Origin of the sequence: Halomonas sp. DP4Y7-1, from assembly GCF_019800705.1 — a bacterium.
Classification (GTDB): Bacteria; Pseudomonadota; Gammaproteobacteria; order Pseudomonadales; family Halomonadaceae; genus Halomonas; species Halomonas litopenaei_A.
The window spans coordinates 56,928-172,270 of the sequence record NZ_JAHVKS010000005.1 but is presented as its reverse complement, the minus strand read 5'-3'; the positions used below and the strand labels follow the sequence as shown (position 1 = coordinate 172,270).

Genomic DNA, 115,343 nt, shown 5'->3' with positions numbered 1-115,343 from the left:
TCGTTCACGGGCGCAGCCGAGAGATCGATGGCGCGGCCAATGTGCTGCGATCCTGTCTCGCCAAGTGGCTACCTACGCTGGAGGAGGTTCACGCCTTTGTTTCTGCGCAAGAGGGGGATGGGGGATTGGGCGCTACCTGGGTGATGCTACGCAAGAGCGAGCGTGCGCGATCGGCCAACAGGGAACGCCAGCAAAAACGTCGGGGCTAGTTCTGGTGCTTAGTCCTTAGTCCTTAGTCCTCAGTTCTCAGTCCTCAGTCCTCAGTCCTTAGCCCCTAGTGTCCGGTACCTCTCGGCGGGGACTTGCTGCCAATCCTGACGGTAACAAGCAACTTCTACGTCAATAAGCTTCAACAAACAACAGCGCCGCCCCATCGGGCGGCGCTGTTGTCTTGAACCCTAGGTGACAGCAGGTCAGTGCTGGCACATCAGCGGTTCAATGCTGCTGCGTCGTTTGACGTATCAGGCGACGGCGGTGTCACGCTGGCGCTCACGCGCTTCACGCTGGCGGCGAAGGAACATCGGTTCCGGGTTGTCGATAGACACCTGGTAGTGGCGGGAAAAGATGGTCAAGGCATTCAGCGCATCCTCGACGATCTGATCTTCGCGCAGGGAGAAGGCATCGAAGCCACAGCGAGCCATATAGGACAGCTGGTCGATGAGCACATCGCCTACAGCGCGAATTTCCCCGCTGATACCGTACCGTTCCCGCAGCACGCGCGCGAGGGTGTAGCCGCGACCATCGGTGAACTTGGGAAAGTCGATGGCGATCAGTGGCGCCTTGCGCAGCTCGGCCACGGTATCGTCATCCAGCACCGTGTCGCTGGGCAACCAGGGGGCCAGGTCGTCGCGACGCTCAGCGGCGAGCCAGATGTCCAGGCGCACGATGCTGTTGGGCTGGTCGGCAGAGGCTTCGTCTTCCAGGCGAACCCAGGAGTCTTCAGCCAGTCGACGCTCCTTGATGAGCGGACGCTGGGGCGTGTCCTGGAGGGTAGCTTCAGGCTGCATAGACAAACTCCTTGAAGGGTTTCAGGCCGATACGGCGATAGGTGTCGATAAAGGCTTCGTCGGGCTGACGCTCGCCAACATACACCTTGAGCACCTTGTCGATGACGTCCGGCACGTCTTCACGGAAGAACGAGGGGCCAAGGATCTTGCCCAATGACGCTTCGTTGCCCTGGCTGCCACCAAGCGAGATCTGGTAGTACTCCTCGCCTTTCTTGTCGACACCAAGAATGCCGATATGGCCAACGTGATGGTGACCGCAGGCGTTCATGCAGCCGGAGATATTGAGGTCCAGCGGGCCGAGGTCATACAGGAAGTCGAGGCTTTCGAAGCGTTCCTGGATGGCTTGAGCCACCGGAATTGACTTGGCGTTGGCCAGGGCGCAGTAGTCACCGCCAGGGCAGCAGATCAGATCGGCCAGGGTGCCCACGGTGGGGTTGGCCAAGCCAAGCGCTTCCAGCTTGTGCCACAGCTCCTCAATCTGGTCCACGGCCACGTCGGACAGCACCAGGTTCTGCTCGTGGGTCACCCGCAGTTCGCCGAAGCTGTAGTCGTCAGCCAGATCGGCGATCTGTGCCATCTGCTCTGAGGTGACGTCACCAGGCGACTGTCCGCTGCGTTTGAGAGACAGCGTGACGGCCTTGTACCCAGGCACCTTGTGGTCGGTCACATTGTTGGTCACGAAGCGGGCAAAGGCGCGGTTGTCCCGGCGCAACGCTTCGAAGGCCTCGATGGCCGTTGCGTCCACGTCACGGCGGGGCGGATCGACAAAATGAGCGGCCATGTCGTCCACTGCCTGCTGATTGAGGGTCTGCACGCCGTCCTTCAGGTGCGCCCATTCTTCCTCGACCCGACGGCGCATTTCGTCGACGCCCAGGGCCTTGGTCAGAATCTTGATGCGCGCCTTGAACTTGTTGTCCCGGCGACCGAACTGGTTGTACACCCGCAGTACCGCTTCCAGGTACGTCAACAGATGCTGCCAGGGCAGGTCTTCGCAGAGCGTCTCGCCAATCATCGGGGTACGCCCCAGGCCGCCACCGACGAGGACCTTGATGCGCACGTCCCCGGCGTCGTTGCGCCACAGCTTGAGGCCGATGTCGTGCACCTGAATGGCAGCACGGTCCTGGGCAGCGCCGGTCACCGCGATCTTGAACTTGCGCGGCAGGTAGTAGAACTCCGGGTGGAAGGTCGACCACTGACGAATCAGCTCGCACCAAGGCCGTGGATCCACTTCTTCGTCCCCGGCGATGCCGGAGAACTGGTCGGTGGTGGTGTTGCGGATATCGTTGCCGCTGGTCTGGATGGCGTGCATCTGCACACTGGCGAGCTCCGCCAGCATGTCAGGCACGTCTTCCAGCTTCGGCCAGTTGAGCTGAAGGTTGGTACGCGTCGTGAAATGCCCATAGCCACGATCATAGCGAGCAGCCAGCTCACCGAGCTTGCGGAGCTGGTAAGAGGCCAGCATGCCGTAGGGAATCGCGATGCGCAGCATGGGCGCGTAACGCTGCACGTACAGACCGTTCTGCACCCGAATCGGGAGGAATTCTTCCTCGCTGATCTTGCCTTCGAGATAGCGACGCATCTGGTCACGGAACTGTGCGACGCGTTCGTCGACCAGGGTCTGGTCATGATTGTCGTAGCGATACATTCTGCGCTTTCCTGCAGCCAGGGAATGACGGGACGTTGCGGGTTACTCTACCTGCACGCCATTATGCGATAAAAGAATAAATATTTATAGTTTGGGTGAAAATAGTAATAAGAGGCTTGTCAGCATACCCTCATACCGCCAGTTGTTGCCATCGGCGACGTTGCCAAATGATGGCAAAGCATAGTGAATTGAGGGCGCGATAGCCGAGCTGGCACCACCATACCGCCAATAGGCCAGCACCTTCATGGACGCCGAACCACCAGGCCAGCGGCAAGAACACTAGCCATTGGCACGCCAGGGTCAGCTGCATGACCGTGCGATTGGCCCCGGCACCCAGCAATGCCTGGGTGAACACCAGGGCGACGGCGTCAATCACGATCATCATGGCGGTCAACCGCAACGGGGCAACCCCGAGCGTGATCAGGTCGGGCTCGTGCAGGAACAGGCCCAGGACGGCGTGGGGAATCGTCAACATGGGGAGGGCCAGAAGGGCGAGCAGTAGCCAGGCCACCCTGACCGTGTCCCAGCCCCAGCGATGGGCCTTTTCCGGCGAGGCATTGCCCAGCGCTTCCCCCACTAGACTCATCGCCGCCATGCCCAGGCCAACACCCGGCAGAATCAACAGTAGCGACAGGTTGACCAGAACATGGCCGACCGCGACGCTGGCGGTATCGATCTGGCCAAGAATCCAGAACAGCACGGCGTAGCCGGCCGCAAACCAGAGCTGCTGAAAGGAGTGTGGGGTGGCGAGGCGAAGCGTCGTTGCCAGTGTCCTGGGGCAGGGGCGACGGGGCGTTCCCGCGCGGCGGCTGAGCCAGGCCCAGATGCCGAGACCGACGAACAGCGACAGGCTGCTGCCCAGGCCAGCGCCACTCACGCCCATGGCCGGCAGTCCCCAATAGCCAAAGATGAGTCCGACGCTTGCCACCAGGTTGACCGCCTGCATGATCAGCATGATGCGCAGGTACAGCCCGGTCTGCTGGATACCGTTCCAGTAGCCTCGATAGCAGAAGATCATGGCCACCGGCAGCAACGCTATCACCCGCCAGCGAAAGTAGCTCACGGCGAGAGCAGAGACGGCGCCATCATCATTCAGCCAACCGATGAGGGTTGGGGCCTGCCATAGACACAGCAGCATGAGAGGCAGACCAAGCAGGGCGGCCAGCGCCAGTCCAGATACCAGGGGTTCTGCACGAGGATCGCGAGATCCCGCGCTGACATCCGCCTCTCCGTGACGCCTGGCAACCTGGGCCTGGACTCCGGAGGACAGCCCAAACAGGCAGGCCGTGACCATGAACATGGCATACCCTCCCACCCCTGCGGCGGCCAGTTCCGTCTCGCCCAGCCGCCCTATCAGAGCGGCGTCCACCAGATTCATCAGGCTCTGGCTAAGCATGCCCGCCATGATGGGGAGCGCCAGCCGCAGGATCATGTTCCAGCGGTTGAGCTCTGGCAGCAGCTTGCAGGGTGACGCCACGCGCATCAGGTGTCGTAGGACAGCACGGGCGAGAGCCAGCGCTCCATCTCGTCCAGCGCCATGCCCTTACGGGTCGCCAGTGTCTCTACCTGGTCCCGGGTGATCTTGCCGGTAGAGAAGTACTTTGACTGCGGGTGCGAGAAGTACCAGCCGGATACCGCTGCGGCGGGCCACATGGCGAAGCTTTCGGTCAGCTCGAGTCCACTGTTGGCGGGGGCATCAAGCAAGCGGAACAGCGTGGCTTTCTCGGTATGGTCCGGGCAGGCAGGGTAGCCAGGGGCCGGTCGAATACCCTGATACTTCTCGGCAATCAGCGCTTCGTTGTCCAGCTGCTCTTCCGGTACGTAGGCCCAGAACTCCTTGCGCACCCGCTCATGCATCAGTTCGGCGAAGGCTTCCGCAAGGCGGTCGGCCAGGGCCTGAACCATGATGGCGTTGTAGTCATCACCGCGGGCCTTGTACTCGTTGGACAGGGCCTCGACGCCATGCCCCGCGGTGACGGCGAAGCCACCGATCCAGTCCGGCGTGCCGCTGTCCTTGGGGGCGACAAAGTCTGCCAGGCTATAGCAGACCCCCTCGCGGTTCTTGGTGGTCTGTTGGCGAATGTGATGCAGTCGTTCGATCACCTCGCTGCGGCTGTCATCGGCGTAGACCTCGATGACATCATCATCCACCGTATTGGCCGGCCACAGGCCAATCACGCCGCGGGCCTTGATGCGCCCCTCGTCGATCAACTTGCGCAGCATGACTTGAGCCTCGTCGAACAGCTGGCGTGCAGCCTCGCCGACGATCTCATCGTCCAGGATCTTCGGGAACTTGCCGACCAGCTCCCAGCTCATGAAGAAAGGCGTCCAGTCAATCCGTGCGACCAGCTCGTCAAGATCATAGTCGTCGAAGGCCTTGAGGCCGGTGAAGGTCGGTGCCGGGGGGGTGTATCCCTGCCAGTCCAGCACGGGCTTGCGGGCGCAGGCGTCACGGTAGGAAAGGTCCGCTGCCTTGGGGCGGCGCTTGGCGTTGCGCTCACGTACCTTTTCATACTCCTCACGCACTTCCTTGACGTAACTTTCCTTGAGACCAGGAGACAGCAGGCGACCCGCGACGCCCACGGCGCGCGAGGCATCGGTCACGTAAATGACCGGCTCATCATACTGGGGCTCGATCTTGACCGCGGTGTGGGCCTTTGACGTGGTCGCGCCCCCGATCAGCAGCGGCAGCGAAAAGCCCTGTCGCTGCATTTCCTTGGCCACGTGCACCATCTCGTCCAGGGACGGCGTGATCAGTCCGGACAAGCCAATGATATCGGCGTTCTCCTCTCGGGCCGTCTTCAGGATCTTGTCGGCAGGCACCATGACGCCAAGGTCGATGACCTCATAGTTGTTGCACTGAAGCACCACACCGACGATGTTCTTGCCGATGTCGTGGACGTCGCCCTTCACCGTGGCCATGACGATCTTGCCCTTGGCCTGGGTGTCCTCGCTCTTCTCCGCTTCGATATAGGGGATCAGATAGGCGACGGCCTGCTTCATCACTCGCGCCGACTTGACCACCTGGGGCAGAAACATCTTGCCCGCGCCAAACAGGTCGCCCACCACATTCATGCCGTCCATCAACGGCCCTTCGATGACCTCGATAGGGCGGCTGGCTCTCTGGCGGGCCAGCTCCGTGTCCTCTTCAATGAAGGCAGTGATGCCTTTCACCAACGCGTGTTCAATGCGTTTTTCCACTTCCCAGCTGCGCCACTCCAGATCCTCCTTCTTGTCGCCGCTGGAGCCATCGCCGCGGTACTGATCGGCAATATCGAGGAGGCGCTCAGTGCTGTCGTCACGGCGGTTGAGGACAACGTCCTCGACCGCTTCACGCAGGGCTTCGGGCAGGTCGTCATACACCGCCAGCTGCCCCGCGTTGACGATCCCCATGGTCAGGCCCGCGCGAATGGCGTGGTACAGAAAGACCGAGTGGATGGCCTCGCGCACGGGATTGTTACCGCGAAACGAGAAGGACACATTGGATACGCCGCCGGAGACCATGGCATGGGGCAGATGTTCACGAATCCAGCGGGTGGCCTCGATGAAATCGACGGCGTAGTTGTTGTGCTCCTCGATGCCGGTGGCAATGGCAAAGATGTTGGGGTCGAAGATGATGTCTTCAGCAGGAAAGCCGATGTCATGGACGAGCACGTTGTAGGCTCGCTGACAGATCTCCGTCTTGCGCGCGAAGGTGTCCGCCTGGCCGGTTTCATCGAACGCCATGACGACGACCGCGGCGCCATGCCGGCGACACTCGGTGGCCTGGTGGCGGAAAGCGTCTTCGCCTTCCTTGAGCGAGATCGAGTTGACCACTGCCTTGCCTTGAATGCACTTCAGGCCCGCTTCGATGATGTCCCACTTGGAGGAGTCGACCATGATCGGCACGCGAGCAATGTCCGGCTCCCCGGCGATCAGGTTGAGGAAGCGCACCATGGCATCCTTGGACTCGAGCATGCCCTCGTCCATGTTGATATCGATCACCTGGGCGCCGTTCTCGACCTGCTCAAGTGCCACCTCGAGCGCAGTGGTGTAATCCTCTTCCTTGATCAGGCGCTTGAAGCGCGCCGAGCCGGTGACGTTGGTGCGCTCACCGACGTTCACAAACAGCGAGTCATGTTCGATGTTGAACGGCTCGAGGCCTGACAGGCGGCAGGCGCGGCTGCGCTGTGGAATCTGACGCGGCGTCAGGTCTTTGATGGCACGGTGGATCGCCGCAATGTGTTCCGGTGTGGAGCCACAGCAGCCGCCGATGATATTCACCAGGCCGCTGCGTGCGAACTCGGCCACGATGGCGGCCATCTCCTCAGGCGTCTGGTCGTATTCGCCAAATTCGTTGGGCAGGCCAGCGTTGGGGTGAGCCGATACGAAGGTGTCGGCCTTGGTGGACAGCTCCTCGATGTACGGCCGCAGCTCTTCGGCCCCCAGGGCGCAATTGAGGCCAACGGTCAGCGGCTGGGCGTGGCGCACGGAGTTCCAGAATGCCTCGGTCGTCTGCCCTGACAAGGTGCGGCCTGACGCGTCGGTGATGGTGCCCGAGATCATTACCGGCAGGCGCTGGCCGGTTTCGTCGAAGATCTCCTCCAGCGCGTAGATCGCGGCCTTGGCGTTCAGGGTATCGAAGATCGTTTCGATCATGATCAGATCGGCGCCACCGTCGATCAATGCCAGAGCCGCTTCGCGGTAGTTGTCGCGCAGAGCATCGAAGGTCACGTTTCGCTTGGCGGGGTCATTCACGTCTGGAGACAGGGACGCCGTCCGCGACGTCGGGCCCAGTACACCAGCGACATAGCGAGCTACCCCAGTGTCCGACTCGACCTCATCACAGACCTGGCGGGCCAAACGAGCCGCTTCGCGGTTGAGCTCGGGCACCAGGGCTTCCATGCCATAGTCGGACTGCGACAGGCGGGTCGCATTGAAGGTATTCGTCTCGAGAATATCGGCGCCGGCCAGCAGGTAGTCGCGGTGAATCCGCGATACCAGGTCCGGGCAGGTCAGGACCAGCAAATCGTTATTACCCTTGACGTCCGAGGGCCAGTCCTTGAAACGCTCTCCACGAAACTCTTCTTCGCTCAGCGCTGCATTCTGCAGCATGGTTCCCATGCCACCATCCAGCATGAGGATGCGCTGGGAAAGGCTGTCGACGAGGCGGGCGGTCTGAGCGGTTGGTGCGGCTACGGCCATGGGAAGGTGGGTCTCCAGCTGGACGCTAGTCAGGTCGACTGACGCAGAATTTTTTATATGCCACCGCTTGCGTTGGCGTGGCTCGGCCCCCATGTGATTGGCGCAGACATGGCAAGTCGCCGGGGGATCCGTTCGAAAGGCGCACATCTTACCAAAGCGCTGGCCGTGGCGGCAGGGGCAATGGCGCTGTTGTCGCGATGCCGGATCCGTTCACCGTTGCGAGACATTCTTGAGTGTTTTACTCGGGATTGAGTCTGGGCCAGCTTGGGCTTACCATGCAGTCATCCAACCCGCAGTGGCCACGAGCCTTGAGTCAAGGCGGGGCGAACCAGTGAGAGAGCCATGAGCGAGAACATCCAGATCACCGACAGCGCACAGGATTACCTGGCCGAACTGCTCGAGAAGCAGAACGTCGACGGTATTGCGGTGCGGATTTTTATCACCCAGCCGGGTACCCCCTACGCAGAAACGTGTCTGGCCTACTGTCGTCCGGGCGAGGAAGAGCCCAGTGACGAGCGGCTTGAGCTCGACAAGATCGCCGTCTACCTGGACGCCAACAGCATTCCGTTCCTGGAGGAGGCCGTTGTCGACTTCAATGCGGATCGCATGGGTGGGCAGCTGACGATCAAGGCGCCCAACGCCAAGATGCCGAAGGTCAATGCCGACAGCCCGCTTGAGGATCGTATTAATTACATCCTGTACAGCGAAATCAACCCTGGCCTGGCCGCCCATGGTGGCGAGATCAAGCTGATCCAGCTGACCGACGATCAGGTGGCCGTGCTGGCCTTCGGTGGTGGCTGCCAGGGCTGTGCCGCGGTCGACCTGACGCTCAAGGAAGGGGTCGAAAAGACCTTGATGGAGCGGATTCCCGAGCTTGCCGGTATCCGTGACGTCACCGATCACACCGATACCACCAACGCCTATTATCGGTAAATCATGCTCAGTTGATCGTCGGCCGCGATGGCTGGCGAGGCATCGGCTTCACCTATCTGTATGACGAATGCAAAAAGCGCCGCTCTCTGGAGCGGCGCTTTTTTTATGGAGCACAGGGTTTTATGGAGCGCAGGGTTTTATGGAGCGCAGGGCGCGTCAGCTGTCGCGGCCTGGGTCTCGCTTGAGCTTGGATTCATCATTTGGTGAGGCGGCATCTTGCTCCCGCTGCTGCCGAGCCAGCGCCCAGATCTTCTCGTCGAGCTTTTCTTCCAGTCCTTTCAGTCGCTCTGTGTGGCTCGCTATCAGGCGACGCTGCTCCTCGATGCGTTCGTTGAGCAAATCCACTTCATGTCCGCGTGCGCGTAGCGCCTCTTCCGAACGAGATCGCTCCAGCTGCGTTTCTCGATGCCGCTTTTCCTCCTCCGCAAGCTCCCCGCGCAGGGCGTGTAGCTGCTGCTGTAGCGTGTCGTGACGCTGCTCAGCCTGCTTCAAGCGCTGGGCATGGGATTTCTCCAGCGCCTGTCGCTCGCGACGGGCTTCGTCCAGCATCGCCATCAGGCGTGCCTCTGCAGCTTCGTGACGCTGCTCTTCCTGGGCGAGCTTCTCGCGCTGCTGTTGCTGCTGCTCCTCCAGTGCACGCTGGAATTCCCTTGCTTCCTGCTCCTTGTCCTGTTGCAGGCGCTCGAGTTGATCCTGTTGCTGGCTACGGCGCTCGCGCTCCTTGGTCAGCAGCTCCTCCAGTCCCTGCTTTGCCGATGTCAGGTGAGCCGCCTCACTGGCAGCCTCCTGCAGGCGCGCTTCCACCGAGGAAAGGTGGGCAGCAAGGGCGCTCTCGCGCTGCTCCGCGTCTTCCGCGCGACGGTGGGCGGTAGCGACCTTCTCCAGTGCCGCCTCGACGTTACGGTCAGCTTCCTGGCGGTAATGGGCGAGGTTCTCGGCTGCCGCTTCCTGTGCCTTGGTCCATAACTCTTCTGCCAGTGACACGAGTTCTGCGGGCATCCCCTGAGGCGGTGGCACATCACGCCGCTCCTCACGCCGAGACCGCCATTCGCGCAGATGCTCGCTGATGGTGGTGAAGCTGCCAGTCCCAAGCACTTCGCGGATCTTCTGAACGCTAGGGGCTTCCTGCTGCTTCAGCAGAGTGTCCACCGCTCGCTGTACGTCGTCGTAGGTAATCCCTGTGCGGGCCATCGGGGTCTCCTTGAGCGGGCATGTTAGCGCCAGCGGCAGATCATGCCTGAATGCGGGGGTGCTGACTACGATCCAGTGTGTCCATTGGCCACGGCGGCGACCGCGGCCCATCGCCTCAGCGCTGTGCATGCGACGATTCTAGTGTAATTACACTACATACGTAAACGTAATAATATTTATGATAACGCCTGAAAAATCAAGATTACGCGCCTTATCTTGAATAATTGATGCTGTAGGGGCAGCATGGAAGGGGCAGGGAAGGTGTTCAATCCATGGTGGTGACGGGCTTTATCAATGGCAGATAACGACAGATCTGGCGGAGGTGGCATGGCTGCCTGGCGCGCGGAGTCTTCTCAGTGGCTGGCAGCGCGGGAGCCTGAACGCCCAGGCGCGCTGATCGAGGCCAATGACGACTGGGAGGCTGTCACCTGCTGGTTGCAGGAGTACGCGGCAAGCCCGCAAACCCTCAGGGCCTACCGACGGGAGGCTGAGCGGCTGCTGCTGTGGCTGGCCGAGCGCCAGCAGGTCCTCGCGGGTTTGCGTCGCGTCGACATCGACGAGTTCGAACGATTCCTGGCCAACCCGATGCCTGCGGAGCACTGGGTTGGGCCGACCAGGCCGCGCCAAGACCCACGCTGGAGGCCCTTTCGCGGGCCTCTGTCACCGTCGAGTCGGCGCCAGAGCCTGGTGATCCTGCAGGGCATGATGGCCTGGCTGGTGGAGGCCGGTTGGCTGTCGCGCAATCCGTTTCGATTGATGCGCGACAAGCGGCGCAGGCTGAATAATGGCCAGCGCAGGATCGAACGCTATCTGGAGCGTGCGTTATGGGACTGGCTATGGTCCTGGGCGAGTCGCCCGCTGCCTTTACAGGCGACGCAGCGCATGCGCTACCTTTGGTCCAGACGCAGGCTGATACTGGGCTTTGGCTATCTATTGGCCCCGCGCATCAGCGAAATGAGCGCCGCACGCTTTGATGACATCGTGCCGAGAGAGGGGCGGTGGTGGTGGCAGGTCGTTGGCAAGGGGCAGAAGTTTGCCCAGATTCCGGTACCACCAGACATGCAGAAGCTGTTGGAGGAAGCCCGCTCGCTCTATGGAGTGTCAGATGCCTTGGGCACAGCGCAAGGTCCGATCTTGCGTCGACTCGATGGCCAGACACCGCTGGGCGACAACCAGCTCTATCGGATGATTCGCCAGACCTTTCGCGAGGCAGCAGAGGCGCTGGAAGAGGAGGGCGGTGAGGCGCGCTACGTTGCCCAACTGCGCGAGGCTACGCCACACTGGCTGAGGCATACCGGGCTGACCCATCAGGCCCAGGCCGGAGTGGAGCTGCGCTACCTGGCTGAGACTGCGCGCCATTCACGCCTGGATACAACGGCGATCTACCTTCACTCGGAAGATGAAGAGTGGCACCGTCAGCAGTCCCTGCACCAATTGACGCGTTAGCCATGGCCAGCATGGCCAGGCGTCTGGCTGGGATTTCAGAGGCTGGGATTTCAGAGGCTGGGTTCTACGAGGACTGGTTTCAGGAACAACCTGACAGGACGGTTTCAGGGCCTGAAATGGCCGCGCTTACGCGCGAGATAGCGATCGGCGTGCTCGGTCAGTGCCTTGACGTCTGACTTGTAGCCGCGATCTAGCTGGTAGGCTGCCACGGCAAGTGCCAGTGTGGCGGCCAGCATGATCAGCATGGCGATGTGAAAGGTCATTACTTATCCCTCCAGGTCAGCAGGGCCTTTGCATAGGATGCCACGAGTGCGAGCCCGAAGCCAATACAGGCACCCCATAGCGGCTTTGCGGTGTTAGCCACGACCAGGGTGGCATGACTGTCCTTGTCGGCAAAGAACAGGGCGATCAAGGACAAGGCACCCACGGTGGTGCCGGCTCGGTCCGCCAGGTCAAGCAAGTTGGTCAGGATGGCCGCACGCTTGGCCCGTCGCTGGGCGGCCAGGTGCGCGATGATGTCTTCCAGTTGCTGCGATGTCAGCCCACGTTCGTGCGCAGGCGTTTCCTTGCCAGCCAAGGCATGGCGCGAGCGAGCGTCTTCCAGGTAGCGGTCAAGTTGCTTCTCGAGAGCGGCAAGCCGACGGTCGCGGGGCTGTCGTTTTCCCGGTCCTTCGGGAGGGTGTTCTGCCATATAGACTCCGTGGCGGCGCTAACGCCCAGTTCTCAAATGCCCTGTTCTGAAAGCCCAGTTCTGAAAAGCCCAGCTCCTGAAACCGGGCCGCTAACACCTCGTTGCCAGAACGGGTGGCGAATACCTGGCCGTTGTAACCGGTTGCCATGCCCGATGTATCACGACCGAGACATCAAATCGACGCATCACATCGGGTCACCACGTTGTGGCGAGGTACCCGATGTTACCGACAAGGGAGCATGGCCGAGCGTTTCCGAGCCTGGCTCATCGCCGATAGCGATACCATGCATTCATCGCTGGGGGTAAAGCGGCTACAGTCTAGCACGCTCGCTGTCGTCTTCATGTCCGCGGTAGGTCTTCATGTTCGCAGTAGGTCTTCATGTTCGCAGCAGAAGGGTGGCGGCGGGAGGGACGACGCCGGGGGCGTGGTGAAGGTATACTGGCGCGAGCAATTTCAGGGAGTTTCCATGACCACTACCGCGGAACAGGCCCAGCAGGAGCTGCTGGAAGAATTCGAGTTGTTCGACAACTGGATGGATCGCTATCAGTACATCATCGACATGGGCAAGGCGCTGCCGCCCTTTGCCGAAGAAGACAAGCGGGATGAGCTAAAGATCCAGGGCTGTCAGTCAAATGTGTGGATGCGCCACGAGCGTCAGGGCGACCTGCTGCACTTCGCTGCCGTTTCGGATGCGGCTATCGTATCTGGGCTGATTGCGGTGCTGCTGCGGATTTACAATGAGCGCACGCCATCCGACATCCTCGCCACCAGTCCTCATTTTCTCAAGGATCTGGGGCTCGACAAGCACCTGTCGCCGACCCGTAGTAATGGACTCAATGCGATGCTGCAGAGGATTTATCGCGTCGCCGAGCAAGAGGCGGCGTAACGGTCCGGCAAGGTCGAGCGCAAGAGATACACGAAAGCTGCCGCTCCGCGGGGCTTGGCAGAGTCAACGGAGTGTTGCGTAGGCCCGCCGAGCGCCGCGACTCGTCTGCGCAGGCATTTGTGCAGTGTCTCCCTATAGGTTCCGCTAAGGGCGAGGCTGAAAATGATCGTCCAGCTCAGGATCATCGCGACACAGCTGTTCGCTGGGCCCGCCCGGCACGGGATCGATGCCACCCTCGGCACCGGGATGACAGCGAAGTATGCGTTTCACTGCCAACCAGCCACCCCACAGTGGGCCATGCACGACGATGGCTTCGTGGCTGTAGTGAGAGCAGCTCGGCCAGTAGCGACAGCGTGGCCCCAGCACCGGGCTGATCACCGTCTGATAGATACGGATGACACCGAGCAGTGGCAGTGACAGCCAGCGCTTGACCCCCTGTGGACGGGAGAGCACTGGCTCTCCAGGTGTCTGCTGCAAATGAGCCGAGGTCGAGGCGTCTGCATGCTCCTCGCCACAGCGACAGCCCGCATGATGCTCTAGAAGGGGCGGCGGAGCAGCAGGGCAGGCACCATGCTGTGCCGGAGTGCCCGTCTCGCCCGTGTGAGGCTCGACCCGGTTACCATCGCTCACCTGGGCAGTGCTTGCTTGACTGCCACGGCGTGCATCACTTCTTGTTGTAGAGCTCATTGGGGTCCATCAGCGGGGCGCTGGTGATGCGCGCCTGCTGGTCCTCCAGTCCCACGTAGAAGCAGCTACGACGTCCGGTGTGACAGGCAGGTCCGGTCTGATCGACCTGAAGCAGCAGGGTGTCGCCATCACAGTCCAGCGAAGCGCTTCTCAAATGCTGCTGCTGCCCGGAGGTCTCCCCCTTGCGCCACAGTTTGCTGCGCGAGCGTGAGTAATAGCATACGCGCCCGGTGCTCAGGGTTTCCTGCAGGGCTTCGCGGTTCATCCACGCCATCATCAGCACCTCGCCACTGTCGTGCTGCTGGGCAATGGCAGGAAGCAGCCCGTCCCCATTGAAACGAACGTGGTTCAGCACCTCTTCGAGGGAGTGGCAGCTGTCCTTGGGTTCGCTCTCGAGGCGTTTCATGAAATCGCTCATGGGGCTCCGTTGTCGGTGGAATGGGTAGAGGTTCCGTTGTGGGCTGAGCTATCGTCGCCGCGGGATTGGCACTGCTGGCACAGGCCGTGAAGCTCGATGGTCTGACGCTGTACCTTGAAGCCCAAGGATTGAGCCCGTGCGGACAACTCCTCATTGATATCGTCCAGATGCAGTTCTTCCACGAGCCCGCACTGACGGCAGATCAGCAGTTGAAAGCGATGAGCATGCTCAGGACACGGGCATGCTACATAGGCATTAGAGGACTCGATGCGGTGGACCAGCCCCTGCTCGATCAGAAACTCCAGAGCACGATAGACCGTCGGCGGCCGCGCGGCCGCATGGTCCTTGGCCAGCCGGTCCAGAAGATCATAAGCCTTCAGTCCACCGCAGGCGTCGGCAATAAGCTCGAGCACGCGGCGACGAATCGGCGTGAAGCGTACACCACGTCGGGCGCAGTGTTCTTCAGCCTGTTGCAGCAGGGCGGTATCGGTCATGGGGGCCTAAAAGTGCAAATCCAGATGTCAGTCTACCTGCTGGCTCAGGTGCGAGCCAGCAAGCAGGCGGCTCAGATGGCTTCGGCGGGGCTGTCCTGCAGCTCTCCTTGGCGAGCAAAATGGTGCTGGGCGAAGGCGACCCGTTCGGCTGCATTGCGCGACGTTGTCTGTGCCTCGATCAGGTCCAGGCGACGACGCAACCCCTCACCGTTGGCCATCTGGATGGCCAGGCCTGGCCTCGCGTTGAGCTCAAGCAGCATCGGGCCGCGATCTCGGTCGAGCACCATATCGGTACCCAAGTAGCCAAGACCGGTCATTTCAAAGCAGCCGGAGGCCAGTTCCAGCAAGGTGGTCCAGCCGGTAATTTGCAAGCTGGCCAACTCGTGCCCGGTGTCGGGATGGTCCGTGCGCGCGCGGTCAAACTGGACGCCGCGAACAGCTCGTCCGCTGGCGATATCGATGCCGACGCCCACTGCCCCCTGGTGGAGGTTAGCCTTACCATCGGAAGCAGCTGTGGACAGGCGCATCATCGCCATGACGGGATATCCCTGAAACACGATGACGCGGATATCCGGCACGCCTTCATAGGTGTAAGCCGCGAAGGAAGTGTCGAAGTTGATCAGCGCCTCGACCAGCGCTACATCGGGTGCTCCGCCGAGGGAGTAAAGACCGGAGAGGATGTTCGAGACGTGCCTCTCGATGTCCTCGATATCGAGCTCGGCGCCGCTTGGCTTGATGAAATGCCGGCCTTCGACACGTTCGATCACCAGGATGCCCTTGCCGCCGCTGCCCTTGGCCGGCTTGATGACGAAGCCATTATGGCCCGCCAGCATGTCGCCAATCCGCTTGACGCCGAACTGGGTAGACACCGTGCCGATCAACTCGGGGGTGGTGATGCCATACTCCTGAGCGAGCAGTTTGGTCTTGAGCTTGTCGTCCACCAGGGGGTAAAGCTTGCGGCTATTGTATCGGCCGATGTACCGGATGTTGCGCCGGTTCATACCGATAATCCCCTTGGCCCTCAGCTTGCCTGGGCTGGTCCAATCACGCATGAATCAGTCCTCCGTCACCGGCTTGAAGCGCCGGAGTTCGAGCAGGCGATAGCCGGTGTAGTTGCCCAGCAGCAGGATGAAGGCCATCAGGATCAGCTGCAGCCCGAGGAAGTTGAAGGTGATATGGCGAATCCAGGGATTGTTCATGGCCAGGTAAGCCAGCACCGCTGTCAGCAGACTGCCACCACCCTGAATCAGTACCTGCTTGGGGCCTTCTTCCTCCCACAGGATGGACATTCTTTCGATGGTCCAGGACAGAATGATCATCGGGAAGAAGGTGATCGTGAGACCGGCATTGAGCCCGAATCGATAGGACAAGACCGTAAAGATGGAGATGATGGCGATGACCGTTATGATCACCGCCGTCACCCTCGCCACCAGCAATAGATTCAGGTGCGACAGGTAACTACGAATCACCAGGCCTACCGCTACCACCAGCAGGAAGCCAATCAGGCCGGTCAGCAGGGATGTCTGGATGAAGGCCAGGGCAATCAGCACGGGCATGAAGGTGCCCGAGGTCTTGATACCCACCAGTACCCGCAGCAGCACCACCACCAGAGCGCCGATGGGAATCAGCAGGATGGTCTGGAACAGCGCCTGTTCTTCCAACGGCAGGCTGTGGATCGAGAAGTTGAGCAGGGTGTCACTGTCTTCCGCCAGCTGGCTTCTGACCGCTGCCGCAGCGGGCTGATTGCGGACCAGCATGGAGAAGGAAATCCGCGAGTCGCTGCCGCCTTCCACTTCCAGAACAGCGTTGCCGGCGCTTTCCCACATCAGCAGGTTGTCGGGTTTGCCCTGTTCACCGGTGGCAGGGTTGAACAGGGCGCGCTGGTCACCGTCGTAGACTTCGATCCAGGAAGTCAGACTCTGGCGGCGGCGTCCGCTCTCGAGCATCAGGCCGTTGACTTCACGCGCGGCAACTCCCGCCTGGTTGAGCAAGCGGACGGCGAGGGGGACACGATCAAACTGAGTCAGCAGCAGACGGGCGTTCTCGCCCTGACGGTTGTCTGCAAATTCGCTCAGCAGTTCCCGGGCGAAGGTGAAGGCATCCGAGGAGCGGTCCCAGGCACGGTCGATGACCTGCTGGGCGGCAGTATCGTAGGGCCGTTGCCACGCCACATCGCTGACGGGCGGGGGCGGAGGCGGCTCTGATGCCTTGCGTCCGCCTTCGGTGACCAGGACCTGGGCCGTGTAATAGAGACGCTGGTCACCGCTGGCTTCACGGGTGGACCATTCCGCACGGCGCGCGCCATCCTGCTGCAGGAAGGCAAGCCCGTAGCCCGGGGACGCGGTGTGTTCAGTCAGCACCCGGAAACCCGGTTGGGAGGAGGGCAGAGCCATGTCCACCTTGGCCGGCTTGCCATCGCCATCAAAGGTGACCTGAGCCTCGATTTCCCAGACCTGGCGCTGTTCACCCGGGGTCCATGGCACCTCGAATTCCACGTGGCGATGGATGCTTGTAGCGATGCCGACCACCATCAGCAGGGCGACGATCAGATAAAAGGGCAATCTGGACATGGGTCTTCCTTAAACGGGAGCGAAAGGCCAGCCAGCTGAGGGCTGGCACACAGCGTTCGGTCAGGGCTGTTCCTGATCATCACGATCGGCCGCTTCTTCATCAGCGGCTTCGCTGGCGGATTCCCCTCCTGGGAATTCGGGGCGGTCGTGCAGGTAGTGGCGAGCCACATCAATAACGGCGATGTCGAGCAGGAATCGCCGCCCAAGCAGCACCGGGTAGCTCAGGTGGGTACGGTCATTGAGGGTGAACTCTACCTGTTCACGAATGGGACCAAGGGTCATCAGCAGGCTGACCACCGGACGACTTTCCTCACCATTGGCCTGAACGATGGTGACATTGCGCTTGACCGGTGCTTCGATCCACTTGTCACGCACCGATTCGACCACAGAGTCCTTGTCGTTCAGCCCAAGCTTGAAACGAACCCACTCATCACCATCTCGTTCGAAGGTGGTGACATCGGTGGCGGACAGCGACGAGGTGTTGGCCCCGGAGTCGATTCTGGCCTTCAGATACGTGCCGACGTTGGGCAAGCCGACCCACTCGCTGCGCCCGAGCAGCTCCTTGTTGTCGATGCCAGACTCGGTAGAGGCCTCACACTGGGCAACCTGAACATTGGCCTGTGAGGTGTCTCGGTCCAATGCCTCAAGGTCGCTGCGGACTCCGCGGAGCAGACTGCCGACTTCACGGATATCGGCGGTCATGCGCAGGTCCTGGGCGCGCTGGGCGCTCAGCACATCCTCGGTAATGTTGCACTGGCCGGCCAGGCGGGTTTCCAGCCGCTGCATTTCAGCGTGAAATTCTGCCGGCGTAAGAGGCTCGGGGGGCGGTTGTGTATCGACCGGTGCCAGAGCACAGCCTCCGAGCATGACAGCGGCGGCCAGAGGAATCATACAGGTCGGTCGAAGAGGCATGACGCTAGCGTCCTTGTATCGGCATCGGCAAAAAGGTTTGGCTGACGGCCTGCGCCCTAATGACGCATCCGAATGAACCAAATTGAAGGGATGATAAGGAGCGATGCCTGCGCTGTCCATGCTGGCACATGGGCGAAAGGAGGATTCAAGTCCCGCTGGGTGCGTGGTTGGTGAAGGCGAGACGCACTGGCGGCGTCGCGGGAAGGTCGCAGGAGCGAAGTCCGTGCGTCATATCCAGCCCAGCACGGGCGTCCTCGCACCATGGAAGTGAACATAGCTACCGACCAAGCCGTCAGCAACGCTCGGTATATCAGCACTCTATGGTAAATATTGTGCCAATTGTCGGTTTCAGCTCTCGTTCAGAACCAGGATCACTGAGCGATATTCGCGCTGTCTTGTCGGCTCAGTGATGCCGGGTTCATACTCAATTGGCTTCTACAACACTGTCAGGCCCCTTCATGCCGAGGAAACCATCCTGGTGTGGTGCGGATGATGTGCCATAACTTATTGGGGATTGCATTCCTGGCAGGGTCTTGTGACATATCCATGGCCTTGCGGATGTGGAATTCGTCGCCTGCCTTGGCCAGCTCCACCCAATCCGGAGTGACGGCCAGCCCTCTGCCCACAGCCACGAGGGGCAGACCCAGTGCCAAAGCATCGCGCGCCTGCTGTGCCGTATAGATCTCTCCCGCAGCGAGCAACGGCACTCGGTCGGCCACGCGGTCGATAATGATCTCCGCGTTGGTTCTGCCACCGCTGACGCTATCCTGGGGTGTACTCGACAGCACCTTCTTTAGGGAGACATGCAGATAGTCGACTTGTTCTTCTACCAGCTGATCCATGAGTGCACAGGCATCGGTGATGCGTAAGGCTCCTTCATCCGCTTCCTCGGGAGAGAATCGGTAGCCGAGTAAAAAAGGGCGCTGTGCGTGTAAGGATATGACACGCTTAACCTCCCGCACGACTTCCAATGGAAACCGCATACGGTTTTCCAGCGAGCCGCCCCATTCGTCGTTACGCTGGTTGAAGCGCGGCGAAAAGAAGTTCTGGATAAGAAACCCGTGCGCGCCATGCAACTCAATACCATCGAAGCCGGCGTCGATGGCTCGCCGTGTGGCTTCTCCAAAGGCGCGAATGACCTCCCGGATTTCTTCATGGTCGAGTGCACGGCTACTGATGTCTCCTGAATTGAAGGGCCCAGGCGTGGCCCGCCCTGCGCTGGCACTGACCAGATCGCCGTCCGGGATCAAATGAGGCACCGCCTTGTTGCGCGCGTGGAAGATCTGTAGAACGGCGTGTGCGCCGCCACTCTTGGCCGCGTCTGCAAGCCTGCGCAGACTGGGGATGAAACGGTCGTCATACGCCGCAAATTCGTCAGTAAAGCCTATGCCGCTTCTTTGCACATGGGTACAGCCCGTGATCACCATGCCCACGCCCTGAGCTCGGGCACGGTACCAGGCCAGCTCCTGATCGGAGATGGTCTCGTCGTCGTTGGACGACCAGGTGGTCATGGGTGCCATCACCACTCGGTTGCGCAGCGTCACGCCTCTGGCGAAGGAAAAGGAACGGAACAGGGTATCGGTAGAAGACATTCTCGTTAACTCACTTGATGTTTTAAAACCACTCATCGTCGATGGCCTGGAGCATCTCTTCGGGCGGTAGCTGTTGCGTCATGCGCCCGCGCAGTACAGAGCGGTGTTCGAAGGACGCTGCGCCGTGCTCCATGACCTTGGCCCTGAACGCAGCGATCTGGTCGTAACCGAAGTTGCTGTTGAAGGTGTTGAATAACACAACATGTTGGCCATCGAAGCGATGGTGCTCGACGAAGGCCCAGATCGGCGGCGCAGGGCTATAGAACCACACGGGTGAGCCGAGCCAGACGGTGGAAAATGGCCTGAGGTCAATGGTGCTCGGGCTTATTTCGGGCAGGTTGCCGGGATCGTTGCGGCGTGCCTTGGCGTCCCAGGCTGAATGGCCCAAACCCCTCAGCCCTAGCTCGTATTCCGGCACTTCAAGAGCGTAGATGTTGGCATCGAGCCGTTTGGCCACCTGGCGTGCGGCCAGCGCTGTGTTACCCGAGCGTGAGAAATACACCACGGCAGTGCTCGTCAGCTTGGCTTCCGCTGGTGCGGCGTAAGGCACCATGGTGCTCACCTGCCGTGCCTGGTGGCTTTCGATGCTGGTGACGCCCACAAAGAAGCCCAGCACCGCCAGGCCCACCATAGAGAAGATCATGAGACCCCACTGAAAGAAGATCATGCCTTAGAAGTCTGTCGTATTGGTCAGGTGCTCGAACCCGCGCATTTCTTCGATACGCGCGATCAGAGAGGGCATCACGTAGTCCATCGCATCGTTGCCGATCAACAGCTGCCTTGGCGGGTTGTCCAAGGCCACCAGTTGCATGACGACCTTGGCCAACTTGACCGGGTCGCCTTGCTGCTGGCCATCTGCCGCAGCCAAGTCACGACTACTGCCGTATGGCTTGTAGTCGGCGATCGGGTTTTCGCCATGGATGGCGGAGCGGTCGTTCAAGAACTCTGTACGGAAGAATCCCGGCTCGATGGCCGTGACCTGGATGCCCAGCGGTGCCACTTCATCCGCTAGGGCCAGCGTCATACCTTCTACGGCGAACTTTGATGCTGAATAAAACGTGGCGTTGGCGGTCGCCTTGACGCCTGCAATCGATGAGGTGTTGAGGATGCGGCCGCTCTGCTGTGCCCGCATCACAGGCAGTACGGCTCGCAAGACATTAGCCATTCCGAAGACGTTGGTGGCAAACTGCGCTTCAATCTGTGCTGCGGTGGCTTCCTCGAGGCGGCCCAGCAAGCAAAACCCTGCGTTGTTGACCAGCACATCTATGCGGCCAAAGTGGTGCATGGTGGTATCCACGGCGGTCTTAGCCTGTGCCTCGCTAGTGACATCCAATTCCAGCAGTTTGATACGGTCCCGTGGGGCGTCGGCGAATACCTCAAGCAGTTTATCCAACGTGCGTCCGGTAGCAGCAACCTTATCGCCTTGCTGCAAGGCGGCTTTGACAATTTCGACGCCCATGCCGCGGGTGGCGCCGGTGACGAACCAGGTACGGCTCATGATGTGTCCCCTTTACTAGATGGAAAAACCCGATGGGAAGTGTTCGTTGGCGCAGACCATCGCAAAAGCCGCCGGCGGCAAACGTGAGAGCACAACAAATCGCCCGGCGTGCTCATCCTTCCCCTACGCTCTCGACCATGGCGCCGATACAAGCCTTCATCGGAGGGAAGGGTGATGATGGTTGGCGCCCGTTGGGATTACATGAAGTAGGGCTTGTCGCCGTCGGTATGAGCCTTGTTAACGCCCAGGTTGGCGGCGACGTGACGTGCTGGCGAGTCGATGACCTTTACGATCAGGTCCGCCACGCTCTTGCGTGACACCACGGTGCCCTTGAACGGCTCGTCTCTGTCGGTCAGCTCGTAGTCCACCTCGTCCTCATCCGTCAGCCAGGCCGGCCGCAGGATGGTGTAATCGAGCCCCGAGGCCTCGATAGCATCGGCAGCACGGCGGAAGGGCTTGAGGTCCTCGCCGATGGTGGCATTGTTCCACTCGCCAAAGGCTCCGGGGATCTCGTTATAGATCCCTAGGGCCAGCACAAAGACCAGCCGTTTGACGCCTGTGGCCTGCATGGCGGCGATGACACTCTGGGCCTGTCTGACCAGGTCTTCGCCGGTAAGGTTGGCATAGACAATATCCTGGCCAGCCATGGCGCTTTTCAGCAGCTTCTTGTCCAGTACGTTGCCGATGACGACCTTGGCGTTGGCGGGCTCGTTGCCCGTGAGTTTTCTGGGATCGCGCAGCAGCAGTGTCTGGCTGATGTTCTGTTCGTTGGCCAATGCCTTGACCACCCATATGGAGATCTGGCCGTTGGCGCCAAGGATGAGGACGTTTTGCATGATGGGTTTCCTGTTTCGGGTTCAATTGCTGAAGGTAACGTTCGAAGCCCAGCCATGCTCAGGTGTCGGCGAAGCGTGGCCGTTTCCATGCCTGGAGCCCTGCAAGCCACGCGCGCGGAGGAGAAGGAGAAGAAGGGCCCCGCCGCATGAGGCTCGCGCGGCGGGGCTGGGGCGAGACGGCGCAGACGCTTATTCGCCAGCCACGTGCTGCTTAAGGAACGGCAGCATCTGCTCCATCGCCAGCGCAACCGGTTCGGCCTGGTCGTAGAGGTCGTAATGCGACCAGCCCTGCAGCGACACCAGTTGGCGGTCTTTCGAGGCGGTGGCGCGGCCATATGCCTCCATTCCGTCGCAATAGGCACCGAATGCACCCGCCTTCTGGCCGATCACAACCATCATCGGCTGGTTCATCAGGGTCTCCGAAAAGTTGAAGGCGTCCCAGGCCAGCGTCTGCTGAGCGTGGCTGAACAGCATCCGAGTCCAACCGCCAGGCTGCTGCCCGCGCGGGGTCTTGTAATAGTCGGTGGCCTCGAACACGTCGATCTCGGTCAGCCCTGCTGCGGTGGCCGCCTCGGGGCTGGCGGGCAGAAGTTCGTTGACTTGCAATTCACCACCAAGGGCTTCCTTGGTGCGCTGCGCGGCCATGGCATCCAGCGCGCCCAGCGGGTTGTATTGGCTGAAGCCCTCGCGGAACAGGCGGCCGATATTGACCGGCGTGATGCCCACTACGGCTTTGATCCGCTTTTCTGTCAGCGTGGCGTTGAGGATGTAGCCGCCGCCTCCGCAAATGCCGATGCCGCCGATGCGCTCCGCATCGACGTAAGGCAGCGTCACCGCATAGTCGATGACATGGCTGACATCCGCGACACGCTGCGACGGGCTTTCGATCCAACGCGGTGCGCCGCCGGACTCACCCTGGTAACTGGCGTCAAAGGCGATGACAACAAAGCCATGTTCGGCCAACGCCTTGCCGTACACCGCGCTGGAGGTCTGCTCCTTGCAGCTGCCGAAGGGGTGCACGCTGATAATTGTCGGGTACTTCTTGTTTCGGTCGAAGCCGGGCGGTGTCAGGATCAGGGTGGCGATGTCCCATGCCATGTCTGGGTTCCTGAAGGTCACGCGCTCAGTGGTTGTCGATGGTGCTGTCATGGTTGCCTGCTCCGGTTCAGAGGAATGGATTTACTTCAGCCTGGCCGTGAAGAACGGGGCCAGTTGCGACACGGCCTCATCTACGTGCCGGGGTACGTCGTACAGCGACATGTGATTGGCACCCTCGACGACGTGCATCTGCTTGTCCTGGCTGGCGGCGCGTGCCAGCAGGTCGTCGCTCATCCACTTGCTGCCGGCTACACTGCCAGCCACGGCCAGGATCGGCTGGGTCAGGAAAGCCTCGGCCTTGTGGTAGGCGTCGTAGGTGATGATCTGGTTGAGGTTGCGGGTCAGCGCGAAGCCGGGGGCGTTCGGATGCTCGCTGCGCGGGGTGTGGTAATACTCCCAGGCTTCGCGCAGCTCGGCGTTGGGCGCGTCTTCTTCCTTCATCGGGGCTAGCGGGATGGTGGCGTATTCGTTCGCGCTCGCGTCGCTGCTGCGCGCGTTGGAGCCGAATTCCAGCAGGCTTACAGCGTCGGCATCCTTGACGGTATTTTCCCAGCCGTTACGGAACATCTGGCCGATGTTCACGGCGCTGACCATTCCCAGCGCTTTGATACGGCGGTCGTTGATGGCGGCGTTGGCGCTGTAGCCCGCGCCGGCGCAGATGCCCATGGCGCCGATCTTGTCCTGATCCACATAGGGCAGTGTGGTCAGGTAGTCAATCACGGCGCTCACGTCTTCGGTGCTGATATAGGGATTTTCCAACTGGCGTGGCTCACCGGTGCTTTCTCCCTGGTAGGAGCGGTCGAAGGCAATGGTGATGAGGCCATTTTCGGCCAGCTTGCGGGCATACAAGCCGGCGGTTTGCTCCTTTACGCCGCCACCAGGGTGCGAGACCACTACGACGGGATAAGCCTTGCCGTCATCGAAGCCGGCAGGGAAATGAATATCCGCGGCGAGGGTGGTGCCTTGGCCGTTGAGGGTCGGGATGCTGACGCTTTTCATGGTGAGGCTCCTATCGGGATCATCGGGTGTGTACCGCTCAATATCGACAAGATTAGGAGTTCTACTGTTTTCGATAAACGGCTCTATAATGGCATGACTGTTAAGTCACGGTTACCAATATGCCCTTGGATCCCACGCAATACCCGGGACTGGTGTGGTTCTTCCACATTGCCCGCCATCGCAGCTTCACCAGGGCCGCCACCGAGATGGAAGTGTCGCGTGCCGCGCTGTCCCAGCAGCTCAAGACTCTGGAGCAGCAGCTGAACGTTCGCCTGTTGAATCGAACCACTCGGAACATGTCATTGACTGAAGAAGGGCAGCGACTTTATGACTCGCTGAAGCCAGCTCTGGGGTCCATTGAGCGGGCCGTCTCAGAAGTGGGCGAGGCCCAGGCGGAGCCGTCGGGGGTCATCCGGATCAATACATCCCGGGTCGCGTCCCGACTGTTGCTGGAACCTCGAATGGACGAATTTCTCGCTCGCTACCCAAAGTTGCGCCTGGAGCTCGTCATGAACGATGGCTTTTCCAACATCGTCTCCGAAGGGATGGATGCCGGATTGCGTCTCGGGGAGAGCTTGGATGAGCATATGGTGGCTGTGCCGGTGACGCCGCCGATCGAGATGGCCATCGTTGCCTCTCCCGAGTACATCAAGCGGCATGGTATCCCGACGACGCCAGCCGATCTCGTCCAGCACAACTGTCTGGGTTATCGATTCGCGTCAAGCGGTGCGATCGATCGTTGGGGCTTTACCTCACCAGAGCCAGACGGGCGAAGCCTGGTGTTTGAACCCAAAGGAAACGTGATCTTCAATGATGACGACAGCATGTTGAATGCTGCAGTCAGAGGGGTCGGCTTGGTGAAGCACCTGGATCTGTGCGTCCGTCAGCAGCTGTCGGACGGAACCTTGGTTCGGGTCCTGCAGCCGTGGTGTCAGCCTTTTTCCGGGTTCTATATGTACGTGCCATCGCGAGCGCACATGCCTGCCAAGATCCGAGCACTGATTGATTTCCTGGTAGACCAGCGATCGAGCTTCGAGCGGAAGTGATCGCGTGCAAAGGATCTCTTGGCATTGATCCCTGATGAAGGACGGGCCAGGGTAGGGCTCAGTGCTGTCTCGCCATTCGCTGGCTTAAAGCAGCTACCCAAGGCGATGCCTGAGCTCAAGGTATGCCACCAGTCCTGGTATCTCTGGATCAAGCCTGGTATCTCTGGATCCAGCGTTTTCGGGTCTGGGCTATCCAGGTCGATGCTTTCCACATCTCCCTTCACACTGCGCATTTAACATAATATAGATTATGCGAACTATTGAAGAATGGCTCACTGATGGCAGTCCCACCCGTTATTCCCTATATTTACTGTACGACACTTCTACAAGGATCTTTGCAATGTACAGTAAAATCCGATGGGCCGCCGGGCTGGCCGTGCTTCTGATATTGGTGAGTTGCGCCAATGTCGACGTCGCACGCTACGCTGGAACGACGCCGCGGCTCGATATCGCCGAGTACTTCGACGGCCAGACGCGAGCCTGGGGCATGGTCCAAGACTACAGCGGCGAGGTGCAGCGACGCTTCACCGTCGACATTGAAGGCCGCGTCGACGGCGATACCCTGACCCTGGATGAGCGATTCACCTACGCGGACGGTGAAACCGACCGTCGGGTGTGGACCTTCGAGCGAGGTGACGGTGGACGCTGGCAAGGCCGTGCCAGCGACGTCGAGGGCATTGTCATGGCACGTCAGGCGGGTCACGCCTTCCACATGCGCTACCCACTCGAGGTTCGTGTCGGCGAGCGGGACATCACCTTCACCATGGATGACTGGATGTACCTGCAGCCAGACGGTCGACTGATCAATCGCACCACCATGTCAAAGTTCGGTGTGACGCTCGGGGAAGTCACCCTGGTGTTCGAGCGTACTCCCTAACCCTCCTACTTTTTTTCCTTGAACTGCTGGTAGGTCTCGCGGGCGCGCTCCAGATGTCGTGCCATGGCAGCTCTAGCAGCATCGGGCTGGCGTGACAGGATCGCGTCGAGCACGTCCTGATGCTCCGCCTCCACGCGCTTTAGATAGGTCACGCTGGATTCGGCATTGACTTCGCTGGACGCGAGTTTCGAGCGCGGAATCGCGCTCAGATCCAGCTGTTCCAGCGCCTGGGGGAAAAACGGGTTGTGCGTCGCCTGAGCGATGGCATGGTGAAAGTCGAAATCCTCGTTGCGTGCCTGACTGCGCTGTTGGCGCGCCTTGACGAAGGCTTGGTGAGATTCTTTAAGCCGATCGACATCCGCCAGCTCATGGCGCTCGGCGGCCAATGCCGCCGCCGCAGGCTCAAGGTTCAAGCGCAGTTCAAGCACGTGCAGGATATCTTCTACGGTGGTCGGCCTGATGCGCTTCGCTGGCATGGCTTCTGCGGGCGCCTGGCGAATAACGGTGGTGCCAACCCCACGCCTGGCCTCGACCAGGCCCAGGGACTTCAGATGGGCCACCGCTTCACGGATCACCGTGCGGCTGACACCAAAGGAGTCGCACAGACCGCTCTCCGTGGGCAGTTTTTCCCCTACAGAGATGGTGCCAGCGGTGATCAACCCCTCCAGTTGGTCGGCCACATTCATGGAAAGGCTGCCCTCACGGGTCAGCTTCTTGACGTTGAGCGGTACCGGTTCCGTTCGGGGTACAGGCTTGGCTGCCATGGTCGATTCCTCTTCAGTGCGCATGCAGGACGCACGTCTTTCCGCAAAGCGTCATTGTAACAGGGTGTTGACGGCGGGTCTTTTAGGCGATCACCGCCGACATTCCTCGTTATTTGGTACAGGGTCGCCCGCCTTGGCGATGCGCCGCTGTGCCCATTGGTTCAATCATCCGGGTGGCCCTGGGCGGTAAATTTGCCGCCCTGAAAGCGCACGGCTGGGTCGTTCGGGTCCAGGCGCCCTTCCCTTGCCTCCGTCTGGGCTCTCCAGGGCTCCGAGCTGTCCTTGGGTACCCAGCCCAAGAATCCCGCCTCGCGGTTGTCCCACCATTGCTCGGCGTTGTTGGATGCGCCATACACCACGGTATAGCCGAGCTTGGGTGCAACGAAGGCGCGCTCCAATAATGCCACGAAGTCGTCGACGCTCATCCAGGTCGCCAGCATTCGAGTGTCGGCCGGTTCTGGAAAGCAGGAGCCGATCCGCACGGCGAGGGTTTCCACCCCGAATTTGTCAAAATACAGACTGGCCAGGTCCTCGCCGAAGCACTTTGACACCCCATACAAAGAGTCCGGTTTGTGCGGAACCCGGGCATCCAGACGTTCGGTGCGTGGATAGAAGCCGATGGCATGATTGGAGCTGGCGAAGACAATGCGCGAACACTGCTGCTGCCGAGCCGCCTCGTAGAGATGATAGGTACCCATGATGTTGGCGGGCAGAATCTCCTGCCAGGAGCGCTCTACCGAAACGCCACCGAGGTGAAGAATGCCGTCGCAGCCGTCGACCAGGCGCATGACCGCAGCACCATCAGCGAGGTCCGCCCGCACGACTTCCTCGTTATCTGCCGTTGACCCGCCTGGTAGTTCCGCCACGTCGGACAGCCGAATGTGGCGAGCAAGACGGCCCAGGTGCGGTCGCAGGGCCTGGCCTAGTCCACCCGCTGCGCCGGTTACCAGTAGTCGATTCAGCATGTCAGTCTCCTTGATCTGTACGCCCGTTGAATGTCTCGACTGTCGTCTCTATCCCGGCCAGGCTGAGCGTGCTGATGCTTATGCTCATTCACGGCTCGGGCCATTGATCGTTACTCTGCCAACAAGCCTGTTCTCAAGCTATTCAGCTGGCAAACCCATACAGCGTGGCCGGGTTATCGACCAGGATCTTCTGACGTTGCGCTTGTGTTGCCCAGCTCAACAGAATATCCAGCTGGTCAGGGTCGTCCGGGTATTGCTCCCGTGGCACGCCGACATGTGGCCAGTTGCTGCCCCACAGGATTCTCTCTGGCGCGTGGGCGATCACCCGTCGAGCAATCGCGCCCACGTCCTCGTACTGGGGTCCTCCGGTCACGCTCGATTCGTAGCCGGCGCAGATCTTGAACCAGGCATTGCCCCGATCCAGCAATCGCAGAATCGCGTCTACGCGGCGGTCATCAGCGGGAACTGGATCCATGAACTTGCCGATGTGGTCAATGATGTACGGGCAGTCGATGCCTTGTAAGGTTGGCAAGTGCTGGTCCAGCTCTCGGCCATTGAATTGCACCATCAAGTGCCAACATAGTGGACGGATCAGCGGCTCGATCTGCTTGAGTTGAGCGATCGGCACGGCGCCACCGGGCAAGTTCATGATCCTGGCACCACGGATGCCTCGCGCGTGCCACTGCTCCAGGGTGCTCATCGAGGTATCGGGGGCCACCACGGCCACACCGCGGGCGCTATCAAGGCCGAGCTGGTCGAGGGAGCTCAGCAAGGCGCCATTGTCGAACTGGTAAGCGTTGGACTGGGTGACGACCACACGGTCCAGTCCCATCCAACGTTGATAGCGGCGCAAGTCGTCGACCGTCGCCAGTTCCTTGATCGGCGGCCCTCCTGGCTGAGCTTCAAAGCCCTCGAGATACAGGTGCACGTGACAGTCGGTAGCACCTGCCGGGGCTACCAGCCGAGGGTGGCGTCCTTCGAGTGGACGGGTATTGGCCGGAATCACAGGTTTGTCTCCTTGAGGGCGAAACGTGTCAGGGCGTCGCGATCGATGTCGATGCCAAGCCCAGGACCATCGGGGATCGACACCCAGCCGGCATCATGCTCCAAAGGCTTAAGCACCACGGCTTGCCGAAAGGGGTTGTGGGTACGGTCAAACTCCATGATGGGCTCGATAGGCTCGCGTCTCGGTGGGTTGGGTGGCAGCGCGGCCATGGCCTGAAGGCTGGCGGCAATACACACCGCAGTACCCCACACATGGGGGATCAGCCGCACGCCGTGCAGCGCGGCCATGTCCACCACCCGGCGCATTTCGGTGAAGCCCCCTACCCCACAAATATCCGGCTGGCAGATGTCGATGGCCCGACTGGCAAGCGGCTCTTGCATGGCATAGCGGCCGTGCCAGTTTTCACCACTCGCCACCGGCAGCGGCTGACCTTCACGCACCGCGCGATAGGTCGCTATCTGCTCCGGCAGTACCGGCTCCTCGAACCAGTCCACTCCGAAGGCCGCCGCCTGACGTCCCACTTCAAGTGCTTCCAGCAGATCGTAACCGTGGTTGGCGTCGATCATCAGGCGACGCCGAGGACCGATGGCTTCCCGCACCGCAGCGATGACACGCAGGTCCTCTTCGACGTTGAAGCCAATCTTGATCTTGACCCCGTTAAAGCCTTCCGCCGCATAGCCGGCGACCTCTGCCGCGATATCGCTGACGCGATCGACGCCGTCACGGCGAAAGGATCCAGTGGCGTAGGCCTCTACACGCTCTCTGAAGCGGCCTCCCAGCAACTCGGCAATGCTGGCCCCATAGTGCTTGCCCTTGATATCCCACAAGGCGATGTCGATGCCGCTGAGCGCGGTCATGGTCAGTCCACGCTGGCCTTGATCGCGCAACCGGTTGTACAGCTCGAGCCAGCGCTTTTCATGCTCAAGGGGGTTGGTGCCGATGAGGGACGTGGCATACGTGGCCACCACCCCCGCGTTGGCCTGGGCGGGGCCCAGGCATTCGCCCCACCCCACGGTGCCATCATCACAGGTGATCTCGACCAGGCAGTGCTGGCGGCGCTCGAAGCGCATGGAGGCACTTTCGAAGGCCTGGTCAAGGGGATGATCCAGTAGATGGGTCTGTACCTTGGCTATCTTCATGGGTGGTGCTCCGACGTCTTCTGCAGTGGGTCTAGGGGCGTTCATTGCAGCCAGTTGGGTAGCGCCATGGACAGTGCCGGTACATAGGTCACCAGCATCAGCGCAGCAAACAACGCCAGATAGAACGGCCAGATGGTACGCACGGTCTGCTCGATCTTGATCTTGCCCACCACACTGCCGACGAACAGACAGGCGCCTACCGGTGGCGTGCACAGGCCAAGGCCAAGGTTCATCATCATCATGATGCCAAACTGGATCGGATCCATGCCGAACTGGGTGGCGATGGGCAGGAAAATCGGTGTACAGATCAAAATCAGTGCGGCCATGTCCATGATCATGCCCAGAGCCAGCAGGATCAGGTTGAGCATCAGCAGAATGGCGATGGGATTGTCACTGATGCCCAGCAGCGCCTCAGTGAGCAGCTCAGGTACACTGTACAGCGCGAGCAGATAGGAAAATGCCGACGCGCAGCCCACCAGAATCATCACCAGCGCGGTGGTTCGCACCGACTGGTAGACAGCCTGTTTGAACGAGGCCCAGTTGAGCTCGCGATAGACCAGGGCGGTGATGACGATGGCGTAGATCGCACCGAAGGCACCGGACTCGGTCACCGTCAGCACCCCGGAGAGTACGCCGCCGACGATGATGACCGCCGTCAGAAGTCCTGGCAGTGCCGCCGCAAGGCTGACCACCAGCGCCTGCCAGCCGGGGAAAGGCTCGCCCTGATACCCTCGCTTCACCGCGACCAGATAGGCAGCCAAGGCCAGTAGCGCGCACATCACGATGCCCGGCACGATGCCCGCCATGAACAGCTGGGTGATGGACAGGCCGCCACCGGCCGCCACCGCATACAGAATCATGTTGTGACTGGGGGGGATGACGACGCCGGCCACCGACGAGGTGACGGTGACATTGACCGCATAGTCTGCGTCATAGCCCTTTTCCTTCATGACCGGAATCAGAATGGAACCCAGCGCCGAGGTGTCGGCCACCGCAGACCCTGAAATGCCGCCGAACAGCATCGATGAGGTGACGTTGACCACCCCCAGTCCGCCTCGCACACGGCCTACCGCAGCGGAAGCGAGTCTGACCAGACGCTGGGAAATCCCCCCATGCAGCATCAGTTCGCCGGCGAAGATAAAGAACGGAATCGCCAGCAGGGAAAATACCGAGATACCAGAGAGAATCCGCTGGAACGCGACAAACAGCGGCAGGCCCTCGTAGAGGAAGCCACCTACGGCGGCTAGCCCAACCGCAAAGGCAACGGGAGCCCCCACCGCAAGCCCCAGTGCAAACAGCCCAAAGACGATCGCCAGTCCCATGTTCAGGCCTCCTGTGTGGATGTCGGGTGGCCAGCGAGTCGCCGGACAATGTTGACCAGGGCGAACAGCGACATCAGCGCGCCGCAGATCACCAAGGGGGCTGCACGCCAGCTTTCAGAAAGCCCAAGCATGGGAATCGGCCGCGCCAGGTTGGTCATCATCAACAGCCAGCCCTGCCACGCCATGAAACCGCCAAATACCAGCACGAACAGGTCAGCAAGATGGTGCATCAGCGTCTTTATCGGTCCGGGCATGGCATCCCTGAGCAGATCGATAGACAGGTGAGCGTTGTGGCGAACCCCCGCTGCGGTGCCAAGGCACGTGATGTACACCACGCACAGCAAGGCGGATTGCTCCACCCAGGTGGGCGTGTCATTGAGGATGTAGCGACCAAACACCAACCAGCCGAAGGTGATGATCAAAAACACCAGCAAGACCCCTGCCACCATGATGCAGCCGTGGGCCAGGCTATCCAGCAGCCGGTCCAGCGTATCCGGCGGCTGCCGCTGATAGCGAATGGAGCGGGATTCAGGCGACGCCGGCGGAAAGGCCCCGCGGCGCGTCGACGTTGACCCTTCCGAGGCGCTGGGTACTGGCTCCGCCGAAGACGATTGATGGGGTGCTTTCACACAGATACCTCCCTGCCGGCCCCATGCAGGGGCCGGCCTAGCCTGATCGCAGAGGAAACACGGCATCATCGCCTGAGCGCATGAGTTGTTGCGTTGCGCGGTGCTCGAACACCTCACCTATGCCGCATGGGCTCCGACTTCTTCGCTTCCGGAGCCTTGCGTGTCATTGCGCTCGGCTGATGTCGTCAGTGCTTCCTTGGGCTGACGATGTCAGCGCGTCCGTGAGGTTAGTCGGCCTGCGCCGCGCGAATGTCATCGACCAGAGATGCAAGGTCGGGGTTATCGCTCAGGAAGCCGTCATAGACCGGTTCCATCAGCGTCTGGAAGGCCGTCTTGTCGGGCACTTCATTGATTTCGACGCCGGCATCAAGCGCCTTTTGACGGCTGGCCTCGGTGCGCTGGGCCCACAGCTCCCGTTGCTCGCTGGTGGCGATCGCCGCTGCCTCCCTGATGGCCGCCTGATCGTCGGCCGAGAGCTGCTCCCAGCTACTTCTGGCCACGCACAGGCACTCTGGAATCACTAGGTGATTGGTCAGCGAGTAATAGCGGGCTACCTCGTAGTGACCGCTGGACTCATAGGAGGGGAAATTGTTTTCCGCACCATCGATCACACCCGTGGTCAGCGACTGATAGACCTCCCCGTAGGCCATCGGCGTGGCATTACCGCCAAGAGCGTCGATCATCTCCACGTACAGGTCGTTGTTCATCACCCGCACCTTCATGCCCTTGACATCATCAGGGGTCTGCACCGGATGATCGGTGTTGTAGAGGCTGCGTGATCCGGCGCCAAACCAGCCAATGGCGATCAAGCCTTGCTCTTCCATGGCAGCAGCGAAGCGGTCACCGATCTCGCCGTCCATCAGCTCATACATGGCCTCTTCGCTTTCAAAGATGAACGGCAGTGACAGCACATTGGCCGCAGGCACCATGGGCCCCATCGGTCCCATGTTGAAATTACCGAAGTCCAGCGCTCCATTACGCGTCTGCTCTATGGCGTCGGGCTGATCTCCCAATACGGCATTGTGGTAGACCTTGGGGGTGATCCTGCCGTCGGTCTTGTCATCGACCTGCTTGGCAAAGGTCTCGAGCGCAATGCTATTGGGATACTCCGGTGGGTGAATGTTCCATCCCCGCCACTGTTCCGCCATGGCGGGGGTAGCAACAAGTCCCACGCTGGCAGTAACGGCAGCAAGGATGGCGGCGTTGGTGGCATGACGTGCAGAAGACATGGCGAGACCTCGTATCGACGTTATTGCTGTTGTTGTCATCTCTGGCGCCCGGAGGAATGCCCTACCCTGCGGCTCCCCCCGTCTGGCGCCAGGCTCACACCTGACCTTGTTATATTATGTATGACAAAGTAGTGTCTTGAGCATCCAGATCGCAAGTCGCAGATAACATCTTTTGACTAAAGTGCAAGGTCTTACTGTGAGCCAGCAACGGGACATATGAGCGCGAGTGTTATCTCGGCGAGATACGGAAGCGGCGCGAGTCCAAGCTGCATCGCGCCGATGCCAGACATCACCAGTGACCTTTGGTGGGCAGCGGAAACACGCAAGGTGTCAATAGTTGTAAATCCGCAATTCCAGAGCCGATATGGGCACGGCCTGACCTGAGCCTGGCGCTCGCAGGCAGGAGCGCCCTGGTGTCATGTGGTGCTCGGTAAGTGACGCGGCTATCACCATTGGCATGTGCAACAGTTTCTGGACCGCCGCGTGTCTCAAGCGGCCTTCAAGCCCTGCACAAGGGCCCTAGAAGGCCCAGGCGGCGGACAAGGAGACGGTATCGCCGTCAAAGCGGTTTTCCGAGGACACGTCGTGAAGCCACTTGCCGATCAGCGTGACCGGTGTCTGCCCCAGGGAAACGCTCTTCATGAAGGCCGGCCCCACCCCTGCTCCACTACTGCGAAAGCCATCATCCAGACGGTCGGGCACCGGCCCGGAGTCCGACTCCAGCTGCTCGTAGACATAACCGGCTACGCCAAGGCCGAAACCCGGCGTCACATATTTGGCGGCCAACACATCCAGGTGAAATTCGTCCCCGGTCGTATAATCGGTGGCATCGTTCTCGAAGTTGAACAGGATGCCAGCCGTCAGTGACAGGTCCCAGCCGCTTGCCGGTAGCCAGCTATAGGTGATTGTCGGGTCGATGGCCCAATAGTGGCGCCCCAGATTGATGCGATCATCTTCGTCGTAGCGTCCCACCGGGATATTCACTCCCACCGCTGCGGTGGTGTGATGCGCGCCGTTGGCCCAATTCAACGCAATGGGCACCAGATACGGGTCACCGAAGCCATCATTGCTGCCCGTGCTGAAGCGCTCTTGCCCGGCAAATTCGGCGTTGAGATCTACGCTGACATCAAACACATAGGGAATGTTGATGCCAGCAATGTAGGTAGCCCCCAGCCATTCCACGTCTGTGACCCAGGTAAGCTTCAGCAGGTTGAACCACAGGGTCTGCTCAAGGCCCGCATCCAGTCTACCGCCCAAAGGTCTGGCACCGATCTCCCCTTCGTAACGTACCAGATCATTGCGCGCGTAGACGCCGGGCGGCGGTGCAAGCCCGGCAGCAAAATCGTTATAGGCCCCGGGAACATAGATACTGCTTGCGCCCTCTGAGGCGTGGGCGGAGGCCGCGATCGAAAGGAGCAACGGGGCTGCGAACACCGATAGCCAAGGACGGGACGAGCGCCCTTCCAGGCGGGGGTAGCGGTAGTCGGCAGCAAGACAACGGGCAGGCATGGTCAGCGCTTCCATCAGATGGTGTGAAGCAAAGTATAGGGGGGCTGCCCAACTTTTTGGCACAATTTGCAAATTGCCTGACGTAGCGACGGATCCAACGAGACGTCGTGGCCGAGTTGGCAGCGACGTCAGTGACGGCGTCTTGTATCAATCTGCGCCAACGTTGGGATGTCAAAACGACAGCGGCGCCCACCAGGGGCGCCGCTGTTGTGCTTGGCTGTTATTGCCATCACACCGTTCAGTCATCGGCCGGAGCGTAGGAGCCATCCTCGCGATGCACTTCCTTGCCGGTCAGTCCCGGTGTGAAGACACAGGCCAGGTGCATGGTCTTGCTGGCCCGCAGCAGGTGCTCGTCATGCTGGTCCAGGATATAGATATCACCTGGCTTGATCGGCCAGATCTTGCCGTCGGCCAGAGTCTCGACCTCACCTTCACCCTCGATGCAGTAGACCGCCTCGAAGTGATGCTTGTAATGGATGTGAGTCTCGGTGCCTTCGAAGATACGCGTGATATGGAACGAGCACTGACCGCCATCATCGGCGAGCATCAGTCGGGTGCTGTCCCAGTTACCGTTTTCTGCCTTGACCAGGCGATCGGTTTGACGTGCTTCTTCCAAGTTACGAACGATCATTGAACACTCCATTGTCAGGGGGTTTCGACGGGCCATGGTGCACCATCCCTCGGGACGTTGGTGCCACCATGACCCTCGATCTTATCAGGCCGTGGCTATCTCAGGGCTAAGCCAGGATGAGCCGGTCCTGATGATCTCAGCTAAGCGCTTCGTGAGTACTGCGCTCGAGGATATCGAGGCCTTCGAGCAAGTCTTCATCGGTGATGGTCAGCGGGCAGAGGCACTTCACCACTTCACCGTCTTGGCCACTGGTCTCGATGACCAGGCCGTTTTCAAAGGCCTTGCCGGTAATCTTGTCTGCCACCTCACCGTTTTGAACGTCGATGCCACGCATCAGTCCGCGGCCCCGCTCCGACGCGGTGTAACCCTTGTCATTCAGCCAGGCGGCAATCTTCTGGAAGCGTTCCTCGACGATGCGTGCCTTGCGCTGGACATCACGCTCGAAGGTATCGTCGCTCCAGTACTTGCGCATGGCCGCTGCAGCGGTCACGAAGGCCAGATTGAAGCCACGGAAGGTACCGTTGTACTGGCCCGGCTTCCACTTGTCGAGTTCGGGACGCATCAAGACGTGGGCGAACGGCAGGCCGAACGCGGACAGCGACTTGGAGTTGGTCACGATGTCCGGTGTGATGCCCGCATGCTCAAAGCTGAAGAACTTGCCGGTGCGGCCGCAGCCCGCCTGGATATCATCAATGATCAAGAGGATATCGTGGTCGCGGCAAATCTTTTCGAGTCGCTTGAGCCACTCGAGCCCGGCGACGTTGATACCGCCCTCACCCTGAACGGTTTCCACAATCACGCCCGCAGGCACGTCCAGGCCGCCGGACTTGTCACCGAGGAGCTTTTCAAAGTAATCCAGCGTATCTGTCTCGCTGCCCATGTAGCCATCAAACGGCAGGAAGGATGCGCCTTGGGTCGGGATGCCGCCGGTGGCTTCACGGAACTTGCGATTACCGGTGGTGGCAAGCGCCCCCATGGTGACGCCGTGGAAGCCATTGGTGAAGGTCACGATGTTGTGGCGTCCCTTGGCCACGCGGGCCAGACGAATGGCCGCTTCCACCGCATTGGTGCCGGTCGGGCCAGGCAGGTGGACCTTGTAGTCAAGACCACGCGGCTTGAGGATCACCTCTTCGAGGGTCTCGAGATAGTCGCGCTTGGCGGCCGTCCAGAAGTCGAGACCGTGAATGATACCGTCGGTGGCCAGGTAGTCGACCAGCGCCTGCTTGAGGTGCGGGTTGTTATGCCCGTAGTTGAGGGTACCTGCACCGGCAAGAAAGTCGATGTACTCGCGACCGGTCTCGTCTGTCAGGCGAGCATTCTGCGCCTTGGTGAAGACGACCGGAAAGGAGCGAGAATAGGTACGAACGTCGGATTCCATGCGTTCGAGGATCTGGGTCTGCATTGGTGACCTCCTGTCGGGTTCGTAAGCAGTGAATCTGAATGAGGAGAGAATGGCGAAGCGTCGGTAAATGCCTCGCCATCAAGTGATGGGGCTAGATGCGTGTGGTATCGAACGGACCGATGCGCACGAGGTTTTCGGGATCGTGCTCACCACCTAGCTGGTCAGTGGAGAAATACTCGCGACTGTTAAGCGGGGCCTGCCAGCGATCTGCCAAGCGTCGAAACAATCCCCACGAGGCCTGGTTATCAGGCGTGATGGTGGTCTCGAGGTGGTGTACCTCGGTGAATTCTGGTCGCGTCAGAATGGCCTCGACCAAGCGCCGTGCCAGTCCGGTTCCGCGGGCCTTCTCGCCCACTGCTACCTGCCACAGGAAGTAGGTGTCCGGGGCATTGCTTTTCACGTAGCCAGAAACGAAGCCGACGATCTCCCCTTCCTCGTTGGTGGCAACCGCACAACTGTCACGGAACTGGGTCGCCAGCAGCAGATAGGCATAGGCGGAATTGACGTCCAGCGGAGGGCACGACTTGACCAGCTCGTAAATCCCCCAGCCGTCTTCGGGATTGGACTTGCGAATAAACAGCGGCGCCTCTTCGTGCCCGACCACTGCATCTGCCACGGTGGGCTTGGCGAGGTCGGCGGAAGGTGTGAAGGGCTCAGTGCTTGCAGTCATGTTCGTTATGCTTCGCTGTAGCGAATTTGGACAGCCATTATAACAGTCGATTATGACATTTCAAAATCTGGATTATTCTTAAGCCTCAGAATCATAACAAAATGTTATGCGAGCGCCGAAGCGCCCGTGGTTGGGCGCCTTGGTACCGGCAGTAGCCGCCAACGCTTGCCAGCGACTCGAATATCAGCCGAGGCCCCCGTTCTTGAGGTGCGTATCGACACTCCTGGATCATGAAATACGTACCTCAATGAGTATAGAAGGCGCTTGACGAACGGCCAGCTTCCGTTTTTCTCATCGCCCCAGCAACGCCAACTGCTGTGAAATCCGCCACAACCTGTCACTAACTTCGCGGATTCGCGCTCCCGCCACGGGCAATGTCTGAAAGTGCGCAGCTCTTCGCTGCGTCACGGTTTCACAATGCTTAGGATCCTTCTCATCCAGGGCCTCGTGTCTATGGCTTCGTGTTTATAGCCCCGTGTCTATGGCCCCGTGCGCTGTCAGGGAGGATCTCGCATGCCGTTGTTGTCGCGTTCATGTCGCTTGGGAAATGTCCACTGGGTGGGCTGTGCCCTCGTAGATGACGGCAAGGCGGGAGGGCACTGACATGTGGATGCCTCCCTCCTCCGGTCAGCCGCCTTCTGGCACTTCCGATAAGTCTGACGCTTCTGACCAGCCTGGCACGAATGCCCCGCCCTCCCCTCGCCGCTTGCATGAGCTGTTGGCTGCCTTTGATGTCCCCCTGACCCAGGACCACCGGCTGCTCAAGCTTCAGCTATCCGGCCATTCCTCATCCCGCCACGCCCTGATTCCCCATCGCCTGGTCGGGGAGGAAGTGCTGTCGCGACCCTATCGCTATCGTCTGGACGTGATCGCCCAGCGTGGTGATATCGAACTCAAGTCGTTGATCGCTCAACCCGCCACGCTGGAGATTCGCCAGGCCGACGGGAGTTACCGCCAGCTTTCCGGGCTGGTGGAATCCGCCGCCCTGCTCGGTGAAGACGGCGGCGTCTTCTACTATCAGCTCGAGCTGGTGCCCTGGCTTGCCATGCTCAGCCTTGGCCGCGACAGCCGCATCTTTCAGGACAAGACGGTGGTCGAGATCATCGAGACGGTGTTCAACGGCCACACTGTGGCCAAGGGGGGATATCGCTTCGACATGCGCCGGGACTACCCCGCCCGCAGTTATTGCGTGCAGTACCGGGAGAGCGACTATCACTTCGTCAATCGTCTGATGGAACAGGAAGGACTGTTCTACTATTTCGAGCACCACCCCTTCACCAATGCGTCCTCCGACAGCGCCAGGGGCGCAGGCGAGGTCAGCCACCGCCTGGTGATCACCGATGATGTGATGACCTGCCCCGCCGTCGCCCCCCAGACCATTCGCTTTCATCGCCAGGCAGCGACCGAGGCCGAGGACGCCATCACCCAGTGGGGCGGCACGCGGATCCAGCAGCCAACGCGGGTCAGCCTGTCCACCTTCGACTACAAGCACCCGCGGCGCGATACCACCACCACTCAGCACACCATCCGCGCCCAGGGTAACCTACCTCCTACCGAGGTCTATGACGTTCCCGGCGAGTACTACTATGCGGACCATGATCGGGGTGAGCGTCTTGGCGCCAACCGCCTCGAGGCGCTGGAATCCCGCGCCAAGCGCTTCTTTGGTGCCGGTGGCGCCCGCCAGCTGCAGGTCGGCGGCCATTTCACCCTGACCCAGCACCACCAGCATGAACGGGGCGATGCCAGCGAACGCGAGTTTCTAGTGCTGGCGCTGAAGCTGTACGCCGAGAACGCCCTGCCGGTGTCGGCTCACCTCTCTACCCTGCCGGGCAGTTTGCAGCAGGAGCTGACGGACGCCCGCCGCGCCCACGGCCTGGATCACGCGATTGATGGCCAGAGCCTTCACCAGGGTGACTATCAGCGCGCCGGGACCGGCCACTTTCTGATTGACTTCGAGGCCCAGCGGCGGCTCCTGACCTACCGCTCGACCCTTGACCACCCCCGGCCCATCGTGGGTGGCCCCCAAACCGCCATCGTGGTGGGTCCCGAAGGGGAAGAGATCCACACCGACCGTCTCAACCGGGTCAAGGTGCAGTTTCATTGGGACCGCGAAGGCGCCCATAACGCCCAGTCGAGCTGCTGGCTGCGCGTCGCCTCACCCAATGCCAGCGCGGGCTCGGGCGGGGTGTTCGTACCGCGCATCGGTCAGGAGGTCATTGTCGACTTCCTCGAGGGCGACCCGGATCGCCCGCTGATCACCGGGCGCCTCTACAACGGTGACGAGCGACCCGAGTGGCACTCCAACGGCCTGCTGTCCGGCCTTAAGTCGAAGACCTATCGCGGTGGCAAGTACAACGAACTGGTATTTGACGACGCCACCGATCAGGAGCGGGTACGGCTCAATTCCGAACATGCCAAGAGCCAGCTCAACCTGGGCTATCTGATTCACCAGCAGGGCAATACGCGCGGCGCCTTTCGCGGTACCGGCTTTGAGCTGCGCACCGACGCCTATGGCGCCGTACGCGCCAACGACGGCCTGCTGCTGAGCAGTTGGGGCCAGCTCGGGGCTGGCGGTGAACAGCTCGACCTGCCACCGGCCTGGCGTGAACTGCAAGCCGCCTGGCAGCTTGCCGATACGCTGAGTGACAGCGCTGTTGACCACCAGGCCGAACCGCTGGCAAGCCTCAATGACCTGCACAAGGCCGGCGACGACGCCCAGGGGCGCCATGGCCGCCCCGCCAGCACCGCCGCCAGAGACCGCTTCGATGGCAGCAGCGCACAGAGTGCAACCCAAGGCGGCCAGGGTGAGGCCGGCAGCCTCAAGGCGCCCTGGCTGCATCTGGCCTCCCCTGCCGGTATCGCCGCCAGCACGCCGCAGTCGACGCACTTGGTGCAAGGCAAGTCGCTCAGCATCACCAGCGGTGAAGACATCAACCTGGCGGCCGGGCGTAGCCTGATCGGCTCGCTGTCCGAGAAACTCTCGCTGTTTGTCCAGCGCGCCGGCATCAAGCTGTTCGCCGCCCAGGGCAAGGTCGATGTCCAGGCCCAGTCTGATGAGATGGCCCTGACCGCCGAGAAGAAGGTCACCATCACCTCCACCGAGGACGCCGTTCACATCGCCGCTGCCGAAGAGATTCTGCTCACCAGCGGCGGGGGCTACATCCGCCTCAAGGGCGGCGATATCGAAATTCACGCGCCGGGGCTGATCGACGTCAAGGGCGGGCAGCACCTGTTTGCGGGGCCAGCGAGTCTTAGCTACCCCTTGGCCAACCTGCCCGTGACCGAGCCCACCAATCTGGAGCTTGAACACCTGTACGGCAACGGCCAGCCGGTACCCGGAGCGCGCTATCGCGCCATTCTTGCTGATGGCTCGATCCGCCAGGGCGTACTTGATGCTGCTGGCAAGGCGACCCTCACCGGCGTCCCCACAGGAGCCGTTCAGGTCGAGTACTTCCAAGACCCGAGGGATATCGAAAAGCGGCCTCAGGCCTGGCCACGCAAGCCGCCCGCCAAACCCAGCTTCGACGTACCGTCAACGGGGCCTGTCGCGTCAGCTAAGGGCAGCCCACGAGGAATGTTCCCCGGCCAGAACGAAGGAACATCGATGTCTCCCCCGGCAGGCTTTTCCTCCCCCGGCGGGCCGGGTCCTTCGCCGTCGTCATTACCCTCGTTGCTGGCCTCGGCCGTGACGGCCGGATTGCCCCCGTTGAAGGACGTGTTACCAGATAATCTCCGACCCCATGAGAGGGACAACTTTGTCGGCAAGGTCGTCAACAAGGCCGGACACCAGCTCGAACAGCGGGCCAAGAAGGCCGTCCTCGATAAGGCCTTCAACAAGATCCTCAAAGAGGACGACGTACCCGATGATCTACTCGATGGTGGGCTCAAGGACACGCTTCAGGATCGCGCCTCGCGGCCAACCGACACCCCCTTGTCCTCCCCTGGTTGGCCAGGGGGGCCACGCAAAAAAACCTAGCTGACACGGTAGATCAAAAGACGCGTAGGCCAAGCGCTTGACCGGTGACGCTGGCGTAACAAGGACCGTTTCCAAGAGCGGGAAGAAGGACATAAGGAACACACCATGACCACGCCCTATGGCTATTACTCCAACACAACAAGTACGCAAAGTGGGGCGTCTGGATATCCTGCTGTTGCTAGTGATCCGTTACTGCGTGAGGAGCTTAACCATCGGCGAGTGATCATAGGTGAACCCTACCACGATGGAGAAACGCCCGAGGTCGAAATTCTCACAGATATCGAAGATGACAATGTTTCTTTGGTTGACGTTCTTATTCAAGCCGCTTACATGCTGCCAGTGCTGGGAAATCTCATGGCGATTGGCGACGTGGCGAAGGATATTTACGAGCTCAGTGGCACCGATGAAAACAGCCGACCCAATTACCACTCTCCCCTATTGTGGGCCGTACTAGTCATTGACGCTGCGGGCATTATTCCCGTAATTGGCAACACTTCTGCCCCTGTCAGGAGAGCGACCCGCGAGGGGCTCTATGCCTTCGTACGTAACGAAGGCACTGAGATGATCCAGAATATCTTTTTCGAGCAAGTGGGAGGAGCTGTCCTTACCTTTCTCGAAGGCCTGGAGGAGCATCTCCAGAAAGAAATCCCATTGCTGAGAAATAAGATAAACGAGTTTATCGCTACGATGTGTGACTTCGTTCGTCACCCAGTTGATGCTGCTGCGCAAAAGGGGCTGATCGAACGAAATCCTGCGTGGTACCAGCTACGAGAGCAAGGTAAGCGCATCGTTTTTGTCGCCTTTGACAAGCTGCTGGATATGTTTGGCGATGATAAACAGTGGCTGATCGATTTTCTTGAGAGTCTTGGTCCCCTAGTAGGAGACATGATTCAGCAAGGGGTTGACCGACTCTTGCCTGAAGTGAGGAATATGGCGAGCTTGATCCGTGTAAAGCGCGGCCGTCCAACGCATCAAGCTACCGCCATCGCTGGCCGACGCAACACCTCACGTCGTGGAGCCGAACAGCGTCAGACAACCAGTGAAGAATCGACGCCCAGCGATACTCCGAGCGGCTGTCCGTGTAACGTCAGCGCGGACATTCCCCCCGCAACATCCAACAACCCCATCGACTATGTGATGGGCGACGAAAACCTCTGGCACACCGATTTCAGCGTGCCGGGGCTGATCGACATCGAGTGGACCCGCTACTACCGTTCCAGCATCGATGAGCTGGATGACAGCGAACTAGGGGCTCGCTGGAGTTCGCCCTTCCACCTGCGTCTGGAAACCGAGGGCGATACCCTCACCTTTATCGACAGCCTGAACCGCGCACTGCCCATCGAGCCCCTGGCGGTGGGAGAGCAGCGTTTCCTGCCCCGCGACAACCTGACCATCGAGCACCCGGACGCCGACCACTACCTGCTTCACTATCTGGACGGCAGCCAGGAGCGCTATCGCCACATTGCCGAGTCCGGCCGCGGCCAGCGTGCTCACTTCCGCCTGGTGGAGCAACGTCAGCGCGATGGTCGCGCCCTGACGCTGAACTACCACCAGGGTCGGCTCGAATCCATCACGGATGGTGCCGCGCTGGAGCTACGCTTTAGCTACTCTGCTCAAGGGTTGATGTCCCAGGTCGTGCGCCATTATCCGCAGCCGGAGGCCCTCGGCGATCAGAGCACAGCGACTCACGACCCCGAGGTTCTGGTCAGCTATACCCACAGCGACGACGGCGACCTGATCGAAAGCCGGGATATCCGCGGCTATACCCGTGAGTACCAGTATCAGCACCATCTGGTCACGCGCTACACCCATCGCGATGGCCTGGCCGTCATGCTGGAGTGGGACTGGCCGGGCAAGGCCGACGGTGCCCTGCCCTCCGCCCATGACGCCCGCTGTATCCGCAATCGCCTTGAAGACGGCAGTGAAGACACCCGCTTCGAGTACCACCGTGGCTTGTGGTACACCAAGGTCACCGACGCCGACGGCATCATCACCTACTACCGCTACAACTATCACAACCAGATCGAGTCGATCACTCACCCCTTCCACCCAGAGCTTGGCAGCGAGCACTGGCGCTGGGATGAGCACGGTCGCCTCAGCCGCCATATCGATGGTGAAGGCCGCACCAGCCACTATCGCTACGATGACCGCGGACGGCTGATCGAGATCACCGATCCCCAGGGCCTGACCACCCGCATCGAGTATGACGCCAACGGGCTTCCCATCAAGGTCACCGAGCCGGATGGGCGCGCGCGCCAGATGCGCTTTGATGAGCGCGGTCTGCCGCTTGAGGAGACCGCCCCCAACGGGCGCACCACCACCTTTGAACACGACGAGCGTGGCCTGTTGACGGCCATGACCGACGCCGCCGGCAACACCTACCACTACGCCTGGAACGCCCATGGGCGACTGATCAGCGCGTCGGACTGTTCGCGCAAGACCACCACCTTCGCCTACGACCATCGCGGCCTGCTGACCCAGCGCCGTGATGCCGCAGGCCACGTGACACGCTATACCTGCGACCCGACCGGCCTGGTGCTCAGTGCCCAGCACCCCGATGGTGCCGTGGAACACTTCAGCTACAACGGTGACGGCCGCCTGACCGAGTACCAGGACCCGACCGGCCAACGCACCCGCTACCGCTACAATGGAAAAGGGATGCCGATCGAGCGTCTCGATCCCATGGGCCAGCGCTTTCGCTACGACTACGACCGCCTGCTGAGGCTCAGCGCGCTGACCAACCATAACGGGGATCGCTGGCAGTTTGTCTATGACGGCGGCGGCAGGCTGATCGAAGAAACCGGCTTCGATGGACGCACCCTGAAGTACCGCTACGACGCCGGCGGCGCGCTGATCGAGCGCGTCGATGGCGACCAGGTGATGACCTTCAAGCGCGACAACCTGGGCCGCGTGCTGGAGCGCAAGACACAGATCGGCCAACAGGCCGAGTTCATCACCCGGTATGGCTATGACCTGCTCGGGCGACTGTCCAGGGCCGCCAATCCGAGCAGTGAGACCCGCTTCCACTTCGACCATGCCGACAACCTGATCGCCGAAGTGCAGCGTCATCAACTGCCGACCGGCGGTGAGTATGCCAGCGTCACCCGGCATACCTACGACGTCCTTGGCCACCGCGAGACCACCACCCTGCCCAACGGCCAGACCCTGGCCTGGCTGCGCTATGGCTCCGGCCATGTGCATGCCATGAGCCTGGATCAGCAGGAGCTGATCGCCTTCGAGCGTGACGACCTGCATCGGGATATTCGCCGCCGCCAAGGGGCCCAGGAGATTCACTCGGCGTATGACCCGGTCGGACGCCTGATCGAGCAGCAGATTCGTACGCCCCGCTCTCCTCAAGGCCAGCCTGCCCAGGGCCGCACGCTCACTCGTCAGTGGCACTACAGCGCCAATGGCCTGCTTAGCCAGGTGGATGACAGCCTGCGCGGCACCACCCGGTACGGCTACGATCCGCTGGGGCGCCTGCGACAAGCCAGTGCGCCAGGGCTGGAGGAAGTCTTCGCCTTTGATCCGGCCGGCAACCTGATCGACCCGGCAGACACTGCAGACACCACCAAGCAGCCTACGTCTCACCCCGCCAGCCCCAACGGTGCCACCCGTTGGTGGAGCGAGCGTCGTCGTGACCATCTGGACGGCGGCACAGAAGAGTTCGTGCGCGTCGGCTATCCCGGAAGCCCCAAGCTCTCCCCGGCCATGGGCAACCTGCTCAAGCGCTACGCGGGCACCCACTACCACTACGACCCACATGGCAACCTGACCCGGCGTATCTCGCCCAATGGTGAGACCTGGCACTACCAGTACGACGCCGAACACCGACTGATCGAGGCCAGCCACTACCGCAGCGCCCCTGCAGCAGGCGATGACACCCCCCCATTGCTGCGTGCCCACTACGCCTACGACGGCCTGGGACGACGTATTTGGAAGCGGGTCGAGCGGGCCGACAGCCCCCGCAGCACCGCACGCAGCCCGGATCAGGGCCACACCACCATTGAGCTAACGGTATTTACCTGGGACGGAGACCTGCTAATCGGCGAAGAACGCTTCGAAGGCCGAGCACAGACCCCTTTTGACACCGCCCTGTGGTACGTGCCGGGACGCCAGCCGCTTGAACTCACCTCTGAGAACCCCGAGCGGCTCTACGCCCTGCCGGTGGCCCAATGCCGCTACGAGCTTGTCAACCCAAGCCTCACCCCGGTGCATCAGGCCAACTACCTGTTCGAGCCCGAGAGCTTTATTCCCGCGGCCAAGATCGAGCGACACTATCAGAGCGTGCCGGTCACGATACGCACGGGCACCGACGACACCCTGCTGTATCACGACGCCCAACCCGGCGAGCCTACCCTTTACTACTTGCAGACCGATCACCTTGGCACCCCACTGGAGCTCACCACCCAAGACGGGCAGCTCGCCTGGGTGGGCCAGTACCAGGCCTGGGGCAAGCTCCGTCACACCAGCGACGGCCAGGGCAATAAAGCCCAAACCAACAACCCCTTCCGCTTTCAGGGCCAGTATCACGATGAAGAAACCGGGCTGCACTACAACCGCCATCGGTACTATGATCCAGAGATAGGCCGCTTCACCACCCAGGATCCCATCGGCCTGGCGGGAGGTGATAACCTCTACGTCTACGCACCCAACCCGACAGGCTGGGTGGATCCGCTGGGGTTGAGTGGGTGTAATTGTGATGGGCGTGATCCAGTTATTGTTAGAAGCCCGTCACAAAGAGCGGCCAGAAGAGCTGCCGAAAGGCAATCTGGGATGGGTAAGCATGGTGGCAGGCAATCGCTAGACGACCAAGCTCTAGATAAAGGCTCAAGATCCCCAATGGGGGATCCGGGGGTAAGGACAGAGATTCAATCGGTTGATACTGGTAAAGTCGTGCATCACGATCCCTATGGCCACAAGTTTGATGATGGCACCGTCATTGATCCACACTATGGTGTCTCTGATAAAGATGGAACGATTCATTTTACCTATCCAAGTGATCACGACCCTAGGAATAATAGGTGAATACATGTTATGTATCGGCAAAGAAGAACCAACAATAAACAATCATAGTTTATACGAATACAACAATATTTTAGGAAAAATAGAGCTAGATAGATCGCAGCACAGGAGGTTGAATAGATATACATTTGTAAGAAAGAAGGGGCGAGCGACCCCAGTATCAGAAATTGTGCTTTTAGCTGCTTCTTGCTTGGATTTGAATTTCTACGCGAGTTCAGCATGGCTGAAGCATTTACCTTCAAGATCTGTCGTTGCCTCAAAACTTCTGGAAAAAAAATACAAAAAAATGAGATGGGAAGTTTCTGTCGAAAACGAAGTCTATCATGCCACTTTCTTCAAGAGTTCGGACTCTTTATTAGACTTTTCATTTCTAGACGAATGTTCTGAAAAATCTGGATTAGTGTTTTTCTTTTCGAAAAAGACTGATTTTAGTCCAAAAAAAATAGTAAATAGTGATAGAGCTTGGCATCTCGCCAGCAAAAAACGCTTTATCCCAGATGCCGAGATATTAGACACACTCTGTAAAAATGATTTTTCTCTTGCGTACCTAATAACTGACAACCTTGGCAATACAGGAGTCGTAGTAGTTGGCAACGCTAAATTGAATTTCAGTCGTCTTAGAGAAAAGGAAATATCTATCTTTGAAGGTATAAATTCTTATAAAGCAATTACTACAAGATCTTAGGCATTGTACTTGCTCAGTGAGACGACCAATTCGCCAGCTGAGATGGAAATTAGGGATGCTACCTTGATATCCCGAGTCCGGCCCGGGTAACCGTATTCACTTCCTTTAGATGGAGTAGCGTCTAACCGTCCGGCCACCGACTGGGGCAAACTGCGTCACACCAGCGACGGCCAGGGCAATAAAGCCCAAACCGACAACCCCTTCCGCTTCCAGGGGCAGTATCACGACGAAGAAACCGGGCTGCACTACAACCGCCATCGGTACTATGATCCAGAGATAGGCCGCTTCACCACCCAGGACCCCATCGGCCTGGCGGGAGGTGATAACCTCTACGTCTACGCCCCCGAGCCGACGGGCTGGGTGGATCCGTTGGGGTTGAGTGGGAGGAGTGGGTGTAATTGCGGCGGTTCAAATAGAGCAAAACCCGCAGACAATAGTGATGCACCCGACTTCATTGTTTCCCCTGGTGGGACTGCATTCCCTGTTCCGTAATCAGCATCCGGGCCTTCACCAGTTATCAACCGCTCGGGTAAACAAACTGGGATTGCTAAAAGCCCCCCCTCCCGAGCTGCTTGCTGGTCAGTTCGAGGCCGTTACCGTAGATAATCGACGCGGGCAGCGATAGCTGGACTGTTCGGTGACACCATTCTGCCGAGCCGGCTCGGCCACCGCGATGCTGCGTTCATGGGCCTTGAGGATGGTGATGACCTACTTTTCAGTATGTCGATTACGCTTCATCGCGAGATCTCCTGTTATCAAGGTAATGGCCTAGGCCTAGTGTCCGACTTCAACTCGAAGACCTATCTGAAGTGCCCTCCCTCCCCGCATACACAGGCCGTATCCCTACAAAGCATCGAACAAAAAAGGCACCCGAAGGTGCCTTATAGAGGTGAGCCAGTGCTGTCCGCGTTGCCGCTACAGTCGATGCCTCAAGTGCGGGTGGGAGTCCGCATGGTCACGAACTCTTCTGCGCCGGTGGGGTGAATGCCAACGGTGGCATCGAACTGGGCCTTGGTCAGTCCGGCACGCACGGCGATGGCGATGCCCTGAATGACTTCACCAGCCTCTTCGCCGACCATATGGGCGCCCACCACCACGTCGCTTTTGTCATCGACGATCAGCTTCATCAGACAGCGCTCATCGCTACCGGACAGGGTGTGCTTCATCGGACGGAAGTCGGCTGTGTAGACACGAATATCGCCGTATACCTCACGTGCCTTTTCTTCGGACAAGCCGACGGTGCCAATATTCGGGTGACAGAACACCGCTGTCGCGATGTTCTCGTAGTTCATCGGTGCCTTGGGCGCATCCCCATAGTGGTGAGCGACCAGGTGCATGGCCTCGGCCAGGGCCACCGGGGTGAGCTCCGGCCCGCCGGTGACGTCGCCTAGCGCCAGAATGGACGGCACCGACGTCTCAAAGCGATCGTTGACCTGGATCGAGCCATTCTCGTTGAGGGCGATATCAAGACGGTCCAGTCCCAGGCCTTCCAGGTGAGGCTTACGACCGGTGGCCGACAGCACCGCATCCACTTCCAGTACATCGCCGTTGGTCAGGGTAGCCTTGATGCCGCCCTCGACCTTCTCGAGAGACTCGATGTTGGTGTTGAAGTGAAGGTTAACGCCCTTCTTGGCCATCTCGTCCCGAGTGAATTCGCGGACCTCCTGGTCAAAGCCGCGCAGGAACAGCTCCCCCCGATACACCAGATGGGCATCCGCGCCCAGGCCGTTGAAGATGCTAGCAAACTCGACGGCGATGTAGCCACCACCGAGGACCAGAAAACGCTTAGGGAAGTGGTCCAGGTCGAAGATCTGGTTGGAGTTCATGGCCAACTCACTGCCCGGGAACGGCGGCACCCATGGCCAGCCACCCACCGCCACAAGAATCTTCTCGGCGCTGATGGTTTCACCTGCGACCTCGACACGATGCTCGTCGACCACCTTGGCGCGGCCATTGATCAGGCGCACACCTGCGTTGTCGAGCAGCTTGCCGTAGATACCGTTGAGACGCTTTATCTCCCCGATCTTGTTGTCGCGAAGCGTGTTCCAGTCGAAACTGGGGGCTTCATTGAGCTCCCAGCCGAAGCCCCTTGCATCATCGAAGGCCTCATGAAAATGGGCGGCGTAGGAATACAGCTTCTTCGGTACGCAGCCTACGTTGACGCAGGTGCCACCCAGGTAGCGATCTTCAGCGACGGCCACCTTGGCTCCTGTTGCTGCTGCGGTGCGCGCCGCGCGTACACCGCCAGAGCCGGCACCAATGACAAAGAGGTCGTAGTCGTATTGTGACACTTGCGTCTCCTGAAATCCGATTCTCGTCAGCTCGCTCCAACGTCCTCGCCTACGAATAGCCAGGTTGAGGACACCGGAGAGGACAGATGGTCCGCTCGCGGCGGCAGGCTGCCATGATACCAGCGGTACGCTTACCCCGGGAGGGTGCTTGACCACCTTGGCCGACGGGGGTAAAAACATGCACCACTTTAGTCACCATTCGCACAGACGGGGAAAGAACATGAGTGATATCGACAACCTCCTTGAAAGAAACCGGGCTTGGGCTGACAAGGTCTGCCAGGATGACCCCGACTTCTTTTCTCGTCTGGCCCAGCAGCAAAGCCCCGAGTACCTGTGGATTGGCTGTTCGGATAGCCGCGTGCCGGCCAACCAGATCATCGATCTCCCTCCGGGTGAGGTGTTCGTCCACCGTAACGTTGCCAACCTGCTCTATCACAACGACATGAATGCTCTGTCGGTCGTGCAATTTGCCGTCGACGTGCTGAAGGTACGTCACATCATGATCGTGGGTCATTACAACTGCGGCGGCGTGCGTGCGGCGGTGACCGGTGGCGAGAATGGCATGGTAGACAACTGGCTGCACAGCGTACGTGAGCTGTACAGCATGCACCGCCCTCAGCTCGAGCAGCTGCCGCTGGATGAGCAGGTCGACCGTATGTGTGAATTGAACGTCCAGTCGCAGGTCAAGACGCTCTGCCGCACCAAGATCATTCAGCGTGCCTGGCAGCGCGGACAGCAGCTGTCGGTCCACGGCTGGGTCTATGGCCTCAGCGACGGCCGGGTGACGGACCTGGAGTGCAGTGTCCACGGCCTCGATCAGGTTGCCCAACTCTATCGGATCGATCGCGTCACCCCGTCGCAGGATTGATCACCCCTCCGACCAGCGACGATGTCGTCAGCTTGGTGCATTACCCCGCCTGGCCTTCGCCGAGCGGGGGGGTTCTCGCGCGTCATCAGTATGGATTCGCTGTGGAAGGTGGTGCTGCCAGGAGAACCGCGAAAGACGAACTGCGAAAGACGAACTGCGACGAGTGCAACTACTGATAGCAGGTCCATAGGCGGCTCACCCATGACTAGCGCTCTCTCTCAGCGGGCATCGTTCAGTGGGCATCGTTCAGCGGGCATTGTTCAGCGGGCAGCCCGTCCACAGGATCTTCGGTTTCCGGGATGACGCGCAGACCCAGCGGGTGAACCACAAGGCACTATAAGCGGACCCTGCGCGGCTGCCGTGGCCCTTCCCCCTTCCTGCCTGCATGACATGCATCGTGTTCTATTCAATCCTCGCATGGGGGTTATCAGAATTTCGATTGTGTTTAAACGGCACATCTCACTATGTTGTTGGTGGACATTGACTAGGCGGCATGTGCCAATTGCGCCAAGCGTCCGACTAGCCATTACAACAACCTCAATAACAAGCAGGACCACCTTCCATGTTCAAGAAGACCCTTCTGGCCAGCGCTCTGGGCGCGGCCATGTTGACGGCTGCCCTGCCTCAGGCGGCAGTCGCTGAGACTACCCTGCGTATGGCCTATGACGCCGATCCGGTGTCATTGGACATCCACGAGCAGCTGTCTGGCGGTATCCTGCAGCTGTCACACATGGTCTTTGACCCGCTGGTGCGCTGGACCAAGGACTTCGAGTTCGAGCCTCGCCTGGCGACCGACTGGGAACAGATCGACGACACCACCATGCGCATCACCCTGCGCGAAGGCGTCACTTTCCACTCCGGTAACCCATTCACCGCGGAAGACGTCGCCTGGACCGTTGATCGCCTGAAGCAAAGCGGCGATTTCAAGGCCATCTTCGAGCCCATCGAAACCGTCAATGTCATTGACGATCATACCGTCGAGATTGTCTCCAAGCGGCCCAACCCGCTGCTCCTCAACATGGCGACCTATATCTTCCCGATGGATAGCCAGTTCTATTCTGGTGAGACAGAGGACGGCAAGGCCAAGGATGAGATCGTCAAGAACGGTAACTCCTATGCCTCGCGTAATGTGTCGGGTACCGGCCCATTCCAGGTGACCAACCGCCAGCAGGGGGTCAGGGTCGACTTCGAGCGCTTTGATGACTACTGGGACAGCGAGTCTCCGGGTAACGTCGATAACATCACGTTGACACCGATCAGCGAGAATGCCACCCGTGTGGCCGCCCTGCTGTCCGGCGATGTCGACTTCATCGCTCCGGTGCCGCCCAACGATCTCGAGCGCATCGAGAGTGACGAAGACACCAACCTGGTGACCATGTCCGGCACTCGCATCATCCTGTTCCACATGAACCAGGACCGAGTCGAGGCGTTCCAGGACCCCCGCGTGCGCCAGGCCTTCGTCTACGCGATCAACCAGGAAGGCATTGCCGATCGCCTGATGAAAGGCTTTGCCACCCCGGCTGCTCAGTTCTCGCCTGACGGCTATTCCGGCCACAACCCGGAGCTCGAGCCGCGCTTCGATCTGGACCGGGCCAAGGAGCTGATGGCCGAAGCAGGCTATGAGGACGGTTTCTCCATCACCATGATGGCGCCCAACAACCGCTACGTGAACGATGCCAAGATCGCCCAGGCGGTTGCCGCCATGCTGGCTCGCATCAACGTCACTGTGGACCTCAAGACCCTGCCCAAAGCCCAGTACTGGGGAGAGTACGACGACCGCGCCGCCGACATGATGATGATTGGCTGGCACTCGGATACCGAGGATTCCGCCAACTTCCACCAGTACCTGACCGAATGCCCCAACGCCGACACCGGGGCGGGTCAGTACAATGCGGGCAACTACTGCAACCCGGAACTCGATCAGCTCATGGTCGACGCCAACCTGGAGCTGGATCTCGAGAAGCGTGGCGAGATGCTGCAACAGCTGGAGCAGGGGTTGTACGACGATGCCGCCTTCATTCCCCTGCACTGGCAGGACCTGGCCTGGGCCTCGGCCGCCAATGTCGACATCGAGCCGGTGGTCAACGTGCTGAACTTCCCCTATCTGGGTGACCTGGTCATCAACGAAGAGTAAGCCTACGGGCACCGCACCCTGGTGCCCTTCGCTCCCATTCAGTGCGCTCAGCTTCGTGACAACCTCGCGGAGCTGAGGGCCTGTACCCTGGTAACGCCAAATGATCGCATTTTTGATCAAGCGCCTTTTTCATGCGCTGCTGGTGATGTTCGTCATCAGCGTGATTGCCTTCGCCATTCAAGACAATCTGGGTGACCCGATCCAGCAGATGGTCGGACAATCGGTACCCGAGAGCGAGCGTGAAGCGCTGCGTGAGGAACTGGGCCTCAACGATCCGTTTTTCGTGCAATATCTGCGTTTTGCTGCCAATGCCACCCAGTTTGATTTCGGCTATTCCTACGTCTATAACGAGCCGACCACCGAGGTGATCCTACGCCACCTTCCAGCCACGCTTGAGCTGGTCTTCGCCGCCACCCTGTTGATCATCGCCCTGTCGGTTCCCATTGGGGTCTACAGCGCCATCAAGCCTCGCGCCTGGCTGTCCCGGTTCTTTATGGGGGTGTCGATCATCGGTATCTCCATCCCGGTGTTTCTCACCGCGATCGTGCTTATTCAACTATTTGCCATTGGCGTCAGTTTCACCCCCTTTCCGGCCGACACTGGCTGGGGCGCCTGGCTTAACGGGCTAGTGTCTACCGAAGGCGGGATGCCGGCCTATGGACGTGGTGATCCTGTCCATGTGTTCGGTACCTGGAGCACCAACTTCGCTTCCCTGGAAGGCCTGACCTACCTGGTGCTGCCGGCGATTTCCCTGGCGTCGATCATGCTGCCGCTGTTCATTCGCCTGATTCGTGCGGAAATGCTGGAAGTGCTGCAGTCCGAGTACGTCAAGTTCGCCCGTGCCAAGGGAATCTCGATGCGTCGCATCTACTTCCTGCATGCGCTCAAGAACACCATGCTGCCGGTCATCACCGTTGGTGGCGTGCAGATCGGTACCTTGGTGGCCTACACCATTCTGACCGAGACGGTGTTCCAGTGGCCCGGCATGGGCCTGATGTTCCTCGATGCCATCGAGCGCTCGGACATCCCATTGATCGTGACCTACCTGATGATCGTCGGCCTGATCTTCGTGATCACCAATACTCTGGTCGATCTGGTCTACGGCCTGGTCAACCCCACCGTCAAGCTGACAGGTAAGCCCGCATGAGCACCCACAGCACTGCGACCAGCACTCGGTGGGAGCGGTTTCGCGACTCCTACCTCTTGTACAGTTTCAAACGCGATGTGATCGCCCAGGTCAGCCTGCTGGTGTTCGTCGTCATGGTCCTCGCCGCCCTGCTGGCTCCATGGCTGGCCCCGGCCAACCCCTATGACCTGGCCCAGATCGATATTCTGGCCTCAGAACTACCGCCCTTCTGGATCGATGGGGCCGACCCCCAGTATCTGATGGGTACCGACTCCCAGGGCCGCGACATGCTGTCCACCATTCTCTATGGCATGCGGGTATCGCTGGTCATTGGTTTCGGTGCGGTGGCCTTGCAGGCAGCCCTGGGCGTGTGCTTCGGGCTATTGGCCGGCTATCTGGGCGGGCGCGTCGACGCCTTCCTGATGCGCCTGGCGGATATTCAGCTGTCCTTCTCCACGCTGATGGTGGCCATCGTGGTTGGCGCCTTGTTCAAGGCGATCTTTGGCGGTGCCACCTACTCGGACTACGCCATGTGGCTGCTGGTGCTGATCATCGGCCTCGCGGAATGGCCACAATATGCGCGTACCGTGCGTGCCTCGGTGCTGGCGGAGAAGTCCAAGGAATATGTGGATGCAGCGCGGGTCATGGGCTTGCGCAGTCGACGCATCATGTTCCGCCATATCCTGCCCAACACCCTGTCACCGATCTTTGTCATCTCAACGGTCCAGGTGGCCAATGCCATCATCTCCGAAGCTGCGCTGTCCTTTCTTGGGCTTGGCATGCCCGAGACGCAGCCTTCCCTTGGCTCGCTGATCAAGTCCGGTTTCGATTACATCCAGTCGGGATCCTGGTGGATCACCCTGATCCCCGGCCTGGTACTTGTGGTGCTGGTGCTGGTCATCAACCTGCTCGGCGATTGGCTGCGTGACGTGCTCAATCCACGACTGTACAAGGGCTAGGAGGACAACCATGGCACTACTCGACGTCAATCATCTCGACGTGCGCTTCGCCCTTCGTCAGGGCGACGTCAAGGCGCTGCGGGACGTCTGCTTCAGCCTGGACCGTGGTGAACGCCTGGGCATCGTGGGGGAATCAGGTGCTGGCAAGTCCGTTGCCGCCTTCAGCCTACTGAACCTGATTGCCAAGCCCGGCTACATTGCGGGGGGCAGCATCACCTTTGACGGGCTCGAGCTGACGGGACTCAGTGACCGCCAGCTACGCAAGGTTCGTGGCCACCGGATCTCGATGATCTTTCAGGATCCGATGATGACCCTCAACCCGGTGCTGTCGATCGGCGAGCAGATGGTGGAGTGCTTGAAGGCTCACCGCCGTATCTCCAGCCGCGAGGCTCGCGCCATTTCCCTGCGCAAGCTCGAACAGGTACAGATCCCTTCTCCAGAGAAACGGCTGGATCAATATCCCCACGAACTGTCTGGGGGCATGCGTCAGCGCATCATTATTGCCATCGCCCTGCTGCTGGACCCGGACATCATCATCGCGGATGAGCCGACGACGGCACTGGATGTCACGATCCAGGCTGAGATCATGGCGCTGCTGCTCGAGCTTTGCGAAAAGCATAACGTCGGCCTGATCCTGATTACTCATGATCTGGGGGTGGTCAGCCAGGTCACGCAGCGCATGCTGGTCATGTATGCCGGTCGTGTCATTGAGCAAGGCCCGACCCGAGAAATCATCAACGACCCCCAGCATCCCTACACCCAGGGTCTGATCAATGCCTTGCCGCAAATGGCGACGCCGGGAGAACGGCTCAACCAGATTCGCGGCAGCATGCCGTCGTTGAGCCAGCTGCCGAGCGGCTGCCCGTTTCATCCACGCTGTGACTTTGCAACACGTCAGGACGGCAGCGAGCGCAGTCGCTGCAAGACTGAGGTACCGGCCTTCGTCAGCTCCGGCAACTGTCAGGTGGCCTGCCACATGGTGGCCGAGATGCAGGATGCCGAGCGCATCGAGGTCAGGGAGGAAAACTCATGAGCCAGACGACTCAAGCCGCCATGGCGCCGATGCACCAGGATGCGTCGACTCAGCGTGAACCCGCCCCAGGCGGTGATAGCCTGCTCGAGATCCGGGGGCTGGAGAAGCGTTTCTCGCTGTCCGGTGACTTTCTTGAACAGCTCAAGTTCCGGCGAGGGCGTATTGTGCGTGAACAGCATCACGTGCATGCCATCAACGGCGTTGACCTCGATATTCGCCGCGGTGAGTCCCTGTGCGTGGTCGGCGAGTCGGGCTGCGGCAAGTCCACCGTGGCACGCACGGTCATGGGACTGCTGACACCCAGCGCCGGTGAGATTCGCTACGCCGGAGAGCGTATCGACCATCTGGATAGCAAGGCACTGCTGCCCTACCGCCAGCGCATGCAGATGATCTTCCAGAACCCCTACGCCTCGCTGAACCCGCGCATGACCATTCAGCAGACCTTGGAAGAACCCATCCGCCTGCATCATCCCGACTGGAAGCCGGCTCAGGTGGTCGAGAAGGTCCACGAGGTCATGTCATCGGTCGGCATCGCCCCGGATTGGGGTTCCCGTTATGGGCATGAGTTTTCCGGAGGCCAGCGACAGCGTATTGCCATTGCTCGGGCACTGGCGGTGGATCCTGAGTTCATCGTTGCCGATGAGCCGATCTCCGCGCTGGATGTATCGATCCAGGCTCAGGTGCTCAATCTGCTGATGGAGGCACAGCGCGAGCATCATCTCACCTATCTGTTCATTACCCACGACCTGGCAGTGGTGGAACATTTCGGCACTCGGGTAGCCGTGATGTATCTGGGCCGAGTCTGTGAGGTAGCACCTACGGCGACGCTGTTTGCTCGCCCACGTCACCCCTACACCCAGGCCCTGATGTCGGCGATTCCACGACTGGAAGACGACCGACCCCAGCACCTGCGGCTGCAGGGGGAAGTGCCGACGCCGGTCAATCTGCCGTCGGGTTGCGTGTTCCATGGCCGCTGTCCCCATGCCAATGATCGCTGCCGTCGGGAAATCCCGACGTTGATCGCCACGGATGACGGCGGGCAAGTGGCCTGCCATGGTGTCGAGGAAGGTCGTCTTACGTGATGCCCGCCTTTTGCTATGGCGTCTGTGGCAGTCGTAGTACCTCCGTTTTCGTCATGCCGGGTACGCCCGGCATGACGTTATCTGGCACAATCGTCGCATTGCTGGACAGGTGACCCTTCCATGGAAATACGTTGGCTGGAAGATTTTCTCGCCTTGGCCCGTACGCGACACTTTTCTCGCGCCGCCGAAGAGCAAAATGTGACCCAACCTACCTTCTCTCGCCGCATCAAGTTGCTGGAAGAGGAGATGGGCACGACGCTGATTAATCGCCAGACCCTGCCGCTGTCACTGACGCCCGCGGGAGAGGCCTTTCTCGGCATGTGCCACGACGTGACCCGTCGCGTCGACCAGACTCGTCAGAGACTGGCACAGATGGCGGAGGAGCAGGCAGGACAGCTGCGTCTCGGTGCGCCCCAGAGCCTACTTGCCCAATTCCTGCCACAATGGCTTCAGCACTGGCGCGAACCACCGCCCATACAGCCTTATCTGCGTGCCACCGCCTGGCTGGTGGGTGACTACTTCCAGGGCTTGGCCTCCGGGGAAATCGACCTGGCGTTATGCTACTGGCCGACCACGGGCAGCCCGCTGGAACTGGCCAATGAGGATACCGACTACTGCGTCATCGGGCGTGAACGTTTCATTCCCGTCAGCCTTGCCGATGACCGAGGCCAGCCCAGGTTCGCTCTCGGAGGCGGCAACGACGCGGGTAAAGGGATCGGCAAGGAGTCTGGCAAGGGGCGTTCCTTGCCATTGATCGCCTATCATCCACGGGGCATGATCGATGCGGCGATACGCGCCCACCTTGATCGACTGGGAGATTCCCCCACCCTGACAGTGCTCAACGAGAGCATCCAGAGTGGCAATATCCGAGAACTGGTCAGCCTTGGCTATGGCCTAGGGTGGTTGCCAGAACGCAGCTTGTCCCAGGCCCTCGCGAGTGGCGAGTTGGTACCTGCAGGAGATGAGCGCTGGGTCGTGAGCTTTGATATTCGACTCTACCGACATCTCACGACACGACGTGCAGCGGTCGATACCGCGTGGCAAGTCCTGCGCGCACGGGCGCTGGTGCCCTAGTCTTCTGATGTAGCCTTCCTGATGTAGTCTTGCTGATTCCTGGCAGGTAAATGATCGTTGGGTTACTGCCAGGACTTTAGCCACAGGACACCTTGACGTGAATGTCAGCGGTCACTGCAGCGCCGCTGGCTGACTGGAGATATTCCTTTGCCCCAACCCACAGCCGACCCTGCGTCGATCAACGCCGATGGCTCGGCAAGCCTGGTACCCTCTCGTTTTCGTGCCGCTCGATGGCTATCCAACCCCCATGTACAGACGCTGTTACCCCGCCTGCTGCGACCGCAACGGGTTGAGTGGCGCCAGGAATTCTTCACGCTGCCGGACGGTGATGAAGTTGAGTTGGCATGGGTGACGCCTGAGCCGGCGGATGTGCAGGCCCCTCTGTTTGTGCTGTTCCATGGCCTTGAGGGAGGCATGGGCTCTCCCTATGCCCACGATCTGCTGGCGGCGGCCAGAGACCAGGGCTATCGCCCGCTGCTGATGCATTTCAGAGGCTGTGGGAGTCGACCCAACCGCCTGCCCAGGGCGTATCACAGCGGCGACACCGGGGATGCTCGGGTTTTACTGGATAGCCTGTCTCGGCGTTTTCCCGGGGCTCCCAAGGTCGTCGCCGGCGTCTCCTTGGGCGGGAACATGCTACTGCGGCTATTGGCCGAACCAGAGTGTGATGCACTGGGTCTTCATGCGGCCTTGGTCATCAGCGCGCCGCTGGACCTTGCCGCATGCGCACAACGATTAGGTGAAGGCTTCTCGCGGGTCTACGAACGCCATCTGCTCGGATCACTGAAGCGCAAGGTATTGCCTCGACTGGAGCGCGGGGAGCTTCCCCTTGTCGCGACGGCGGAACAAGTAAGAAAGCTCAAGCGCCTGCGAGACTATGACGACCTGATCACGGCACCGCTGCACGGCTTTCGTGATGCCGAGGACTACTACACCAGGGCCTCCAGCGGTCCCGTGCTGGATCGCATTCAAGTGCCGACGCTGCTGCTCCACGCCAAGGATGATCCGTTCATGCCAGCGGATCTGATCGATCGTTTTCCGCAGCGCTCCCCCATGGTCACCATGGAGCTGGCGGAGCAAGGGGGGCATGTGGGGTTCATGGCGCCCGGAGACGGCTACCGCCCCGATTACTGGTTAGGCAAGCGACTGGAACGTTATCTGCAGGAGCTGTCCCTGACCTGAAACAACAGAAGCCCCGACCTTGGTCGGGGCTTATGCTGGGTTGTTGCACAGCGCTTACTGCAGTTCTGGCGGGTTGCCCGGCAGGCTCCAGGTGTAGATCAGGTCAACCGCCTGGGCAGCACCGGATACCGCCTCCAGGTACAGGCTTCGCCACAGCTGGTAGGTCAGCGTCAGTTCGGCGATGGGCGAGAAGATGCCCACGCCATAGCCCACCTCAAGACGATCGGTCAGGCGGCCACTGACGACCACCTGGCTGGTTTCACCACTACCAGAGGTATCCAGTGACAGGTCCTGGATGCCGAAGGCCTCACCCATGGCGCCGACGGCGCCACCTGTCTTACCCAAGGTCAAGCCGATCAGTGCCGAGGTCAGCGCACCGCTGGCGTCACCGCTGTCATCAGGGGCGCGTCCGCGAAGCACGTAGGACAGAGCACGGGACTCGTCCATGGCGGGTTCGGAGAAGATCTCGAGGTCCGGCTGGCTGGCAGTCCCTGTCACCTTGAGACCTGCCACCACGCCGTCCTCGGTGCTGGCTGGATTGCGAATGGCCTCAAAGTCCAGCGTCGGCACGCTAGGCGGTCCGGCGAAGATCACCTTACCCTGGCGGATCTGCAGGTCCTGGCCGTAGGCCCGGAAGCGCCCATCGACCAGGCTGACATCCCCAAACAGCTGCAGCGGGCCGGCGTTCTGACGCACTTCCAGGTCGCCGGCCAGCTCCGTCTGCAAGCCATAGGCACTTAAACGGGCGTCAGGACCCAGCAGCAGTCTGATACGGATATCGATGGCCATACCCGCTTCCGCCATGGCCTGGGCGGTGGAGGCACCCACCGGGTCTTCTTCGGCCTGACGCTCGGCCTCTCTGGCCTGCTCGTCCATTTCGCGAGTGATGATGATCTCGTCACTGCTTGGGGACACTGCCGACGGCGGCACCTCGCCGACGTCGAGGCGGGCCCAGGGAATACGCACCTCACCGCGAATACGCAGGCGGGTGGGGTTCGCCGTTATCGTCAGGTCAGGAGCCAGCTTGAGCCGGCCATAGGCAGGCATCGCGGCCAGCAACGGGTCCTGGACCGCGGACAGCGCCACATTGGCTTCCCAGCTACCGCCTGGCCAGGCGGCGTTACCGGTGATGTTGAGGCGCCCTTCTTCACCATCGACATAGCCAGAGATGCGTGCGCTGTCGCCGGTCAGATCGATATTGAGGCGACCATCCGTCACCGCGACAGGGATGTCTCCTCCGTGAGCCTTGAGACCCGTCAAGCTCAGCTCCCCGCTGAGATCCGGTGCCTCGCGGCTGCCCGCAATACGAATGTTGCCGGCCAAGGTGCCTTCCAATTGATCCAGTCCCGCTGCCAGGGGGCGATACGGTGACAAGCTGATGCCGTCTATCGACAGGTTGCCGTCCAGTCCACCACGACCCACGGGATCGTCGATCGTCAGGGCCAGAGTGATGTCACCGCTCTGGGCCAGGGAAAGATCGACATTGAGATCGACGCGGGCGTCGCTGGCGTCAGCATTCAATGACAGCCGTGTGGCAGGCACCGACCAGGGCTGACCATAGGCATCCACACCGGTCACGCTGACTTCACTGTCGAGCTGCGCATCTGCCTGCCAGCGGCTGCCGCCCGCTGACCACCCTGCCACCACACGCGCACCGGTATCGCCATCGATGGCCCAGCCTTCGGGCAGCGCCTCATTGACCAGGTCCATGGGCAGTTCGTTGATGTCGAGGGTCAGCTTGCCGGCATCTGCCGAGGCGCTGAGCGGTTCGCTGATACAGATCGCCCCACCTTGTTGGCGGGCGAGGCAGAAAGGATCGGTGCGCACAGAGCCCTGGGCCAGATTGGCATCGAAGGCCAGAGGCCCATCCAATGCAATATCGCCCTGGGGCAAGGTAATCTCCAGCGGCGTCAGTGTCCCCCGATAGCGATCGCGGGCATCGTTCATGGCACCGTCCAGGGCCAGCACAAGGCGGTTGAGCGGGCCTTCGTCACTGCCGTCGACGGTGAGCTCCAGTCGATGCTGGGACAGGCGACCATCCAGATCGAGGGCGATATCCTCGAAACGCTGGCCACCAGCGTCTACCTGGCGTGCTGACAGCCCCACATCCAGCTGGGGGTCATCGAGCCCGCGGACACGACCGGCCAGGGCGAGCTCGCCAACACGGTTTTCCTGATAGCCGACACCGCTACCCTCGATGGCGAGCTCCAGCTGTGGTGAACGAAGGCTGCCTCGTGCCTGGATATTGCCAGACAGACGCCCCGCCAGCCCAGGATACAGGCTGGCCATGTCGGGTAAGGCAAGCTCTGCATCCACGTTCAGGCGGGCTTCACTGACCTGGCCCTTGGCCTCAATCTGGTTGTCCCCTTGGCGGAAATCGAGGCGATCGATATCCCAGCGCATGGCACTGTTGCCGGCAAGCGCGGCCTCCAAGGACAAGGGGCGATCATCCAGCGTTCCCTGGATATCGATATCAGGAACATCGACTTCCCAACCTTCGTCCTGCTGGGTGAAGGCGACGTCCAGGGTGCCACTCAGATTACCCTTCAACCCCTCGACAAAAGGCTCAGGGTTGAGGTTGTCCAGAGCGGCCGTGGCGGTCACGGCTACGCCATCCGACCAGTCGACATTGCCCTGCGTGCTCAGCTGCCCTGCTCCCTCCAGCGCAAGTTCAAGCGGTGCCCAGGAGAAGTGTGACAGATCGCCCTGACCATCGACGGCCAGGGTGGTTCTCGGCAGATCAGGCCCCACGGCCGCGAGAGCCAGTTTCAGCTGATATCCTATCAGGGAGCCATCGACGGACAGATCGATATCCTCAGCGACCCAAGGATCGACATCGGTGGCTTCGGTCTCGTCCCCTTCGGCGTCCGCCTGGGCCGGCTGCATGCCCGGCAACGGCCATTGCAGACGAGGGCTGGAAAAGGCCGCGGTGAACGGTAGCGTCGGGTCGAGGGCATCCAGGCGGGCGACCAGCTGCGTGGAGACGGGGCCAGTCGTGGTCAAATTGAGCTCCAGCTCGGCAAGACTGCCATTGGCGGAAAGCTCGACACGCTCGCCATCAAGAGCAGGAAAAATCTCGGGCAGGAACAGGTCCGCGGCAAAGCGAACCTCTAGCGGGTAGTCGCCGCTCAGCGTAGCCTTGGCCTGGAGCTCTGCATCGGCGTCCTGGGTGGCCACGGCCAGCGGCTCAATCGTGACGTCCTGTCCCCGTGCCAGCAGGCTCAGGTCCAATCGCTCTACCTGGTAGTCAAAGGCGCCATCGATGGTAGTGTCCTCCACCACCAGCTCCGGCACTTCGATGGCCAGGGGCAGAGTGACCTCGGGCAGGACAAGCCGTTCACGCTGATCCAGAGGAATGTCATCGGCCTTGGAGGCGGCACCCTCCAGCTCTGCCGCAGCGCTGCCAGGCAATGGAGAACGAACGGCGATCGCCGCATCAATGGCGTCGGCGCTTACCTTCGGACCGTCGTGCTCCGCATCGCTGAGGGCCAGCATGGCCCCAGGCGTCAATGGCAGCGTCAGGTGCAGACCCGCCAGACGCGTGGGACTGACGGACAGCGTATCGCCTTCGGCCACTGCCGCAGTGGTAAAGCTCTCCCAGGCCAGCTGCGTCCCATCCGCCAGGTGAACCGCAACGTCGCTCACCGTCAGCTCGCGAATCTCGACCGGAAAGGGCAACGATAGCGGCGCCGCTGGTTCGTTGGACGGCACTGGCTCCGGTTCAGGCTCGGCGACCGTATCACTCTCGCCCAGGCGCACATCGGTGCCTGACACGCGCAAGTGGTCGAGACACAGCCGACCATTGAGCAGGCAGTCCTCCGCCCACGCCAGGGACAGGGAGTCGACGCTCACCCGTACACTGCCCGCTTCCAGTCGAAAACCCTCAAGATCAAAGCTGTCGAGCAACGCTCCCTGGACCGACGAATACTCCAGCACGCCCATGCGACTGCCCTGATCCAGGGCCATCCGTGTCCCCCACGGACTCAGCACCAGGCCGACAATCAGCAGCACCAGACCTATCAGGCTGAACGGCAGCCAGATCAATAATCGTGTCAAGGCCCAGAGGGCGCGTCCTTTTCTCATTGAAGCCTCATTGCAGGGGCTGGCGCCCTCCTGTCAGGGGGCTGGCGCCGGCTGGCCTTAAAATTCTGGTCCGATGGCGAAGTGCAGGCGGAAATTATCGTCCTCGTCATCGAAGGGATGCGCGATATCAAAACGTATCGGCCCCACCGGAGAGATCCATCTCACACCCACCCCAGCGCTCTTCTTGAGGTCATTGGGCCACCACTCCGAAAACGCATCGCCAATGTCGAAAAAGGTGGCACCCCACCACTTGCCGGTGATCCGGCGCTGGGCCTCGACGCTTGCGGTAAATTCGTGCTGCCCGCCTTCCAGGTCGCCGTTCTCATCTTCCGGGGACAGGGATTCGTAGCTGTAACCACGCACGCTGGTATCGCCACCGGTAAAGAAGCGCAGTGATGGCGGGATCTTGTCGAAATCATCGGTGTTGATCGCGCCTACGCCCAGACGGCCGATAAAGCGGTTGTCGTCACCCAGCTTGCGAATCCACGCGGTGTCACCGGTCATGCGAAAGAATTCCGCGTCCGACCCCCAGGACTCATGAGAATACTGCAGCTCCAGGTTCTGGCGGTCACCCCAGGTCGGAAACTGGGGATTGCGGGTGCGCACCCGGGACCATTTCACTCCGGGGTACAACAGCAGCACCTGATCGGACTGCTCGCCCTGGGTGAAGTCCTCATAGGTGGTACGCACGTAGATCGTCTGTTCCCAGTCGTTTTCAAACACCCAGTGGCGCCCGAAGTCCACGGTGCTCTCGAAACTCTCGGTATCCTCGATATCCTGGTTACGCAGACCGTACTGCAGCCGATAGCTGTCATTGAGGGGGTCTTCCAGGGGAATGCGATAGGTACCGCTGAACTGCTGGTCGGGTGCAGACAGATAGACCTGGTTGTCCCAGCTATGGCCGTAGCGGTTGACCCACGGTTGCTCCCAGGAGAACTGAAGCCGAGGCCCTACATCCGTGGCAAAGCCGATACCCGCCTCAAACTGATGTCGATCAGCGGGGGTAACGGTGACATCCACGGGCATTGTGGGTAGCGCAGGCGGATAGAGGGAAAGTGCGCTGGCCAAGGCTTTACGGCTAATCCGGGGACCAGAGAACGGTGCCGGGATCTCGCTCACATCGACCGAGTACCACCAGCCATCGTGCTCCGGTAGAGCAAGACTGCCTTTCTGGCGCTCCAGCCGGGGGCGAACCGTCAGCGAGCCGAACCACTCGGTCGAGCTCAGTCGGTTGTTCAGTTCAGCCACATCGCTGGCCAGGTAAGGATCACCGTAGTCAAAGGGGACCAGATTGCGCAGGCGATCTTCGATGATGTGACTGCCTTTGATGTAGACGTTGCCGAAGCGATAGCGAGGGCCGCTGTCCATGCCCAGGTAAATGCGTGCACTATCCGCCCAGGGGCGTATCTCCATACGTTCGTCAGTAAACTGCCAGTCGAAGTACCCGCGCTCGATGGTCAGCCCCTGAAGTCGGCTTTTGAGGCTGTCATAGGGAGCATGCTCGAGGATGTCGCCGAGCTCTTGCGGGTAGGCGTCGATCGCCAGTTGGAAGGGCGCATCGTCCTTCGCGTCACCTTCCAACGTGAAGTCGATGACCTCAAGGCGCACCGGATCTCCCTTGTCGATGGTCAGGAAGACTTCCTGTGGCTCTTCATCACGATCGAAGCGCATCTCGATGGACGGCTCATAGTAGCCGTACACCCTCATGGCTTCCTGGGTCAGGCGCGCCACTTCGTTGCGCAGGCGCTCGACGCGGTACTGGCTGCCATCCAGCCCCTCGAGGTAGACCTCGACGTTGTCAGCGATTCGTCCTTCGATACCCTGGACCTCGGCATCCATGGCGAACGTCGGCAGTGCCACCAGCAGCAGCAGGCCCGGTCCCAAGGCAACAGCACCCAGTCTCCGGCGAGCGGGAGCACGATGTTCCATCATGTTGTAGCGTTCCTGACGTGGGTACTGGATCAACGCAGCGCTTCCAGTTGTGCGCTGAAGGCGAGTTGAGCTTGGCGCAGGTCGCGCAGATCGGCGGCCAGCGACGCCATATTGTCTTCCATGGCGTCGATTCGCTGTCCGATCCTGGCCTCCAGCGCCTGCTGCTCTTCGGCCACATCTTGGCGTGATTGGCGCAAGCCTTCAACGTCACGCGTCACCTCGGACAGGCGATTTTCAGCGCTTTCTACCCGTGGCAGCATCTCGCCGAGACGAGTATCCAGTCGGCTGACCACTTCATCTACCCGGGTAGTGACGGACGCCAGCCGTCCAGCAAATGACTCGCGGGCGTCGTCGAACCTGTCCATGCGCGCCTCGAGGGCACCTCTGGCGCTGTCGCCGGCCCGTTCTACCGCTGCCAGTGACGAGCGGGTCGATGCCAGGGTGTCGCTGAGAGTGGACAGCCTCTCATCTAGATCCTGCAAAGTTTCTGCGTTCACTTCCTGGCGGTCCAGCGATGCCTGTGCCTGTTCGGCAAGTGCGTTCTCCACTCCAGCAAGGCCTTCCCCTAGCCGTTGGTCGAGAGTCTCATTGGCGCTCTCCAACCCATCCAGGCGGCGCTCGAACTCTGCTATCAGGTCGCCCTCCCCTTGTTCGGCCTCGAAGCGAGCGTGAACGTTGGAGAGTTCTCCGCGCAGACGGCTCAATTCCTGATCAAGCCGCTGGCGTTCCTGCCACAGCCACCAGCTACCCGCCGCCAGGCCACCTACGACCAGCAGCATCAGCAGCCACAAAGGCCACAGCCTGGGCGCTGGTGCTTGCCGATAACGGGTAGCGGACACGCTTTCGCCCGGATCCGGCACGATACTGCCCGGGCGTCCGATGTCTGGGGGGTGAGCCATAGGGGTCTCCTGATCTGCATGAGGAGCTGGCGCGAACACAACCTGTAGCGATTCGAGAACCGTACGTCACGTCGCTGGCAGCCAACAGTTGGCTGATAGTGTAAGGTTTTTTACCACCATTACGCACGGCGCTGCGCGCTTCTCTGCTGGCAACATGCTATTGACGCCGCTATCGGACCCCGTGGCAAGACCTGTTCAGGAGCTATCATGTCCTTCGAATTACCCGCACTACCCTACGACAGCCATCTATTGGAGCCTCGGCTTGCCAAGAGCTGGATCGAACACCGCTACATGGGCGATCATCTCGATCACCTGCGGGTTCTCAACCGCTGGGCGGCCGTGCAAGGGCAACCAGCGCTGTCACTTGACGACGGGCTGCGAGCGGCCAGTGAAGAGGTGCGTCATCACGCTCAGGAGGCGTGGAACCTGACCCTGTTCTGGCACTGCCTGACACCGCGCCAGGAGCCTTTGGTGGAGCCACTGGCGACGATGATTCAGCGTCAGTACGGGAGTGTCGAGGGAATGAAGGAGGCCTGCATCAGGATATTGGGCAAGGCCGGAGAGAGCGCCGCTTGGGTGTGGGTTCTGCGTCAGGACGATGCCCTTGTCATCACCACCACAGGGACAGGTGAGCCCATGACGACAGCGGGTGAACCCCTTTTGGTACTGGACGTCCTGGGCGACAGTGAGGCGCTGGAGCGGCTGTGGCCTCTGATAAATTGGCCGTTTGCCGCTCGCAACGCTCAGGATTGAGGAACACTCAACAGACGGGGTCTGCACGCCTGCCGATGCCGCGGTAGTGGAAGCCCTGCCCCGCGACATACGCGGGGTCAAAGATGTTGCGTCCGTCGAGGATAAGCTTCTCGTTCAGGCGCTGGTGCAGGAGCTGCCAATCCGGGTTCCAGTAAGCCTTCCACTCGGTCACCAGCAACAGCGCATCTACCTGCTGACAGGCGTCGAGGGGGTCTCCATAGTGCAGTGTCAGCAGCGGATGATCACCCACCGCTGCCTGCACCTCCGGCAGCGCTGCCGGGTCGTGCAGATGCACGTGTACGCCCTGGGCCCACAGGGCACGCAGCAGCGTCAGCACGGGAGCGTGATCGATCCTCGCCGTGCCGGGCTTGAAGGCGGCGCCCCAGATCGCCACACGGCGGCCTTCCAGACGACCCTGAAAATGGGTCCACAGCTTGCGGAATAACGTCTCTTTCTTGTGCTCGTTGATCTCGAGGACCTGATCGAGCAATTCAGAGTGGCGACCGCTGGCCGACTGTACATCTGCCAGCCCCACCAGATCGCGGCTGAAATTGGGACCGCCAAAACCGCAGCCCGGGTACAGATACTCATAGCCAATACGGGGGTCTGCCCCCATGCCCTGGCGAACGTACTCGACGTCGACACCAAGGGTGTCCGCCAGTCCGGCCATCTCGTTCATATAGCTGATCCGCGTCGCCAACATGCCGTTGATGGCCAGCTTGGTCAGCTCGGCGGCGCGCCGAGGCATGCGCTTGAACACCTCATGCCGACGGTTGAACGCCCGCATCAGTTCACGGACCTGACGCTCTGCACGATCATCGTCGCAGCCCAGCAGCCAGCTTCTTGCCCGAGTGAAGGTGTCCCAGGCGCGGCCTTCCTCAAGGGTGTCGGGCAACGCCACCGACATGACGTCCTTATCGGGCAGCAGCGCTTCGAAACGCTCGGTATCGCCTACCGGGAAGGTAGCATTGTTGATAATCACCGCCCCGTTGGCCAACATCTCGGCCGCATCCTTGACCAGTCGTGCCGCCTCATCACGCTGGGTGGGCGACAGCGCAAGCCATAAGACGTCCACGGCGGCGTAAGGCAGCGGGTCGTCGTGATCTACCTTGAGGTGCCCGGCCTCCATGGCCGCTGTCAGGTGCGCGAGCACGGATGGCTCACGAGTGAGCCATCCGCTGTCCTTCAGCTCGTCCCAGCGGCGGTCCAGAGGACGCCAGACGACATCATGACCCACCCAGGACAAGGCAGCGGCGGCGGTGGCGGCTGACAGTTCACTTCCATGTATCACCACTTTCATGGCATCAGTCCTCGGCAGCGTAGCGTTTCAACAGCTCCGTGAAGCCCTCGCCATAGCGAGCATGTCGGCGACCGTAAGCCAGAATCGCCTCAAGATAGCCGAGTTGGTGACCGCAGTCATACGTCGTGCCCTGCATACGGTAGGCGTCAACGCCTTCAGCGTTGCGCAGCTCCTCGATGGCGTCTGTCAGCTGAATCTCATTGCCGGCGCCCGGCTTGGTGCGGGCCAGCATCGGAAAGATCCGTCCCGGGAGCAGGTAGCGACCGATCACCGAAAGGTTGGAAGGCGCTTCTTCCACCTTGGGCTTCTCTACCAGACCATCGAGCTGGCAGGATTCGCCCGGCTGGGGCGGCTCGCCCTTGGGTGCCACAATGCCGTACTTGTAGGTCAGCTCGCGGGGGACTTCCTCGACCATCAGCTGGGAGCGCCCGGTCTGTTCAAACGCCTCGATCATGCCGGCCAGGTCATTGCGGCTGAGACCATCGTCATCCACCAGCACGTCCGGCAGCAGCACGGCAAAGGGTTCGTCGTCGCCGATCACTGGGCGCGCGCATAGCACGGCGTGTCCCAGACCCAGCGGTTCGGGCTGGCGCACGCTGATGATATTGACGTCGGCTGGTACGATGGCCCGCAGCTCTTCGAGCAATTCGGTCTTGCCCTTGGCCTCAAGCCCGGCTTCCAGCTCGAAGTGCTTGTCAAAGTGGTTTTCAATGGCACTCTTGGTGCCATGAGTCACCAGGACGATGTCACGAATACCTGCCGCAACGGCCTCCTGGACCACGTATTGAATCACCGGGCGATCCACGATGGTGATCATTTCCTTGGGGATGGCCTTGGACGCAGGCAGGCAGCGGGTGCCAAAACCAGCGACAGGGAGAACGGCCTTGCGGATCATGGAGACTTCCTTCTTGTCGAAAACAGGAGGTTCTAGTGTCATCCATGGCGACGTGCACCATGGGACTTGGAACAGGGAATGCGTAGAATAGCGTATCAGACGAATGTGGTCCGCTGACATTGGCGGCTTGCCTTGGAGAACCTAATGAACATGTCCGATACCCCTTCCGCCAACGTTGACCACACTGAGATCGACAAGTTCTCTGCGCTGGCGGATCGCTGGTGGGATCCCGAAGGGGAATTCAAGCCGCTGCATGCCATCAATCCGCTGCGCCTGGACTTTATCGACGCCAGGGTTGGACTGGCTGGTCGCAAGGTCATCGATGTGGGGTGTGGCGGTGGCATCCTGGCCGAGGCCATGGCACGACGCGGTGCCCGAGTCACCGGAATTGACCTCGCCGACGCCTCGCTGGAGGTCGCTCGACAGCATGCCCGGGAGCACGACGTAGATGTCGACTACCGGCTGGTCAGCGTCGAGGATCTGGCGAGCGAAGCTCCAGCAAGTGCCGATGTCGTCACCTGCCTGGAGATGCTGGAGCATGTCCCCGATCCCGAAGCGATCATCCGGGCCTGCGCCTCACTGTTGAAGCCGGGTGGGCAACTGGTGCTGTCGACGATCAATCGCAACCCCAAGTCCTACGCTTTGGCCATCCTGGGAGCAGAATATCTGCTCAAGATGGTGCCCCGCGGGACCCATGACTATGCGCGCTTCATCCGCCCATCGGAACTGGCTCGCTGGTGCCGTGACGCTGGGCTCAAGGTCTGCGAACAGACAGGGCTGGTCTACCATCCGGTGACCCGCCGCTTCTCGCTGTCTGCCGATGATGTCTCGGTCAACTATCTGATGCATTGCCGCAAGGAGGTGGCATGAGTCAGTCATCGCCCCAGGCCCTGCTGTTTGATCTCGATGGCACCCTGGTCGATACGGCGCCTGATCTGGCGATGGCCACCAATCGACTGCGCCAACTGCATGGTCAGGAGGCGCTGCCCTACCCGCGCATCCGTGCTCAAGTCTCCAATGGCGGCAGTGCCCTGGTGACCCTCGCCCTGGGACTGAAACCGTCGCATCCTGATCACGCCGCAGCACGCCAGACATTGCTCGACTTCTATGCGGAAGCTGTCGCCGACCACAGCCAGGTGTTTCCGCCCCTCGACCGCCTGTTATTGCACTGGAGCGATCGCTCGCGTCCCTGGGGCATCGTCACCAACAAGCCGCGCCTGTACGCCGAGCCCTTGGTCGAGGCGCTGGGACTGCAGCCTGGAGCCTTGCTGTGTGCCGATGACCTACCCCACAAGAAGCCCCATCCGGAACCATTGCTCGAGGCAGCACGGCGCCTGTCAGTAGCCCCGCAAGAGTGCTGGTATCTGGGCGACCACGTGCGCGACATGCAAGCCGCCAGAGCGGCCGGCATGACCGCTATCGCAGTGGGATACGGTTATATCGCAGAGGAAGACGACATTCGGCAGTGGCCAGCGGATCGCTGGTTCGACACTGCTGAGGCGGTCGTGGAAGCGCTCAGCCTGCCCTGACACGACGGCAGTGAAGAGACCGACTATGGCCACGCCGTCGTCACTACACTCAGGTCCACGCTGCCATTGCCTTGCATCTTGCACCACCTGAGGCAGCTCAAGGCAATGGCAGTAAGTCACACTCAACGCTTTGGTGGTTGAGCGTCGAAGGCCTGACCGTTGCAGCCCCTGCTATCCGGACCCATCAGCCACAGGTAGGTAGGCATGATGTCTTCCGGTGTGCGCAGGGTCATCGGATCCTCTCCGGGATAAGCCCCTTTGCGCATGGCCGTGCGTGTCGCACCAGGGTTCAACGTGTTGACCCTGAGCGTCCCGAGGTGCTCAATTTCTTCGGCCAGCACCTGCGAGAACCCTTCGGTGGCGAACTTTGACACCGAGTAGGCTCCCCAGTAGGCCCGCCCTTTGCGACCGACGCTGGAGGAGGTAAAGATGACGGAGGCATCCTGGGACTGGGTCAGCAGCGGCAACAGGGCCTGGGTCATCCAGATCGGCCCTTGCAGGTTGACCTGCATCACCTGCTCCCAGAGCTCAGGATTGTACTGCTCGAAGGGTGTGATTTTGCCCAGAAGCCCGGCGTTGTGCAGGATGCCGTCGAGACGGCCGAACTCCTTGTTCAACGCCTCAGCCATGTCGTGATAGTCCTTGAGCGTTGCCCCCTCGAAGTTCAGCGGGAAGATCGCCGGCTGTGGTCCTCCCGACGCTTCTATCTCGTCATACACCTTTTCAAGCTTGGACGTGGTGCGACCCAGCAGAATCACGGTGGCACCATGGCGAGCGTATTCGATCGCGGCAACTCGACCAATGCCGTCTCCGGCGCCGGTTACCAGAACGATGCGATCTTTAAGCAAGTCACTGGGCGCTTGATAGTCGATCTTGCAGGCGGTCTCATGGTCACTCATGGCGATTCCTCGATCAGGCCCCGCTCTGGCGCATGTAGTCATCGGCCAGCGATGCGGCATTGCTGTCAGGATAGTCTTCCTGCACCGACTTCAGCAGCGCATGTCCCGCATCCGTATCCCCCTGGCGCGCTTTCAGCAATCCCAGCTTGTACATCGCATCGGGAACCTTGCTGCTGTCGGGGAATCTCTCCAGCACCGTGTCAAAGGCCTTTTCGGCATCGCCAAACGACGATTGGGCCGAATGCAACTCACCCAGCCAGTAGTAGGCATTGCCGGTCAGACTGCTGTCGGGATAGCGATCCACGAAGGTATCGAAATCACTGATGGCTTGATCGAAATTGCGTGACTGGACCTTGGAGAAAGCGGCCTGATACGCCTCGCGAGCCTGGTCACTCGCGCCGCTTCCCGCTTGCTGGGATGAGTTACTGGTCGAGTCGCCCTTCGGCTCGGAAGTGTCGGCAGCGGCCGCTGAGGATGAGGCTTGCGGCGCCTGGGCAGGCAGCTCGCTGAGGCGCTGATCCAGGTCCATGTACTGCTGGCGGCTCTGCTGCTTCAGCTGATCAAGCTGATAGCGCAACTCCTCGATCTGCCCGCGCAGCTCTCTCAGCTCCCGTTGGTGCTGTTCGACCTGGTTGAACAAGGCCAGGTTACCGCTGGCCTGGGCCTGGGTGGCCGTCTGATCATAAAAGCTGTTGCTGCCTCCAAGATCCCTGACAACCGGTTGCTGGGCCAGCGCTGGTGACATGATGGCGGGTACTATGACGGACAACGGGAGCACCAAGGCTCCCGCGCCGCACAGTCCCTTAAGACTGTGTCTCATTGACTTCTCCCACGTCCGACGTCAGTGACCTTTAGTAAGCAAAGACCACGCGGCGGTTCTGTGCAAAGGCATCCTCGTTGCTACCGCGAGCCGCCGGGCGCTCTTCACCGTAGCTGACGACTTCCACCTGGGACGGATTGACGCCTTGCAGGCGCAGGTAGCGCTCGACAGATCCGGCACGACGCTCACCCAGTGCCAGGTTGTATTCGCGGGTACCACGCTCGTCGGTGTGGCCCTGCAACACGACAGAGGCATTCGGATTGCGGCTGAGGTACTGAGCGTGGGCATTGACCACTGACTCGAACTCAGGGCGAATCGCGTCGCTGTCATAGTTGAAGTAGATGGTACGCACTTCAGGGATGCGTGCATCGGACATCTGGCCGGAGCCATCGGTGCCGTAGCCGCTTACCTGGCCGCTGCCTGCGGTGCCGGTGCCGACACCGGATCCGCCCATGGTGCCGGAACCACTTCCGGCGGCGCTGCCGTCCTGGGTGCCGCCAGTGCTGGAACAGCCGGCCAGCACGGCCAGGGAAGCGGCGATTGCCAGCGAACGGGCGTAGGGCTTCAGAAACATCGTGTCACTCTCCTTGCTTGATGCATCAAAGTCGATTCGTGGGCCGAGGCTACCAACGAATCAGTTGAGGAACGGGGACCAGGACGGCTCACGCACATCACCCTGGGCGGCTGGCAGGCGGAACTGCGCACGTCCATCGGCGGTGACCGCCCCCAGCACCCCCGTACTACCCTGCTGGGTGGCGAAGATTACCATGGTGCCATTGGGCGCGATACTGGGAGATTCAGCTTGTTGTGCATCGCTAATTTCCACCAGGCGCCCACTGTCCAGATCCTGCTTCGCCACCTGATAACCATTGTTGCCACGGTGGATCAAGAACAGCGTCTTGCCGTCCGGAGACAGGCGTCCACGCGCGTTGTAGCTACCGGTGTAGGTCAGACGCTCGGCGTTGCCGCCGTTGATGCTCTGACGATAGATCTGTGGACCTCCGGAGCGGTCAGAGGTAAAGATCAGGCTGCTGCCGTCGGGGCTCCAGGCCGGTTCGGTCTCGATGCTGCTGGAGTTGGTTACACGCTGCAGGTTACGGGAACCGATATCCATCACGTAGATTTCAGGCTGGCCATCGCGGGACAGCGCCATGGCCAGACGACGGCCATCCGGGGACCAGCTCGGCGCGCTATTGAGACCTTCAAAGTCGGTCAACTTGGCCCGCTGTCCGGTAGCCAGGTTCTGGACATAGATCGCCGGACGCTCGGTCTCGAAGGATACGTACGCCAGCTTGCCGCCGTCAGGAGACCAGGCCGGTGACATGATCGGCTCATCGGATGTCAGCACCTGCTGGCTGTTGCGACCGTCGGCATCCGCCACATAAAGACCATACTGGGTGTTATCACCCACGCCTTGGGACGTGACATAGGCAATACGGGTTGAAAACGCGCCGCGAATACCGGTGATCTCTTCGAAGATCTGGTCACTGATATAGTGGGCCGCCCCACGCAGGTCGGAGCTTGAGGCCGTCACAGTCTCTCCGAGCAGACGACTTTCGCCGCTGACGTCGAGCAGTTCGTAACGCACCTTGACCTGTCCACCTTCCTGGCTGGTGCTGCCTACGACCAGATAGCGGGAGTCCAGGCTACGCCAGTCGCCATAGGTGACGTCGTCACTGCTGGAGGGCTGGTTGAACATCGCCGAGCGAGGCAGAGGCTCGAAGTAGCCGCTGCGCTCCAGATCGTCGGAGACGACCTGGGCGATGTCCTCGGGCAAGCCACCGGCCTGATCAGCGAAGGGAACCACGGCGATGGGCGTGGCGCGCTCGTTACCCCGCGTAATATCGATGGTGAGGTCTGCAGAAGCCACGGGGCCAACCAGCCACAGCATGGCGCCGGTCACGACCGAAGCCAGTCCTTTGCAGAGCGCACGTCGATGACCACCGGATCGACGCTCTGTTCCTGCCCACCAACTCGCGTTCAATGCTCTCATCAGCGAATGTCTCCTGGTCTGAACCGCAGATTGAATTGACGATAGTCGCGTTGCACGCCGCTGGGAAGGTCCCGCAGCTCGGAAAATGGCGCGGCCGACTCCACCGCCTGAATCGCCGAATTATCAAAGGCGGCATCGCCACTGGAGCGACGGATGCTCACCGCGAACACTTCCCCGGAGGGACCAAGCCGAACTTCAACTTCGGCCGTGGTGCCATTGCCGACATTAGGCGGGATGACCCAGGCTTGCTCTACGGCACGTCGCACCAGTTGAATGAAACCATTGGCGGCCTCGGCGCCCTGCTCGGCATTGGAGACGGCATCCGAATCGCCTTCGATAATGCGCTGCAACTGCCGCTCGGCTTCCTCCCGTGCCTGGCGCTCAGCCTCCTCCCGGGCCTTGCGTTCGGCTTCCTCTTTGGCCCTCTGCTCGGCTTCCTCTCTGGCCTTTCGCTCGGCTTCCTCGCGGGCCTGGCGCTCGGCTTCTTCTCTGGCCTTTTGCTCGGCCTCCTCGCGGGCCTGGCGCTCAGCTTCTTCTCTGGCCTTTTGCTCGGCTTCCTCGCGGGCCTGACGCTCGGCTTCCTCTCTGGCCTTGCGCTCGGCTTCTTCGCGGGCTTGGCGCTCGGCTTCCTCCCTTGCTTTCTGCTCGGCTTCCTCTCTTGCTTTCTGCTCGGCCTCCTCGCGGGCCTGGCGTTCGGCTTCCTGCTGACGAGCGGCCTCTTCCTGACGTCTGCGCTCGGCTTCCGCCTGGCGCTCCTGCTCGGCCTGCTCACGTGCCGCTTCACGCTCAGCCTCCTGCTGCGCCCGCTGCTGTTCGGCAGCTTCCGCTTCAGCCGCGCGACGCTCTGCTTCAGCACGTGCTTGCTCCGCCGCTTCCGCCTGGGCCTGCCGTTCTGCTTCTTCCTGAGCTTGCCGTTCCGCTTCCTGCTGCGCTGCACGCTCAGCCTCTTCCTGAGCCTTGCGTTCAGCCTCTTGCTCGGCTTGCCGCTCGGCGTCACGCTTGGCCTCTTCCTCGGCCTGACGTTCCGCCGCACGGGTACGTGCCTCCGCAGCCTGCTGCGCCTGATCAGTCCGTGTTTCGGTGCTGATCAGCGTTGCCTGCACGATAGCGTTATTGGGCGTCTCAGGCTCGCTGGTCGGCCACTTGATCACGCTCAGGATGAGCAGCCCCAGGTGCAATGCCACAGCCAGCACTGTCGGCAGGCCGTAGCCGACGTTTCCGGCGCGCTTGCTGGTCGTTCGCCGTTGTGGTTTCGCCATGAGCTCTCCTAGCCTTCCTGGGGCGGGGGCTCGGAAATCAGCCCTACGTTGGCGACGCCAGCCACCTGCAGCGTGCTCATCAGGGTCACTATCTGGCCATATGCCACATTGCGGTCACCACGCACCATCACCGGCGTGCCGGGTTTGCGCTCCAGCAGAATAATGACGCGATCACTGAGCTCATCCAGGCTGACCTGCGTCTCGTCTCCACCAAGACTGATGAAATACTGGCCTTCCTTGTCGACCGACACGATGATCGGTTCGCTGTTCTCGACATCCTCGATCGGCTCGGACGTCACCTGTGGCAAATCGACCTTCACCCCCTGGGTCAGCATGGGTGCGGTAATCATGAAGATCACCAGCAGCACCAGCATGACGTCGATGAAGGGCACGACGTTGATTTCCCCCATGGGCTTGCTGCGCCCACGGCGATTGAAGGGTCCTAGCATGGAGGGTCTCCTTCCTCAGGCCGCACTTGCGTCGGGACGGCCCTGCAGGTTGCGGTGCAGGATGGAGTGAAACTCCTCGGCAAAGTCTTCGTACTTGCCCAGCAAGCGTGACGACTCGGCAGAAAGGCGGTTGTAGAAGATAACCGCAGGAATGGCCGCAAACAGGCCCATCGCGGTAGCGACCAGCGCTTCGGCAATCCACGGTGCCACCGTGGCCAAGGTCGCTTGCTGGGCCATGGAAAGCGACTGGAAGGAGCCCATGATGCCCCACACGGTACCGAACAGACCGATATAGGGACTGGCCGAGGCGACGGTGGCCAGAAAGACCAGATGAAGGTTCAAGCGCTCTTCTTCGCGGGACCAGGCCACCCGCATGCTGCGCTGAACGCCGTCAAGGATCGCCTGTGGGCTGCGCGTCTTGGGCATCAGCCGATTGAATTCACGGAAACCCGCACGAAAGATGTGCTCAGCACCCTGGCTATCGCCTTCGGCCGGAGCATTCTTGTACAGCTCGTTGAGGTCGACGCCGGACCAGAACCGATCTTCGAACGCGCGGTGAGCCTTGCGGGCACGCCGCATGACGAAGCTGCGCTGAAACACCACGATCCAGGACAGCACGGAACCGATCATCAGCAACAGCATGACGAACTGGACCACGCCGCTGGCGTTCATGATCAAGTGGGGAATGGACATGGAGTCGTTCACGGAAATCCTCGTCTCAAATCAGTCGTTGGAAGCGTCAAGGGCCCGGTCGTCCGGGGCCATGCCAAAATGGGTCCAGGCCTGGCGGGTAACCACCCGGCCTCTTGCGGTTCGCATCATCAGACCCTGCTGAATCAGATAGGGTTCGATGACATCTTCAATGGTGTCGCGCTCTTCTCCGATGGCAGCGGACAGAGAGTCCACGCCTACCGGACCACCCTCGAACTTTTCGATCATCGCCAGCAGCAGTCGGCGGTCCATATGATCCAGTCCATGGTGGTCCACATGCAGCATGTTCAGGGCCTGGTCGGCCACGTCGGCGGTGATATGACCACCCGCCTTCACTTCGGCAAAGTCTCGCACCCGCCGCAGCAGGCGATTGGCAATTCGGGGCGTGCCCCGAGACCGCCTCGCCACCTCTCTGGCACCGGCGAGGTCGGCTTCTACCTCGAGCAAGCGCGCAGAACGCGCGACGATCTCGGTCAGCTCGTCGATGGCATAGAATTCCAGGCGCTGAACAATGCCGAAGCGATCGCGTAGTGGTGAGGTCAGCCGGCCTGCCCGGGTCGTGGCGCCGACCAGGGTAAAAGGAGGCAGGTCGAGCTTGATCGAGCGTGCTGCCGGCCCTTCACCAATCACGATATCCAGCTGAAAATCTTCCATCGCCGGATAGAGGATCTCTTCGACCACAGGAGAGAGCCGGTGTATCTCATCGATGAACAGCACATCGCCGGCCTTCAGGTTGGTCAGCATGGCAGCCAGATCTCCGGCTCTCTCCAGCACCGGACCAGACGTCGAGGTCAGCCCAACCCCCATCTCCGTGGCGATGATGTTCGCCAGCGTCGTCTTGCCGAGACCAGGAGGGCCGAATACCAAGGTATGATCCAGGCTCTCGTCCCTGGCTCTGGCCGCATGGATAAAAATCTCGAGCTGTTCGCGCACACGCGGCTGGCCGATGTAATCGGCGAGACGCTTGGGACGAATGGCATGATCCACCCGACCCTCGCCCTCCAGGGTGTCTCCGGCGATAAGGCGATCCGTTTCAATCATGTCAGCCCGCCATGCGGCGTGTCAGTGCCGCCTTGATCATGGCTTCCGTACTGCTTTCCCCTTCGAGTCCCGACAGCATGCGGCTCGCCTCAGTAGGTTTGTAGCCGAGACTGACCAATGCTGCTTCCGCATCCGCCAGCAAAGACGTGGAGGACGTGGGTGCCGCAGGCTGTCCCTCCAGCGGGAGACTGTCGGGATGCTGCCAATGGGGGAAGCGGTCTCGCATCTCGATGACCAGGCGTTCAGCGGTCTTCTTGCCCACGCCAGGTAGACGTGTCAGAGCCTTCACGTCGTCCTCCATGACGCAGCGCACGAAGGCGTCCTCCTCCATGCCCGAGAGAATCGCCAATGCCAGTTTCGGCCCGATGCCGTTGACCTTGATCAGGGCCCGAAACAACGCCCGCTCCTGCTCGCGAGCAAAGGCGTACAAAAGATGAGCGTCATCGCGTACGGTCAAATGGGTGTACAACGACACCTTCTCACCACTACCGGGCAGTGCGACCAGGGTCGTCATTGAGGCTTCCATTTCGTAGCCGACCCCTCCCACATCCACCACGAGCCAGGGGGGCTGAGTCTCGAGCAATGTGCCTGTGATGCGTCCAATCATGGCGCTATAACTTCCTTGAACATTCGGTGTAGGTGACCACCAGTGTAACCGAGACCGGGGCCGGAGTTCGCTGGTGCAACGCCGTAACATGCCACCGGACTACCCCTTGGCTGCGCCCACTATACGGCTACCAGATAGCCATCGCTAGCGTGACAAACACTGTTCGAAAATCAAGGTGTCTGCATAAAGAGACGCTCATCCAAGGGCACGGCTCCAACGCTATCGTCAGGGACGGTACTGCCGCCAGGATTGTCCGCGACCACCGCCGCGACGCCCGCCATAATTGCCTTCATTGACCAGTCCTCGGGACGCGTAGAGGTGCGTCAAGGCAATCGCCAATGCATCTGCAGCGTCTGCCTGAGGAGTGCCCGACAGCCCAAGGGTGGCGGTGATCATATGCTGCACCTGGGTCTTTTCTGCGCCACCGGAACCGGTCACCGCCTGCTTGATCTGTCGTGGACCATACTCGTTGACGGTAAGACCGTGGTTAGCGGCACACACAATCGCAGCCCCTCGGGCCTGTCCCAATTTCAACGCGGAGTCGGCATTTTTCGACATGAACACCTGCTCAATGGCAAAGGCGCCTGGGCGGTAGAGGCCAATCAACTCGCTGATGCCGGCGTAGACCTGGGCGAGCCGTTGCGCCAGGGCGTCGTCTTTGAGGCGAATACAGCCACTGGCCACATAGCGTGGCTGTCGCTCGCTGGCGTCAAGTACACCGTAGCCTGTCACACGTGAACCAGGGTCAATGCCCAGCACAATCATCCCTGTCTCTCCTGTGCCGCGTACTGGACACACGTGCCACGGCCGTTGTCATCGCCCGCAAGAATGGCATGGCCTTGGCCTGAATTGGTGGAAAAATCTAGCATTTATGTCCTTAGGGTCGTGGCGCTGCCATCCTTGACCAGATCAAGATAACCGCACAATGCAGACGAAAGCGTCTGAGGCTGTGCTAGCGTAATGCGCACCATTCTATCGTTCCTTCAAATGACCAGCGAATCCGACACAGGAGTCAGGTATGAAAGATGTGGCCATCGTAGGCGCGGGGCCTGTTGGCATCTGCTTGGCGCGTGCACTGGCGGGCGCTGGAATGGACGTGGCGCTAATTGAGCGCGCGCGCCAGGACCAGCTCTCCACCCCCCAACCAGATGGCCGCGAGATCGCTGTCACCCGAGCGTCTGCGGGTCTGCTGGAAACGCTAGGCGTATGGCAGCGGATTCCCCAGCAGCAGGTGTATCCACTGGCGAGCGCAAGAATCTTCAATGGTGCATCGCAGTTCTCGATGAAGGTGGATCCACACGATCCCGATCATCCCCTCGGCGTGATGGTCTCCAACCATCTGATCCGCCAGGCGGCCTACGATGAGGCAAGTCGAATCGATGGCATCGAGTGGCACTTCTCTTCCCTGAAGCAGATTGACACAGATGCTCAGTGCGCGCGGCTTCATCTAGAGAATGGTGAGGAAGTTACAGCGCGGCTGGCGGTCGCCGCCGACAGCCGCTTTTCCGAGACTCGCCGTCAAATGGGGATCGCCGCACGCATGCGGGACAATGGACGCAGCATGATGGTGTGCCGCGTTCACCACGAACGCGCTCACGACCAGTCTGCCTGGGAGTGGTTTGATCACGGCCAGACACTGGCGCTACTACCGTTGACCTCTCATCTATCTTCCGCGGTAGTCACCCTGCCCAGCCGGCAGATGGCAGAACTGTCGTCACTTCCCTCAGAAGCGCTTTCCGCTGCCTTGACACAGCGCTACGCCAACCGACTGGGAGCGATGACCGTCAACGGTGAAGCTCACGTCTACCCCTTGGTCAGCGCTTATGCGGAACGCTTTGTCGGCACTCGCCTGGCGTTGGTCGGCGATGCGGCGGTGGGCATGCATCCTGTCACCGCCCATGGCTTCAACTTCGGGATACATAGCCAATACCGCCTGGCCCGACGGTTGATCGGCGCCTATCAGCAGGGTAAGGATATCGCCGCCCCCCATCTGCTGGCAGGCTATGAACGGGAGCATCGTCTCGCCACTTGGCCGCTGTATCAGGCGACCCAGGCCATCGTCGGGCTATATACCGATGAACGCCCCCATGCTCGCATCCTGCGACACCTTGGTTTACGAGCGGGAGAGCGACTGTCTCCTGCCCGCCATTGGCTAGCGCAGCAGCTTGCTCAGACCGCACCCAATCGAGCAGGGCCGATTCCACTCCCTGGGCTGCCGTCACTGCCCCTGCCGCCTGCGCCCTTTCCTTCCCTGTTGTTTTCAGGGGCGCCCTCTCGCCAGCAGTAAGCAGGAATGACCGCTATACAAACGCAGAACCCCCGCCATATGGCGGGGGGTTCTGCGTCATTCATGCGCCAGACGGACCTGTCGAAACAAGCCCCTGGTGCAAGCGCCCAGGTGACGGCCTGGGCGGCTTGTCTCACTCGGCGCTGTCGGCCTTGGCCTTCTGACGAAGACGAATGTTCAGCTCCTTGAGCTGATCGGCGCTGACATCGCCCGGTGCGTCCGTCATCAAGCACGCGGCACTCTGCGTCTTCGGGAAGGCAATGACTTCACGAATGGTGCGCGCACCGGTCATCAGCATGACCAGACGGTCGAGACCGAATGCCAGGCCACCGTGGGGCGGCGCGCCATAGTGCAGGGCGTCGAGCAGGAAGCCAAACTTCTCACGGGCCTCTTCTTCACCGATCCCGAGAATCTCGAACACCACGCTCTGCATGGCCTGATCGTGAATACGAATGGAGCCGCCACCCAGCTCGGTACCGTTCAGCACCATGTCATAGGCGCGTGAAAGGGCCCCCGCCGGATTGGCCTTGAGCTCTTCCGGGCTGCAGGCTGGCGAGGTGAACGGGTGGTGCAGCGGACTCAGACGCCCGTTGTCATCCGCCTCGAACATCGGGAAGTCGACGACCCACAGCGGTGCCCAGGCCTGGGTGTAGAGATTGAGATCCTCGCCCAGCTTGACCCGCAGCGCTCCCAGTGCCTCGTTGACGATGCGCGCCTTGTCGGCGCCGAAGAAGATGATGTCGCCATCTTCCGCACCGACACGGTCAAGCAGCGTCTCGATGACGTCTTCCATGAACTTGACGATTGGCGACTGCAGGCCTTCGATACCCTTCGCACGCTCGTTGACCTTGATCCAGGCCAGACCGCGCGCTCCGTAGATACCGACGAACTTGGTGTATTCGTCAATTTCCTTGCGTGACAGCTTGGCACCGCCACTCACCTTGAGCGCTGCCACACGACCGTCTTCGGCGTTGGCAGGACCAGAGAAGACCTTGAAGTCGACGTCTTTCATCAGATCGTCGACATCGGTCAGCTCGAGCGGAATACGCAGATCAGGCTTGTCAGAGCCGAAGCGATGCATCGCCTCATGCCAGGTCATCCGCGGGAAGTCGCCAAGTTCGACATCCAGCACATCCTTGAACAGGCCCTGGATCATGGATTCGGTAATACCCATGATGTCGGACTCGTCGACAAAGGATGCCTCGAGGTCGATCTGAGTGAATTCAGGCTGACGATCCGCCCGCAGGTCCTCGTCGCGGAAACACTTGGCAATCTGGTAGTAACGATCGAAGCCAGCCACCATCAACAGCTGCTTGAACAGCTGTGGGGACTGCGGCAACGCAAAGAAGTTGCCAGCATGGGTACGGCTAGGCACCAGGTAGTCGCGGGCACCCTCAGGGGTGGCGCGGGTCAGTACCGGGGTCTCGATATCCAGAAAGCCTTCGCCTTCGAGGAAGGCGCGTACGCTGTGGGAGATGCGAGAACGCAGACGCAGCTTCTCGATCATCTCAGGGCGACGCAGATCAATGTAGCGGTGCTTGAGGCGAATTTCCTCACCGACCTTGCCATGCTCGTCCAGCTGGAACGGCGGCGTTGCGGCGGTGTTGAGCACCTCTACTTCTTTGGCCAGCACCTCGATCAGGCCTGTCGGCATGTTCGGGTTCTGGGTGCCCTCGGGACGCATGCGCACACGGCCCTGAATGCGCAGCACGTACTCGCTGCGGGCGCGGTCGGCATTGGCGAAGGCCTCGGCAGTGTCAGGGTCGACCACAACCTGGGCGATACCATCACGATCGCGAAGGTCTAGGAAGATCACCCCACCGTGGTCACGGCGGCGATGCACCCAGCCGCACAGGCTGACCGTCTGGTCTACCAGGGTTTCGTTGAGCTGGCCGCAATAATGGCTGCGCATGTTGATTCCTGTCATGTTGCGTGAAGGTTGGACGGATCGAGACTCAGGCGGCGGCGCCGTCTCCGGAGGACGAGCTACCGGAGCCACTGCTGCCACTCGAGGCACCACTGTCGCCCGCCAGGTTTTTCTTGCTGCCGCCGGTCTTGAAATCGGTTTCGTACCAGCCACCGCCGGCAAGACGGAAGCCTGCGGCAGAGACCAGACGATTCAGCTCGGGGGCTTCACAGGCTGGACAATCGCTCAAGGGGGCGGCGCTCATTCGCTGCAGCTTCTCGAGACGGTGGCCACAGGCCTTGCACTGATATTCGTAGATGGGCATGGTTTGAGGTCTCCGTTCGCATCAACCCTAAAAGTAGGAACAGAGACGCCACAGCGGCACATCTTCCGCAGCTCTCTGTCCCGACATGCGATATAGGGCCGGCCAAAAGCAATTCCAAGCCCAGATCAAGGGGCCGTATTATAGCGCGCTGAACCCCATGAGGCACAGCCCTGTGCGATCAAACCGCTCAAACTCGGCCATGCTACCCCCAATGACAAGAGGAGCCGTGATGAAAGCCGTTCTACTCGATGCCGACAGCCTGGGCGACGACATTGACCTGACCCCCCTGCGCGAGCAGCTCGACAGCCTGGACGTCCACCCCACCAGCACCACCGCCGAGGCCCGCGCGCGCCTCGACGGTGCTGATGTTGCGATCGTCAACAAGGTCGTGCTGGACGCCGATACGCTGAACGCCCTGCCCTCGCTGAAGCATATCTGCGTGCTGGCAACGGGCACCAACAATATCGATATGGAGGTCGCCCGGCAACGCGGCATTCGGGTCGACAACGTCAGCGCCTATGGTACCGCCAGCGTCGCCCAGCACACCCTGATGCTGATCCTGTCGCTGGCCACTCGCCTGCCACAGTACACCAGCGATGTTGCTGAAGGACGCTGGGGTGAGAGCCCCTTCTTCTGCATGATGGGGCATCCCACGGTACAGCTCGAAGGAAAGCATCTGGTGCTGGTCGGCCAGGGTGAGCTTGGGTCTCGCGTCGCCTCTCTGGCCGAGGCGTTCGGCATGCGGGTGACGTTCAGTGCACGTCCAGGTAATGAAGCCAACGACCATCGCCCCGCCCTGGCCGAGCTGTTGCCGGAGGCCGATATGGTCAGCCTGCACTGTCCCCTGACCGAACACAGCCGCCACTTGATCAACGCCGACAACCTTGCACGCATGAAGGCCGGCGCGCTGCTGGTGAATTGCGCCCGCGGTGGTGTCATCGACGAGGAAGCCGCACTGGCGGCGCTGCGTGATGGCCGTCTGGCCGGCCTGGCCGTGGATGTCTTGCCGGTAGAGCCACCCCGCGATGGTCATGCGCTGATTGACGCGCTCAACGAGACGCCGCGGCTCAATCTACTGGTGACGCCGCACAGTGCGTGGATCACCCCGGAAGCGCGACAGAACATTGTGCGGCTGACCGCGGAGAACTTGCGAAACGCCTGACGACCTAGCGTCGTGTCTTCGTGCCCTTGTCTAACGTTGATGTTAATCGAGGGCACCTCCATAAGGTGTTCGTCTCAGGAGATAACGGTATAAATACGACTCTACTGTTGACTGCGCTTGCACACACCGGCCTTCACTCCGATACTTCGCGCTAACGCCGTATCACCAAGCGCAGGCACTTTTCGTTCAAGCCCTAAGCCCATACCGTCATCGGACACCCTATGTTGTATAACTACGGGTCGATCAACCTCGACCATGTCTACCGCGTCTCTCATCTGGTGCGTCCTGGAGAAACCCTTGCCAGCCACGAACACCGTGTCGGCCTTGGCGGCAAGGGCGCCAATCAATCATTGGCCCTTGCCAAAGCGGGAGGCCAGGTCCAGCACTGGGGCTGCCTCAACGCACAGGATGGCTGGGCTCGCGAGTTACTGCAGGATGCCGGCGTCGACGTTGCCGGCGTCAAGCAGGTACCAGGCCCTTCCGGACACGCCATCATTCAGGTGGACGACAGCGCGGAGAATGCCATTCTGCTCTTCCCCGGCGCCAATCATCACTTCAAGGCGGATGATATCGCCGAACTGATGAAGGCTTGCTCAGCCGGTGATTGGCTGTTGCTGCAAAATGAGTGCAGCGTGCTTGCCGACAGCATCCAGCTGGCACATCAGCGTGGCGTCCAGATCGCCTTCAACCCTGCGCCGATGAGCGATGACGTCAAGCGTCTGCCGCTGCATCTGGTCGATCTGCTGTTCGTCAATCGCGGCGAAGCCGCCTGGCTCGCTGAATGTGAGGATGACGCCTCTGCCGAGACCTTGCTGGACGCCCTGGCGCAACAGCTTCCAACAACGGCACTGGTGTTGACTCTGGGAGCCGAAGGCGCCTGGTACCAGCACGGCGATCAGCGGCACTTTCAGCCCGCCAGCAGCGTCAAGGCCGTCGACACTACAGCAGCCGGCGACACCTTCATTGGCTACTATCTGGCCGCCATGCAGGAGCAGGCAAGCGTTGCCGAGTGCCTGGCCCTCGCTTCCACCGCAGCCGCCTTGGGTGTTCAACGCCAAGGCGCTGCCACCAGCGTTCCCGCGCGCCATGAAGTGGACAGCGCCCTTTTATCCGGTCAGCACCAGATCCGCTGAGCCATTCTTCTTCAGCGTAGGCGTGGCACCACGCCACGCCTGCTGCACAGGAGCTATCGTGAAGTATCCGATCATCTTTGATACCGATCCTGGCGTTGATGACGCCCAGGCCATCGCCATCGCCCTGCGTCATCCCGACATTGACCTGCTGGGCATGACCACCACCTTCGGCAATGTCGATATCGATACCGCCACCCACAATGCGCTGTTGCTCGGTGAGTTGGCAGGCCAGCCCGTGCCAGTGGCCCAGGGCTCGGCCTGCCCAATGGTCAAGCCGCGACACCCGGCACCGAAACATATTCACGGCGACAATGGGCTTGGCAACATTCCGCTGCCACCCGTCACCGGCCAGGCGGAGTCACGCAACGCGGCTCAATTCATCGTGGATACGGTACGTGCACGTCCAGGTGAGGTGTCACTTGTCGCCGTGGGCCCCCTGGGCAATCTGGCCGCAGCACTTCAGCTGGCGCCAGAGATTGTCAATCTGGTTCGCCAAGTGGTCGTCATGGGCGGCTCCATCCGCGAAGGGGGCAATGTCACTCCGGTGGCGGAGGCCAACATCTTCAATGACGCCCACGCCGCGCAAAAGGTACTGACGGCGGGCTGGCCGCTGACCCTGGTGGGACTCGACGTCACCCATCGCTGCATCCTAACCCCCGAGCACATGTCCCGCATTGAAGCTGCCCAGGGGAATCTCGGTCGCGTCCTCGCCGGCAGCTATGACTTCTACCGCGCCTTCTACCGTGATGCCCTGGGCATCGACGGCTGCTGCCCTCACGACAGTGTGGCATTGGCCTGGCTGGTACGCCCGGAGCTGTTCAAGACCACCCGGGGCCACCTCACCGTGGTCACCGAGGGCGCTGCGGAGGGCCAGACCATTCTTGCCGCGGAGGGTCGCCAGTTCATCGAGCCTCGCTGGTCCGGCACTCCTCTTGCGCAGGTGTGTCTCGAGGTAGACGGCGCTGCGGTCAGCCAATGGATCGCAGATACGCTCGGCTAACCCAGCACGCCGCTGGCGTCGACGCATCTTGCACTAGCTCGTTGCCCCGTTGATCTAGCAAGGGGCAACGCCGCATGGCGCCCAAGCAAAGGGGGCGGCCACCGACCGCTCGGTGACCGCCCCCTGTCGCTGTCGCCTTCGCGTCAGCCCGTCGTGAATGCCTCGGGCATCGACGAGAGCATCACCTCTTGACGCGTCACGCGGGTCACCGTGGCCTGGGGCGGACCTTGCTCCAGCCACTCAGCGACCTGCTCGACCTCATGGCGAGGGCCGCACAGCAGTACCTCCACGCTGCCGTCAGGCTGATTATGCGCGTGCCCAACCAGCCCATGCGCCTGGGCCTGCTGCTGAGTCGACCAGCGAAAACTCACGCCTTGTACCTGCCCTTCGACAACGGCCTCCAGGCACATCATGTCACTCTCCATATCGTCCTCCCGCGCCTGATCGTGCTGCTGGGCGGTGGCTGCATGGCCTGTGCCGCCTACTTCATGCTCGGACATCCCATCGACGCGCTCAAGCGTGTCGACCTCTTGCTGACGCTGTTGCGCCTCCTGTTCGAATTCACGCTGCTCTTCAGCGCTCCACTGGGCCTTCACGCTTTGCTGATCCATCAACTCCTGCTTGACCAGCACGGCACTGTTGCGAGGAATAATCGGCTTGTGGCGGGCGACCAGGTGCACCTTGGTAAAGGCGGCGCCGAACAGCAGGATCAAGGAGGAGTAGTAGACCCACAGCAACACCACCACCACAGAGCCCGCTGCGCCGTAAGTCGATGCAGTGGCGTTGTAGGCAAGGTACAGCGCAATACCTGAGCGTCCTACCGAGAACAGCAACGCGGTGACCACGGCCCCGACAATGACATCACGCCAGCGCAACACCACGTCCGGCAAGACCTTGAAGATAGTGGCGAACAAGGCGGCAATGACCCCCACCGACACGGCAAACTCAATGCCCCTGGTCAGTAGACTGACATAGGGAAGAAGGTCATCAGCGGTCTTCAATGCCGCCCTTACAAAGACCCCAAGACCTACCGAAACCAACAGAATGAAGCCGATCGCGAGCACGATGGTCAACGACAGCATCCGGTTCTTCACGAAGATCCAGGCACTGTTACTGGTGGGACGGGCCGCTACTCCCCAGATGGTGTTCAGTGAAAACTGCATCTGACCGAACACGGTGGTGGCACCAACGATCAAGGCGCCAAAGCCCAGCAAGGTCGGCAACAGCCCGGACTCCTGAATCCGCGACTGAGCCACGGCCTGTTCGATGGCAGAGGCGGCGTCGGGTCCCATGGTGCCCTGCAGCTGGGCAAAGATCTGTCCCTGGGCCGCCTCTTCACCGAGCACTACCCCAATCACCGTCACCGCAATGATTACCGTGGGCGCCAGGGAGAACAGCGTGTAAAACGCCAGGGACCCTGCATAGCTGAAAGCATTGCGCTCTAGCCAGAGCGCCACGGACCGCCGCAGTACTCCCCACCAGAAGGCGAAGAATGGAATGATCATAACGTTCCCTCGTCATTTTCTTTGCTGTCAGCATACCGAAGAGCGCGAGACAACGCAGAATCGATGTTCAACACCCTGTCTCATGTAGGGGTTTGCGCGACCTGCCCCACCCCACCATAATGGCGGCGTCTGCGATACAGGAGTCGTTCATGCCCCCCGTCCCGGCCAGCCCATCGTCCCAGGCCAGCTTCGACTGCCTTGTCTTTATTGGCCGCTTTCAGCCGCCGCACCTGGGCCATCTCGCTGTGATCCGGGCGGCGCTGAAGCAGGCGCGCCAGGTGATCGTCCTGGTAGGGTCTGCCTGGCAGGCGCGATCTCTACGCAACCCCTGGCGCTTCGACGAGCGCCGCCAGATGTTACGTAGCGCCTTCGACGACGAGGACAATGCCCGACTCGAAATCGTGCCGTTGCTCGACGCACTGTACAACGACGACGTCTGGGTCCACGACGTGCAGCGCAAGGTGCGTGATCTGGCGCACCCCGAAAGCGCGCGACTGCCGCGAATCGGTCTGATCGGCGCAAGCAGAGGACAGTCAAGCTACTACCTGTCGCTGTTTCCCCAGTGGGAGTCCGTCAGCGTGCCGCTGGTAGAAGCGATCTCTGCCAGCCAGATTCGTGAGCGGCTGTTCCGCTCACAGGGCTCTGCAGTGGAATATCTCTCCACTAACGCCAGCCATGACCTTCCACCCGGTGTGGTTGAGCACGTCCATGAGTTCATGGACAGCAAACCCTACCGCCAGTTGGGAGAGGAACAACAGCTACTTGATCAATATCGCGCGGCCTGGGCACAGGCGCCCTATCCGCCGATCTTCGTCACCGTATGCGCCGTAGTGGTGCAGTCGGGTCATGTGCTGTTGGCAAGGCGCACCTCGGCCCCGGGCAAGGGCTTGTATGCCCTGCCAGGGGGATTTATCAGCGCCCAGGAGCGTTTGATGGATGCTTGTCTACGGGAGTTGCGGGAGCGCATCCGCTTGAAAGTGCCAGAGCCGGTGCTGAAGGGATCACTGAGGGGACAACGCCTGTTCGACGAGCCCCATCGCAGCTGGCGCGGCAGGACCCTGGCCGAGGCCTTCTATTTTGCGCTGCGCCCTGACCAGAACCTTCCTCGGATCAAACCCGTCAAGGGCGGAGATCATGCTCGCTGGGTACCGTTGGCCGAACTGGAGCCGGAGAGTCTGTTCGAAGATCACTTCTTCATCATTCAGAACTTTCTGGGCCTGCCTGCCGACCGGCGCTCCTGACCACGAGCGCTATCTCACCCACCACCGAGGCCTGGCCAGCATCAGGCCTCCAGGAAGTCCCGTGGCAGCTTCATCATCTGACGCCACAGCTTCTCGACGCCCGGCTTGTGCACCAGCGAACAGCGGTACAGGCGAATCTCCAGCGGGACATCCCATTTCTCACCGCCAGCCCTGACCACGGTGCCATTTTTCAGCTCCTGGCGCAGGCAGAAATCGGGAATCCATGCCATCCCTACCCCCTGCATCACCATAGCCTTCAAGCCCTCGGCCATCGCCGTCTCGTATACGGTGCGCAAGCGAAGCCGCAAGGGGTCATTCTTCAGCAGCATACGCACGCTGCGGCCAAGGAAGGCACCCTGGGTATAGGCCAGATAGGGCAGCGACGCATCGCCGTCAAGCGAGAAGCGTGGCTCGCCATTGGCGTCCGGCTGACACACCGGAATCATCTTGACGCTGCCGATCGAGAACGATGGGAAGACCTCCCCATCCAACTGCATGCTGGCATAGGGATCATAGTAGGCCAGCATCAAGTCGCAATTGCCTTCGCGCAGCACGTGAATGGCCTCCCCCACGTTCATCGCGACCAGTCGGGTGGGCAGCTCACCCAACCCCTTCTGCAGCCGGGAAATCCACTGCGGAAAGAAGCTGAGGGCCAGAGAGTGCGCGGCCACCACATCAAGCGCCTCATTGGCCATGGCCAGGCCACGCAGGTGGCCCAACGACTCATTGAGCTGCTCGACGATGTTGCGCGCCGTGACCAGAAACAGCTGCCCCTGGGGGGTCAGGTCGATCGGCGTGGTAGAGCGGTCTACCAGTGTGACCCCTACCGCCTGCTCAAGAGAGCGAATCCTGCGACTGAAAGCGGGCTGCGTGACGTGGCGTTGACGCGCTGAGGCCGAGAAGCTCCGAGTGTTGGACAGGGCAACGAAGTCCTCGAGCCATTTCGTTTCTAGATTCACCGGTACTCCTTGAACTGTTGCCCCGTCCAACGTCGCCCTCTTCGACTAACACTCTCGAGAGGGCAAATGACTGTGATGGATGCCAAAGCGGCTCAATGTACCCGAAACCAGGCCCATGCCCAAGCATCGTCCCGGACTTTGTGTCGGGACCGCCGCACTTTCACCGCTGCCGTACCTTGAAGCCGTGCCTTTAAGCCATAACTTGAAGCCATGCCTTGCTGCAACAAAACCGGCCCCTACTGCACCGGCGCCAACAGATACGCGGCTCGGGACACCAGCTTGCGCCACAGAGGACGTGCACGCATCTCCTCGAGCGTCACCTCACGGCAATTGGCGAAGTCCTGTTGCAGCATGGCTTCCACTTCACTGGCGAACCCGCGGTGAGGGACCAGTGCGGTGATCTCGAAATTCAGCCTGAAGGATCGATTATCGAGATTCACGGTGCCCACACTGGCGGCTTCGTCATCGATCAACATCACTTTCTGATGCAAAAAACCAGGTTGATAGCGGAACACTCGAATACCGGCCTTGATCATGTCCGGCAGAAAGGCAAAGGCCGACAGGAACACCAGCAGATGATCCGGACGCTCCGGCATCATGATACGTACATCGACGCCGCGCATGGCCGCCAGTCGTAGCGCCCCCTGCACCCCCTCGTCCGGCACGAAATAGGGGCTGGTCACCCACAGCCGATGATGCGCGCTGTGAATCTGATGCTGCACCATGAGGCTGGCCGTCTCCTGGGGATCGGCGGGACCAGAGGGCACGATCACCACCTGACGGTCACTGTCGTCAGTGGCGTCGTGATGATCGACAGCCGGCGCCCACGACAGGCTGAGCATGGTCCCCGTGGCCCAGTGCCAATCTTCCCAAAAGGCCTCCTGAAGACCCAGCACGCTGGGGCCGGTCAACTTGAGATGGGTATCTCGCCAGGCGCCGTGTCGGGGATTTTCTCCGAGGTACTCGACGCCGACATTGAGCCCTCCGAGCCAGCCCTCGCGGCCGTCCACCACCAGAATCTTGCGGTGATTGCGGAAATTCAGCTGGAAGCGGTGACGCCAGCCTCGCGATGAATGGAAGGCGCTGACGTTGATCCCAGCGTCGCGCAAGTCCCGCAGGTAACCCTCGCTTAATTGGCGACTACCGATCTCGTCATACAGGAAGTAGACCCGTACCTGACGCTCGGCGGCACGCATCAGGTGCTGCTGCAGGCGTCGCCCCAGGGCATCATCTCTGACAATGAAAAACTGGATGAGGATGTAGGAGCGAGCGGCATCGATACCCGCGAACAGGCTATCGAAGGTTTGCTCACCATCTATCAGTAGTTCGGTGCGGTTGCCGCTGGTCAACGGCATCATGGCCAGCTTCTCGACCGCCTTGACATCGGCATGGCTTGAACTGACCAGATAGGAGTCGAACCGATCTCGGTAGCGCAGCAACACCCGTCTCAGCAAGGTGTCGCGCTGCCCACGAGCGGATACGTAGCCGTAGAAGCGTGGACGCCCAAATACCCAGTAAGCGGGCAAGGCCAGATAGGGCATCGTCAGCAGCGAGATGATCCAGGCAATCGCGCCCTGGGAGGTACGGCTCGACATCAGCGCCATGACAGCGGAAATGGCGCCGCCGACATGTATCAAAAAGATGGCCACACCAATCAACCATGAGGTCATCGCGGGTCTCCGTCCATGTGACAAGGCACCGTATTGCATCCTCGTGCCGGCACCAGCATACCGGTAACGACGACGGCCCCGCCAGGTGGCGGAGCCGTCGTATCTCGTCAGCGCGTGAGCCGCGCATCGCCAGAGGCGACGTTGGGATCACGCCACTGCCTCCCCGGCCGTCGTAGCGGCAGGGTCACACCGCTTCGGCGATGATTTCCTTCCACTTGGCCGGGCCGGTCTGATGCACCGACGTGCCCTGGCTGTCCACGGCCACGGTCACTGGCATGTCTTCCACTTCAAACTCGTAGATGGCTTCCATGCCAAGGTCTTCAAAGCCCACCACGCGGGATGCCTTGATCGCCTGGGACACCAGGTAAGCGGCGCCGCCAACGGCCATCAGGTACACCGCCTGATTATCGCGAATGGCATCGATCGCAAGCTGTCCCCGCTCGGCCTTGCCGACCATGCCCAGCAGGCCAGTCTGCTCAAGCATGGTGCGGGTGAACTTGTCCATGCGGGTCGCGGTTGTCGGTCCTGCAGGTCCGACGACCTCATCACCCACCGGATCCACCGGCCCGACGTAGTAGATGAAGCGCCCCTTCAGATCCACGGGCAGGCTTTCGCCCTTGGCCAGCATATCGACCATGCGCTTGTGAGCCGCATCGCGCCCGGTCAACAGCTTGCCGTTCAGCAGCAACGTATCCCCCGGCTGCCAGCTCTGGACGTCCTCGGCGGTCACCTCATCGAGATTCACGCGCTTGACGTTGGCCCCCGCCTCGCGAGTGATCTCGGGCCAGTCCTCAAGCTTGGGCGCCTTGAGCGCAGCAGGCCCGGAACCATCCAGGGTGAAATGGGCATGACGAGTGGCGGCGCAGTTGGGGATGATCGCCACCGGCTTGTTGGCCGCGTGGGTCGGGTAATCCTTGACCTTGATGTCCAGCACCGTGGTCAGTCCACCCAGACCTTGGGCGCCGATACCACTCTTGTTGACCTTGTCGAACAACTCCAGACGCAGCTCCTCGGCGCGGCTGGACGCTCCGCGGGCCTGAAGATCCTGAATATCGATCGGATCCAGCAGCGCTTCCTTGGCAAGCTCCATGGCCTTTTCAGCGGTCCCGCCGATACCAATACCCAGCATGCCCGGCGGGCACCAGCCAGCCCCCATCTTGGGCAACTGCTCCATGACCCAGTCCACCACGGAATCGGACGGGTTGAGCATGGCGAACTTGGACTTGGCCTCGCTGCCGCCGCCCTTGGCCGCGACGTGGACTTCTACCTTGTCACCCGGTACCAGCTTGTGGTGGATGACCGCGGGGGTGTTGTCCTTGGTGTTCTGGCGCTTGCCATCAGGATCAGCCAGAACCGAAGCGCGCAGCACGTTGTCAGGGAAGTTGTAGGCACGACGCACGCCCTCGTTGATCATGTCGTCGAGGCTCATGTCCGCTTCGAAGCGCACATTCATGCCGACGTGGACGAACACGGTCACGATCCCGGTGTCCTGGCAGATCGGGCGGTGCCCCATGGCACACATGCGCGAGTTGATCAGGATCTGGGCGATGGCATCCTTCGCTGCCGGGTTCTCCTCACGCTCGTAGGCGGCCGCCATGGCGTCGATGAAGTCCTTCGGGTGATAGTAGGAGATGTACTGGAGGGCATCGGCGACACTCGTGATGAGGTCGTCCTGGCGAATCACGGTCATGGCAGACTCCTTGGCTGGGTCGGTACGCCCGCTCTCTTGGCCACGCGGAGGCGGCACGGCAGGCTTGCGAGGGGCGCTAGTGTAGCGCAATGCGCTGCGCTAGGCAGCCACTCCCCGACCCAGACTGGCGTGAAAGACGGTTCAGCGCTGGCAGCGCGGGCAGTGATACAGCCGACGCGAGGCCATGCTGATGCGTTCTATCTCGCCGCCGCAGGCGTGGCATGGCTTGCCATCCCGCTCGAACACCGCAAACCGCCACCCCCGCCGCGTGGCTCCCTGCTGCCGGGCCAAAGACACCCACTCAGCGCGATTGGTCACGCCCGCCTGCCGGTAGGCCTGCTGCGTGATGTCAAGGATCGTGCGCGCCAGTTGCTGGCGCTCTTGAGTCGACAGATCCCGGGGGCGCCGCCCCGGAGCGACGCCGGCGAAGAACAGGATCTCTGAGCGAAGATAGTTGCCGATACCGGCCAGCAGCCCCTGGTCAAGCAGACTATTTCCCAGCGCCCGACCGCGCCACTGCGGGGCGTCGAGACGCTCTTCGATATCCTCAGGACTGACCTGGTGGGTCAGCAGATCTGGCCCCAATCGCCTAAGAAACGGGTGATCGGCTAGTGCATCGTGCTGCCACAGGGAGACATCAGATGCACTATAGAGACTGGCGGCGTGCTGCCCTGCGGCCAGCGATACCCGCAGCGAACGCCGGGTAGACGGGGGACGATCACGCCGGTGCAGCTTCCACACACCGTACAATTGGTTGTGTGAATACAGCGTTCGTTGATCGTCAAAGTGAATCAGCAGCGCCTTGCCCCAGCAGTCCACCGATGACACCTTGCGCCCTATCAGCGACGACGCCTGGACCTGAAGTTCAGAGAACGAAAACCATACATGATCGAGCCGGCGACCTTGCAACTGCTGTCCCAACCGGTCGGCGACGCGTCGAATCTCGGGACCTTCTGGCATTCTGCCTCCTGTCAGACACCGGGGGCGGCAACCATTGGCCATCAAGCGAATCGTGAGGGGCGCTACCTGCCAACGGCAGGCGACAGCGTCGCCTCATCCCTCGCCATCATGCCGGCCCCGCAGGCTGCGACCTACATCGCCCCCAGGGCAAGCTGACGCTCGCGTAACTCGTGCAAGCGATCGCGTAAACGCGCAGCCTCTTCGAATTCTAGGTTGGCGGCGGCCTCGCTCATGGCGTCCTCGACCCGAGTCATTTCCTTGCGCAATTCATCTCCCGACAGGCTGGACACGTCGTAGGTGGCTTCTGGCTCGGCCACCTTGCGATCCTTGCCCCGCCCCTTGCTCTTGCGGCTACCGGGAGCCTGGGCAGCCTCCAGAATATCGGCCACGGAGCGCGTGACCGTCTGGGGTGTGATGCCGTGCTCCTCGTTGTGGGCCATCTGCTTGGCGCGACGACGCTCGGTCTCGTCGATGGTCTTGCGCATCGAGTCAGTGATGCGATCGCCATAGAGGATGGCCTTGCCGTTGGCGTTACGCGCGGCTCGTCCGACCGTCTGAATCAGCGAACGCTCGGCACGCAGGAAGCCTTCCTTGTCCGCATCCAGAATGGCAACCAGAGACACCTCTGGTATGTCGAGGCCTTCTCGCAGCAGGTTGATGCCCACCAGCACATCGAACTTGCCTAGTCGCAGATCACGAATGATCTCGACCCGTTCGACCGTATCGATGTCGGAATGCAGGTAGCGAACCTTGACGTCATGTTCGTCCAGATACTCCGTCAGATCTTCTGCCATGCGCTTGGTCAGGGTCGTGACCAGCACCCTTTCACCGACGCCGGTACGCAACCGAATTTCGGACAGCAGATCATCCACCTGGGTCGACGCCGGCCTGACCTCGATCTGTGGATCCAGCAGTCCGGTGGGTCGAACCACCTGCTCGACGACCTGTCCGGCGTGTTCGGCCTCGTAAGGGCCGGGCGTTGCGGACACGAAGATCGTCTGAGGGCAGATCCGCTCCCACTCCTCGAAGGTCATGGGACGGTTGTCCAACGCCGAGGGCAGTCGGAAGCCATACTCCACCAGGGTTTCCTTGCGCGAGCGGTCACCCCGATACATGCCTCCTACCTGGGGCACGCTAACGTGGGATTCATCAATGAACAGCAGTGCATCGGACGGCAGATAGTCGAAGAAGGTGGGCGGCGGCTCACCGGGATTCCTTCCAGACAGGTAGCGGGAATAGTTCTCGATGCCGTTGCAGTAGCCCAACTCAAGCATCATCTCGATATCGTAGAGCGTGCGCTGCTCCAGGCGCTGAGCCTCGACCAGTCGATCTTCCTTACGCAGGAAGGCCAGACGCTCCACCAGCTCTTCCTTGATCCGGTCCACCGCCGCCAGGATGGTTTCCCTGGGGGTCACGTAGTGGCTCTTGGGATAGATGGTCATGCGCGGGACCTTGCCACGCACTTCGCCGGTCAACGGATCAAACAGGCTGATCGAGTCGATCTCGTCATCGAACAGCTCGACCCGGACCGCCTCGTCTTCGGCATCCGCCGGGAAGATATCGATGACATCGCCTCTCACCCGGTAGGTACCGCGCTTGAAGTCCATGTCGTTACGGGTGTACTGAAGTTCCGCCAGACGCCGCAGGAACCCCCGCTGGTCGATCAACTCGCCACGAGTGAAGTGCAGGCGCATCTTCAGGTACTGATCCGGGTCCCCAAGGCCATAAATCGCCGAGACCGAGACGACGATCAACGCATCACGGCGCTCCAGCAGTGCCTTGGTGGCGGACAGACGCATCTGCTCGATATGATCGTTGATCGAGGCGTCCTTCTCGATGAAGGTGTCCGACGATGGCACGTAGGCTTCAGGCTGATAATAGTCGTAGTAAGAGACGAAATACTCGACCGCGTTATCGGGGAAAAATGCCTTGAACTCGCCGTAAAGCTGGGCGGCCAACGTCTTGTTGGGTGCCATGACGATCGTCGGCCGCTGGAGCCGCTCGACGATGTTGGCCATGGTGAAGGTCTTGCCTGAGCCGGTAACCCCCAGCAGGGTCTGGTGGGCCAGGCCTGCATCGAGACCACCGACCAACCCGGAGATGGCGTTGGGCTGGTCGCCGGCGGGCTTGAACTTGGATGAAAGACGGAACGACTTGCTCATCGTGACTCCTGCAGAGGGATATTCAACAGGTCGGGGCGAAGCGACCATCCTTCAAGCCCCACCACCATCGCCACATCTCCGACACTAGCTACACACCATCGCTGCCACGACCAACGTGCCGTAAAGCGGTGCAACGAAAGCCAGGGTGCGGCGGAAGCCAGGCAATAGCGGCGCCCTGACGCGCTCACTCTGCCAGGGTGCGCGTGGTGATTTCGACCGTGGAGCTGGTCATCAGCCGATGAATGGGACACTTGTGGCTGATCTCTTCCAGCCGTGCCTGCATCTGAGCGTCGGCAATTCCGTGAAACGTCATCGCCACATCGAGCCGGTAGATCCCCTTGCGTTCATCACGCTCATCGCGGGTGACCACCACGCTGACCCCCTCCAGGGGCCATTCCTTGCGGCGAGCGTACATCTGGGCGGTGATAGCCTTGCAAGCGCCTAACGACAGGTCGAAGTAGTCGTGTGGGTCCGGTGCCAGGCCGTCTCCGCCATAGGGCACCGGAACGTCGACCAGAATGTCGTCGAAGCTCTCGATGGAAACGCGCTGCCTCAGCTTGCCGTCTTTCTCGGTGGTGACATGGATGGTCATCACTTCACCTCGATGCCGAGCTTGAGGCGCTTGATCGCCTCAATCAGTGCCTCTCGACGCGCTCTCCCCTCCACCTCGGCCCCGTGCCGACCGACTTCTACGCTGTCGACACCATCAAGCATCATCAGCGCGGTGGTGATCTGGTTGACCTGCTCGGCGCTATCCACGCCCTTAAACTCAAGAGAATATTGAGCCATCGAATATCACTTCCTGAACGCTGTGGACGAACCCGAAAGCTTAGCATGGGCAGCCATGACTGACAGCGGCGCAATCGTCCGGCCTCGACCGTTCGAGTGCAGGAAGGGACAAGACGGCGTCCCGACAGGCGGCGTTCGCGTGCTTGCAAAACGCTGGGGCCGCCCTCACATTGCACGCATGCGCATAACTTGCATGATGCTCACATGCTGCGCCCACTTCTTACCGCCGGACAGGACGGTCTCATGACGGATTGGATCACCGCGCTAGGCGGTCATATCAGCGGCCCGGATCAGGTCGAGTTTACTACCCCCGACGGGCCTCGACAGGCCCTCGACGGCACCGTGGTCACACCGCTGGTGCACCTGGGTGCTCTGGACATCACCGGCGCCGATGCCAGCGCTTTTCTGCAAGGGCAGACCAGTGCCCAGGTCCAGCATGCCAACGGCGACTTCGCGCCATTGACATGCTTCTGCACACCCAAGGGACGTATGCTCGCCAATGGCCAGCTCATTCAGGTGGCGCCAGACCACTATCGCCTGCTGATGCATCGCAGCCTGATCACCCCAATGGCCAACCATCTTGGCAAGTTTGCTGCCTTCTACAAGGTATCCCTCCAGCAACGGAATGATCTGGCCATGATCGGCCTAATCGGGCAGGAGGCCGCCGCGCTGGCAGAGGTCGACTGTGACCTTAAAGCGCCAGCCGTATGGCATCAGGCCACCCAGGACACCTTGATGGTACTGGCGCACCCGGGCCAACGGGATCGCTACGTCATCATGCTCCAGGAGGAAGATGCCAGGTCCCTGCTCAAGCGCTTGGCGCAGCAATGCAGCATTGTCGGCAATGACGTCTGGCGACTGTCGGATATTCAGGCGGGGCTGCATTTCATTGACGCCAACCAGCAGGACAGCTTCTTGCCCCAGATGCTCAACTGGGAGGGGCTGGCCGGCATCAGCTTCAAGAAAGGCTGCTACACCGGACAGGAGGTCGTCGCCCGAGCGCACTTCCGTGGCCAGGTAAAGAAGCGTCTCTACCGGGCCCAGCTTGAAGGCACTCAATTACCGGCTGCAGGCTCCGACGTGCTGGATGCAGAAGGAAAGCGACAGGGTGAGGTCGTCGCAAGCGCCTTGGACGCCTACGCACAGGTAGAGGTGTTGGCCGTCCTCAACACCAAGGCGGAGGAGATGGCGCTTGAGGCCGAGGGCCAGAAGTGCAAGTTGCTGCATTTGCCCTATGCGGTGGAACGGCTTGATCCAGAGACGCTGGTCTAGGTCTCAGAACGATACAGCGAGGCTGCCATCATCCGGGTGGCAGCCGAAACACCCTGCGGGCGTTAGCGCTGCTGCAGTCTGCCACCCGCTCGATGGTCTGCCGTCGCAGCTCGGCTACGCAGTCGCATACCTGGGCCACCCTGGCAGGCTCGTTGCGCTGCCCCTGATGGCCGCATAGCGGCATGTCTGGACTGTCGCTCTCCAGCAGGAAACCGTCATCAGGTAGCGAGACGACGGCCCGCCTCAGCCTCGCCGCGCGCGGATAGGTCACCGCTCCCCCCAGGCCCACCACGAAACCAAGGTCCAGAAACCGGCTCGCCTGCTGCGCGGACCCGGAAAAGGCATGAATGACGCCACCGGCCGGCAGCGCCAGCTGACGCAGCCGCTTGGCCACCTCGTCATTGGCCCGCACGCAATGCACCACCACCGGCAAGTCGCGCTCCTTGGCCAGCGCCAGCTGGGCATCGAACAGTCGCCACTGCTGCTCGAGGGTGTCGCCAAAGCGGGCATCGATACCGCATTCACCCAGGGCGACACACTCGGGATGCTGATCCAGGGCTCGTGCCAGCGCCGCCAGATCGTCGTCACCGCCGCTCAGGTGATGATGGGCAAGAAACACCGGGTGCAACCCCAGGCAAACATGCACACGGTCATGATGGCTCTGCTGCAGGGTTGCCTGCCATCCTTGGCGATGGGTGCCCGCCACCACCAGTTGATCGACGCCGGCGTGACGCGCCCTGGCCAGGACAGCGTCACGATCGGGATCAAATGCCGCGTTGTCCAGATGACAATGGGCGTCGATCAACATGTCAGTGCTCGCGGGTCTCGCGGAATCGAATGTCCGGCCAGCGCTCCTGGGTCATCTGCAGGTTGACCCGGGTCGGCGCGATATAGGTGAGATAACCACCGCCATCGATGGCCAGGTTGGCACTGGCCTTGCGCTTGAATTCCTCAAGCATCTTGGCATCGTCGCAGTAGACCCAGCGCGCCGTATTGACGTTCACGCCCTCGTAGATGCAATCGACCTTGTACTCTTCCTTCAGGCGATGGGCGACCACATCGAACTGCAGGGTACCCACCGCGCCAAGGATCAGGTCATTGTTGTCCACCGGCATGAACACCTGGGTCGCCCCCTCTTCCGACAGCTGCTGCAGGCCTTTCTGCAGGGCCTTCATCTTCAGCGGATCCTTCAGCCGCACGCGCTTGAACAGCTCAGGTGCGAAGTGCGGAATCCCGGTGAAGCGCATATCCTCACCTTGCGTGAAGGTATCGCCGATCTGAATCGTGCCGTGATTGTGCAGACCGATGATGTCACCCGGCCAGGCCTCTTCCACATGCGCACGGTCTGCCGCCATGAAGGTCAGGGCGTCGGCAATCTTGACGTCCTTCTTGATACGCACGTGGCGCATCTTCATGTTCTTCTCGTACTTGCCCGAGCATACCCGCAGGAAGGCAATGCGATCGCGGTGGTTGGGATCCATGTTGGCCTGGATCTTGAACACGAACCCAGTGAAGCGCTCGTCTTCAGCGGGCACCTCGCGCACATCGGTCTCCCGCGATTGGGGCGGCGGCGCGTACTCGACAAAGCCATCGAGCATCTCGCGCACACCAAAGTTACCCATCGCTGTACCAAAGTACACCGGCGTCAGCTCCCCACGGCGGTACGCCTCAAGGTCGAACGTATGGGAAGCACCGCGCACCAGCTCTACCTCCATGCGCAGTTCTTCAGCCACATCTTCCCCGAGCACGGCGTCGACCTCGGGGCTGTCCAATCCCTCGATGCGCTTGTCATCGGGGATTCGGTTGCCCTGCCCCTGGGTGTAGAGGTGAATGACATCATTGTAGAGGTGATAGACGCCCTTGAACTGGCGCCCCATCCCGATCGGCCAGGTCATGGGCGCGCACTGGATGTTCAGCACGGTCTCGACCTCATCCATCACCTCGATGGGATCACGGATATCGCGGTCCATCTTGTTGACGAAGGTCAGGATCGGGGTGGTACGCAGGCGGCAGACCTCCATCAGCTTGATGGTGCGATCCTCGACCCCCTTGGCGCCATCGATGACCATCAGGGCAGAGTCCACCGCGGTCAGGGTGCGATAGGTATCTTCAGAGAAGTCTTCGTGCCCGGGAGTGTCGAGCAGGTTGACCATGCGTCCGCCATAGGGGAACTGCATGACCGAGGTCGTCACCGAGATCCCCCGCTCCTGCTCCATTTTCATCCAGTCCGAGGTGGCATGACGATCATCACGCTTGCTCTTCACCGACCCCGCCATCTGGATGGCATTTCCGAACAGCAGCATTTTTTCGGTAATGGTGGTCTTACCCGCATCCGGGTGACTGATGATGGCAAAGGTACGCCGAAGCCCGGTTTCCTGGGCCTGCTTGGGGTTGGACATGAAGACTTACGCCTGCTTGCTCGTCGAGTGGGGACACGGGCACTTAGGCGCCGTGTGCAAAGTCGCCATGATACCGCGACGAGGCCCCTGCCTGCATCCACCCAGACAGGACATCCGCTGTGGTTGCCTCCTCAGCCTGGGCCCAGGACGACCTGCTGACCCGGCTCACCGTCGATGAAACCCAACGGCTCAGTCCCGTTTCTCTGAATGTTTCCTCCGAAACGTCGATAAGCCTGAATGTAAGCGATGAGCGCAGGCACTTTTCAGACGAGCCCTAGGCCAGACTCTCCTCTATATGCTCCGCCAGATAGTCAATAAACACGCGTACCTTGGGTGGCAGCCCACTACGACTGGGAAACACCGCGTGGAATTCCAGCGTCGGGCCACGCCAGGACGGCAGTACGGCCTCCAGGGCCCCTTCCGCGAGATGGGGCCTGGCCATCAGCGAGGTCCCAAAATAGATCCCATGCCCCCCAAGAGCAGTGTTCAGCGCCGACAGCGGTTCATTGGAGACCAGCGCAGGCCTTAGCTGCACACGCAGGGCTTCATGCTCCGGCTGCCATAGCTGCCACACCACCCGCTCTCTCTCGGGATTGGGCGACTGGGCAAGCGTTACGTGGTTGACCAGTTCGTCCGGATGACGGGGCCGTCCATGACGGTCCAGGTACGTGGGGCTTGCGTACAGCCGCATCACCGCTTCGCCCAGTTTACGAAAGCGATAGCCCCCCTGCTCCACCGGCCCCACATGAAGCGCGATATCCGTTCCCTCGGCAAGCAGGTCCACCGCGGTATCGTTCAAGGTCAGTTGCAGGCGGATATCTGGATACTGCTGCAGAAAACCTCCCAACAACGGCGCCAGGTACTGAGAACCAAAGGTGTAGAGCGACGCCACCTTCAGCACACCACTCGGGGTCGACTGCAGCTGGCCCACGGCCAGCTGTGCATCTTCGACTTCCCGCCGCATGGCCACACAGTGTTGATAGAACACCGCGCCGGCCTCGGTCAGGTGCATACGCCGAGTGGTGCGCTCCAGCAGCCGTATCCCCAGGTTGCGTTCCAGCTCCCTCAACTTGCGACTCAAGGTGCTGGAGGGTATTCCCAGCCGCTCAGAGGCTTGCCCGAAGCTTCCTAGATCCACGATGCAGGCGAACCACAGCATGCTGTTGGCATTCGGGTAGGTCATGACGCTCGCTTCCTTGTTCCATGGACACCCACGATTAGAGCCGATCCTGGCTATCGTCACCTTGCTCAGCGCCAGCAAAACCGTCGCTCAGCTGACGCCTTGTCTCCTGCGGGGCTCTTAAGGGCTCTCTTAAGGGCTCTCTTGAGGGCTATCTCAGGCACGACTCCAGCCACTATCCCATCGACGACATTATTTTCTCCAATATCCGCGTTTTTCTCGTGGTCGGGGCTACCTACAGTGGAGTCAGCCGTGATGCCAAGATAGGAAACAATAATGCCAACCGCAGAGACTCGCCTCACACTGACCGTACGCCGGATTCGCCAGCTGACCCCCACCATCAAAGCCTTCGAGCTGGTATCCCCTGACGGCCAGGCGCTGCCAGCCTTCACTCCCGGCGCACACCTGAAAGTAGAGGTCCAGCTAGCTGACGGCAGCCGGGATGAGCGTGCCTACTCCCTGGTCAATAGCCAGGACCCCACCTCTCACTACGAGATTGCCGTACAGCTGGAGCCGGAAAGCCGCGGCGGTTCCGCCTACATGCATGGTTTGAAGGAAGGTGTCACTGTTGGCGCATCCTGTCCACGCAACGACTTCCCTCTGGCACAGGATGGCACGCACCACGTCCTGATCGCCGGCGGCATCGGTATCACCCCCATACTCTCGATGGCCGCACAGTTGCAGGCACAGGGCGCTTCTTATGAGATGCATGTCGGCGCTCGAGCGCCAGGGCTTATGGCCTATCGAGCACATATCGAAAGCCTGTGCGGACAGCATGCTCACCTGTGCTTCGACGGTGGAGACCCGAGCAAAGGCCTGCAGCTCGCTACCCTGATGGGCCCCCCAGCCCCAGGCAAGCACGTCTATGTCTGTGGCCCTCGCGGACTGATCGACGCCGTCATTGCAACGGCCAAGGCCAACGGTTGGGAAGCGGAGCAGGTGCATTTTGAACTGTTTGCGAGTACCGCACAGCAGACAGGTGACACCGGCTTCCAGGTTGAACTGACCGAATCCGGCATGACCCTCGAGGTGCCGCCGGACAAGACCATTCTGGAAGTGATGATCGCCGCCGGCCTGGACCCCTTGTACGACTGCAATCGCGGTGAGTGCGGGGTCTGCGCGGTGGACGTCATCGACGGCACCCCAGAGCACCGCGACTACTGCCTGAGCGAAGAAGACCACGAGTCAAATAGTTCCATGTGCATCTGCGTATCGCGATCCACGACCCCCAGTCTGTCACTCAAAGCGTAACCCCCTTGATCCATTGATAGCCCCGTCGAGTAGATAACACCGAAAAACACGACCGAATAACAAGAGAGGAGAAACACCATGGCTCAATTCATTCGCAATGCCTGGTACGTCGCCGCCTGGAGCGAAGAAGTGCAGCGCAAGCTACTGCCACGCACCATTCTCAATGAACCCGTGGTCATGTATCGCCGCGAGAACGGCGAACCCGCCGCCCTTCTCGACAGCTGCCCTCACAAGCTGGCGCCGCTATCGTTGGGCGAGTTGAAAGGCGACGAGGTCGAATGTGGTTACCACGGCATGATGTTCGACTGCACAGGCAAGTGTTCGCGCATCCCTGGACAGCCCAATATTCCGCCCAGCGCCAAGGTGCGAGCCTTCCCGGTCGTGGAACGTTACAACGCCGTATGGATCTGGATGGGTGAACCAGAGCTTGCCGACCCCTCGCAGATTGTGGAGGTGCCCCACTACGGTGAAGACGGCTGGGGACTGGTGGATGGCCAGTATCTGCACTTCAAGTCGAACTATCTGAACATCACCGACAACCTGGTGGATCCAGCCCATACGACCTATGTGCACAAGCGTACCATCGGTGGTGCCAGCGCCAGCGACGTCAGCGTCAAGGTAGAACAGGGCGACAGCCACGTACTGGCCTACCGCTGGATAAAGGATGAGCCGCCGGTACCGCTGTTTGAAAAGATGGGTAACTTCAAGGGGAATACCGACCGCTGGCAGTACTATTACCTGCACATGCCGTCGGTGTCCTACGTCGATTTCGGCGGCATCGATACCGGCGTCGAACCTACCGAGGACAACAAGGACAAGGGACTACGCTCCTACAGCTTCAATTTCCTGACGCCTGAAACCGACTCGACCACCCACTACTTCTGGCTGCACGTGCGCAACTATCACCCCACCAACGACGACGTCGATCGCGACGTGGAGCACTTGATGACCCTCACCTTCAACGAGGACCTCGACATTCTTGAGGAAATTCAGAAGGAACAGGATCGTACCGGCATTCGTGAGCGGGTCCGTCTGGGTATCGACAACGCCCCTGCCAGAATCCGCAAGATGGTCGAGCGCCGGGTCGCGGCAGAACAACCCACCGAGTCTGCCTGATCCTTCATCGCTGCCATGGCGCCCGCTCACGGGCGCTTACACCCACCAGCGCCACCCGGGAGCCTCGTCTGCCGGGTGGCGCCGGCCGTTAGCGCCTGCACGCAAGCCTCCTTCGAAAGCCACCCTCTAAAGCCACCGACTAACGGTACTGTCATCGCCACGGGCACCAGACACCGTAGTGACATATCTCTGCGATCAGTTTGTCACGCGCCGGCACGACACTATTTCCCGTCGTCAGCGCTCGGTTTGACCCACTTCACGCTATCCAGGCCACGCTATCCACGCCTGGCCACGCCTGGCTGTGCGACCAATCAGTGAGCAGCACAGAGGGGCAAAACAGAAGTGCTCTGAGCTGCAACGCTTAAGACGGGTTGCCGCCTCAGGTCGCCACCCTGATACGCAACCGATTGCCCACGCCAGGCACCTGATCTGGGAAGTCGACAACGTCTCTTGATAGTCCCTATCGGTAGTTTCTCTCGATAGCCCCTATCGAAAGCCCCTGTCGATAGCCCCTGTCGATAGACCCTGTCGCGACCTCTGCCCGCTGACGACAGCATCCCCCGGACCGTATGACAAGGAGAGCCCCATGTTTACCACACGACGCCAGTTTCTCGGCCTAGGCCTCAAGGCCGGGGCGGGACTAGGATTGATGACCGCGGCCCCAGGCATTGTGCTTGCCGAGGCACGCCGCCCCCTGCTGACCTCAGGCGTGATGACCGGCGATGTTACCCAGGACCGCGCCATTCTCTGGTCCCGTGTAGACCGTCCCGCCCAGATGCTGGTGGAGATCGCGGACAACCCGACATTCGCCAACGCCCGCACGTTACAGGGTCCTACCGCCCTGCCCACCAGTGGCCTGACCACGAAGCTGGATATCACCGGGCTGGGCGACATGGAAGAAGTGCATTACCGCGTGCGCTACGCAGCGCTCGGCGATGCCCGAGCCCTGAGCGAGCCCACGGTGGGCCGATTGGTCATGCCAGGCCAGCGCGCACGCTCGGTGCGCTTCGTGTGGTCCGGGGATACCGTCGGTCAGGGCTGGGGCATCGATGAGTCACGGGGCGGCATGCGCATCTACGACACCATGCTCAAGCAGTCTCCGGACTTCTTCCTGCACTCCGGGGACACTATCTACGCCGACGGCCCGCTCGAGGAAACGGTCAATCTGGAAGACGGTAGCATCTGGCGCAATCGCATGACCGAAGCCAAGAGCAAGGTTGCCGAGACCCTGGAAGAGTACCGCGGCCAGTATGTCTACAACCTGCTGGATGACAACCTGAAGCGCTTCAATGCCCAGGTGCCGATGTTTGCCCAATGGGATGATCACGAGACGGTCAACAACTGGTACCCCGGGGAAATCCTTGATGATCCCCGCTACAGCGAAAAGAACGTCTCCCTGCTGGCGGCACGAGCGCGTCGTGCCTTCCTGGAACACATGCCGATTCGTCAGCGGCCAGAAGCCCCGGAGATGATCCGCCGGCGTTTCCACTATGGGCCAGAGCTCGAGATGTTCATGCTCGACATGCGCACCCATCGCGCCGCCAACAGCACCAATCAGCAGGCCGCCACGGACCCGGCATCGGCCTTGATGGGGCAGCGCCAAGTGGATGAGCTGATCGAGGCATTGAAGGCGTCCACCGCCACCTGGAAGATCATTGCCTCCGACATGCCAGTAGGCCTGGTGGTCGGTGATGGCGACAACTTTGAAGCGGTCGCCAACGCAGATGACGGGTTGCCGTCCGGCCGTGAGCATGAGATCGCGCGTTTGCTCAAGGCCATCGCCGACCACCGCATTACCAATGTGGTCTGGCTGACCGCCGACGTGCACTATACCGCCGCTCACCATTACGCACCGGAGCGCGCCAGCTTCAAGCACTTCACCCCGTTCTGGGAGTTCGTCAGCGGACCGCTTCACGCAGGCACCTTTGGCCCCAACACACTGGACGGCACCTTCGGGCCGCAAGTGGTGTTCCAGAAGGCCCCCGCCGATGGTCGCGTCAACCTGCCGCCAAGCGAGGGGTACCAGTTCTTCGGCCAGGTCGACCTGGACGGTGACAGCCTGGCCCTGACCGTTACCCTCAAGGACGTGGAAGGCGCCACCCTGCATCAGCAAGTCCTGACACCTGAGACGGCATAAGTCGCTGGATCAGCCCACCTTTCAGGCGCGCAGAGCAGGCGCCTGATGAGACTGCGGGCAGGTGATGCTGGAATCGATCTCCTGCCCGCTTGCTGGACGTGCACCTGCCGTCTGCTGCCTTATCCTGGCGTATGCAGCATCAAGGTTCCTGTGGCTGATCTGGCGATGGCTGCCCTGGCGATCTGTGGCGGCGGGCATAGAGCCACTCTCTCAGGTGCTCAAGGTAGCTGAGCAGCACTGGAATCACCGCCAGTACCAGCAAGGTCGACACCCCAAGGCCAAAGGCGATCGTGACCGCCATGGGAATCAGGAACTGGGCCTGAAGCGATGTCTCGAACAGCAGTGGCGTCAAGCCGCCGATGGTCGTCAGTGAGGTCAGGAAGACCGCGCGAACCCGCTGCACCACCGCCTCGTTCAACGCCGCGTCGATGCCAAGCCCTTTTTCTCGCTGAATGCGATAGAACGCGACCAGAATGATGGCGTTGTTGACGACAATGCCGGACAGTCCAAACAGGCCGAAGATCGACAGGATCGTCAGGTCGAGCCCCATGAACCAGTGACCCAGCAGCGCACCGGTCAGCGCCAGCGGAATCGTTGCCATCACGATCAGGGGCAGGCTCCAGGACGCGAACACCCAGGTCAGCACTACGTACATGAGGCCAAGACCGATGATCAGCCCGGTCTGCATATCCGCAAAGGTCTCCCGCTGGTCCGCGGCCAAGCCCTCGTAGCTGTAGCGCAGGTGGTAGCGTTCAGACAGCGCCGGGAGCACCGACGCCTCAAGCGCCGCAATCACTTCCTCGGTGTTGGTGACTTCGCTGTCGAGATCGGCCCCTACCTCGATGGCCAACTGACCATCCGCATGCCTCAGCGCCTCGAAACCCTGCCGGTGCTTCAGCGTCATGACCTGGTCCAGGGGCACCAGACGTCCATCATCAACCCGAATCATCAGCCGCGGTAGCGTTGCCAGGTGATCACGCTGCTGCTTCGGCAACAGCACCCTGACTTCGATTTCATCGGCACCGTCCTGATAGGTCTGAACCAGCACCCCGTCGAAGGCAGCCCGCAGCTGATCCCCCAGCTCCCGTGTCGAAAGGCCCAGGGCCTGGCCATAGTCGTTGACGGAGTAGATCAGCTGCTCGCGCCCCCAGGGCATGTCATCCTCGGGCTCCAGCACGCCGGGTATCTGTTCCAGGCTCAGCGCCAGCGACTCGGCCGCGCGCTTGAGCTCCTCGGCAGATTCACCGGTCAGGCGGACGTTGACGTCCTTGCCGGGCGGACCACTGGTCTGCTCGACGATGGTCAGGGTATCCAGCCCAGGACGTTCTGTTAGCCGTTCACGCCAGGCACGAATGAAGGCCAGGTTGCGCACATCTCGCTGATCCGATGGCACCAGCTCCACCAGAATGCTGCCGACGTTATCCCCCGTACGACCGCTACCGTCCACCGCAAGGGTGCTGCCAATGCGCACTACGGCGTGTTTGACCAGATCCCCGCCGAGCGCTTGCTCGGTGTCGTCGAGGGCGTCGACCATGTCCTCCAGATATTCCTCCACCTGATCCCTCGCGGTACCCGTCACAAAGCTGAGGTTGGCATACAGCACACTGGGTTCCGGGGCGGGAAAGAAGTTGAAGGCGAGGCGTCCCCCTGCCAGCAGACCAATCGTGAGTATCACCAGGGCGATGGCGGCAGAGAGGGTCACCGCCCGATGGCGCAGCGTCGTCTGGGAGAAGCGCCGAAACGGCCCCTCTCGAAAACGGTCGAAGCCACGATCGAACCGAGCCCTAAGGCGGTTAAGCCACCCCCCGCCAGCCTTCTCGGCAGTCACGCCAAAGGCATTTCGAAGATGGGCCGGGAGCACCACGAAGCACTCCAGCAGCGAGGCTACCAGAACGCAGATCATGACCACCGGGATATCGCGCAGGATATTGCCGATGATGCCCCCCACCATCAGCAGTGGCATGAAGGCTGCGACGGTGGTCAGGGATGATGCGACCACCGGCCATAACATGCGGTTAGCGGCCCCCGATGAGGCCAGGCGCGCGGGTTCACCGGCCCGGAAGTGGGCATCAGCGTCCTCACCGACGACGATGGCATCATCCACGATCACCCCCAGCGCCATGATCAACGCAAACAGTGACATCATGTTGACGGATCCACCGATCAGCCAGAACACGGCCATGGCGCCAAGAAACGCCGTCGGAATGCCAATGGCGACCCACAGGGCCACCCTGGCGGGAAGAAACAGGTAGAGCAGGCCCAGGACCAGTATCAGGCCGCCCAGACCATTGTTGATCAACAGCCCAATACGTTCGGAGAGGAACTGCCAGCTCTCATCGTAGACATCCAGCTTGATGCTCTGGGGCAGATTGGGCCGAGTGGTGTCCAGCCATTGCTGCAGCGTGGTGGCGGCCTCCAGCGAGTTGCCGCTCTCGGAGCGCTGCAGCACCAGCTCGATCGCAGGTCGCCCTGCATACTGCATGGCCATCTGCCGGGGACGATCTTCCTGACGGATAAAGGCGATATCTCCCAGTGCCAGGCGCACGCGCTGTCCGCCACGCACCGCGATATCGGCAAACTCCTGGGCATCACGGCGCTGCTGCACCGCACGTAATTCCCGCTCGCCGTCCTGGCTGCCGAGAAGTCCCGCCGGCAGGTCAACGGACATGCCATCAAGGCGCTGGGCCACCTCCGGCAGCGTCAAGTCAAGCTGCCCTAGACGCTCCACGGGCACCTGCACACTGATCTGCTGCTCAGGCATGCCATCGAGGACCACCCGATCGATACCCGCCGCCAGCAGCTCGTCCTCGAAGCGCCTTGCCAGGCTCCGCAGCGCCTGCGCATCCACGTCACCAGATACCAGCAGGCGGGCGACCGGTTCATACTCCTTGGCCCGGGCCACCCGGGGCTCTTCTGCAGCACTCGGCAAGTTATCGAAGCCGTCGACCTGCTCGCGTACATCGTCCAGCGCCAGCACCGGGTCGGTCCCCTCGTAGAACTCCAGTGTTATGCTCGACACCCCCTGGGCGGAGGTCGACGTCATTCGCTTGAGTCCATCAAGGTTGCGCAGCCGCTGTTCCAGCGGGATCGTGATGCCCTGCTCGACGTCCTCGGCCGAGGCACCGGTGTAGACCGTCTGTACCGACACGATGTCCAGGGCAAAGTCCGGAAAGAACTGGATGTTCATCCGGCTCAGCCCAAGCACCCCACCCATCAGCATGACCACCATCACCAGGTTGGCGGCGACCCGATGACGAGTGAAGAAACCGATGACACCCGAGGACCGTGGGTCGTTGCTCACGGCTCGTCCTCCTCGATGGATGCGGTGTCGGCGACCGTGGCCGTGTCGGTGGTACTCTGCTCCTGTGACGGAGTCTGGGTCTGAGATGAACGCCGGGCTGGCGGATGGGAGGTTGATTCGGACTCACGGGAAGACAGATCCGTCACCCGCAGTCCTTCGATGGCATTGGGCAGGTGAGTCGTGGCCAAGCGTTGCCCATCGGCCAGGCCCTCACCGCTGATGATCATCCAGGAGCCACCGCCTGGCCCCGGCGCTTCGCCGTGCCGGGTCACGCTGATGGGGACCAGGCGGCCTTGCTCGATCACATAGACACGGTCCGCCCCATACACGGCGCTGAACGGGATCAAGGCGCTGTCAGCAACCGCCGGACGCTCGACGAACAGCGACACCAATGCGCCGGGACGCAGACGTGGCGTCGACGGCAGCGCCTCGAAGATGGCTTCCGTGCCGGCAGGATCACCCTGACCGGACAAGGCCCGTAGCCGATAGCGTCCCCCTTCGTCGTCAAAGGCGTAGACGTCGACGCCCTGGTCGAGACCTGTCATCAACTCCGCCTGCACACCACGAGGCACTCTCGCCCGCACCTCGAGGCCAGCAAGAGGTATCAATTCGAGCAACGGGTCTCCATCGCGGACACGGTCCCCAGGGGCAATCTGGACCTGACTGACTATCCCCGCAAAGGGTGCCTGGACCCTGGCCCGCCTGGCGTCTCGACGCGCCTCCGACAAGGCAGCCTGTGCCTGGCGTCGCTGTGCTTCCAGGCTGGCCAGCCTGGCCGGATGACCGTCAAGCTCGCCTTGACGACTCACCAGAGTGACCTGAGCGCGGGCAATGTCATTTTCATCGGCGTCCAGCTCAGCACGGGAGGCCAGGTTTCGGTTGACCAGGGATCGCATGCGTTCAAGCTGGCTTCTGGCATTGTTCAGCAGCTCCTGCTCCCGAGCCAGCGCCTTGCCGTCGCTGTCGAAGCGAACCTGCTCGGCCTCCACCTCCGCGTCCAGTCGCGCCACCTCAGACTCCGCCCGCGCCACCACCGGGTCGACATCCTCGTCAGCCAGCGCCACCAGCAGGTCACCCTCGGCCACGTGTTCGCCCTCGCGCACAGGGCGCTCGGCGATATGCCCATCCAGGGAGGCCATCAGCTCGACCCGGTCGGGCGCGACCACTTCTCCATACAGCGCCAGTCTGGGCGTGTGGCGCCCCAGAGAGAGCGTCATTGCCGATACTGGCCATTCCCGCTCTGCAACGGTCACCGGCGGCGGCGTCGGCCGGGTCGCCTTGAGCAGCAGAAATCCTCCGACCCCGAGCCCCAGAATCAACAGCGGTAACAGTCGCTTCAACATGTACATCCAGTCCCTTGTTCTTGCATCAACGGCCGCTGGCTTGGGCAAGCGTGAGTGCCGTCGATGTCCGCACCAGCGCGATGTCTGCGCTACCGATTATTCCCGCAAGCGCTGTCATTGCGTTGCCGACATTGCGCTACCAGTGGTGTTGCGCCTGCCCAGGCCTGCGACGCGGCCTCAGCGCTGGCTGCCACATCAGCTTGCCACTGTTGCTCAGCTGGGGTGACAACGCAATCGCCAGGCTCCAAAGCTCTTGATCTGGGCAAGCAAGCTCGAGACATACGACGGTCCATTGCGCGATGCGGTATCATGCCGCCACTTAATGAGGGAGACATCATGCAAGCCGCACTTCCGCTACCCCTATCGACGCCAAACCGTAATCTGGTTCGCCTCACCTTCGTGCGGGGAATCACCTGGACCGGCTTCCTGGTGGCCATCATCGTGGGTATCGAGCTGCTGGACTTCGCTCTGGATGTCCCTGCCGTCATCGCCGTGATTGTGGCCATGGGCGTCATCAACATCGCCACCTGGTGGCGACTCGGCCGCCCCCGGGATGTCAGCCACCACGAGTATCTACTCCACCTGCTGCTGGACGTCGCCGGCCTGACGCTGTTGTTCTATTTCACTGGTGGGGCCACCAATCCCTTTATCACCTACTATCTGGTGCCGGTAACCATCGCCGCCGCCACCTTGCCCTGGCGTCATGCCTGGATTCTGGCCATCACTGCCATGGCCTGCTACAGCGCGCTGATGGTGGTCTATCACCCCGTACCGCAGCTGGGCTCTCACTATGCCTCGAGCGTGAACCTGCATGTGCTCGGCATGTGGCTCAATTTCTTCCTGTCTGCCGGTCTGGTCACCTTCTTCATCTACAAGATGGCCCACGCACTGCGCCATCGTGAGCAGGCCCTGGCCCGAACTCGGGAGGCCGCGCTGCGCTCCGAACAGGTGCTGGCCGTGGCAACACAGGCCGCTGGCACCGCCCACGAGCTGGGTACCCCACTGTCGACCATGGCGGTCGTACTGTCCGAATTGAAGAGTGAACATGCCGACCATCCACGCCTGGTGGAGGATATCGACCTGCTGCGCCAGCAGGTCGATACCTGCAAGGCCCGCCTGCGCCATCTCGTCGACAGCGCCGACCTGCAACGCAAGGATGAGCCGAAACGACTCGATGCCAGGACCTGGCTTGAAGGGGTGATCGATCGCTGGCGTGTCCTGCGGCCGGATGTCACCCATGAAGTCAGTGTTTCGCGACGCCGGGGACAACCGATGATTGCCGTCGATACCACCCTGGACCAGGCGCTGACCAACCTGCTGAACAATGCGGCCGATGCACGACCGGACGACATCGCGATCCAGCTCGACTGGACGGCGGATCAGGTCGTCATCGACATTCGCGACCACGGTCCGGGCATTCCCATGTCGATTGCCGATCAGCTGGGCGACACCTTCGTCTCTACAAAGAGCAAGGGACTTGGTATTGGACTGTTTCTTACCCATGCCACCATCAATCGCTTCGGCGGTGGCGTCAGTCTGTATAATCACCCCGAAGGCGGCACCTTGACCGAGGTGTCACTGCCCCGCGTCAGCTGAGTCTCCCCGATAGAGGACATCATGCAAGACACCGCACACAGGCTACTGATCATTGATGATGATGACGTCTTCTGCCACGTCCTTGAACGCGCCATGCAGCGCCGAGGACATGACGTCAAGGTGGCGCTGGACGCCACCCAGGCGCTGGAACTGGCCCGCAGTCACCAGCCCGATGTCGCCACCCTGGACCTGAAACTCGACCAGGAGTCCGGGCTGAAACTGCTGCCCGAACTGCTGGAAGTCGTTCCCCAGTGTCGCGTCGTGGTACTGACCGGCTACTCCAGCATCGCGACGGCGGTGGAGGCGATCAAGCTGGGTGCCGTCAACTACCTGTGCAAGCCGGTAGACGCCGACGAGGTGCTGGCCGCGCTAGAGCAGCGTGAAGGCAACCCCGAGACGGAAGTGGCGGACAACCCTCCCTCGATCAACCGGCTTACCTGGGAGCATATTCAAAAGGTTCTGCAGGAGCACGATGGCAATATCTCAGCCACCGCCAGAGCGCTAGGCATGCACCGCAGAACCCTGCAACGCAAGCTGCAGAAGCGTCCGGTCAGGCGCTGACGCGCTGGTGCGACGTGTCAGACGCCGGTCGACTGGTCGGCGTCTGACCCATGTGACGTCGCCGCGATGACTACTGTGCTGTCCAGCCCAGGTCGATATTCCAACTGGCTCCGGTAACCGCGCCAGCCGCATCCGAGGCCAGGTACGCCACCAGAGAAGCGACCTCGCTGGGCTCGATCAACCGCTTCACCGCAGCGTTCTTGAGCATGATTTGCTCGATGACCTGCTGTTCTTCCATGCCATGCAGCTTGGCCTGATCGCTGATCTGGTTATCCACCAACGGTGTCTTCACATAGGCAGGACACAGCGCATTGGCCGTAATCCCCTGCGCGCCCCCTTCCAATGCAGCGGTCTTGGTCAACCCGATCATGCCGTGCTTGGCGCTGATATAGGCCGACTTGCCGGGCGAAGCCACCTGAGCGTGCACCGAGGCAATGTTGATGATCCGCCCCCAGCCGTTGTCACGCATCGACGGCCACACGGCCTGGGTCAGCAGGAAGGGGGCGGTCAGCATGAGATCGATGATCCGGCGCCACTGCTCCTGGGGAAAATCGACAATCGGTGCGACATGCTGAATGCCCGCATTGTTGACCAGAATATCCACGCGACCGAAACGTGCCAGCGCCTCATCCACTGCTCCGTGACACGCCTCGCCCTGGGTCAGGTCAGCCTGATAGAAGGCGGCGCCCTCGGCCTCTGCAGTCTGGCGCCCTTCCGGGTTGAAGTCGACGGCCAGCACCTCATGTCCCTGGGCGCGTAGCTCGGCCACTACCGCGGCTCCGATGCCACTGCTGGTGCCGGTCACCAGTGCGACCCTGGTCGGGGAATTGGCACTCATCTCTCTCTCCTTGCGCGAGGCGTCTGCAGGTTATCGCCCGTACGGTTCGCCACCAACGGCGCCGTACATTAGGGCACCAGCATAGATAGTGCTGCAGTGCAGCGCCAGCCATCCCATAGTCGAAACAAGGGATCGTTCAGCCTGGGGAAGCTTCCGTCATGACGCGGTCCATCAGCCGCTGAGCCAGGCGACAGGCCTCGCCCATATCATCGACATCGTCCAGATCCGACAGCAACTCACATCGCCACAGCCAGCTGTCGCCTAGCGCCTCCCGATAAAATGCGAACTCACCACGTGGCAGGGTCACATACCATGGAGAACGGAAAGCCTCATCGGTGGGGACGTTGGCGGGACGGTCGCCCAGGCCTGGCGCTTCGGACGCCGACGGCTGCGACACATCTCTGACCAGCGCAAGGGACAGATGACATGGCGTCAGCCAGGCACCCAGCAGCCAGTCTGGATGACCGGGACAGACCCCGAAACACAGCGCGTCGACCTTCAGCCCCCGGCGCGAGCCCGCGCACACGTCCAATGCCTGCTGGTGGGCAACGCGATAGGTGACCGCCAGGGCCTCGAGACGACGGTATTGTTCGCGGGTCAGGGCGCTCATGATGTTTCCTCTACTGACGCGGCACGGGGTGCGAGATATCGGCGTGAGATCGTGGCGATGGTAGACTCTACACCATTGTCCCCTGCAAGGAGTGCCCCATGAACCTCGAGGAGCGCCTGGCCGTTACCATCGAGATCGCGAAAGCCGCAGGTCAGATGATCGCTGACGCCCGCGACAATGACGATCTACAGCACCACTACAAGGACGGACAGGAGCTGGTCACGGATACCGACGTCGCCGTCGACACCATGATCAGCCAGCGACTGGAGTCGGCTTTCCCCGGCGAAGAGCGCCTGAGCGAGGAACTCTCGCCCGATAAGGATGCCCTGGAGCAAGGTGGCGACCTGTGGGTGGTCGACCCCATTGATGGCACCGTCAATTTTGCCCACGGGCTGTGTCATGTGGCGGTATCGATTGCCTACGTCAAGGACGGGGTCACCCAGCTCGGCGTGGTGCATGCCCCGTTCCTGGGAGAGACCTACACCGCCGTGCGCGGCAAGGGTGCCTGGTGCAACGACCAGCCGATCAAGGCGAGCCAGGCGAAGAGCCTGGACGCCAGCCTGGTCGGTACCGGTTTTCCCTATCGTCGTGACAGCCGTCCCCCGCTGATGCGCCGACTCGGCGCGGTGCTTCATCGCTGCCGCGACATCCGCCGCAATGGCTCCGCCGCGCTGGACCTGTGTGACGTGGCTCGCGGTCGGCTGGATGCCTATTACGAAACCGTATCCCCCTGGGATTTCGCCGCCGGTTGGCTGATTGCCGCCGAAGCTGGCGCCACCACCGGACACCTCTACCCCTGTCCTGGTGGTCTGCCGGAGGACCTGTACGGTGAAAACCTGCTGGTCAGCGCACCGAGTATCCACGCCGAACTGGCCGATCTACTGCGCCGTGCCGACGCCGGCGAGCTACGTGAGGACAGCGCCGACCAGGCGTGATAGCGATGGCCGATAGGGAGAGATATGTTTCACCTATTGGCCTTCGACAGCACAATCCGTCACAATGCGCGCCACTTTCTTCGTCGACCTGCTCGCTTCGTTGTGCTGTTCTCACCTACGACCAACCGATAGG

Annotated in this window: 96 protein-coding genes and 1 pseudogene (1 of these 97 only partly in view); 33 read left to right on the top strand and 64 right to left on the bottom strand. The window is 61.1% G+C overall.

The genetic code is table 11. The features are described 5' to 3' along the window. Positions 1-209 carry the 3' portion of a DNA endonuclease SmrA gene (gene smrA, locus KUV72_RS11575; protein WP_206938818.1) on the top strand. Its footprint begins 409 nt before the window's first position, so the window shows 209 of its 618 coding nt (coding positions 410-618); its start codon lies off the left edge, out of view; it ends in the stop codon at positions 207-209. 252 nt (positions 210-461) lie between these two features. Here smrA and KUV72_RS11570 read toward each other — a convergent pair whose 3' ends face one another. The 4 genes from KUV72_RS11570 to metH all read right to left on the bottom strand — a co-directional run bounded on the left by KUV72_RS11570 (position 462) and on the right by metH (position 7,836). Next, positions 462-1,007, bottom strand: a complete 546-nt coding sequence (locus KUV72_RS11570) for a DUF934 domain-containing protein (RefSeq protein ID WP_222238488.1) — start codon at positions 1,005-1,007, stop codon at positions 462-464. Beyond that, on the bottom strand, positions 997-2,652 hold the full coding sequence (locus tag KUV72_RS11565; protein WP_222238486.1) for a nitrite/sulfite reductase: 1,656 nt from the start codon (positions 2,650-2,652) through the stop codon (positions 997-999). Before KUV72_RS11565 ends, KUV72_RS11570 begins: the two co-directional genes overlap by 11 nt. Positions 2,653-2,782: 130 nt before the next feature. Further along, a complete protein-coding gene (locus tag KUV72_RS11560; protein ID WP_409995890.1) occupies positions 2,783-4,111 on the bottom strand; it encodes an MATE family efflux transporter in 1,329 nt (442 codons plus the stop codon). Between the two features lie 23 nt (positions 4,112-4,134). Further along, complete coding sequence (gene metH / locus KUV72_RS11555; RefSeq protein ID WP_222238482.1) at positions 4,135-7,836, bottom strand: methionine synthase; 3,702 nt, start codon at positions 7,834-7,836, stop codon at positions 4,135-4,137. Between the two features lie 342 nt (positions 7,837-8,178). On the opposite strand from metH, the gene nfuA reads away from it, so the two are divergent. Further along, complete coding sequence (nfuA, locus tag KUV72_RS11550) at positions 8,179-8,769, top strand: Fe-S biogenesis protein NfuA (protein WP_206938806.1); 591 nt, start codon at positions 8,179-8,181, stop codon at positions 8,767-8,769. Positions 8,770-8,925: 156 nt separating this feature from the next. On the opposite strand, the gene KUV72_RS11545 is transcribed toward nfuA, so the two are convergent. After that, positions 8,926-9,960 carry a DNA-binding protein gene (locus tag KUV72_RS11545; RefSeq protein ID WP_222238480.1) on the bottom strand — a complete coding sequence of 345 codons (1,035 nt, stop codon included), beginning with the start codon at positions 9,958-9,960 and terminating at the stop codon, positions 8,926-8,928. Between the two features lie 327 nt (positions 9,961-10,287). Here KUV72_RS11545 and KUV72_RS11540 point away from each other — a divergent pair, with 327 nt between their 5' ends. Continuing rightward, positions 10,288-11,406 (top strand): tyrosine-type recombinase/integrase, encoded by a 1,119-nt coding sequence (locus tag KUV72_RS11540; RefSeq protein WP_222238478.1) that lies wholly within the window; start codon positions 10,288-10,290, stop codon positions 11,404-11,406. A 104-nt stretch (positions 11,407-11,510) separates the two neighbouring features. Here the strand turns inward: KUV72_RS11540 and KUV72_RS11535 are convergent, their stop codons facing one another. Together KUV72_RS11535 and KUV72_RS11530 are read right to left on the bottom strand one after the other, a co-directional pair. Further along, positions 11,511-11,669 carry a hypothetical protein gene (locus KUV72_RS11535; RefSeq protein WP_206938775.1) on the bottom strand — a complete coding sequence of 53 codons (159 nt, stop codon included), beginning with the start codon at positions 11,667-11,669 and terminating at the stop codon, positions 11,511-11,513. Continuing rightward, positions 11,669-12,097, bottom strand: coding sequence for a hypothetical protein (locus tag KUV72_RS11530; protein ID WP_222163808.1), 429 nt, complete (start codon positions 12,095-12,097; stop codon positions 11,669-11,671). The genes KUV72_RS11535 and KUV72_RS11530 overlap by 1 nt, the downstream gene beginning before the upstream one ends. A 467-nt stretch (positions 12,098-12,564) precedes the next feature. Between KUV72_RS11530 and KUV72_RS11525 the strand changes: the two genes are divergently transcribed. After that, positions 12,565-12,984, top strand: a complete 420-nt coding sequence (locus KUV72_RS11525) for a SufE family protein (protein WP_206938771.1) — start codon at positions 12,565-12,567, stop codon at positions 12,982-12,984. Positions 12,985-13,128: 144 nt separating this feature from the next. Here KUV72_RS11525 and yidD read toward each other — a convergent pair whose 3' ends face one another. The 12 genes from yidD to KUV72_RS11465 all read right to left on the bottom strand — a co-directional run bounded on the left by yidD (position 13,129) and on the right by KUV72_RS11465 (position 24,088). Next, positions 13,129-13,437, bottom strand: a complete 309-nt coding sequence (gene yidD, locus KUV72_RS19885) for a membrane protein insertion efficiency factor YidD (RefSeq protein ID WP_315857889.1) — start codon at positions 13,435-13,437, stop codon at positions 13,129-13,131. A gap of 211 nt (positions 13,438-13,648) precedes the next feature. Continuing rightward, entirely contained in the window at positions 13,649-14,089 is a 441-nt protein-coding gene (gene hisI, locus KUV72_RS11515) for a phosphoribosyl-AMP cyclohydrolase (RefSeq protein ID WP_206938761.1), read from the bottom strand. Then, the gene (locus KUV72_RS11510; RefSeq protein ID WP_222238474.1) at positions 14,086-14,583 is read right to left on the bottom strand and encodes a transcriptional repressor; all 498 of its coding nucleotides are present in this window, start codon (positions 14,581-14,583) and stop codon (positions 14,086-14,088) included. Before KUV72_RS11510 ends, hisI begins: the two co-directional genes overlap by 4 nt. 71 nt (positions 14,584-14,654) lie before the next feature. Further along, positions 14,655-15,635, bottom strand: a complete 981-nt coding sequence (locus KUV72_RS11505) for an alpha-L-glutamate ligase-like protein (RefSeq protein WP_206938750.1) — start codon at positions 15,633-15,635, stop codon at positions 14,655-14,657. Between the two features lie 3 nt (positions 15,636-15,638). Then, on the bottom strand, positions 15,639-17,153 hold the full coding sequence (locus tag KUV72_RS11500; protein WP_206938748.1) for an inactive transglutaminase family protein: 1,515 nt from the start codon (positions 17,151-17,153) through the stop codon (positions 15,639-15,641). A gap of 60 nt (positions 17,154-17,213) precedes the next feature. Further along, on the bottom strand, positions 17,214-18,065 hold the full coding sequence (locus KUV72_RS11495; protein ID WP_206938746.1) for an ATP-dependent zinc protease: 852 nt from the start codon (positions 18,063-18,065) through the stop codon (positions 17,214-17,216). A 446-nt stretch (positions 18,066-18,511) separates the two neighbouring features. Beyond that, on the bottom strand, positions 18,512-19,657 hold the full coding sequence (locus tag KUV72_RS11490) for an NADH-dependent flavin oxidoreductase (protein ID WP_222238472.1): 1,146 nt from the start codon (positions 19,655-19,657) through the stop codon (positions 18,512-18,514). Positions 19,658-19,679: 22 nt separating this feature from the next. Beyond that, a complete protein-coding gene (locus KUV72_RS11485) occupies positions 19,680-20,300 on the bottom strand; it encodes a flavodoxin (RefSeq protein WP_222238470.1) in 621 nt (206 codons plus the stop codon). 27 nt (positions 20,301-20,327) lie between these two features. Further along, positions 20,328-21,155: an SDR family NAD(P)-dependent oxidoreductase gene (locus KUV72_RS11480; RefSeq protein WP_222238468.1), complete on the bottom strand. Its 828-nt coding sequence runs from the start codon at positions 21,153-21,155 to the stop codon at positions 20,328-20,330. Positions 21,156-21,352: 197 nt separating this feature from the next. After that, a complete protein-coding gene (locus KUV72_RS11475) occupies positions 21,353-21,991 on the bottom strand; it encodes an SDR family oxidoreductase (protein WP_222238466.1) in 639 nt (212 codons plus the stop codon). Between the two features lie 189 nt (positions 21,992-22,180). Beyond that, a complete protein-coding gene (locus KUV72_RS11470; protein ID WP_222238464.1) occupies positions 22,181-23,089 on the bottom strand; it encodes an alpha/beta hydrolase in 909 nt (302 codons plus the stop codon). A gap of 81 nt (positions 23,090-23,170) precedes the next feature. Further along, entirely contained in the window at positions 23,171-24,088 is a 918-nt protein-coding gene (locus KUV72_RS11465; protein ID WP_222238462.1) for an alpha/beta hydrolase, read from the bottom strand. A gap of 152 nt (positions 24,089-24,240) precedes the next feature. Here KUV72_RS11465 and KUV72_RS11460 point away from each other — a divergent pair, with 152 nt between their 5' ends. Next, the gene (locus tag KUV72_RS11460; protein ID WP_222238460.1) at positions 24,241-25,134 is read left to right on the top strand and encodes a LysR family transcriptional regulator; all 894 of its coding nucleotides are present in this window, start codon (positions 24,241-24,243) and stop codon (positions 25,132-25,134) included. Positions 25,135-25,474: 340 nt separating this feature from the next. After that, entirely contained in the window at positions 25,475-26,011 is a 537-nt protein-coding gene (locus KUV72_RS11455; RefSeq protein WP_222238458.1) for a DUF3833 domain-containing protein, read from the top strand. 5 nt (positions 26,012-26,016) lie between these two features. Here KUV72_RS11455 and KUV72_RS11450 read toward each other — a convergent pair whose 3' ends face one another. From KUV72_RS11450 to ectA, 11 genes are all read right to left on the bottom strand, one after another. Then, entirely contained in the window at positions 26,017-26,775 is a 759-nt protein-coding gene (locus KUV72_RS11450; RefSeq protein ID WP_222238456.1) for a FadR/GntR family transcriptional regulator, read from the bottom strand. 161 nt (positions 26,776-26,936) lie between these two features. Continuing rightward, entirely contained in the window at positions 26,937-27,740 is an 804-nt protein-coding gene (locus KUV72_RS11445; RefSeq protein ID WP_222238454.1) for an NAD-dependent epimerase/dehydratase family protein, read from the bottom strand. Positions 27,741-27,882: 142 nt separating this feature from the next. After that, positions 27,883-28,746, bottom strand: coding sequence for an amidohydrolase family protein (locus tag KUV72_RS11440; RefSeq protein WP_315857888.1), 864 nt, complete (start codon positions 28,744-28,746; stop codon positions 27,883-27,885). Then, positions 28,743-29,885: a mandelate racemase/muconate lactonizing enzyme family protein gene (locus tag KUV72_RS11435; protein ID WP_222238453.1), complete on the bottom strand. Its 1,143-nt coding sequence runs from the start codon at positions 29,883-29,885 to the stop codon at positions 28,743-28,745. The genes KUV72_RS11440 and KUV72_RS11435 overlap by 4 nt, the downstream gene beginning before the upstream one ends. Positions 29,886-29,926: 41 nt before the next feature. After that, positions 29,927-31,207 (bottom strand): TRAP transporter large permease, encoded by a 1,281-nt coding sequence (locus KUV72_RS11430; protein ID WP_206938731.1) that lies wholly within the window; start codon positions 31,205-31,207, stop codon positions 29,927-29,929. Between the two features lie 2 nt (positions 31,208-31,209). Then, a complete protein-coding gene (locus KUV72_RS11425; protein ID WP_315857887.1) occupies positions 31,210-31,836 on the bottom strand; it encodes a TRAP transporter small permease in 627 nt (208 codons plus the stop codon). A 227-nt stretch (positions 31,837-32,063) separates the two neighbouring features. Beyond that, positions 32,064-33,065, bottom strand: coding sequence for a TRAP transporter substrate-binding protein (locus KUV72_RS11420; protein WP_206938729.1), 1,002 nt, complete (start codon positions 33,063-33,065; stop codon positions 32,064-32,066). 519 nt (positions 33,066-33,584) lie between these two features. After that, on the bottom strand, positions 33,585-34,574 hold the full coding sequence (locus KUV72_RS11415) for a transporter (protein ID WP_222238452.1): 990 nt from the start codon (positions 34,572-34,574) through the stop codon (positions 33,585-33,587). Positions 34,575-34,812: 238 nt separating this feature from the next. Further along, positions 34,813-35,205: an ectoine synthase gene (locus KUV72_RS11410; RefSeq protein ID WP_206938725.1), complete on the bottom strand. Its 393-nt coding sequence runs from the start codon at positions 35,203-35,205 to the stop codon at positions 34,813-34,815. Positions 35,206-35,341: 136 nt separating this feature from the next. Continuing rightward, the gene (gene ectB / locus KUV72_RS11405; protein WP_222238451.1) at positions 35,342-36,607 is read right to left on the bottom strand and encodes a diaminobutyrate--2-oxoglutarate transaminase; all 1,266 of its coding nucleotides are present in this window, start codon (positions 36,605-36,607) and stop codon (positions 35,342-35,344) included. 91 nt (positions 36,608-36,698) lie between these two features. Next, the gene (gene ectA, locus KUV72_RS11400) at positions 36,699-37,277 is read right to left on the bottom strand and encodes a diaminobutyrate acetyltransferase (RefSeq protein WP_222163818.1); all 579 of its coding nucleotides are present in this window, start codon (positions 37,275-37,277) and stop codon (positions 36,699-36,701) included. Positions 37,278-37,881: 604 nt separating this feature from the next. Here ectA and KUV72_RS11395 point away from each other — a divergent pair. The 4 genes from KUV72_RS11395 (at position 37,882) to KUV72_RS11380 (ending at position 47,455) form a co-directional block, all read left to right on the top strand. Beyond that, on the top strand, positions 37,882-41,253 hold the full coding sequence (locus KUV72_RS11395; protein WP_261317465.1) for a type VI secretion system Vgr family protein: 3,372 nt from the start codon (positions 37,882-37,884) through the stop codon (positions 41,251-41,253). Between the two features lie 687 nt (positions 41,254-41,940). Then, the gene (locus KUV72_RS11390) at positions 41,941-46,281 is read left to right on the top strand and encodes an RHS repeat-associated core domain-containing protein (protein WP_222238450.1); all 4,341 of its coding nucleotides are present in this window, start codon (positions 41,941-41,943) and stop codon (positions 46,279-46,281) included. Then, complete coding sequence (locus KUV72_RS11385) at positions 46,226-46,963, top strand: hypothetical protein (protein WP_222238449.1); 738 nt, start codon at positions 46,226-46,228, stop codon at positions 46,961-46,963. Before KUV72_RS11390 ends, KUV72_RS11385 begins: the two co-directional genes overlap by 56 nt. A 150-nt stretch (positions 46,964-47,113) precedes the next feature. After that, positions 47,114-47,455: an RHS repeat-associated core domain-containing protein gene (locus KUV72_RS11380; protein ID WP_222238608.1), complete on the top strand. Its 342-nt coding sequence runs from the start codon at positions 47,114-47,116 to the stop codon at positions 47,453-47,455. A 437-nt stretch (positions 47,456-47,892) separates the two neighbouring features. Here the strand turns inward: KUV72_RS11380 and gorA are convergent, their stop codons facing one another. Beyond that, positions 47,893-49,254, bottom strand: coding sequence for a glutathione-disulfide reductase (gorA, locus tag KUV72_RS11375; protein ID WP_222238448.1), 1,362 nt, complete (start codon positions 49,252-49,254; stop codon positions 47,893-47,895). 220 nt (positions 49,255-49,474) lie between these two features. On the opposite strand from gorA, the gene can reads away from it, so the two are divergent. The 8 genes from can to KUV72_RS11335 all read left to right on the top strand — a co-directional run bounded on the left by can (position 49,475) and on the right by KUV72_RS11335 (position 58,712). Next, complete coding sequence (gene can, locus KUV72_RS11370; RefSeq protein ID WP_206938703.1) at positions 49,475-50,122, top strand: carbonate dehydratase; 648 nt, start codon at positions 49,475-49,477, stop codon at positions 50,120-50,122. 562 nt (positions 50,123-50,684) lie between these two features. Then, entirely contained in the window at positions 50,685-52,256 is a 1,572-nt protein-coding gene (locus tag KUV72_RS11365; RefSeq protein WP_206938699.1) for an ABC transporter substrate-binding protein, read from the top strand. A gap of 100 nt (positions 52,257-52,356) precedes the next feature. Further along, positions 52,357-53,403: an ABC transporter permease gene (locus KUV72_RS11360; protein WP_206938698.1), complete on the top strand. Its 1,047-nt coding sequence runs from the start codon at positions 52,357-52,359 to the stop codon at positions 53,401-53,403. Continuing rightward, on the top strand, positions 53,400-54,341 hold the full coding sequence (locus tag KUV72_RS11355) for an ABC transporter permease (RefSeq protein ID WP_206938697.1): 942 nt from the start codon (positions 53,400-53,402) through the stop codon (positions 54,339-54,341). The genes KUV72_RS11360 and KUV72_RS11355 overlap by 4 nt, the downstream gene beginning before the upstream one ends. 10 nt (positions 54,342-54,351) lie before the next feature. Then, entirely contained in the window at positions 54,352-55,374 is a 1,023-nt protein-coding gene (locus KUV72_RS11350; protein ID WP_206938694.1) for an ABC transporter ATP-binding protein, read from the top strand. A 20-nt stretch (positions 55,375-55,394) separates the two neighbouring features. Further along, on the top strand, positions 55,395-56,456 hold the full coding sequence (locus KUV72_RS11345; protein ID WP_206939265.1) for an ABC transporter ATP-binding protein: 1,062 nt from the start codon (positions 55,395-55,397) through the stop codon (positions 56,454-56,456). A 120-nt stretch (positions 56,457-56,576) separates the two neighbouring features. Continuing rightward, on the top strand, positions 56,577-57,530 hold the full coding sequence (locus tag KUV72_RS11340; protein WP_206938692.1) for a LysR family transcriptional regulator: 954 nt from the start codon (positions 56,577-56,579) through the stop codon (positions 57,528-57,530). Positions 57,531-57,677: 147 nt separating this feature from the next. Beyond that, positions 57,678-58,712 carry a hydrolase gene (locus KUV72_RS11335; protein ID WP_261317464.1) on the top strand — a complete coding sequence of 345 codons (1,035 nt, stop codon included), beginning with the start codon at positions 57,678-57,680 and terminating at the stop codon, positions 58,710-58,712. A 54-nt stretch (positions 58,713-58,766) separates the two neighbouring features. Here KUV72_RS11335 and KUV72_RS11330 read toward each other — a convergent pair whose 3' ends face one another. The 3 genes from KUV72_RS11330 to KUV72_RS11320 form a co-directional block, all read right to left on the bottom strand. Next, on the bottom strand, positions 58,767-62,768 hold the full coding sequence (locus KUV72_RS11330) for a translocation/assembly module TamB domain-containing protein (RefSeq protein WP_261317463.1): 4,002 nt from the start codon (positions 62,766-62,768) through the stop codon (positions 58,767-58,769). Positions 62,769-62,852: 84 nt separating this feature from the next. Continuing rightward, entirely contained in the window at positions 62,853-64,727 is a 1,875-nt protein-coding gene (locus KUV72_RS11325; RefSeq protein WP_315857885.1) for an autotransporter assembly complex family protein, read from the bottom strand. 29 nt (positions 64,728-64,756) lie between these two features. Beyond that, the gene (locus KUV72_RS11320; protein WP_222238446.1) at positions 64,757-65,626 is read right to left on the bottom strand and encodes a hypothetical protein; all 870 of its coding nucleotides are present in this window, start codon (positions 65,624-65,626) and stop codon (positions 64,757-64,759) included. 207 nt (positions 65,627-65,833) lie between these two features. Here KUV72_RS11320 and KUV72_RS11315 point away from each other — a divergent pair, with 207 nt between their 5' ends. Next, the gene (locus tag KUV72_RS11315) at positions 65,834-66,379 is read left to right on the top strand and encodes a Fe-Mn family superoxide dismutase (protein WP_222238444.1); all 546 of its coding nucleotides are present in this window, start codon (positions 65,834-65,836) and stop codon (positions 66,377-66,379) included. Positions 66,380-66,386: 7 nt separating this feature from the next. Here the strand turns inward: KUV72_RS11315 and KUV72_RS11310 are convergent, their stop codons facing one another. Together KUV72_RS11310 and galU are read right to left on the bottom strand one after the other, a co-directional pair. Next, complete coding sequence (locus KUV72_RS11310; protein ID WP_222238442.1) at positions 66,387-67,679, bottom strand: nucleotide sugar dehydrogenase; 1,293 nt, start codon at positions 67,677-67,679, stop codon at positions 66,387-66,389. Between the two features lie 4 nt (positions 67,680-67,683). After that, positions 67,684-68,574, bottom strand: coding sequence for a UTP--glucose-1-phosphate uridylyltransferase GalU (gene galU, locus KUV72_RS11305; RefSeq protein WP_206938682.1), 891 nt, complete (start codon positions 68,572-68,574; stop codon positions 67,684-67,686). 150 nt (positions 68,575-68,724) lie between these two features. On the opposite strand from galU, the gene ubiG reads away from it, so the two are divergent. Beyond that, a complete protein-coding gene (ubiG, locus tag KUV72_RS11300) occupies positions 68,725-69,444 on the top strand; it encodes a bifunctional 2-polyprenyl-6-hydroxyphenol methylase/3-demethylubiquinol 3-O-methyltransferase UbiG (protein WP_409995526.1) in 720 nt (239 codons plus the stop codon). After that, complete coding sequence (locus tag KUV72_RS11295; protein WP_222238438.1) at positions 69,441-70,103, top strand: HAD-IA family hydrolase; 663 nt, start codon at positions 69,441-69,443, stop codon at positions 70,101-70,103. Before ubiG ends, KUV72_RS11295 begins: the two co-directional genes overlap by 4 nt. A gap of 122 nt (positions 70,104-70,225) precedes the next feature. Here KUV72_RS11295 and KUV72_RS11290 read toward each other — a convergent pair whose 3' ends face one another. From KUV72_RS11290 to ruvC, 10 genes are all read right to left on the bottom strand, one after another. Next, positions 70,226-71,002, bottom strand: coding sequence for a YciK family oxidoreductase (locus KUV72_RS11290; RefSeq protein ID WP_222238436.1), 777 nt, complete (start codon positions 71,000-71,002; stop codon positions 70,226-70,228). Positions 71,003-71,015: 13 nt separating this feature from the next. After that, positions 71,016-71,822, bottom strand: coding sequence for a tol-pal system protein YbgF (gene ybgF, locus KUV72_RS11285; protein ID WP_206938674.1), 807 nt, complete (start codon positions 71,820-71,822; stop codon positions 71,016-71,018). A gap of 31 nt (positions 71,823-71,853) precedes the next feature. Continuing rightward, on the bottom strand, positions 71,854-72,396 hold the full coding sequence (gene pal / locus KUV72_RS11280; protein ID WP_206938672.1) for a peptidoglycan-associated lipoprotein Pal: 543 nt from the start codon (positions 72,394-72,396) through the stop codon (positions 71,854-71,856). A 60-nt stretch (positions 72,397-72,456) separates the two neighbouring features. Continuing rightward, complete coding sequence (tolB, locus tag KUV72_RS11275) at positions 72,457-73,713, bottom strand: Tol-Pal system beta propeller repeat protein TolB (RefSeq protein WP_222238606.1); 1,257 nt, start codon at positions 73,711-73,713, stop codon at positions 72,457-72,459. A gap of 101 nt (positions 73,714-73,814) precedes the next feature. Continuing rightward, positions 73,815-75,074 (bottom strand): cell envelope integrity protein TolA, encoded by a 1,260-nt coding sequence (gene tolA / locus KUV72_RS11270; RefSeq protein WP_222238435.1) that lies wholly within the window; start codon positions 75,072-75,074, stop codon positions 73,815-73,817. A gap of 8 nt (positions 75,075-75,082) precedes the next feature. Beyond that, positions 75,083-75,523 (bottom strand): protein TolR, encoded by a 441-nt coding sequence (tolR, locus tag KUV72_RS11265; protein WP_206938666.1) that lies wholly within the window; start codon positions 75,521-75,523, stop codon positions 75,083-75,085. 15 nt (positions 75,524-75,538) lie between these two features. After that, positions 75,539-76,228, bottom strand: a complete 690-nt coding sequence (gene tolQ, locus KUV72_RS11260) for a protein TolQ (protein WP_224852098.1) — start codon at positions 76,226-76,228, stop codon at positions 75,539-75,541. Between the two features lie 18 nt (positions 76,229-76,246). Then, a complete protein-coding gene (ruvB, locus tag KUV72_RS11255) occupies positions 76,247-77,275 on the bottom strand; it encodes a Holliday junction branch migration DNA helicase RuvB (RefSeq protein ID WP_206938665.1) in 1,029 nt (342 codons plus the stop codon). Between the two features lies 1 nt (position 77,276). Further along, positions 77,277-77,882, bottom strand: coding sequence for a Holliday junction branch migration protein RuvA (ruvA, locus tag KUV72_RS11250; protein ID WP_222238433.1), 606 nt, complete (start codon positions 77,880-77,882; stop codon positions 77,277-77,279). A 225-nt stretch (positions 77,883-78,107) separates the two neighbouring features. After that, positions 78,108-78,647 carry a crossover junction endodeoxyribonuclease RuvC gene (gene ruvC, locus KUV72_RS11245; RefSeq protein WP_206938654.1) on the bottom strand — a complete coding sequence of 180 codons (540 nt, stop codon included), beginning with the start codon at positions 78,645-78,647 and terminating at the stop codon, positions 78,108-78,110. Positions 78,648-78,900: 253 nt separating this feature from the next. Between ruvC and ubiM the strand changes: the two genes are divergently transcribed. Further along, the gene (gene ubiM, locus KUV72_RS11240) at positions 78,901-80,169 is read left to right on the top strand and encodes a 5-demethoxyubiquinol-8 5-hydroxylase UbiM (RefSeq protein ID WP_222238431.1); all 1,269 of its coding nucleotides are present in this window, start codon (positions 78,901-78,903) and stop codon (positions 80,167-80,169) included. Between the two features lie 133 nt (positions 80,170-80,302). Here ubiM and aspS read toward each other — a convergent pair whose 3' ends face one another. Continuing rightward, the gene (gene aspS, locus KUV72_RS11235; RefSeq protein WP_206938644.1) at positions 80,303-82,081 is read right to left on the bottom strand and encodes an aspartate--tRNA ligase; all 1,779 of its coding nucleotides are present in this window, start codon (positions 82,079-82,081) and stop codon (positions 80,303-80,305) included. 43 nt (positions 82,082-82,124) lie between these two features. Next, positions 82,125-82,400: an FmdB family zinc ribbon protein gene (locus KUV72_RS11230; protein WP_222163836.1), complete on the bottom strand. Its 276-nt coding sequence runs from the start codon at positions 82,398-82,400 to the stop codon at positions 82,125-82,127. A 229-nt stretch (positions 82,401-82,629) separates the two neighbouring features. Here KUV72_RS11230 and KUV72_RS11225 point away from each other — a divergent pair, with 229 nt between their 5' ends. The 3 genes from KUV72_RS11225 to KUV72_RS11215 all read left to right on the top strand — a co-directional run bounded on the left by KUV72_RS11225 (position 82,630) and on the right by KUV72_RS11215 (position 85,695). Beyond that, entirely contained in the window at positions 82,630-83,562 is a 933-nt protein-coding gene (locus tag KUV72_RS11225; protein WP_222238430.1) for a D-2-hydroxyacid dehydrogenase, read from the top strand. Positions 83,563-83,783: 221 nt separating this feature from the next. Beyond that, a complete protein-coding gene (locus KUV72_RS11220) occupies positions 83,784-84,695 on the top strand; it encodes a ribokinase (protein ID WP_222238428.1) in 912 nt (303 codons plus the stop codon). Between the two features lie 58 nt (positions 84,696-84,753). Beyond that, positions 84,754-85,695: a nucleoside hydrolase gene (locus KUV72_RS11215; protein ID WP_222238427.1), complete on the top strand. Its 942-nt coding sequence runs from the start codon at positions 84,754-84,756 to the stop codon at positions 85,693-85,695. A gap of 143 nt (positions 85,696-85,838) precedes the next feature. Here KUV72_RS11215 and yccX read toward each other — a convergent pair whose 3' ends face one another. Continuing rightward, positions 85,839-86,105 (bottom strand): acylphosphatase, encoded by a 267-nt coding sequence (gene yccX / locus KUV72_RS11210; protein ID WP_261317469.1) that lies wholly within the window; start codon positions 86,103-86,105, stop codon positions 85,839-85,841. 198 nt (positions 86,106-86,303) lie between these two features. Beyond that, positions 86,304-87,200, bottom strand: a pseudogene (locus tag KUV72_RS11205) (YihY/virulence factor BrkB family protein); the annotation flags it as partial. 149 nt (positions 87,201-87,349) lie between these two features. Between KUV72_RS11205 and KUV72_RS11200 the strand changes: the two are divergent. Further along, positions 87,350-88,441 carry a bifunctional nicotinamide-nucleotide adenylyltransferase/Nudix hydroxylase gene (locus tag KUV72_RS11200; RefSeq protein WP_206938629.1) on the top strand — a complete coding sequence of 364 codons (1,092 nt, stop codon included), beginning with the start codon at positions 87,350-87,352 and terminating at the stop codon, positions 88,439-88,441. Between the two features lie 41 nt (positions 88,442-88,482). Here KUV72_RS11200 and KUV72_RS11195 read toward each other — a convergent pair whose 3' ends face one another. The 7 genes from KUV72_RS11195 to KUV72_RS11165 all read right to left on the bottom strand — a co-directional run bounded on the left by KUV72_RS11195 (position 88,483) and on the right by KUV72_RS11165 (position 96,671). Continuing rightward, positions 88,483-89,400, bottom strand: coding sequence for a LysR substrate-binding domain-containing protein (locus tag KUV72_RS11195; protein ID WP_206938627.1), 918 nt, complete (start codon positions 89,398-89,400; stop codon positions 88,483-88,485). A gap of 236 nt (positions 89,401-89,636) precedes the next feature. Further along, on the bottom strand, positions 89,637-91,070 hold the full coding sequence (cls, locus tag KUV72_RS11190) for a cardiolipin synthase (protein WP_206938625.1): 1,434 nt from the start codon (positions 91,068-91,070) through the stop codon (positions 89,637-89,639). A gap of 184 nt (positions 91,071-91,254) precedes the next feature. Next, positions 91,255-92,760, bottom strand: coding sequence for a fumarate hydratase (locus KUV72_RS11185; RefSeq protein ID WP_222238426.1), 1,506 nt, complete (start codon positions 92,758-92,760; stop codon positions 91,255-91,257). Positions 92,761-92,901: 141 nt separating this feature from the next. After that, positions 92,902-93,720 (bottom strand): endonuclease VIII, encoded by an 819-nt coding sequence (gene nei, locus KUV72_RS11180; RefSeq protein ID WP_222238425.1) that lies wholly within the window; start codon positions 93,718-93,720, stop codon positions 92,902-92,904. A gap of 131 nt (positions 93,721-93,851) precedes the next feature. Then, entirely contained in the window at positions 93,852-95,882 is a 2,031-nt protein-coding gene (gene uvrB / locus KUV72_RS11175; protein ID WP_222163842.1) for an excinuclease ABC subunit UvrB, read from the bottom strand. Positions 95,883-96,066: 184 nt separating this feature from the next. Next, the gene (locus KUV72_RS11170; RefSeq protein WP_206938617.1) at positions 96,067-96,474 is read right to left on the bottom strand and encodes an OsmC family protein; all 408 of its coding nucleotides are present in this window, start codon (positions 96,472-96,474) and stop codon (positions 96,067-96,069) included. Continuing rightward, a complete protein-coding gene (locus tag KUV72_RS11165) occupies positions 96,474-96,671 on the bottom strand; it encodes a hypothetical protein (RefSeq protein ID WP_206938615.1) in 198 nt (65 codons plus the stop codon). The genes KUV72_RS11170 and KUV72_RS11165 overlap by 1 nt, the downstream gene beginning before the upstream one ends. Positions 96,672-96,914: 243 nt before the next feature. Here KUV72_RS11165 and KUV72_RS11160 point away from each other — a divergent pair, with 243 nt between their 5' ends. Continuing rightward, positions 96,915-97,943 (top strand): YgfZ/GcvT domain-containing protein, encoded by a 1,029-nt coding sequence (locus KUV72_RS11160; RefSeq protein ID WP_222238424.1) that lies wholly within the window; start codon positions 96,915-96,917, stop codon positions 97,941-97,943. A 28-nt stretch (positions 97,944-97,971) separates the two neighbouring features. Here the strand turns inward: KUV72_RS11160 and KUV72_RS11155 are convergent, their stop codons facing one another. The 3 genes from KUV72_RS11155 to KUV72_RS11145 all read right to left on the bottom strand — a co-directional run bounded on the left by KUV72_RS11155 (position 97,972) and on the right by KUV72_RS11145 (position 101,525). Further along, complete coding sequence (locus tag KUV72_RS11155; RefSeq protein ID WP_222238422.1) at positions 97,972-98,751, bottom strand: TatD family hydrolase; 780 nt, start codon at positions 98,749-98,751, stop codon at positions 97,972-97,974. A 1-nt stretch (position 98,752) separates the two neighbouring features. Continuing rightward, complete coding sequence (locus KUV72_RS11150; protein ID WP_206938603.1) at positions 98,753-100,342, bottom strand: peptide chain release factor 3; 1,590 nt, start codon at positions 100,340-100,342, stop codon at positions 98,753-98,755. Positions 100,343-100,616: 274 nt separating this feature from the next. Next, a complete protein-coding gene (locus KUV72_RS11145) occupies positions 100,617-101,525 on the bottom strand; it encodes a LysR family transcriptional regulator (protein WP_206938601.1) in 909 nt (302 codons plus the stop codon). A 273-nt stretch (positions 101,526-101,798) separates the two neighbouring features. Here KUV72_RS11145 and KUV72_RS11140 point away from each other — a divergent pair, with 273 nt between their 5' ends. The 3 genes from KUV72_RS11140 to KUV72_RS11130 all read left to right on the top strand — a co-directional run bounded on the left by KUV72_RS11140 (position 101,799) and on the right by KUV72_RS11130 (position 106,026). Beyond that, a complete protein-coding gene (locus KUV72_RS11140; RefSeq protein ID WP_222238420.1) occupies positions 101,799-102,773 on the top strand; it encodes a PDR/VanB family oxidoreductase in 975 nt (324 codons plus the stop codon). Between the two features lie 78 nt (positions 102,774-102,851). Further along, positions 102,852-103,889 (top strand): aromatic ring-hydroxylating dioxygenase subunit alpha, encoded by a 1,038-nt coding sequence (locus KUV72_RS11135; protein ID WP_222238419.1) that lies wholly within the window; start codon positions 102,852-102,854, stop codon positions 103,887-103,889. 586 nt (positions 103,890-104,475) lie between these two features. Beyond that, positions 104,476-106,026 carry an alkaline phosphatase D family protein gene (locus KUV72_RS11130; RefSeq protein WP_222238417.1) on the top strand — a complete coding sequence of 517 codons (1,551 nt, stop codon included), beginning with the start codon at positions 104,476-104,478 and terminating at the stop codon, positions 106,024-106,026. A 139-nt stretch (positions 106,027-106,165) separates the two neighbouring features. Here the strand turns inward: KUV72_RS11130 and KUV72_RS11125 are convergent, their stop codons facing one another. Both KUV72_RS11125 and KUV72_RS11120 read right to left on the bottom strand, forming a co-directional pair. Beyond that, on the bottom strand, positions 106,166-109,327 hold the full coding sequence (locus tag KUV72_RS11125; protein ID WP_315857884.1) for an efflux RND transporter permease subunit: 3,162 nt from the start codon (positions 109,325-109,327) through the stop codon (positions 106,166-106,168). After that, the gene (locus KUV72_RS11120; RefSeq protein ID WP_222238415.1) at positions 109,324-110,670 is read right to left on the bottom strand and encodes an efflux RND transporter periplasmic adaptor subunit; all 1,347 of its coding nucleotides are present in this window, start codon (positions 110,668-110,670) and stop codon (positions 109,324-109,326) included. The genes KUV72_RS11125 and KUV72_RS11120 overlap by 4 nt, the downstream gene beginning before the upstream one ends. Before the next feature lie 336 nt (positions 110,671-111,006). Between KUV72_RS11120 and KUV72_RS11115 the strand changes: the two genes are divergently transcribed. Together KUV72_RS11115 and KUV72_RS11110 are read left to right on the top strand one after the other, a co-directional pair. After that, positions 111,007-112,266 carry an ATP-binding protein gene (locus KUV72_RS11115; protein WP_206938594.1) on the top strand — a complete coding sequence of 420 codons (1,260 nt, stop codon included), beginning with the start codon at positions 111,007-111,009 and terminating at the stop codon, positions 112,264-112,266. Positions 112,267-112,287: 21 nt separating this feature from the next. Next, positions 112,288-112,827, top strand: a complete 540-nt coding sequence (locus tag KUV72_RS11110) for a response regulator transcription factor (RefSeq protein ID WP_206938592.1) — start codon at positions 112,288-112,290, stop codon at positions 112,825-112,827. 70 nt (positions 112,828-112,897) lie between these two features. Here the strand turns inward: KUV72_RS11110 and KUV72_RS11105 are convergent, their stop codons facing one another. Then, entirely contained in the window at positions 112,898-113,665 is a 768-nt protein-coding gene (locus KUV72_RS11105) for a 3-hydroxybutyrate dehydrogenase (protein WP_222238414.1), read from the bottom strand. Positions 113,666-113,801: 136 nt separating this feature from the next. Further along, complete coding sequence (locus tag KUV72_RS11100) at positions 113,802-114,275, bottom strand: [NiFe]-hydrogenase assembly chaperone HybE (RefSeq protein ID WP_222238412.1); 474 nt, start codon at positions 114,273-114,275, stop codon at positions 113,802-113,804. Positions 114,276-114,373: 98 nt separating this feature from the next. Here KUV72_RS11100 and KUV72_RS11095 point away from each other — a divergent pair, with 98 nt between their 5' ends. Next, the gene (locus KUV72_RS11095; RefSeq protein WP_206938579.1) at positions 114,374-115,210 is read left to right on the top strand and encodes an inositol monophosphatase family protein; all 837 of its coding nucleotides are present in this window, start codon (positions 114,374-114,376) and stop codon (positions 115,208-115,210) included. Positions 115,211-115,343: the final 133 nt, after the last annotated feature.

What these genes read in the sequence shown, in the direction of transcription:
- KUV72_RS11095 (WP_206938579.1), top strand. Translation starts at nt 114,374, where the DNA reads ATGAACCTCGAGGAGCGCCTGGCCGTTACCATCGAGATCGCGAAAGCC.
- KUV72_RS11530 (WP_222163808.1), bottom strand. Translation starts at nt 12,097, where the DNA reads ATGGCAGAACACCCTCCCGAAGGACCGGGAAAACGACAGCCCCGCGAC.
- KUV72_RS11345 (WP_206939265.1), top strand. Translation starts at nt 55,395, where the DNA reads ATGGCGCCGATGCACCAGGATGCGTCGACTCAGCGTGAACCCGCCCCA.
- KUV72_RS11310 (WP_222238442.1), bottom strand. Translation starts at nt 67,679, where the DNA reads ATGAAAGTGGTGATACATGGAAGTGAACTGTCAGCCGCCACCGCCGCC.
- KUV72_RS11320 (WP_222238446.1), bottom strand. Translation starts at nt 65,626, where the DNA reads ATGGCTCACCCCCCAGACATCGGACGCCCGGGCAGTATCGTGCCGGAT.
- KUV72_RS11525 (WP_206938771.1), top strand. Translation starts at nt 12,565, where the DNA reads ATGACCACTACCGCGGAACAGGCCCAGCAGGAGCTGCTGGAAGAATTC.
- KUV72_RS11490 (WP_222238472.1), bottom strand. Translation starts at nt 19,657, where the DNA reads ATGTCTTCTACCGATACCCTGTTCCGTTCCTTTTCCTTCGCCAGAGGC.
- KUV72_RS11540 (WP_222238478.1), top strand. Translation starts at nt 10,288, where the DNA reads ATGGCTGCCTGGCGCGCGGAGTCTTCTCAGTGGCTGGCAGCGCGGGAG.
- KUV72_RS11220 (WP_222238428.1), top strand. Translation starts at nt 83,784, where the DNA reads ATGTTGTATAACTACGGGTCGATCAACCTCGACCATGTCTACCGCGTC.
- KUV72_RS11395 (WP_261317465.1), top strand. Translation starts at nt 37,882, where the DNA reads ATGTGGATGCCTCCCTCCTCCGGTCAGCCGCCTTCTGGCACTTCCGAT.
- KUV72_RS11115 (WP_206938594.1), top strand. Translation starts at nt 111,007, where the DNA reads ATGCAAGCCGCACTTCCGCTACCCCTATCGACGCCAAACCGTAATCTG.
- KUV72_RS11475 (WP_222238466.1), bottom strand. Translation starts at nt 21,991, where the DNA reads ATGCAAAACGTCCTCATCCTTGGCGCCAACGGCCAGATCTCCATATGG.
- KUV72_RS11315 (WP_222238444.1), top strand. Translation starts at nt 65,834, where the DNA reads ATGTCCTTCGAATTACCCGCACTACCCTACGACAGCCATCTATTGGAG.
- KUV72_RS11135 (WP_222238419.1), top strand. Translation starts at nt 102,852, where the DNA reads ATGGCTCAATTCATTCGCAATGCCTGGTACGTCGCCGCCTGGAGCGAA.
- nfuA (WP_206938806.1), top strand. Translation starts at nt 8,179, where the DNA reads ATGAGCGAGAACATCCAGATCACCGACAGCGCACAGGATTACCTGGCC.
- KUV72_RS11230 (WP_222163836.1), bottom strand. Translation starts at nt 82,400, where the DNA reads ATGCCCATCTACGAATATCAGTGCAAGGCCTGTGGCCACCGTCTCGAG.
- KUV72_RS11295 (WP_222238438.1), top strand. Translation starts at nt 69,441, where the DNA reads ATGAGTCAGTCATCGCCCCAGGCCCTGCTGTTTGATCTCGATGGCACC.
- KUV72_RS11480 (WP_222238468.1), bottom strand. Translation starts at nt 21,155, where the DNA reads ATGAGCCGTACCTGGTTCGTCACCGGCGCCACCCGCGGCATGGGCGTC.
- KUV72_RS11150 (WP_206938603.1), bottom strand. Translation starts at nt 100,342, where the DNA reads ATGTCCAACCCCAAGCAGGCCCAGGAAACCGGGCTTCGGCGTACCTTT.
- KUV72_RS11340 (WP_206938692.1), top strand. Translation starts at nt 56,577, where the DNA reads ATGGAAATACGTTGGCTGGAAGATTTTCTCGCCTTGGCCCGTACGCGA.
- KUV72_RS11450 (WP_222238456.1), bottom strand. Translation starts at nt 26,775, where the DNA reads ATGGCAGCCAAGCCTGTACCCCGAACGGAACCGGTACCGCTCAACGTC.
- KUV72_RS11105 (WP_222238414.1), bottom strand. Translation starts at nt 113,665, where the DNA reads ATGAGTGCCAATTCCCCGACCAGGGTCGCACTGGTGACCGGCACCAGC.
- KUV72_RS11100 (WP_222238412.1), bottom strand. Translation starts at nt 114,275, where the DNA reads ATGAGCGCCCTGACCCGCGAACAATACCGTCGTCTCGAGGCCCTGGCG.
- pal (WP_206938672.1), bottom strand. Translation starts at nt 72,396, where the DNA reads ATGTTTCTGAAGCCCTACGCCCGTTCGCTGGCAATCGCCGCTTCCCTG.
- KUV72_RS11465 (WP_222238462.1), bottom strand. Translation starts at nt 24,088, where the DNA reads ATGAAAAGCGTCAGCATCCCGACCCTCAACGGCCAAGGCACCACCCTC.
- tolB (WP_222238606.1), bottom strand. Translation starts at nt 73,713, where the DNA reads ATGCTGTGGCTGGTTGGCCCCGTGGCTTCTGCAGACCTCACCATCGAT.
- KUV72_RS11455 (WP_222238458.1), top strand. Translation starts at nt 25,475, where the DNA reads ATGTACAGTAAAATCCGATGGGCCGCCGGGCTGGCCGTGCTTCTGATA.
- KUV72_RS11410 (WP_206938725.1), bottom strand. Translation starts at nt 35,205, where the DNA reads ATGATCGTTCGTAACTTGGAAGAAGCACGTCAAACCGATCGCCTGGTC.
- KUV72_RS11470 (WP_222238464.1), bottom strand. Translation starts at nt 23,089, where the DNA reads ATGGCATGGGACATCGCCACCCTGATCCTGACACCGCCCGGCTTCGAC.
- KUV72_RS11570 (WP_222238488.1), bottom strand. Translation starts at nt 1,007, where the DNA reads ATGCAGCCTGAAGCTACCCTCCAGGACACGCCCCAGCGTCCGCTCATC.
- ruvB (WP_206938665.1), bottom strand. Translation starts at nt 77,275, where the DNA reads ATGATTGAAACGGATCGCCTTATCGCCGGAGACACCCTGGAGGGCGAG.
- nei (WP_222238425.1), bottom strand. Translation starts at nt 93,720, where the DNA reads ATGCCAGAAGGTCCCGAGATTCGACGCGTCGCCGACCGGTTGGGACAG.
- KUV72_RS11360 (WP_206938698.1), top strand. Translation starts at nt 52,357, where the DNA reads ATGATCGCATTTTTGATCAAGCGCCTTTTTCATGCGCTGCTGGTGATG.
- galU (WP_206938682.1), bottom strand. Translation starts at nt 68,574, where the DNA reads ATGATCCGCAAGGCCGTTCTCCCTGTCGCTGGTTTTGGCACCCGCTGC.
- KUV72_RS11415 (WP_222238452.1), bottom strand. Translation starts at nt 34,574, where the DNA reads ATGCCTGCCCGTTGTCTTGCTGCCGACTACCGCTACCCCCGCCTGGAA.
- KUV72_RS11355 (WP_206938697.1), top strand. Translation starts at nt 53,400, where the DNA reads ATGAGCACCCACAGCACTGCGACCAGCACTCGGTGGGAGCGGTTTCGC.
- KUV72_RS11565 (WP_222238486.1), bottom strand. Translation starts at nt 2,652, where the DNA reads ATGTATCGCTACGACAATCATGACCAGACCCTGGTCGACGAACGCGTC.
- KUV72_RS11385 (WP_222238449.1), top strand. Translation starts at nt 46,226, where the DNA reads ATGGAACGATTCATTTTACCTATCCAAGTGATCACGACCCTAGGAATA.
- KUV72_RS11500 (WP_206938748.1), bottom strand. Translation starts at nt 17,153, where the DNA reads ATGTCCAGATTGCCCTTTTATCTGATCGTCGCCCTGCTGATGGTGGTC.
- KUV72_RS11120 (WP_222238415.1), bottom strand. Translation starts at nt 110,670, where the DNA reads ATGTTGAAGCGACTGTTACCGCTGTTGATTCTGGGGCTCGGGGTCGGA.
- KUV72_RS11185 (WP_222238426.1), bottom strand. Translation starts at nt 92,760, where the DNA reads ATGACCGTGATTCGCCAGGACGACCTCATCACGAGTGTCGCCGATGCC.
- KUV72_RS11290 (WP_222238436.1), bottom strand. Translation starts at nt 71,002, where the DNA reads ATGAGTGACCATGAGACCGCCTGCAAGATCGACTATCAAGCGCCCAGT.
- KUV72_RS11140 (WP_222238420.1), top strand. Translation starts at nt 101,799, where the DNA reads ATGCCAACCGCAGAGACTCGCCTCACACTGACCGTACGCCGGATTCGC.
- ectA (WP_222163818.1), bottom strand. Translation starts at nt 37,277, where the DNA reads ATGACTGCAAGCACTGAGCCCTTCACACCTTCCGCCGACCTCGCCAAG.
- can (WP_206938703.1), top strand. Translation starts at nt 49,475, where the DNA reads ATGAGTGATATCGACAACCTCCTTGAAAGAAACCGGGCTTGGGCTGAC.
- cls (WP_206938625.1), bottom strand. Translation starts at nt 91,070, where the DNA reads ATGACCTCATGGTTGATTGGTGTGGCCATCTTTTTGATACATGTCGGC.
- KUV72_RS11170 (WP_206938617.1), bottom strand. Translation starts at nt 96,474, where the DNA reads ATGACCATCCATGTCACCACCGAGAAAGACGGCAAGCTGAGGCAGCGC.
- uvrB (WP_222163842.1), bottom strand. Translation starts at nt 95,882, where the DNA reads ATGAGCAAGTCGTTCCGTCTTTCATCCAAGTTCAAGCCCGCCGGCGAC.
- ectB (WP_222238451.1), bottom strand. Translation starts at nt 36,607, where the DNA reads ATGCAGACCCAGATCCTCGAACGCATGGAATCCGACGTTCGTACCTAT.
- ubiM (WP_222238431.1), top strand. Translation starts at nt 78,901, where the DNA reads ATGAAAGATGTGGCCATCGTAGGCGCGGGGCCTGTTGGCATCTGCTTG.
- aspS (WP_206938644.1), bottom strand. Translation starts at nt 82,081, where the DNA reads ATGCGCAGCCATTATTGCGGCCAGCTCAACGAAACCCTGGTAGACCAG.
- ruvA (WP_222238433.1), bottom strand. Translation starts at nt 77,882, where the DNA reads ATGATTGGACGCATCACAGGCACATTGCTCGAGACTCAGCCCCCCTGG.
- KUV72_RS11495 (WP_206938746.1), bottom strand. Translation starts at nt 18,065, where the DNA reads ATGCCTCTTCGACCGACCTGTATGATTCCTCTGGCCGCCGCTGTCATG.
- KUV72_RS11430 (WP_206938731.1), bottom strand. Translation starts at nt 31,207, where the DNA reads ATGGGACTGGCGATCGTCTTTGGGCTGTTTGCACTGGGGCTTGCGGTG.
- KUV72_RS11350 (WP_206938694.1), top strand. Translation starts at nt 54,352, where the DNA reads ATGGCACTACTCGACGTCAATCATCTCGACGTGCGCTTCGCCCTTCGT.
- KUV72_RS11545 (WP_222238480.1), bottom strand. Translation starts at nt 9,960, where the DNA reads ATGGCCCGCACAGGGATTACCTACGACGACGTACAGCGAGCGGTGGAC.
- KUV72_RS11145 (WP_206938601.1), bottom strand. Translation starts at nt 101,525, where the DNA reads ATGACCTACCCGAATGCCAACAGCATGCTGTGGTTCGCCTGCATCGTG.
- KUV72_RS11390 (WP_222238450.1), top strand. Translation starts at nt 41,941, where the DNA reads ATGTGTGACTTCGTTCGTCACCCAGTTGATGCTGCTGCGCAAAAGGGG.
- KUV72_RS11130 (WP_222238417.1), top strand. Translation starts at nt 104,476, where the DNA reads ATGTTTACCACACGACGCCAGTTTCTCGGCCTAGGCCTCAAGGCCGGG.
- tolA (WP_222238435.1), bottom strand. Translation starts at nt 75,074, where the DNA reads ATGGCGAAACCACAACGGCGAACGACCAGCAAGCGCGCCGGAAACGTC.
- KUV72_RS11225 (WP_222238430.1), top strand. Translation starts at nt 82,630, where the DNA reads ATGAAAGCCGTTCTACTCGATGCCGACAGCCTGGGCGACGACATTGAC.
- KUV72_RS11165 (WP_206938615.1), bottom strand. Translation starts at nt 96,671, where the DNA reads ATGGCTCAATATTCTCTTGAGTTTAAGGGCGTGGATAGCGCCGAGCAG.
- metH (WP_222238482.1), bottom strand. Translation starts at nt 7,836, where the DNA reads ATGGCCGTAGCCGCACCAACCGCTCAGACCGCCCGCCTCGTCGACAGC.
- KUV72_RS11200 (WP_206938629.1), top strand. Translation starts at nt 87,350, where the DNA reads ATGCCCCCCGTCCCGGCCAGCCCATCGTCCCAGGCCAGCTTCGACTGC.
- KUV72_RS11510 (WP_222238474.1), bottom strand. Translation starts at nt 14,583, where the DNA reads ATGACCGATACCGCCCTGCTGCAACAGGCTGAAGAACACTGCGCCCGA.
- ubiG (WP_409995526.1), top strand. Translation starts at nt 68,725, where the DNA reads ATGTCCGATACCCCTTCCGCCAACGTTGACCACACTGAGATCGACAAG.
- KUV72_RS11445 (WP_222238454.1), bottom strand. Translation starts at nt 27,740, where the DNA reads ATGCTGAATCGACTACTGGTAACCGGCGCAGCGGGTGGACTAGGCCAG.
- KUV72_RS11155 (WP_222238422.1), bottom strand. Translation starts at nt 98,751, where the DNA reads ATGTTGATCGACGCCCATTGTCATCTGGACAACGCGGCATTTGATCCC.
- KUV72_RS11365 (WP_206938699.1), top strand. Translation starts at nt 50,685, where the DNA reads ATGTTCAAGAAGACCCTTCTGGCCAGCGCTCTGGGCGCGGCCATGTTG.
- KUV72_RS11485 (WP_222238470.1), bottom strand. Translation starts at nt 20,300, where the DNA reads ATGATCTTCTCTATGGTGGGCCTGGCGGTGCTGGGCTTCTTTGTGGGC.
- KUV72_RS11160 (WP_222238424.1), top strand. Translation starts at nt 96,915, where the DNA reads ATGACGGATTGGATCACCGCGCTAGGCGGTCATATCAGCGGCCCGGAT.
- ruvC (WP_206938654.1), bottom strand. Translation starts at nt 78,647, where the DNA reads ATGATTGTGCTGGGCATTGACCCTGGTTCACGTGTGACAGGCTACGGT.
- ybgF (WP_206938674.1), bottom strand. Translation starts at nt 71,822, where the DNA reads ATGAGACACAGTCTTAAGGGACTGTGCGGCGCGGGAGCCTTGGTGCTC.
- KUV72_RS11435 (WP_222238453.1), bottom strand. Translation starts at nt 29,885, where the DNA reads ATGAAGATAGCCAAGGTACAGACCCATCTACTGGATCATCCCCTTGAC.
- KUV72_RS11325 (WP_315857885.1), bottom strand. Translation starts at nt 64,727, where the DNA reads ATGATGGAACATCGTGCTCCCGCTCGCCGGAGACTGGGTGCTGTTGCC.
- KUV72_RS11420 (WP_206938729.1), bottom strand. Translation starts at nt 33,065, where the DNA reads ATGTCTTCTGCACGTCATGCCACCAACGCCGCCATCCTTGCTGCCGTT.
- hisI (WP_206938761.1), bottom strand. Translation starts at nt 14,089, where the DNA reads ATGAGCGATTTCATGAAACGCCTCGAGAGCGAACCCAAGGACAGCTGC.
- KUV72_RS11110 (WP_206938592.1), top strand. Translation starts at nt 112,288, where the DNA reads ATGCAAGACACCGCACACAGGCTACTGATCATTGATGATGATGACGTC.
- tolR (WP_206938666.1), bottom strand. Translation starts at nt 75,523, where the DNA reads ATGCTAGGACCCTTCAATCGCCGTGGGCGCAGCAAGCCCATGGGGGAA.
- KUV72_RS11535 (WP_206938775.1), bottom strand. Translation starts at nt 11,669, where the DNA reads ATGACCTTTCACATCGCCATGCTGATCATGCTGGCCGCCACACTGGCA.
- yccX (WP_261317469.1), bottom strand. Translation starts at nt 86,105, where the DNA reads ATGTGCCTGGAGGCCGTTGTCGAAGGGCAGGTACAAGGCGTGAGTTTT.
- KUV72_RS11505 (WP_206938750.1), bottom strand. Translation starts at nt 15,635, where the DNA reads ATGCGTGATTGGACCAGCCCAGGCAAGCTGAGGGCCAAGGGGATTATC.